Genomic DNA, 111,719 nt, shown 5'->3' on the forward strand with positions numbered 1-111,719 from the left:
GGGCAACGACATGTTTGCCGAAAGCTCGCATGAGGACCTCTATGCGGCAGTGGATGACTTGGTTGACAAGCTGGACCGTCAGGTCGTGCGGCACAAAGACCGTCTGCAGGACCACCACCACCAAGCGCCCAAACGCTTGATGTAATACCGGCACTGGTATTGCGTACTAGAGCAGCCGCCCTTCATGGGGCGGCTTTTTTGTGCATAATCGCCCCACACCATGAACCGACTAGCCAGTATCCTGTCACCTGAGCAAGTGCTCGCGCACGTTGAAGTGACCAGCAAAAAGCGCGCTTTTGAAGAAGCTGGCCTGTTGTTTGAAAATCTGCATGGCCTGAGCCGTGCCTTGGTGACCGACAGCCTGTTTTCGCGCGAACGCCTAGGCTCCACCGGTCTAGGTCATGGTGTCGCCATTCCCCACGGACGTATCAAAGGGCTCAAGGCCCCCATGGCTGCTGTGTTCCAGCTGGCGAACCCCATCGGTTTTGATGCGCCTGACGATGTGGTGGTCGGGCTGCTGATATTTTTGCTGGTGCCCGAAGCGGCAACCCAAAAACACCTGGAAATCCTGTCTGAAATCGCCGAGTTGCTGAGCGACTCCGAATTGCGCGAGCGCATGCTGGCCACCTCCGACGCTGCACAGCTGCATTCCATGATTGCTGGCTGGCAGTCTGCCCAAGTGGCCTGAGCCAGGCACACGGCGCCCTAACTTTCCGTGAAACCCACTGTAGTCAGCGCCGACGTACTCTTTGAAGAGTTTCGCGGCCGCCTGCACTGGGAATGGGTCGCGGGCTTGGGGGCTTCCGAGCGCCGATTTGACGAAGTGGCGGTTCGTGCCGCACGCTCGGGCGCTGATCTGGTTGGCTACCTGAATTACATCCACCCCTACCGCGTTCAAATTCTGGGCGAACGCGAAATTGCGTACATCACCAATGCCACGCCCGAGGATTGCGCCCGCCGCATCTCCCGCATCGTGACACTGGAGCCGCCGGTGCTGGTCTTGGCCGATGGGCAAATCGCGCCCCAGGCCTTGTTGTCCATGTGTGAGCGGGCACAGATACCGATGTTTGCGACCGAGGAATCGTCGGCGTTTGTCATCGACGTCTTGCGGGCCTATCTCTCCAAACACTTTGCCGACCGTTCCTCGATGCACGGCGTGTTCATGGATATTCTGGGTCTTGGGGTGCTGATTACCGGTGAATCCGGCCTGGGCAAAAGCGAACTGGGCCTGGAGTTGATTTCTCGCGGAAACGGCCTGGTGGCCGATGATGCCGTGGACCTGTACCGCATCAACCAGACAACGATTGAAGGGCGCTGCCCCGAGCTGTTGCAAAACCTGTTGGAGGTGCGCGGCATTGGCCTGTTGGACATCCGCGGCATCTTTGGCGAAACCGCAGTGCGCCGCAAAATGCGGCTCAAACTGATCGTGCACCTGGTGCGCCGCGAAACCCTGGAGCGCGAGTACGAGCGTATCCCCTACGAGCCCCTGACCCAGGACATCCTGGGCATTCCGGTGCGCAAGGTGGTGATCCAGGTGGTGGCGGGCCGCAATATTGCGGTTCTGGTGGAGGCCGCTGTGCGCAACACCATTCTGCAATTGCGTGGTATCGACACCTACCAGGAATTTGTAGAGCGCCACCGCAAGGCGATGTCGCAGGGCGAATAAACGGTCTGGGTTGTCGCAAACGCCTCAGTTAGCGCTGCCGCCGCGCTGTTTTTCCCGGTCGGTGCGGTTGGGGCACTTGTCCTTGGTGCAGGTGGCATACAGGCTCAGCGCGTGGTCCGAAATGGAGAACCCCTTGGCCTTGGCAACCGCGTGTTGGCGTTTCTCGATTTCTGCGTCGTAAAACTCTTCCACCTTGCCGCAGTCCAGGCACACCAGGTGGTCGTGGTGCTGGCCTTCGTTGAGTTCGTACACCGCCTTGCCACTTTCGAAATGGCTGCGGCTCAGGATGCTGGCCTGCTCGAACTGGGTCAACACCCGGTAGACCGTGGCCAGACCCACGTCTGACCGTTCCTGCAACAGGACGCGAAATACATCTTCCGCTGTCAGGTGGCGTTCGGCGCTGCGCTGGAACACTTCCAGTATTTTCAGGCGCGGAATGGTGGCCTTCAGGCCTGTGTTTTTCAGTTCGTCAATATTGGTCATGGGCATCTCTCCGCCGGGGGTAAGCGAGGGGGCGGCGGCGCTCAACCGCTACAATCCTGCGATCATATCTCGCGTAACCACCCATGTCTGACATCCCTTGCCGTAGCCTCAATCTGACCCTGGTCGCCCTGGTGTTTGCGGGCCTTGCGGGCTGCAGCAGCTTGAATGGTGCCAGCGCACGCATTGCTGGCATCGTGTCGCCCTACAAGATGGACATCGTGCAGGGCAATGTAGTGACCAAGGAACAGCTGGCCCAGCTCAAGCCCGGCATGCAACGCGCCCAAGTGCGCGACATCCTGGGTACTGCCTTGTTGGTCAGTGTTTTCCATGCCGACCGTTGGGACTATGTATTCACCCTCAAGCAGCAGGGTGCGGTGCCCCAGTCACGCAAGGTCACCGTGTTTTTCAAGAACGATCTGGTGGAGCGCACCGAGGCCGATGCACTGCCCAGCGAGGCTGAATTTGTCGCCACACTCAAGTCGCCGTCTTTGCCCAATTCCGTGCCGAGCCTGCAAGCCTCGGAAGAAAGCCTGAGCAAGTACCCACCACCGAGCAGGCCTGCTGCTGCCACCGCAACTGTCGTGGCCGCTCCGAGCGATTACCCGCCGCTTGAGGCTACACGCCCCTAGTTTTGCAGCAGAAAGAACCGTGACATGACCCACAAGATTGCTGTGGCGGGCGCATCAGGCCGTATGGGTCAGATGTTGATCGATGCCATCCGTGCCGCAGACGACTGCAGCCTAGCCGGAGCCCTGGACATGGCGGGTAGCCCTTCGGTGGGCCAGGATGCAGGGGCCATGTCTGGCAAGCCCATGGGTGTATTGGTCACGGCGGACCTGCGCGCTGGCCTGCAGCCCAGCGATGTACTGATCGACTTCACCCGGCCCGAAGGCACACTGGCCCATCTCAAGGTCTGCCGCGAATTGGGAGTGGCCGCCGTCATTGGTACTACCGGCTTTACCGACGCGCAAAAGGCAGAGATCGCCACCATCGCCCAAGACATTGCCATCGTCATGGCGCCCAATATGAGCGTGGGTGTCAACGTCACCCTCAAGCTGCTGGAGATGGCTGCCAAGGCGCTGTCCACCGGTTACGACATCGAGATCGTCGAAGCCCACCACCGCCACAAGGTGGATGCACCTTCTGGCACGGCCCTGAAAATGGGCGAGGTGATTGCCGACGCGCTGGGCCGTGACTTAAAAGACTGCGCTGTCTACGCCCGTGAAGGTGTGACCGGTGAGCGCGACCCGTCCTCCATCGGTTTTGCCACCATACGCGGCGGTGACATCGTGGGTGACCACACGGTGCTGTTTGCCGGCATTGGTGAACGCATCGAGATCAGCCACAAGTCCTCCAGCCGGGCGACCTATGCCCAGGGCAGTCTGCGCGCGGTGCGTTTTCTGGCGGGCAAGAAGTCCGGGCTGTTTGACATGTTTGACGTGCTGAGCCTGCGGTGAACGCCTTCGACCTGCTGCGCCAGGGCGACGCCGTCAGCAAAGGTGTGGCGCTGGCGTTGCTGGTGATGTCGGTGGGCAGTTGGGTCGTGATTTTGTGGAAAGCCTGGTTGTTGCTGCGCGCCCACCGCGACGTGGCCCGCAGCACGGCCGCCTTTTGGCAAGCGCCCTCGCTGGCAGAGGGACTGCGGTCCGTGCAGCTGTTTGACCGCGAAGTCCTGGTTGCACCGCTGGTTCAGGCCAGCCAGGTGCAAACCACGGGCACGTTGGCTGGTGCGGGCGACAAGTCCCAACAACTCACCCGCCTGTTGCGCGATGCCTTGCACGCCGTCCTGCTCAAGCTGCAGGCTGGTCAGGTACTGCTGGCCACCGTGGGTTCCACCGCGCCCTTTGTGGGTCTGCTGGGCACGGTTTGGGGCATCTACCATGCGCTGATGGGTATCTCGGGTGCAGGCCAGGTCAGCATAGACAAGATATCCGGCCCCGTGGGTGAAGCTTTGATCATGACCGCGGCCGGCCTTGCCGTGGCTATTCCCGCCGTTCTGGGTTACAACATCCTGGGACGCTACATCGGTCGTATTGAGGCCGATCTGGAAGGTTTTGCTCGCGATCTGCGCGAGTTGTTGATTACGCAGAGGGCACAGTGAGTTTCGGCCGCCTGGAGCGCACCGCCGCTCCCCAGCCTATGAGCGAGATCAACATGACGCCACTGGTGGACGTGATGCTTGTACTGGTGGTCATCTTCATCATCACTGCTCCCCTGTTGGTCAGTGCAGTCAAGGTGGACCTGCCCAAGTCTGCAGGTGCCGCCACGCTGGAGGCTCCCAAGTTCATTGCGCTGACGGTGGACAAGACGGGCCAGGTCTTTGTCGATGACAAACCCCTTGACGCCCGGGCCGTGGCCGCTGCACTGCGCCAAGCCGGTGAACGCAACCCTGACACCGAAGTGCGTTTGCGCGCCGACACCGCCGTACCCTATGGTCGAGTGGTCGAGCTGATGGGTCAGGCCCACCTTGCAGGTCTGCACCGCATCGGTTTCGTGACAGACACAGCCGCCGCAAGGCGTTAGGGTTGCTCCCCTGTGGGGGGCATCTACCCAGTACGCCTAAAATCCCCTCAGGCACTCCATCTGGCGACGCTAGGTCGCCCCTTCACCCATGCAAGACAAATACCAACACCTGGACATCGAAAAAGCGGCGCACGCACACTGGGCACAACCCCTGTGGAATGGGCAGAACGCCTACCGCGTGACCGAAGACGCGCGGGATGCGCAAGGCAACCTGAAGAAGAAGTTCTACGCCTGCTCCATGCTGCCTTACCCCAGCGGCAAGCTGCACATGGGCCATGTGCGCAACTACACGATCAACGACATGCTGGCGCGTTACTTGCGCATGAACGGCCACAACGTGTTGATGCCCATGGGTTGGGACGCCTTTGGCCTGCCCGCCGAAAACGCCGCGTTGAAGAACAAGGTGCCACCTGCGCAATGGACGTACGACAACATCGCCTACATGAAGGGCCAGATGCAGGCCATGGGCCTGGCCATTGACTGGAGCCGCGAGGTTGCCACCTGTGACCCGTCGTACTACAAGTGGAACCAGTGGCTGTTTTTGAAGATGCTGGAAAAAGGCATTGCCTACCGCAAGACGCAGGTCGTCAACTGGGACCCGGTGGACCAGACTGTGCTCGCCAACGAACAGGTTATTGACGGCAAGGGCTGGCGCACTGGCGCCACGGTCGAGAAGCGTGAGATCCCTGGTTATTACCTCAAGATCACCGACTACGCCCAGGAACTGCTGGAGCAGGTGCAGACCGGCCTGCCGGGCTGGCCCGAGCGTGTCAAGCTGATGCAGGAAAACTGGATCGGCAAATCCAGCGGCGTGCGTTTTGCATTCACCCATGACATCAAGGGTGAAGACGGCGCGCTGATTGGTGATGGCCGCATGTATGTGTTCACCACCCGCGCCGACACCATCATGGGGGTGACCTTTTGTGCTGTGGCGCCAGAGCATCCATTGGCCCAACATGCTGCCAAGTCCAACCTGCGCCTGGCAGCTTTCATCGAAGAGTGCAAGGCCGGCGGCACCACCGAGGCCGAAATGGCCGTCAAGGAAAAACTGGGCATGCCCACGGGCCTGCAAGTCACCCACCCGCTGACCGGTGACGCCATCGACGTATGGGTCGGCAACTATGTGCTGATGGGGTATGGCGATGGTGCCGTCATGGGTGTGCCCGCCCACGATGAGCGCGACTTTGCCTTTGCCAAAAAGTACAACCTCCGCATTGACGATGTGGTGCACATCGATGGCTTGACCTACGACCACGACCAATGGCAAGACTGGTATGCGGACAAGCAGCGTGGCGTCACCGTCAACTCGGACGTCTTCAGTGGCATGTCGTATACGGATGCCGTGGATGCCGTGGCTGCGGCTTTGCAGGCCAAAGGCATGGGCGAGAAAAAAACCACCTGGCGCTTGCGCGACTGGGGCGTCAGCCGCCAGCGGTACTGGGGCACACCCATCCCCATCATCCACTGTGCCGAGCACGGCGCGGTGCCGGTGCCCGAGAAGGATCTGCCCGTCGTGCTGCCGCAGGATTGTGTGCCCGATGGCTCTGGCAACCCGCTGCACAAACACGAAGGTTTTCACGCCGGTGTGGTGTGCCCGGTATGTGGCAAGGCCGCGCGGCGCGAGACCGACACCATGGACACCTTTGTCGATAGCTCGTGGTACTACATGCGTTACTGCGACCCGACGAATATCGACGCCATGGTCAGCGGCGGTGCCGCCTATTGGATGCGCGACCAGCAACTCGCCAAGGGTGGCAGCGGCATGGACCAGTACATCGGCGGTATCGAACACGCCATCCTGCACCTGCTGTACGCGCGCTTCTGGACCAAGGTCATGCGTGACTTGGGCCTGGTAACCGTGGATGAGCCGTTTACCAAACTGCTGTGCCAGGGCATGGTGCTGAACCACATCTACTCCCGCCGCACCGAAAAGGGTGGCAAGGAGTATTTCTGGCCGCAGGACGTGGAGCATGTGTTTGACGATGCGGGCAAGATCAACGGTGCCAAGCTGATCAAGGCCGTGGACAGTGCGGACGGTCTGCTGCCGGTGGGCACGCCCATTGATTACGAAGGCGTGGGCACCATGTCCAAGTCCAAGAACAACGGTGTGGACCCGCAAGAGCTGATCGGGAAATACGGCGCCGACACCGCACGCATTTACACCATGTTCACCGCGCCGCCCGAGGCCACGCTGGAGTGGAACGATGCGGCGGTGGAGGGCAGCTACCGCTTCCTGCGCCGGGTCTGGAACTTTGGTTTCAAGCTGTCTGCTATGGATATTGAAGCTACCCAGGTCCAGTTGACGGGGGCTGGCGGCATAAATGGCTTAAGCTTTAGCAAGGAAGCCAAGGTGCTGCGGCGCGAGATGCACACGGTGCTCAAGCAGGTGGACTACGACTACCAGCGGATGCAGTACAACACCGTGGTGTCTGGCGCCATGAAGATGATCAATGCCCTGGAAGACTTCAAGGCTGTGGAGTCCGAAGGTGGTTTGGCCGCGGTGCTGGAAGGTTTCTCGCTGCTGCTGCGTGTCCTCTACCCGGCCACGCCCCACATTGCCCACGCCTTGTGGAGCGAGCTGGGGTATGCCAAGGGCAGCGGCGACCTGCTGGACGCACCCTGGCCACAGGTGGACCCTGCTGCCTTGGTGCAGGACGAGATTGAACTGATGCTGCAGGTCAACGGCAAGCTGCGCGGCTCGGTGATGGTGCCCTCGGGTGCGTCCAAGGACGAGATCGAGGCGCTGACACTGGCCAACGAGACGTTTGTCAACTTCGCTGCGGGTGCACCCATCAAACGCGTCATCATTGTGCCGGGGCGTCTGGTCAATGTGGTCCTCTAAACCGCAGCCCATGCTCCGCCGTCGCACTGCCATCGCCGCCATGGCCGCGGCCGCTCTGGCGGGCTGCGGCTTCAAGTTGCGCAGCAGCCAGACCTTTGCCTTCCAGACCTTGGCAGTCACGCCGGAGCGCAACGGCTTGGTAGCCGCTGACTTGATCCGGTATTTTGGCAAGGCCATCGTGCCCTTGGCGCCGGTGCGGGGCGTTGAGGCGCCGCAGGTCATCGTGGACATTTTGCAAGAGGTGCGTGACAAAAATGTGGTGGGTGTCAACGCCTCGGGCCAGGTGCGCGAGTTCCAGTTGCGCCTGCGCCTGCTGTTCCGTGTGCGCCTGCCGGATGGGCGCGAGCTGATTGGTCCGACCGAAATCTCGCAGCAGCGCGACATCAGCTTCAACGAATCCGCCGTGTTGGCCAAGGAGGCCGAAGAGGTACTGCTGTTCCGCGACATGCAGAACGACATCCTGCAGCAGCTGTTGCGGCGCCTGGCGGCGATCAAATCACTCGACGCACCCTGATGGACCTTCGCCTGGCACTGTACGAACTCGCGGCCCGCCACAGGCTGGATGCCACGGGTTCGCACAAGCTGGCCCAGCTAGCCGGGCTCAACCGCGAGCCCGCACAACTTGCCTACTGGTTGCCACGCGGCGTGGCCGTGCTGGCGGCGGCCCTGGGCGGTTTTGGAGTCATCCTGTGGGTAGCAGCCAACTGGGAGACGCTAGGGCGCTACGGTCGGTTTGGGCTGCTGCAGGCGCTGTTTCTGGTGATGTGTGGCGGTGCCCTGGTCAAGCCCAGTGCACGCGCGCCCTTGGGACTGATGGCACTGCTCACCATTGGTGGCCTGTTTGCGTATTTTGGGCAGACCTACCAGACAGGTGCTGACCCCTGGCAGCTATTTGCCGTATGGGCGGTGCTGGCTCTGCCGCTGTGTTTCAGCGTGCGCAGCGATGTGTTGTGGACACCCTGGGCGTTGATCGTCAGCACTGGTATCTCGCTGTGGGTGCATGCGCACACCGCCCACGACTGGCGTGTGGAGCCCCAAGACCTGCACATCTATGCCGTGGCCTGGAGTGCCGCGCTGGGTTTGACGCTGGCCCTGAGCCCGGTTTTTAAACGCTGGAGCGGCAGTGGTCTCTGGGCTATGCGCACGGCGGTTACCTTGGCTACGCTGATGGTCTCCACGACGTCACTGGGCGCTCTTTTTTCCAACAAGATGGTTCTGTTGTACGGCCTGGGCCTGGGCTTGTTGGCGGGCACCGCGTTTGCTCTGGCAAGCCGAAAACTGTTCGATATTTTTTGTTTGAGTGCAGTGGGCCTGGGGCTCAACGTGTTGCTGATTTTTGGTCTGGGCAAAGTGCTGTTCCACGACACGCGTGGCGACTTCTGGATGGGTGCCATGCTGCTGTTGGGCCTGGCGGCGGCGGGCTTGTTGGCTGGCACCGTGGGTGTGTTATTGCGGCTGTCGCGTCGCGATGCCGCGCAAGGTGGCGGCGTATGAGTGCCGACCGTTTGGACCATGTTCTGCGGGCTGCGAGTGCTGCCGGTGTTTTGCCCGCCGAAGCCCATCGCCCCGAACAGGACCACCGGCCTTGGCCCGTGGTTTTGCTGACGGCTTTGGGTGCATGGCTGGCCGCAGTGCCCTTGTTGATTTTCGTTGGCTTGATGGTGGGAGAAGCGGCACTGCGTGGCACGGGGACCTATGTGGTGGGTGCTGTGGTACTGGCGGGCGCCGTAGCCCTGTTGCGTGGGCGCACACTGCCCCTGTTTGTGGAGCAACTGGCCGTACCGGCCTTGATGGTAGGCGGCGCACTGTTGGGTTATGCCCTGTTTCGTGATTTGCCCAACCGTGGCGCTGCGGCGGTGTCTGCTGGCCTGGTGGGTGCTGTGGTGTGGGCAGTGTCCAAGCCCTGGCTGCGGGCTTTGCTGGGGGCGGGCGCCGCGGGTCTGGTGGGCTTGGCCGTGGCGCCCATCAGCCTGAACGTTTTTGGCCGCTCCGAATGGCCTAGTGTTTGGCTGGCCCTGCATGTGTTGGTGGCCGTGGCATTGGCGGGTGCATGGATACAACGCACGGTGCTCAACGATGGGAGAGGCGCGCGCCTTGCGGCCGCATGGGAATCCTTGTCAGTAGGCTGGTTGTTGGTCACCCTGGCGGGCCTGGCGTTTTGGGCCGGCATGACTTTTCTGGTCGGTGCCAGCCTGGGTGGTGGCGGCCATGTTGCCGGGGAAATTGCGCGTGAACTAGGCCCCAAACACAGCGCAATGCTGGAGAGTCTGCAGACGTTGCGCCTGGCGTCCGTGGCGCTGGCCCTAGCGGGTGCCGCCTGGCTGGCCCATGTGTGGCCCCGGGTGCGCAACACCTGGTGTGCAGCCGTGGCCCTGGTGCTGGTTGGGCTGGCGGGGTTTATGCCGTCGCTGGGCAGCGTTTGGTTGGTACTGGCCTATTGTGTGTCCGCTGGTCGTTGGCGGGTGGCCAGTGCCGCGGGTGTAGCCGCAGCCTGGATCATGGGTGCCTTCTACTACCAGTTGGCCTGGCCGCTGGCCGACAAGGCCTTGCTGCTGGCAGGTGCCGGTGCCGTGTTGGGTGCCCTGGCCTGGTGGGCGGCGCGCACCACACAGGCTTTTCAAGCGCCGCAGACCATCGGGGCGGTCGGCACGCCGGCGTTCAGCAAATCCCAGGCCGGCCTGGCCTTTGCGGCGCTGTTGGTGCTCTTGGTAGCCAATGGCGCCATCTGGCAAAAGGAAAACCTCATATCACGCGGCCAACCGCTGTTTGTGCCGCTGGCGCCGGTGGACCCACGTTCGCTGATGCAGGGCGACTACATGGCGTTGCGTTTCGCCTTCTCCGACACGGTGGGCGTGCCCAACACCGCATTGGCAGCCGGGCAACGCCCTCACGTGGTGGCCACGCGTGATGCGCGTGGCATTGCGACCGTGGTGCGCGTCGATCAGGGCACACCGCTGGCAGCCGATGAATTACGCATTGAACTGGCGCCCAAGAACGGCGACTGGGTGCTGGTCACCGACGCCTGGTTTTTCAAGGAAGGCGAGGCCGACCGCTGGGCCCAGGCCAAATACGGCGAGTTCCGTGTTGGCAAGGATGGCCGGGCCCTGCTGGTCGGTTTGCGTGGCGCGGACCTGAAGGTTTTGTAGCTGGATTGCCGCCGGGCCGTCCCAATGCGCGCAAGACCCCCGAGGGGACTAGCCCTTGCGCACGATGCGTTTGGCGGGGCGGTCCACACCGCTGTCGTTGCCCGGTTTGTCGGTGTACAGGTAGGCTGAGATAGCGTCCGTCAGCTTTTCCGCCTGCGCTACCTGGTTGTCGCCACTGACCATCAGACTGGTGACCAGGGCTTCTATTACCAACAGCGCAGCGGTGTAACTGCTCGATAACACCGGGTGGGTGGCCGGTGCCACCAGCACATCGTGCGACCAGTTGGCCAGTGGCGAAGCCATGGAATCGGTCAGCGCAATCACATGGGCGCAACGGTCCCGCGCGTAGCGCGTCAGCATGACGGCGTCACTCGCATAACGCGGGAATGAAATGGAAATCAGCAAATCCTTGGGGCCGATGTTCATCAGCCGCCCGGCCGCCACTTCGGTACCGCCAAACTCCACGACATTGATGGCCTGGCGGCAAAAGGGCTGCAGGTCCAGCGCCAGCATGGCCGACAGGTGGGCGCTGATACCAAAGCCCAAGGTGTAGACCGTCTCCGCCGCCAAAATCTTGTGGGCCGTAGCGATCAGCATGGCCGGGTTCAGGCCCGCGGCTGCCGCCTGGAAATTGCTGACACTGGCGTCCAGGCTCTCGGCAATGATGGGCTTCCCACTGCTACCGTCCTCGTCTTTGCGTTGCAGCACATTGCGCAACTTGTCGACCGGCTGGAACACGGGTTGCAAAGCCGTTTGCAATGCGTCGGCCATGCCACTGCGCAGCGCGCCAAAGCCGCTGAACCCCAGTGCCCGCGCAAAGCGGCTGAGGGTTGCAGTGGATGTTTGGGCATTCGCCGCCAGTTCCTCAATGCCCCAGGCCGTGGCACGCACCGGGTTGCGCAGCAAAAAATCGGCGATGGCCACATTCGTGCCTTTTCCCTCGGCCAGTACGGCGCGCAATTTGAAGCCCAGTTCCGATTGCGCAAATGCGGTGTCAACCGAAGGGCTGGAGTAGGCCGCAGGTGCGGAGGCGTCTGGGGTGGTGGTGGACATAGTGGGGGGATTATCCGGTGTCGTGTTGGTGCTTACTGCGACAGTCCAGGCTTGGTCGGTTGGCACCCGTCGGTGCAAGGCGAGAACTGCACCCGCAGACCGGTATAGGCCACGGGCGAAGGGGTGTTTGCATCTGGTGCGACGGCGGCGCGGAACACCGTGTGGGTATCCCGTGACAGCGTGGCGCTGTAATAGGGCTTGTTCTGTGGGTTGAGCGGATCGGCGCTGTTGTGGGTGCTGCCATAACCCTGCGCCGCACCTGTGCGGCCCATGGCTGTGGCCAGGTTCAGAAAGTTGTAGGAACCAGTGTCCAGCAAGCGGTCCTGCACCACCACCGCGGGTGCGGTTGCCAGTGGTAGCACGGGCGCGCTGCTGGACAGGGTGACCTGCAAGTCACCCGTGGCGTCTATGCGGGCCATGTCGCCTGACAGCAGGTAGTGGGCCTGAACGCCTTGGATGCTGAAGTGTTTCTGGGGATGGCTTTGGGCTTGGGCATGGCGCACATCGGCGATGAACACGCCGCCTGCACCCAACACCGAGAAATGCGTGGTGCCCGCGGCGTCGGGTTGGCTGACCAGCAGTGCCGTGTTTTCATCCACACCAAAGCCGTAGTGCATGGCGCTGTCAAACGTGGCGCGCACCAGGCGGCCCTCACGCGCGCGCCGTGAGAAGTGGGAATCCAGCACACCAAAGCGGAAAACGCCCAGGCCGCCCAGCGGGTAGATGACGGGCGAGAAGTTGGCATTCAGTTCGGTTTGCCCAAGCTCTGCCGTATCACCTGCCACACCGCGCCCCTGCGCAAAGCCGTTCTTGAGCGCATCGTAGCTGCTGCCTCCGCCCACCATGGGCACGGGTTTGCCCTGCCACAGGCTACCACCCTGGATATGGTTGCCGGCGCTGGTGCCTGCTACAACCAATTGGCCTAGCGCATGGCGGCGCTGCAGTATGGCCAGTTGTGCACTGGGCAGTGTGTAGTTGCCCGCAGCGTCTTGGGAGACCAGACTTTCCAGATGGCGGGCCTGGTTGCCACCGGAGAAATAGATGCCATTCAAGCGGCCCAACAGTTCGTTCAAGGCCTGCCCCCGGTTGGCGCACAGGGCCTGTTGTTGCTGTGCCAGGTCGGGGAACAACAGGTCGGCGTGGTAGACCACCCGTTCGGGCCGGGTGTTGGTATAGCTGTCGTAGTAGTAGCGCAGGTGGGCGCAGTCGTCGGCATCGAGCGCCTGGCGAGAGCCACCGTCCAGCGGCAGGTACACCACATCGGCACCCGCCGACTGCAGCATGAAAACATTGATGTCACGGTCCGCAAACGGGTGTGAACCTGCCGATGCCGTGACCACACCAATCAGGGGTTTGCGTCCCTGGTTGAGCGCCCGTGCGGCGGCAACGATCGCATGGGTGATGGCCACACTGGCTGTATTGGATGAAAACACGGTGGAGCGACCCTGCAGCTTGCGCCGGTAGTGGGGCAGCGGGTCCACAAAGGCCGAGCGCAGCATGGCGCCCTCGGCCAAGGTCAGGCGATCGGCGTCGCTGGCTGGCGGCTGCGACAGCAAACTCTCCAAGGCTGGCCATGTCAGGTGCTGTTGGGGTCCGGAAGCCTGCAGGGCCTGCACCGACCGCGCCAGCACCAAAGACTTGCGGCGCGCATCAAACAGCCGCATCGGCACATTGCGCAGCGCATCCACGCGGGCCTGGGTCAGGCTGTAAGTGAAGGCGGGTGTGGCGTTTTCGGCGTCGAAGCTGAGGTCGTCACGGGTCAGGCCCTTGAAAGCTGGGTCCTGCGCCAGGATGGTGTCCCAATCCGCCATGCAATCGCGCCCCTGGCTGGTGCCGCTGTAGCTGGAGCAGCGGCGCTCTGCGCCGCCAATCACGACGTTGGCGATGGGGGGCATTGCATCGGCCCACGTGTCCTGGCTGCCCATCATCAGGCACCCCAGCGCAATGGCAAAGAGCGCACCCCGCCAAAGAGGGGAAAAAGAGGCGTGTGTGGGCATGTGGCAAACCATGTTCTAGCAATCTGGAGTGGGTCAAAAATTTTCAACATATCGTGCATTGAAAACAAAATGAGCCATTCTCCGCGCAAATTTCCCCGATGAAACCCGATTTGCATGAATTCGCGTCAGGGTTTGTCCTTATATTTTCATATAAACCGATTATGAAAATAACTGTACATTACGGTTTCCTAGTTCGGAAACGGTTTCTCTCTTTCATCCTTTTCAGGAGTCTTCATGCCCCGCAAACTGCCCTTTGCGCTCGCCGCCATAACCGCCCTTGGGTTGGCTGCGGGCGCCCACGCCCAAGCCCCTGGATGGGCCAAAATCCGCATTGGTGTCGAAGCCAACTACCCGCCATTCTCCCAAATGGGTACCGATGGCAAGTTCTCCGGTTTTGACATCGACATTGCCAACGCCCTGTGCACCACCATGAAGGCCGAGTGCACCCTGGTCTCCCAGGAGTGGGACGGCATGATGCCCGCGCTCAATGCGCGCAAATTCGACATGATCGTCGCCTCCATGACGATCTCGGAAGAGCGCCTCAAGGTCGCGGACTTCAGCGATTCGTACTACGACATCCCGTCCACCTTCATCGCCAAGACGGGTGTTTTCAAAGACGTGAGCCCCGCCAGCCTCAAGGGCAAAACCATCATCGTGACGCGCAATACTCCGCGTGCCAAATACATCGCCGAGAACTACAAGGACAGCCAGGTGCTGCAGGTGGCCAAAGAAGCCGATGTGACCATGGAGCTGTCGGCCGGACGCGGCGACATCGGTTTTGGCTCCTCGCTGGCAGCTACCACCGCCTTCCTGAAGTCGCCCGAGGGCAAGACCTTCAGCAAAGTGGGCCCGCCCATCAACCCCAGCGGCAACAAGGCGGGTGGCACCGGCATCGCCATGCGCAAGGGTGAAGAGACCCTGCGCACCAAGGTCAACGCAGCCCTCAAGACCATCACCGGCAACGGTGTCTACAAGTCCATCAACGACAAATATTTCGACGTGAACATTCGCGGCGAATAGCAGCAACACGTCCCCTCCCGCCTTCTCGCCACCACCAACCCCAGATCCACTATGACACGCACCACTTCGTCTTCGTCCGCACGCGCCACGTTTGCGCTGCGCCCCTGTGCCCATGCCGCCGCACTGGCCGTATCCCTGCTCGCCAGCCAGGCCGCGCTGGCCCAGGCCGAAACCGGCAAACTCGACCGTGTGGAAATCACCGGCAGCTCCATCAAACGCGTGGATGCCGAAACCGCACTGCCAGTACAAGTGATCAAGCGCGAAGACATCGACAAAAGTGGTGTCACCACGGCGGCAGAAATTCTGAAGAACATCACTGCCAACACCGCACCCCTGTCGGACGGGGCCAGCATCACCGACGGCACCTCCGGCCAGCGGGGCTTCAATGGCGCCAATTTGCGCGGCCTGGGTGTGTCGTCTACCCTGGTCTTGCTCAATGGCCGCCGCCTGGCCAACTTTGCATCGCCCGGCGACAACGCGGGCGTGGATCTGAACAATATTCCAGCCGGTGCCATCCAGCGGGTGGAAGTGCTCAAAGATGGCGCTTCTGCCATCTACGGCACTGACGCGATTGGTGGTGTCATCAACTTCATCACCCGCAAGGACTACCAGGGCGTGGATTTGAATGCCTCGATCGCCAATACCCAACAGGGCGGCGCCGGCAAACGCACCGCCAGCATCAGCGCAGGTGCCGGTGACCTGAACAAGGACGGTTTCAATGTGTTTGGTGTGTTGGATGTGCAGCGCTTGGACCCCCTGCGTTCGACCCAGCGTGCCTTCATCCAGGACCGCCCGCTGGCCACCACGTTGCCCGCGCTGATGTCGAGCAACACCTTTCCGGCCAATATCGACATCTCCACCGCGCAGCGCAACACGCTGATTGCCAAGGGCCTGTTGCCTGCAGGTTCCACACGCAACCGCATCAACCCCAGCTCACCCACTTGTAACGGACCCGCCACCGTGTTTGCCACCAGCGGCCCCGGCGGCCCGCTGGCCTGCAGCTACGACTACATGCAAGACACCGAGATCTACCCAGAAGCCAGCAAGGTGGGCTTTATCGGCCGCGCTACGTTCAAGATCAACGAAGACCACCAGGTGTTTGCCGAGCTGGTGGAGTCGGACGCCAAGTCGCGGTATGTGCTCAGCCCCAACCCCGTCCGCATCCGCAACCTGCCGGTCAGCGTGTTGCCATCCGCCTACGCCGCAGCGCTGGGCACCGGCACCGTCAGTGGCATCCGTTACCGCATGACCGAAGCCGGCAACCGCACAAATGAAGTCAACAGCAAGGCTGAGCGTCTGGTGATCGGCGCCAGCGGCCTGATTGCGGGCTGGGACTACGACATCGGAGTGGCCCGTGCCGAAAACAAGGCCACCGACACCTATGTCAATGGTTATGTCCTGTTCGACAAATTTGAAGCCGGTGTGCGCAATGGCACCATCAACCCGTTTGGCCCCTCTAGCCAGGCCGGCCTGGACCTGATCAACAGCATCAAGATCAACGACACAGCACGCAGCTCCAAGGGTGTGTCCACCAGCATCGACGGCAAGATCTCCAAGGCCCTGATGCCGCTGGATGGTGGTGACCTGGCGGTCGCGCTGGGTGGCGAACTGCGCCGTGAAAACGCGACCTTCACACCCTCCAGCCTGCTGCTGTCCAACAACATCGCGGGTGACCGCGACTCCGGCGCACTGGCCGGCTCGGCCACCGACATCAAGGCCACCGACAACAGCCGCGAGGTTTCTTCTGTGTTTGCTGAGGTGAATGCACCGGTCAGCAAAACGCTGGAACTGCAGTTCGCCCTGCGCCACGACCGCTACAACGACGCCGGCTCCAGCACCAATCCCAAGTTTGGCGTGCGCTGGCAGCCCCAGCAGAACTTCCTGGTGCGGGCATCCGCCGGCACGGGCTTTCGCGCACCCTCGCTGGACGATCTGAACCGGCCCATCACCTACGGCACCACGTCGAGCTTCCTGACCGACCCGACTTGTCTGGCCGCACAAGGGGGAGACATCGACTTCTGTACCAACCAGTGGCCGGTGGAGCGCCGCTCCAACCCCAACCTGAAGCCTGAAAAATCGCAACAGGCTTCCCTGGGTTTTGTGCTGGACGCCACCAAGGAGCTGAACTTCAGCGTGGACTATTGGAACATCCGCAAGACCGATGTGATCAGCACCCTGGGTGAGCAGGTGATTGTGGACAACGCCGCCAAATACAACGGCACCTACATCCAGCGCAACAGCTTTGGCGACATCACCAACATCATCTTGAAGAAGGAAAACCAGGGCAGCCTGGAGACCTCCGGTCTGGACTTTGGTGTGGACTACCGCGGTGCCTCCACCAGCGTCGGCCGCTTCAGTGCCAACTTCAGCGGCACGCTGGTGCTCAACTATGACCGCCAGTTTGGCCCGCTGGAACCCATGCGCAGCAACCTGGGTGTGTTCCTGAATGACCAGGTGATCCAGAAGTGGCGCCACCGCATCAGCTTCGGCTGGGACCAGGGCCCCTTCAGCCTGACACTGGCCAACCAGTACTCTCAGGGCTACCGCGACCAGAACACCACATACGACCCGACCAGCAACAAGCTGCTGGCCGCGCGTGATGTAGAAGCCTACTCGCTGTGGGACCTGACCGGCAGTTATGCCGTCAGCAAGGCGTTCAAGGTGCGCGCCGGTGTGCTCAACCTGTTGAATACCGCGCCCCCGTTCTCCAACCAGGCCTATTACTTCCTGGCCGGTTACGACCCCACCTACACGGACCCCCGTGGTCGCAGTGCCTTTGTCAGCCTGAACTACGCGTTCCGGTAAGCCAAAAGCACCCACCAACCACACCCTGGTTGGTCAAATCGGCAGGTAGCCCCCGTCAAATGGATGCTACCTGCTCCTAATTCAATAGCAATCGAGGCCTACTGTGCTCTACGGTTATTTGCCAGCCATTCTGGAGGGGCTGGGCCTGACGCTGCGCGTCTCAGCCCTGTCACTCGCCATAGCCTGTGTCTTCGGCCTGATAGGCGCTGCCGCCAAGTTGTCGGGCTCGCGCGCGGCCCGCTGGAGCGCCGAGGTCTACACCACCTTGATCCGTGGCATGCCCGAGCTGGTGCTGATGCTGCTGATTTTCTACGGCGGCCAGATCGGCATCAACAAACTGGCCGAATCCCAAGGCTGGGACTACATCGACATCCCGCCGTTCATTGCTGGTGTGTTGACCATAGGTTTTATCTTTGGCGCCTACCTGACCGAAACTTTCCGCGGGGCCATTCTGGCCGTACCCAAGGGGCAGGCGGAGGCCGGCCTGGCATTTGCCATGTCACGCAATATGGTGTGGCGGCGTATCGTGCTGCCGCAAATGGTGCGCCATGCCATCCCCGGCTTTGCCAACAACTGGCTGATCATGATCAAGGCATCGGCACTGGTGTCCATCATCGGGCTGGACGACATGGTGCACCGCGCCGGCCTGGCTGCAGCGTCTACCCGCGCGCCTTTCACCTTTTATGTGGCCGTGGCGCTGATTTATCTGACGCTGACCAGTGTCTCCATCTTTGCCCTGTCGCGTGTAGAAGCGCGCTTCAGCCTGGGCGTGAAGAAAGTGCAGTTCTGACATGCAATGGCAAACCATTTTTGAAAGCCTGCCGCTGTATGTGGAAGGCATCCGCACCACGCTGGTCCTGTTGGTCATCAGCCTGCTGAGCTCGTTTGTACTGGCCGTGCCGCTAGCGGTAGCACGGGTATCGGCCAAACCCTGGTTGTCCAAACCCGTGTGGTTCTATACTTATGTGCTGCGCGGCACACCATTGCTGGTGCAGCTGTTCATCCTGTACCACGGCCTGGCCCAGTTTGAAGCCGTGCGGGAGAGTGCAGCCTGGGTGTTGCTGCGCAATGCCTGGTTCTGCGCCTGGCTGGCGTTCACGCTGAACTCCACCGCCTACACCACCGAGATTTTTGCCGGCGCGCTCAAAGCCACCAATAACGGCGAGATCGAAGCGGCCCGCAGTTATGGCCTCAGCGGCTTCACGCTGTACCGCCGTATCTTGTTGCCCAGTGCGCTGCGCCGTGCGCTGCCGCAGTACAGCAACGAGGTGGTGGGCCTGATGCACGCCACGGCCATTGCCAGCACGGTCACGCTGGTGGACATCACCCGGGTGGCGCGCGACGTATATGCCAACACCTTGCTGGTGACCGAGTCCTTTGGTGTGGCGGCCGTCATCTACTTTGTGCTGACCTTCAGCCTGGTTGGCCTCTTCAAGCTGCTGGAACGTCGCTTCCTGCGCCACCTGCAGCCACAGCAGAACCGCACCGTCAAAGCCGCTCCCCATACCCTGCAAGCCGTTGCCGCGGCATCACCCACACCGCGGCCTGCCGCCAAGACTTCCTAAAACGCCTTTTTACCCATGCAAACCCAAACCATCGAACTCCAAAGCGGATCGCCCGGCATTCGCCAGTCCTTGCAAGTCCTGCGTTTTGGCAAGCCCGGCGCCCGGCCCAAGGTCTACATCCAAAGCGCGCTGCACGCCGATGAAGTGCCCGCTATTCTGGTGGCCCAGCATTTGGTGCCTTTGCTGTCACAAGCCGAAGTTGAGGGCCGTATCGCCGGTGAAATTGTGCTGGTGCCCTTTGCCAACCCCATAGGCTTGGGACAAACCTTGTTGGGCCAACACCAGGGGCGTTTTGACCTGCGCGACGGTGGCAACTTCAACCGGGGCTATGCCGAACTGGCCGCCAAGGTGGCAGAGCGTGTGCTCCCAAGCTTGACCCAGGACATGGCGCACAACACGCAGACCATCCGCAAGGCCCTGGTGCAGGCGGTGGATGCATTGACCGCCGCCAATCCCACACAGGATCTGAAAATCAAACTGCTGGGCATGGCCGTGGATGCCGATGTGGTGCTGGACCTGCACTGCGACACCGACGCGGTGATGCATGTGTATGCCCTCACGCCGCAGGCCGCCATCGCCGAGCAGCTCGGCGCGGCGCTGGGTGCCCGGGCCCTGTTGCTGGCCACCGAGTCGGGTGACTCCCCGTTCGACGAAGCCTGCACCCGGCCCTGGTTTGAGTTGCAGAAGCTGCTGCCCGAGTATCCGATCGACCTGGCCTGTTTTGGCGCTACGGTGGAGTTGCGGGGCGAGGCCGATACCAGCCACCTGCTGGCCGAACAGGACGCGCAGGGTCTGTGTGCCTTTCTGGCGCAGCGCGGTGTGTTGACCGGCATGGCCGAGTCGCTGCGCAGCCCCCAGTGTGTGCCCACGCCGCTGTCAGGCTCCGAGCCCATCACCGCGCCCCATGCGGGGGTGGTGGTGTTCCACCGCACGCCCGGTGAACGGGTGGTGGCGGGGGATGTGATTGCGGATGTGGTGGACGCGCTGACCGGCAATGTGACCCAGCTGCGCTGCAAGTCCGACGGTTTGTTGTATGCCCGTTGTGGCTCGCGCTGGGCTGTGCCGGGTAAACGCCTGGCCAAGATTGCCGGCACTTCGCTGGCGCGCACTGGAAAGTTGCTCAGCCCCTAAGCCTTAAGCCCTCAGCGCTTGGCTCCCCATCACACCACTTTGAGAGATATTTCCATGTCATCCCACACCATCCTGCAAGGACTGGACATCTGCAAACGTTTTGGCAGCAACGAAGTGCTCAAGGGCGTAAGCGTCACCGCCAACAAGGGCGACGTGATCTCCATGATCGGCTCCAGCGGTTCCGGCAAAAGCACGTTTTTGCGCTGCCTCAATCTGCTGGAGCAGCCCAACGCGGGGCGTATCGTGCTGGACGGCGAAGAGTTGCAGATGGTGCCCGACAAGCAGGGTGCCCTCAAGGTCAGCAGCCAGGCCCAGCTGCAACAGCTGCGTGCCCAAGTCTCCATGGTGTTCCAGCACTTCAATTTGTGGGCCCATATGACGGCGCTGGAGAACGTGATCGAAGCGCCCATCCACGCCTTGGGGTTGAGTAAGGCCGAGGCCACCGAGCGTGCCCATGCCTACCTGCAGCGTGTAGGCGTGTACCACCGCAAGGACGCCTTTCCGGCCCATCTTTCGGGCGGTGAACAACAGCGGGTTGCCATTGCCCGTGCCCTGGCCATGGAGCCCAAGGTCATGCTGTTTGACGAGCCCACCTCGGCGCTGGACCCCGAGCTAGTGGGTGAGGTGCTGCGCGTGATGCGATCTGTGGCCGAAGAAGGCCGCACCATGGTGGTGGTGACGCACGAGATGGGTTTTGCGCGCGAGGTCAGCAACCAGTTGGTCTTTCTGCACAAGGGGCAGATCGAGGAGCAGGGGGACCCGGCCGAGGTGTTGTCGCGTCCGCGCAGCGAGCGCCTGCGCGCCTTTTTGTCCAACAGCCTGAAGTAAATCCACCGAGGAGCCCCATCCATGACCCGCTACATCGACGTGGCCGACATGCAGCAACTGGTGCTGCACCATGGTATTGAACGCATGATGGCTGAAATGGCCGAGTGCATCCGTACGGACTTTGTGCGCTGGGCGGGTTGTGACACGTTTCCGCGCGCTGCCATGGCCTGTGGGGTGCTGGCCGATGGTGCCACGGGTTATCCCACTCTGGTGAGTGAGCGGACCATCACCACCGCTTTGCGCACGGCCGCCACCTCGGCGCTGGCGGCCAAGGCTTTGGCACGCCGCAACAGCCGCAGCATGGCCTTGATCGGCAATGGTGCACTGAGCGAGTTCCAGGCCATTGCCTTCATGACCCAGTTGCGCATCGACGAACTGCGGGTGTTTGATGTGGACCGCCAGGCGACCGACAAGCTGGTCAACAATCTGGCGCCCTATGCCCAGCGCGGCACCGTACGCATCGTGCGTGCGGCGTCCATACGCGAAGCCGTGCGCGGCGCCGACATCGTGACCACCGCCACGGCCGACAAGGCCAATGCCACCATACTGACCGATGACCTGATCGAACCAGGCATGCACATCAATGCGGTGGGTTGTGATGGTCCCGGCAAGACCGAGCTGCAGCCCAGCATCCTGCTGCGCTCCAAAGTGTTTGTGGAATACGAGCCGCAGGCCCGCGTGGCAGGCGAGCTGCAGCAAATGCCGGACGACTTTCAGGCCCACGCCTTGTGGAAGGTATTGGCACGCCAACTGCCGGGTCGCGACACGGCCCGGCAAGTCACGCTGTTTGACTCGGTCGGGTTTGTGCTGGAAGACTTGTCGGCCCTGCGTTACATCCACAACCTGTCCCGAAAAATGGGCATTGGCAGCACGGCCTACCTGGTGCCCGCGTTGCGTGCCCCCAAAGACCTGTTCGCTTTTGCAACCACCGCACGCCCCGCGCTGCGCCAAGCCGCATGAATACACGTGTACTGCAACTGATAGGTGCCGAAGTGGGCGAGGGCGCCAGCGATGGTGGTTGTAAATGGGCGCAGCCAGCCCTGCGCGAACGCGGCATACAGCTGGCGCTGTCGGCGACCGGGCGGGTGGTGACCTGGGGTGATCCTGTGACCGCCCAGCCCCTGCGTGCCAGCAATCGCCTGGACGCGATCGAACACTTCTCGTTGCGCCTGGCCGCCGCGGTGGAGAAAACGCTGCGGGATGGCAAACAACCCCTGGTGCTGGGTGGTGACCACTCCAGCGCGGCCGGCACCTGGAGTGGTGTGGCCCAGTTTTTGCGCCCGGTTGGGCGATTGGGCCTGATTTGGATAGACGCCCACATGGATGCCCACACACCGCAGACATCGGACAGCCAGGCGCCGCACGGCATGCCGCTGGCCGCGCTGCTGGGCCACGGGTCCGACGGCATGGCCGCGTTGTACGGTTGGCGCGGAAAACTGTTGCCCCACAACGTGGTGGTTATCGGTGCCCGCAGTTACGAGCCGGCCGAGGCCGAACTGCTCGCGGCGCTCAATGTGCGGGTGATGACCATGGAAGAAGTGTTGGACCGCAGCTTTGCGGTTTGCTTCAACGAGGCCCGCAACCAGGTCACGCGCGACACCGTAGGCTGGGGCCTGACGCTGGACCTGGATGGGCTGGACCCACTCGATGCACCGGGCACCGGCACGCCAGTAGAGACCGGCATCCGCCTGGCCGACGCGTTGCCGGTGTTGGCACAGTGCAGCACTGACCCGACCTTTGTGGCCATGGAGCTGGCCGAATACAACCCCTTGCGCGATTTTGGTGGCCACACGGCAGAGGCCGCCAAACAACTGGTGTGCGCGGCACTGGCTCCCGGAGAACCGGTGCAGGCCCTGGCGGCCTGAGAGACTGCGGGTATTGGCATTGGCATGGATCTGAATGCCATTTGCGGCAACTCTTTAAGCCAAATCGGCCTCTAGCCCCCGAGTAATATAAATAATACGCTATTGTTTTTATAGTATTCCGGTTGTGCTGAACCGGCAGCCTGGCCTTGGGCGCAACGCTGCCGGTCGCGTACTTGAAGCCCTGCGTTACCGCATCCCGCCGGAACGTCAGCACAAAACGCAGCGGGATGTAGCTGTCCGACGGCGCACTTTACAGGTGCGTCGCGCATGCTGGTGGGCGTGTGGTTCACAGTTTGGGTGCGCAAATCTTGTATACCAGTGACTTGCAAGTGGCATACAAGTTGCTCACAGCTTGCGGGTATGACCAGCGCAACCGACATCAGCAACCGCATCATTGAAGCCGTCATGGCCCAAAAGCTGGCCCCCGGCGCACGCCTCGGGGAGCAGCAGCTGGCCATGTTGTTTGATTGCAGCCGCACCATCGTGCGTGAGGCATTGACCCAGTTGGCCGCCCGCGGCATCGTCACCGTCAGCAGCCGGCGTGGCTGGTATGTGATTGAACCCTCGCTGTCCGAAGCGCGTGAAGCCTTTGAGGCCCGTCGCGTCATCGAGATGGGCCTGATCCGCTGCACCACCTCCGTCAGCAAAGTTGCAATCAAACAACTCAAGGCCCATCTTGCCAAGGAGAAGGCAGCGGTCAAAGGCGACGACGTGGGTCTGCGCAGCTTCCTGTTGGGCGATTTTCATGTGTGTCTGGCCGAATGCCTGGGCAATAACCTGCTGGCCGACACGCTACGCGACTTCACGGCGCGCACCACGCTGATTGCGATGTTGTACCAGTCGTCCCACGACGCCGCGCATTCGTGTGCGGAGCATGTGGAGATTGTGGCGGCGCTCGAACAGAGCGACTGGGCGCGCGCCGAGCAACTGATGCAAACCCATATCGGTCATGTGCAGGCCGCGCTCAAGCTGGAAACCGCCAGTGGCGACCCGCTGGCCGAACTTCGCCACGCGCTCAAACCTTTGTCTGGCGCATCTGCCACCGCCGGCGCCACACCGGCACAGGACTTGCATACAAGCCCTTCCAAGAAATCCCCCAAAGACCCATCCACCTACCTAGGAGCTCTGTTATGAAACTGGTTCAACTCAACAAACGCCACTTCAGTCTGGCATTGGCCTGTGCAGCCATGCTGACCGCCACCGCCACCGCCACCGCCGCCCAGGCGCAAACCGCGCTGGATGACGTGCTGAAAAGCAAAGTGCTCAAGGTCGCCGTGCAAACCGACTCCGCGCCCTATGGATTTGTTGGCACCGATCTCAAACCCATTGGCTTGGATATCGACATGGCCAATTACATTGGCAAGAAGCTGGGCGTGGCCGTGGAACTGGTGCCGGTGGTCAGTGCCAGCCGCATCCCTGCCCTGCAAACCCGCAAGGCTGATCTGGTGATTGCTACCTTGGGCAAAAACCCGGACCGCGAAAAAGTCATCGACTTTGCATCCGCCTATTCGCCGTTCTTCCAGGCCGTGTTTGGCCCTAAAAATATTCCCGTGAAGAGCTTTGCCGATCTGGCCGGCAAATCCGTGGGTGTAACCCGTGGCGCGATGGAAGACCAAGAGCTGGGCAAGGTTGCACCCGCTGGCGTGGACACCAAACGTTTTGAAGACAACAACGCCACCATTGCCGCCTTTGTGTCCGGCCAGGTGCAGTTCGTGGCCTTGGGCGCCTCGGTGGCCGGCAACATGATGACCAAGAACCCGCAACTCTCCAGCGAATACAAACTGTTGCTCAAAGAAAGCCCCAACTTCATTGGTGTAGCCAAGGGCGAAGACAAGCTCAAGGCCAAGGTGAATGACATCGTGGCCGAGGCCAAGAAGACCGGCGAGCTGGACGCGCTGGCCAAGAAATGGCTGGGTCGCCCTGCCGGTGACCTCCCCATCTAAGCGCTGAATCTTCTGTTGAAGCTCTGACGGCATCGCGATGCGGATTCAACTCGACTTTATGGCGGTGCTATCCCAGTGGCCGCTCTTGCTGACTGGTGTGGCTTGGACCCTCTCGCTAACCGCCATCTCGGTGCTGCTGGGCACGCTGCTGGGTACGGCCTGCGCCTGGGTGCGTGCGCGTGGCTTTGGCGCCAACCTCGCCCCGGCCTGGTTGCAAGCCGCCGTGGGCGGCTATGTGGAGCTGATCCGCAACACACCCTTCATCGTGCAGCTGTTCTTCATCTTCTTTGGGTTGCCGGCTGCGGGTGTCAAGATTTCTGCCGAGACAGCTTCCGTCATCGCCATGGTGATCAACCTGGGGGCCTATGCCGCCGAGATCATCCGCGCGGGGCTGGAGGCCACGCCCAAGGGCCAGATCGAAGCCGCGCAAAGTCTGGCACTCAACCGAACCCAGACCTTTGTGTGGGTGGTGCTGCCACCGGCCTTGAAGAAGGTGTGGCCCAGCCTGGTCAGCCAGATCATCATCGTGATGCTGGGCTCCTCGGTCTGCGGGCAGATTTCGACCCAGGAGCTGAGCTACTCCGCGGACCTGATTCAGAGCAACAACTTCCGCTCGTTTGAGGCCTTCATTGTGGTGGGCGGTATCTACTTGGTGCTCTCCATTGGCACGCGGCAATTGCTCAACTGGGCGGGCGCCAAGTTTTTGTTTGGCAGGAGGTAGACCATGGTTGACTTCTCGCTCTGGGACATCATCCGCAACCTGCTGCTGGCGGGCCGCTGGACCATTGGCCTGTCACTGATCGCTTTCATCGGCGGCAGCACAGTGGGCCTGCTCTTGCTGATGCTGCGCCTGACCAAGCTGCCTGCGGTCGAGCCACTGGTTGCGGCCTACGTGCAACTGTTCCAGGGCATCCCGCTCTTGGTACAACTGTTCTTGGCCTACTACGGTTTGGGTTTGTTTGGCATCAACACCTCGCCCTGGGTGGCAGCGGGCATTGGGCTCACCCTGTATGCCAGCGCCTTTCTCACCGAAATCTGGCGTGGTTGTGTGGCAGCCATTCCCCGCGGCCAGTGGGAGGCATCCGAGAGCCTGGCGCTGAGCTTTTACGAACAACTGCGCTACATCATCCTGCCGCAGGCCGTCCGCATTGCGGTGCCTCCCACGGTGGGTTTTCTGGTGCAGGTCATCAAGGGCACGGCGCTGGCTTCCGTGATCGGTTTTATGGAGCTGACCAAGGTGGGCAAGACCATTGCCAATGCCACTTACAGCCCGTTCCTGATTTTTAGTTGCGTCGCAGTGATGTACTTTTTGCTGTGTTACCCCATCAGCCTGTACGCCAAGCACCTGGAGAGGAAGATCCATGTCCATCGTTGAAATCACGGGCCTGCGCAAGTCGTATGGCGCCAACGAAGTGCTCAAGGGCATAGACCTGCAGGTGCAACCGGGTGAGGTGATTGCCATCATCGGCAAAAGTGGCTCGGGCAAAAGCACGCTCTTACGCTGTATCAACGGGCTGGAAGAATTCCAGAGCGGCAGCCTCACCGTGGACGGCAAACCCCTGCTGTACAAGAACGCCGCCGCCATGCGTGAACTGCGCCAGCACGTGGGCATGGTGTTCCAGAGCTTCAATTTGTTCCCCCACCTCACGGTGGGAAAGAACATCATGCTGGCACCGGGTTTGGTCAAGAAGAAAGACGCAGCCGCCAACGAAGCCATGGCGCGCAAGCTGCTGGAGCGTGTGGGCTTGGCAGAAAAGTTTGACGCCTTTGGCGAACAGCTGTCCGGCGGGCAGCAGCAGCGCGTGGCCATTGCCCGTGCGCTGGCCATGGAGCCCGCGGTATTGTTGTGCGACGAAATCACCAGCGCGCTGGACCCGGAGCTGGTGGGTGAGGTGTTACGCGTGGTGGAGACCCTGGCCGACGAGGGCATGACCCTGCTGATGGTCACGCACGAAATGAACTTTGCCCGCAAGGTGGCTGACCGTGTCATCTTTATGCACCAGGGTCTGGTGCATGAGATGGGTGCACCTGCGGAGTTGTTTGCCAATCCGCAGACGGCAGAGCTAAAGCAGTTCCTGAGTTCGCTGCACGACTGACGGTATCGCGGGCTGCGTGCAGGCGTTCAGCGCCACTTGGCCTCTATGCGTGCGTACTCCCCTGATTTGCGAACCTTGGCCAGACCCTGGTCAAAGAGCGAAACCATGCGGTCAATGTCGGGATACTTGGGTGAGAAAGACAGGTACAGCTGCGGTGCCACCAACACACCGTGCAGCGCAAAACCTTTCCCCAGGTCCGGGTGCGATTTGGCGATGGCGTTGGCCACCCGGTCAAACACCAGCGCATAGTCCACACGGCCGGCCACCAGCTTGCGCAGCGACGACAAATCAGACGGCGCCTCGTCGCGCAGCATGGTGGGGTCACCATCAAAGGCGGCACCGTAGTCGTAACCGTGGGTGGTGCCAATGCGTTTGCCACGCAGGCCTTCCAAGCCCAGGGGTTTGGGTACTACACCCGGTGTAACCCGGCCATAAATTCCTATACGCGCCTGGAACAGGGCTTGCTGGTGCCAGCGGTAGCGGGATTCTTGCACCGGGTCGCGCAGGGTATTGAAGCAACCGGCCAGGTCACCCCGGTCCACCTCTTTCATGCACCGTGCGTAGGGCAGGGGCACCAGTTCTACCTCTACACCAGCGGCGGCCCATGCGGCACGCACCAGATCAACGGCAAACCCCTGAGGCTTGCCTTTCACGGACGAGGAATAAGGGCTCCAGTCGTCTTCTGCGCCAATGCGAATACGTTCACTTGCCATGGCGTGTGCACCACACACGAAGAACAGGCATAACAAGCCGCGCACCACGTGAGACTCCATATCGTTCACTATCCCCGGAAAAAGTGGTGTTGACAGTACCACAGCCCATGGCACAACAGCCAAAGACCGGCACGCTAAACTGCCACCATGCAACTCGCCGCCAACCAACTCAGCAACCATTTGCAGCGTGGACTCAAAAGCCTGTACACCGTGCACGGCGACGAGCCACTGTTGCAACAAGAAGCGCTGGACGCGATCCGCGCCGTGGCGCGCCAACAGGGCTTTACCGAGCGCACCTCCCACACAGTGGCGGGCGCCCACTTTGACTGGAGCGAGGTGCTGGCAGCCGGTGGATCACTGAGCCTGTTTGCCGACAAGCAAATTGTGGAGATCCGCATCCCTTCGGGCAAACCCGGTAAGGATGGCAGCGTGGCCTTGCAGCAACTGGCCGAGATGTCGCAGGGCAATGACTCCACACTGACCATCGTTTTGCTGCCCAAGCTGGACAAGATGACCAAGTCCGGCGCGTGGTTTGCAGCATTGGAGAGTTTTGGCATCACCCTGCAGGTGGAGCCGGTGGAGCGCGCGGCGTTGCCGCAGTGGATTGCGCAACGCCTGTCCACCCAGGGTCAGCGTGTCGCGGCGGGAGAAGAAGGCCAGCGCACGCTGCAGTTTTTTGCCGACCGGGTCGAGGGCAATTTGCTGGCGGCACACCAGGAGATTCAGAAACTAAGCCTGTTGTTTCCGGCAGACGGCCCCGGCGGCGGCGTACTCAGCTTTGAGCAGGTGGAAAGCGCCGTGATGAATGTGGCGCGGTACGACGTCTTCAAGCTCAGCGAGGCTGTGTTGGGCGGCCAGGCACTGCGTGTGCAGCGCATGTTGGACGGCTTGCAGGCTGAGGGCGAGGCCGAGGTGCTGGTGCACTACACCTTGAGCGAAGACATACGCGCGCTCAAGCGCGTCAAGGACGCGATGGGCCAGGGCCGCCCGCTGCCGATGGCCCTGCGAGAGCAGCGGGTTTGGGGTGCCAAGGAGCGGTTGTTTGAACGGGTGTTGCCGCGTTTGAGCGAAACCGCGCTGGCGCAGCTGCTGCAAAGCGCCCATGTGGTGGATGGCATTGTCAAAGGCCTGAAGCAGCCGGACTGGCCTACGTCCGGCTGGCAGGCACTGCACCGCCTGGCACTGCAATTGTGTGGCTTGTGCGCGGCACCGGCTGCGCCGACCCGTCCAACCCGGTAGTTGGCAGGGCCATGTTTTTTTACTGGCCCCTGCGCCATACCCGTTGTACATTTGGCTTTTAGGCTACCGAGGCGCGTTATGGACAACAAAAATTGGCAAGAATCGACGGTGGTGTACGGGACAGAAGACATTCTGACCAGCCTGTGTAACTCGGTCACCCGTGTGCTGACCGTGGCCACCACCTCCGAGATCCATTACTCTGGCATGGTGCAGCGCATCACCAAGACCTGCCTCAAGCCCGACATCGGTTGTTTTGTTCTCTTTGACGGCGGTTTCTCCGGCCTGGTGGTGCTCAATTTTTCGGCCGCAACGGCCATGGAGTTGTACGAGAGTTACATGCTCAACATGGGCATGCCCAAGAGTGAATTGGCCAGCGCCCACACGTCGGACGAGGTGGGCAACATCATGGGTGAACTGATGAACCAGATCGTGGGTGATTTCACCGGCAAGGTGCGCCGCGAACTGCAAACCAATATCACGCAGAACCAGCCCAAGATGCTGGTGTTGAACAAACAGGTGGTGCTCAGTGTAGACACCCAGCTGGACAAACCTGAGTCGCGCCGCGTGACCTTCTACACGGGCAAAAACAATATCTTTTATCTGGAGCTGGCGATAGACCGCACCGAATTCATCAAACTGCACGACTTCGAAGTCGCCGAGACTATCAATCCAGACGAGGTGTTGGCCCAGGCGAAAGCGGCAGGACCTGCTGGCCCGGCCGCAGCACCCGAGGCCAACACGGACCAGGACGAACTGCTGAAGTCACTGGGCATGTAGACACCAACAATTAGCCAGGGGGATGGGACCATGGATCAAGAACCACAGCCGTTGAAACCCCTGCCCCCGGACCTTGCCTGCCTGGTCCAGCGCTTGGTCGATCTGCGCAACGCGCTCGAAGAAACCGTACTTGCCCTGAGTGACTACCAATGCACCCTGGATTCCGAAGACACCCGAGCTGCGGGCTTGCAGGTTGTGCAAGCTATTGAACGGGCCAAGGCGCGGGACTACAGTGCGGGTGCTGGCCCCCACCAGACCTGAATGATCCGAATGGACTATTGAAGGGCCTGACCAATCCCTGTAAAAACCGACAGCGGCTCTCGATCGCGTTTTGCGATGCGGTCGGGGCGCAGGCGCAGAAGAAAACTTTTGCGTCTTCTTTGTTGTCAACTTTCAGGGAGTTTTTATGAAGATCACACAACTCGTGGCGGCTGCGGCCATCACACTTTTGTCCGCTACATCCGGTCACGCCAGTACAGCGGCCAGCGGCAAGATCATTTCGGGCACAACGTTTGCCACCAACAATGCGTTCCAATTTATGAACGACTCGACAGCGGGTGAGTACATCACCTCGCTGACATGGAACCTGACACCCATCGGCGGCTTCTTTGACACCACCAATGCAGGCCCCGGCGCTTCCAGTTCGGGCCTGCAACAAGGTGCCGCCAGCGACGACGTGGGTGCCATGTTCCCCACCAATGCATTCCAGGATGGTTTGCAGTCCTTGACGATCCTGTTTGGCGCGAATTCCTTTTCATCCGGCGAGCGGTTCATCTTTGGCGTGGATACCGATTTCTTTAGCTGCATCGATTGCACGGGCATCAACGGCAATGGTTTTGTCGGTGCTACCGTTTCGGCAGTCTTCTCCAATGGCGAAACCCGGTATGGCACGTATACCTTGACCAATGAGGCCGGCTTCGGATCCAAGGTTGGTATCACGTCGGTGTCTCCAGTGCCCGAACCCGAAACCTACGCCATGATGCTGGCCGGTCTGGGTTTGATTGGCGCCATCGCCCGCCGCCGTAAACAAAAGCAAAACGCTTAATCTGCGCGCTGCTTAGCAGGCACTTAAACGGGGGCTTTGGCCCCGTTTTTTATGGTGATTCAACGCAAGCCCAGTCGCGTCAGCTTCTTGATCAGCCCCACCCGCGAGATGCCCAGGCGCCGCGCCGCCTCCGACTGGTTGCCACCCGCAGCAAGCATGGTGTCACGCACCAGGCGCAGTTCCAGTTCCAATAGTGCGGCATCCAACGGACCGGCGCCCTCGCCATGGGCGGGGAACTCGGTGCGCGGTGCGGCATCACCCATGTCCCCGCTGGCCAGACGCAGCAGTTCGGCATCCACCGCACGCTGGTCCGGCAGCAGCAGCGCACCCGCGGATTCCACCACCGCCTTCAGCTCGCGCACATTGCCCGGCCAGTCGCGCGCCATCAACCAGGCAAGGGCTCCGGCCGACAACGCGGCGCGTGGCGCCACACGGTGCAGAAAACGCGTGGCCAGTAGCGGGATGTCGGCGGGGCGCTCGGCCATCGCCGGGGTGCGCAGCACCACACCCTTGAGCCGGTAAAACAAATCCTCGCGGAATGTGCCCTCGCGCACCATGGCCTCCAGGTCGCGGTGGGTGGCGGCCACCACGCGGGTGTCGGCATGTTTTTGCACGCGGCCACCCACCGGCACAAAAGCGCCCTCCTGTAGAAAACGCAGCAGCTTGACCTGCATGGGTGGCGGCATTTCGCCGACCTCGTCCAGAAACAAAGTTCCGCCGTGTGCGGCCTCGACCAGGCCCGGCTGGTCGCGGTAAGCGCCGGTGAAGCTGCCCTTCATGTGGCCAAAGAGTTCGCTCTCCAGCAGCTCGGCCGATAAGGCGCCGCAGTGGATGGCCACAAACGGTCCGGTGCGGCGCGCGCTGCAGGCGTGCAAGGCGCGGGCGACCAGCTCCTTGCCTGTGCCGGTTGGCCCCAGCACCAGCACGCTGACCGTGGTTTGTGCCACGCGGCGCACCAGTGCGCGCAATTGCACGGTGGCCGGCGCCTGGCCAACCATGCCCAGGTCGTCCACCGCCTGATCAGCACGCAGCGAGTTCAGCTCCGCATCCAGCCGCGCCTTGCGCAGGCCACGGGCGACGACAAAACGCAGCATGTCGGGGTCTATCGGCTTGGTCAGAAAGTCCCAGGCGCCGAGTTCGGTGGCACGCAGCGCCAGTGTGTGGTCGCCATGGCCGGTCAGCACCACGACCGGCACACGTGCGAACCGGGGGATCAGCTCCAGGCCGATCTCGGGGTCCATGTGCGGTGGCATGGCCAGGTCCAGCAGCACCAGCTCGGGTTGCTGTTGGGCAAACGCGGCCAGCGCCTGCGCGCCATCACCGGCCAGCGTGACGGTGTGGCCGAGGCCGCGCAGGAAGTTGCCGCCCAGGCGCTGGAAGGCGACCTCGTCGTCGACCAGCAGCACGTGGCCCATCTCGGGCTCGGTTGCAGCGGCGGTCTCGGTGTTGTCGGTTGGCAGGGTGGTCATGGTGGGGTGGTGATGGTTGTCGTCAGCGGAAACCGCAGCGTGAAACAGGTGCGCCAGGGCGCGCGTTCGGTTAGTGCCACCGAGCCGCCATGCGCCGCCATGATGCGCGCCACGATGGCCAGGCCCAGACCGGTGCCGCCGGGGCTGCGCGACGCAAAGGGTTCAAACAGGCGGCTGCGGATTTCTTCCGGCACACCGGGGCCGTTGTCGCAGATGTGCAGAAGCACTTCGGTGTCGGTTGTCTCGGCATCGATGTGCATGGGGCTGTGGGTGGATGCGATGGCAATACGCGCGTTCTCAAACAGGTTGGTCAACACCTGGTCCACACGCCGCGGGTCGGCGTCCAGCAGTAGGGGCTGGTCCAGCCCGGTGCCCAGGCTCACATCGGGTAGGCGCAAGGCAGCCGCGCGCACCTGGGCGGCCAGGTCCATGCGAATGGTGCTCAGCTTCCACGGCTTGGCGTAGTCCAGCAAGTCGCGTGTCAGATTGGCGATGCGCCCCACCTGGTCTGCCACCTCGCGCCGCGTGTCGGTGGGTGCTGTAGCCACCGACATGGAGATGATGTTCAGCGGGTTGCGGATGTCGTGGGCGACCGTGGCCGCCAGCGCGCCCAGCTCGGCCAGGCGCGCCTGCAACTGGCGCTCGCGTTCACGGGTCGCGAACTGCTGGGCCTGGTCTACGCGTGCCGCGGCTTCTGCCACCACGGTGCCAAACAGTTCGGCCACATGGCGGGGCCCGGGTGGGGCGGCGTCCCAACCCATCAGCGTGGTGCTCCAGCCCCCGCTGCTGGTGTTGCAGACAAGTTGTGGTGTGCTGGTGGTGGTGTTCGATGTGTCGCCGATGTAGACGTCCACCTGCGTGCCGATGCGGTTGCTGAGCAAGGTTGCAGCCTGCTGGGCCAGCGCCTGCGGGGTCTCGGCCGACTGCAAGGCGGTGCGCCAGGCACCCAGGTCGGCAATCGACACCTCACCACCGGGGTACACCAGCCGCTCGGCAAAGCGCCGCACCGGACCGTTCAGCGCCAGCACGCTGGCCGCCACCGCCAGCCCGCCCAGCCAACGGGATTCAAATGGCAGCAGCAGGGGCGTCACCACCACCACCACCGCACCCAGGGCCAGCAGCAACGCCCAGACCAGCGCGCGGCGCGCCCAGGCGTTGGCCACAAACACGCCGTAGCGCAGGATGCCGTAGACCAGGATCAGCGAGTACAGCGGCAGCCCCAGCAGCGGAAACGGGTAGATGGGCAGGTCCAGCACAGCCATGCCATACCCGGCCAGGCAGACCATGCCCCACAGGCAGGACGCGGCGACGGCAGCGATCTGGCGAAACTTCTGTTGGTCTTGCGCGCGGTGCGCACGTAAAAGTGCTGTCAGCAACACGGCCACCCCGCCAATGCCCAGGATGACCCAGGCCATGCTGGCGACGAAACCCACAGTGTCGGCAATGGCGATCCAGCCAATGTCGCGGTGCTGCACGATGTGGCCCGGCACCATGACCATGGCCGCGATGCTGGCGCCCGCGCCCAGCGCGTAGGCCGCAGCGACGCCCCAACGGCCAATGTCCACACGGCAGAACACCGTGCAGAAGTGGAAAAACAGAACCGACGTAAAGGGCGCGGTGGACAGCAATAGCATCATCGTCTGTTCGGTCTGTGGCCCAAACCAGTTGGGCAGTTCGTTGCCGGTCATCCACAGCGAGATGCCAAAGAGAAAGGCGGCCAACAATCGCGCACCGGCCACGCGGTCCGCCCAGGCCAGCAGCACGGCGGCCAGAACCAGCGTTTCGAGCAAGGCGAACCCAAGGACGGCGTGGATCAGCATGGAAGAACTGCGGTTAAGAGGGCGCGGGGCATGTCGGGGGACCTGTTCCTGGAGTTAACGATGAGGGCTTTACGGACTGTAAACCAAGTATGCAGGTCGGTGAGCGATTTTCAATGAAATCAAGGACTTGCGAGCGGTGCCGGGGCTGGCCCGGTTCTCGCAATAAGGAGTACATAAGCAACTCCAGCGAGCCTTCCATGTTTGCCTTGACCACCCTCCTGCCCAGCCGCCTGACCCCCAGCGCAGCGCAAGTGAACACCGCACTCGACCTGCCAGCCCTGGTCGGTGCCGCCGGCTGGTCGCGTCTGCCTGCGGCGGTGCAACGCCGCTTTGGCATCGCCCATGCCGACGTGACGTACGAGGGCCTCATGGACCTGCGCTGCTCGTCTATTGGCCACATCTACGCCGCACTGGCGCGCGTGCTGGGCGGCCCTCTGACCCACCTCAACACCAACGCCATGCCAACCACCGTACGCGTCAGCGACAACGGCCACGGCGGCGTGATATGGGAACGCTGCTTCCACACTGGCGCCCAGGGCCACGACCGCACCGTGCGTTCCACCAAGGAGCTCGGTGCCGACGGCGGTCTGCTGGAGCGCACCGACGGCGGCCTGAGCATGTCGTTGGATGTGTTTGAAGAAGCCGGCGCACTGGTCTTTCAAAGCCGCCGCTTCTGGCTGGTCTGGGGCCGTCTGCGCCTGCCCGTGCCGGCCCTGCTGACACCTGGCACCTGCCGCGTGGCGCACACCGACCTCGGTGAGGGCCTGTTCCGCTTCACCCTCTCCATGGTGCACCCGCTGTGGGGCGAAACCTTCCACCAAACCGGCGTCTTTGCCGACCCAACACCATGAACACCATTTTTTTTCTGCTGTCCGTCCAGGCCGTTATGGGCGCTTTTGACAACCTGTGGCACCACGAGCTACAGGCCAAGCTGCCCCAGCGCATCTCGGCCCGCTACGAGTTGGCGCTGCACGCCGCGCGCGAGGCCATCTACGGCATCGTTTTTATCGGCCTGGCGTGGTTTGAATGGCGTGGTGCGTTTGCCGCTGTATTGGCTGCCATGCTGCTGACCGAACTGGGCATCACGCTGGCCGATTTTCTGGAGGAAGACCGCACCCGCAAGCTGCCACCGTTCGAGCGTGTGCTGCACACGGTGCTGACTATCAGCTACGGCCTGTTCCTGGGGTTGCTTGCGCCGGTGTTGTGGGGCTGGGCGCAGCGGGATACCGCTCTGGCGTTAACGCTACACGGCTGGATCTCCTGGCTGTGCACGGTCTACGGCGTGGGCGTGCTGGCCTGGAGTGTGCGCAATGTGCGGGCTGTCTTGCAACTGAATCGTATGGCTGCGCAGGTGCGACCACCGGTGCCGTTGGCCAATGGCCATCGCATCACCCCCGCCGTGTTGGTGACCGGAGCCACCGGTTTTGTCGGCAGCGCCTTGGTGGCCGACCTGCTGCGCGATGGCCAACGTGTGATCGTGCTCTCGCGCGACCTGTTGCAAACCCGCGCCACCTTCGGCCCAGGCGTATGGGTGGTCGACCGTTTGGACGCCATCCCCAGCGAAACCCGCATAGACGCCGTCGTCAACCTGGCTGGCGCGCGCATACTGGGCCTGCCATGGACCGCGTCGCGCCGCCGTGAATTGCTGGCAAGCCGCGTCGGTGTCACCGCCGCCGTGGTGGACCTGATGCGCCGCCTGCAACAGCCACCGCGTGTACTGGTCAGCGCGTCGGCGGTAGGCTTCTATGGCGCATCTCCCCATGCATCGTTTGAGCCATTGGACGAAACCGCTGGTCCACGCCCTGGTGAGTTCCAGTCCGATTTGTGCGCTGCCATCGAACACGAGGCCCGCCGCGCCGAAGGTCTGGGTGTGCGTGTTGTGCGCTTGCGGTTTGGCGTCGTACTGGGCGGGGGCGATGGTGCGTATCCCATGCTGGCCCTCAGCGCCCGCCTGGGGTTGGGCGCGGTACTGGGCAGCGGGCGCCAGCCTGCGCCTTGGATACACCTGGATGACGCGGTGGGTATGGTTCGTTTTGCGATGGCACAGGATACGCTGCGCGGCCCGGTCAATGCCGTCGCGCCGGACACCGTATCCCAGGCCCGGTTTGCACAGGCCCTGGCGGCATCCTTTGGCCGGCGCGTCTGGATGCGTGTGCCCGGTGCGCCTATGCGCGCTCTACTGGGGGAGATGTCTACACTGCTGCTGGATGGCCAGAATGCAAGGCCGCGGGCGGCAGTGGCCGCGGGTTACCGGTTTGCCTACCCTCGGCTGACATCTGCACTTATGGCCTTGGCTTTCCAAGACCCCGATATTGCCGCCGGGCTGTCTCAGGCGACATGAACACTCTGCGATGGCAGTGGACCCTTGCACTACAACCCGACATCGTTGCAAGCGTCAAATCAAATCGATTACATCCTTTAGGTGTGCAGCCGTTTGTGGAAGCTCCCTTCTCTCAAAGAGGTCCACCATTTGCGCTGCGGTGATTTCTGGTCTATTCCAGCGGACTCGCATTTTCTTTATTGCTGCAAGTGCTTTCGGGGGATTCAACATTATTTGGTTTCTCACAAACTGATCTGGCGTCTGCAATTCGATATCAAATCGCGTCAGAACAGAAAGCGGGAAGTCTTTAGTGTTTGAAGTAACTATTGCATCCGCATTTCCTCGGATTGCTGCAGCAAGCACATGCCTATCGTTGGGGTCTGGCAACTCAATCGAAGGAATGAATGCTTCGTACTCGACAACTAGGCAATCTGGTATTGCCGCACGCATGTGTTCTACTGCGTGCGCAATACTGGCTTCAGTGCCCGGCTTATTTTTGAGTAGCGCTTTTGTCCACTCCCTTTCAATTTCAACTGTCCATCTGGCCGTATACAAATCGGCATGCGCAAGGCTAAGCAGCACATCTCGCTGCAATCGAGGATACAGAACGCAAGCGTCAAGTATTGCTGTGTATCGCCCGCTCACAGCCATTACAACTCCTGGCCTATCTCGTCAGAAGTCTGACGCAATTTAATGAGAGCATCTTCAGACCTTTTCTTTTGTTGCTCCTGGTACCTGACCAGTGCTTCAAACTCGATTCGTCGATGGCTATTGACGAGACGACAGCTCAATCGCCGGGCCTCGATTTCCTTAATGACAAACGGACGGGAAACGTTTAAGAACGCTGCTGCTTCTTGTGTTGTCAACTCGCATTTTTGAGGGACAAGTAGCATTGGCTCTCGCTTCGCCATCTGTCGCAACACATCCGCGAAGAATCGAAGAGCCCGGGGTGGAATCGTTAACACGGGCATATCGCCCCCCACCTCGCCAGTATCGATGGTTACCTTGATTTGATCAGCTTTTGAATGGTCCAAAGCAGAAACCAGGCACGCCCGCGCTACGGCCGCCATTTCCGCCTCAGCCACGCTGGCTGGATCGAGAACATGTTGACTCATACTTCCTCCTTGCAGTTGCAATCGTAATCAAACAGACTACTTCAATTGGCATCAATCGCAATATTAGCAGTAAACGAAATATTCGCAATGAATTCACGAGGGTTCTCGTAGGGGTTTCTTTCTTCACTGGTCAGGTGAGCGGACGTAACCTGCCCACGCTTAGCCGAGCTGTCCCATCTCCCAAACTCTGCCAAAATCCCCCCATGAACGCGCTCAATACCACCGAATACACCCACGCGTTGGGCTCTCAAGCAAAAGTGGCGTCAGCCCGCATGGCAGCTGCATCTACAGCTACTAAAAATATAGCGCTTCGCAAGTTGGCGGCTCTGCTGCGTGAGAACACCCAAGCCCTGCAAATCGACAACGCCAAGGACATTGAACGCGCCATCGCCAACGGCCTGTCCGCCCCCATGGTGGACCGCCTCAAGCTGACCCCCAAGGTGCTGGAGACCTGCGCCCAGGGTTGTGAGCAGCTGGCGGCCATGGCCGATGTGATTGGCGAGATCATTGGCATGAAACAGCAGCCCAGCGGCATTCGTGTGGGGCAAATGCGGGTGCCGATTGGTGTGTTCGGCATGATTTTCGAGAGCCGGCCGAATGTGACGATTGAGGCGGCCAGCCTGTCCATCAAGAGTGGCAACGCCTGTATTTTGCGCGGCGGCTCCGAGGCGATTGAGTCCAACAAGGCGCTGGCCAAGCTGGTGCAGCAGGCGCTGGTGGAAAGTGGTCTGCCGGCCGATGCCGTGCAACTGGTGCAGACCACGGACCGCGAGGTCGTCGGCCAGCTCATCGCCATGCCGCAGTATGTGGACGTCATCATCCCGCGTGGTGGCAAGGGCCTGATCGAGCGCATCAGCCGCGACGCCAAGGTGCCGGTCATCAAACACCTGGACGGCAACTGCCATGTCTACGTGGACGACCCCTGCGACATCGACATGGCGGTCAAGGTGGTGGACAACGCCAAGACCAACAAATACAGCCCCTGCAATGCGGCCGAGGGCCTGCTGGTGGCCCGCGGGGTGGCAAATGTGTTCCTGCCGCGCATCGGTGTGGTGTTTGCCGCCAAAGGTGTGGAGATGCGCTGTGATGCCGCGGCGCTGCAGATTCTTCAGTCAAATCTGCCTCTAGCCCCCGTGGAATATGCACAGAACGCTATCAAATCAGGAGTAATTGCTGGCCATGCCGAACCTGTCAAGCTGACGCCGGCAACCGAGCAGGACTGGTCTGAGGAATACCTGGCCCCCATCATCAGCATCAAGGTGGTGGAGGGGCTGGACGAGGCGATAACCCACATCAACCAGTACAGCAGCCACCACACCGACGCCATCCTGACCCGCGACCACATGCACGCCCAGCGCTTTCTCCGTGAGGTGGACTCGGCCAGTGTCATGGTTAATACCAGTACACGCTTCGCCGATGGTTTTGAATTTGGCCTGGGTGCGGAAATCGGCATCAGCACCGACAAGTTCCACGCCCGTGGCCCGGTCGGCATCGAAGGGCTGACCTCGCTGAAATATGTGGTCCTGGGCGACGGCGAAGTCCGGGCCTAAGGCGCAGACCACAGCCAAATGGGGCCGCAGCCCCCGTATGGATTGCCTGGGCTGCCCCTAAAAGCGTAGCAAACAACCGGTTAGATGTGTTTACCGGTCTGTTATTGGTATCTAACTTGCTGACAACTTCCCGCTCTATGGGCGGGGCCAAGCTGCGCCCATTTTCCCCTTGTCTCCCATAAAGCGTAGTGTTGTGCACCGCTGGTGTGTAGCTTTTGGAGCTTCGTGCACATTTTAAAGACCAAAATACAGACCACTGGTATGGAAATTCTTGGCGTTTTGGGCTACTTGGGGCTACAAAAAAGCAACAACCGGGTAAACACCGTAGACATTTGGCAAAATTGGTAGCATAGTGGCATTCATATTAGTTAATTGGTATGTGAAGCGTAAATACCGCCGATTAATTGGTATCTCCAGATAAACGATTGAACCCAACCACCCTAAAGGAAAACATGAAGCTAACTCGTACCCCCATAGCCTCGGCGGTCGCAGTTGTTCTCATGGGTGTCATGGCCTCCAGCCACGCCCAGCAGACCGCAGCCCCAGCAGAAATGAACGCAGTCACCGTGACGGGTATCCGTGCGTCGCTGCAAACGGCCGTCAATGTCAAGCGCAACGCCACCTCCATCGTGGATGCGGTGTCTGCCGAAGACGTGGGCAAGCTGCCTGACTCGGATGTCGGCGAGGCGATGGGCCGTATTCCCGGCGTAGCGGTAGGCCGCGCGTTTGGTCAGGGTGCCTCGGTCTCCATTCGCGGCTCCGACCCACAAATGACCTACACCACGCTGAACGGTCAAACCATTGCTTCTACGGGCTGGTACGACCAACAAGCCGTCGACCGTTCGTTCAACTACTCGCTGCTGCCCTCCGTATTTATCGGCGGCATGGAGGTGTACAAGTCTTCACAGGCTGATTTGACCGAAGGTGGTATCGGCGGAACCGTGATCGTCAAGACCCGCAAGCCACTGGATTTGCCTTCAGGCCAGGCGTTTGTCGGCGCCAAGGTCGGCAAGGGCACTGTCAGTACCGACCTCACCAAAGAAGTATCCGGCCTCTACAGCTGGAAGAACAACGAGAAGACTTTCGGCGTGCTGGTGGCAGCCGCCCGTGAGCAGGGCGACTACCGTCGCCTGGGCAACGAAACCCTGGCCGGTTGGGGTGGCTCCATGTCTGCCAATGCCTTTGTGCAGGAACGCCAGCGCGATGCATTCAACCTGACGCTGCAAGCCCGTCCTGCTACCGGTGTTGAACTGGGATTGACCCAGACCAACTTCAAACTCAAGGGCGACAACTCCAATTCCTCACTCTTTATTTTCCAAGCGGACTCCTGCACCAATGTCAGCCCGCTGGACGCGAACCTGTGCTTGGCCAGCAACACCGCTGCGCCCGGCAAGAAGGCAGCTGCTCCGTACTTCCAAACCTTTGCACGTATCGGCACGATGACTTCCGACAGCACCGTGTTGAACGGCTCGTACAAGACCGACGGCTTCAAGATCGAAGGCGTATTGGGGACCACCAAGGCAGACGGCGGAACTTCCTTCACGGCGAACTACGGCGCTTCCGCCGCCCCCTGGAATGGCTCCATCAACTCCATGGGCAAACGCATCGAGTTGAGCCCCGTCAACGCGAATGTGACGGGGCTGCCATCGCAGTATGACTCCGGTGGCGGTTCATGGGCCATTGTGCGCCAGCCCAACTCCGACAAGGAGAACTTTGCACAAGCCGACGTGAGTGTGGATCTCGACTGGGGCGTGATTCAGTCCTTCAAGACGGGCGTGCGGGTTGCCAAACACACGTTCACGAAGCAGGCTGATCGTCCTACGCTGAAGGCTTTTGGAACCGTGCCATTCGGAGCCATCTATGGTGGCTCGGAGCCCTTGGGCTTCGAAATGAACGCACCCAGGGCCAACTTGGGCGCAATGGTGACGGACGCCACGCAGTACATCACTGGATGGGTGATGGACCGCAGCGCCTACGGGGAGCTGAACGAAGACAACAAGGCCGCCTACGGCATGTTCAATTTTGAAAAAGGCGCACTGCGCGGCAATTTCGGCCTGCGCTATATCGGCACCGACATCAGCGCTTCCGGTTACCAGTTTGACAGCACCGTGGCCAATCAATCCATCAGCCAAAACAATGGCTGGAGTACTGGTCTGATGACGAAGACTGCGAACTACAACGACGTGTTGCCCAGTGTCAACGTAGCGTGGGATCTGAACAAGAACACGATTCTGCGCCTAGCTGCTGCCCAGGCCATTACGCGCCCGAACTATGGCGACATGTTCCTGGGTGGAAGCGTTCAGGGCTTCAACGACACCATTGCGGGTAACGAAGCGGTCACCATCGGTAACCCCGCTTTGAAGCCGCAAAAGTCTGCCCAGTTTGACTTGGGTGTGGAGTACTACTACGGCAAGGGCAACCTGATCGCGGTGACCTATTTCCACAAGGACGTCGACAACTTCATTACCGCCCAAACCCAGAGAAACCAAAAAATTGGTCTGGTCAGCCCGGACTCCAAGCTTGACAACTGGACCGTCAATACCGTCACCAATGCCGGCGGCGGCAAGATCGACGGTCTGGAGTTCCAGATCAACCACGGCTTTGACAATGGTTTTGGTGTGGCGGCCAACTACACCTATGCGGACGCAACAGCACCGTCTGCCAGTTATGCTGACGAGCTGAATCTGTTCACCGCATCCTCGCGCAACACCGCCAATCTGGTGGGCTACTGGGAAAACGCGGTTTACTCGGCGCGTCTTGCATACAACTGGCGTTCGGAGTACATGATCCGTGAAACGGGTTTCTATTCGAATCGCAAACACGACGCCTTTGGAACGCTGGACCTGTCCTTGGGCTGGAACATCACGAAAGACCTGAAACTGGCATTCGAAGCCCTCAATTTGCTGAAGGCGGATGACATCCAGTACGGCGCGGCTGCGCCGAACAACACCAAGTTGGCGGCAGAACTGCGTGCCGGTTACCCTGCTTGGTCCTTCAAGGGTGAAACAACCTACCGTGCGAGCTTGACTGCCAAGTTCTAATTGCTTGAACTGGTGAAGTAGCGAAAGGGTCCAGTGGTACTGGGCCCTTTTTTCTTGCTTTGACACCCATCAGTACCTTCAATCGCATATGACTATCAACCACATCGCCATCATTGGCGGCGGGACAGCCGGGTGGCTGGCCGCCAACCACCTGGGGTTCGAGCTGCGGCTGGATCCATCGGTCAAGATCACTGTCATTGAATCGCCTGACATTCCAACCATCGGTGTGGGCGAAGGCACGGTTCCTGCCATCAAAAAATCGCTGCGCAAATTCGGCATTTCTGAAGCGGAGCTCATTGTCAGCTGCGACGCAACCTTCAAACTGGGAATCAAATTTGAAAACTGGCTGGATGCGTCCGTGCATGGTCACGGCCATTGTTACTACCACCCGTTCACTGCGCCCTATCCTGGTGGTTTCGACGTTACACCTTACTACTTGGAGAATCGCGATAACTTGCAGTTCTCGGAACTCACCGAGGCATTCCCAGTGGCCGAGGCCATGCGCAGCCCCAAGCGGGTTTCGTCCGAGCCCTATCAGGGTGAGGTGGAGTACGCCTACCATGTCAATGCACAAAAATTCGCGGTCCTTCTGGCAAAAAATGCCCAGGAAAAGTTTGGGGTGCACCATCGGAGCGCGACCGTTGTCGGTGCTACACGCAGTGCCGATGGGTCGATAGAAAGCCTGCTCATTGAAGGGGGCGAGCGACTGCCTTTTGACTTCTACGTGGATTGCAGCGGGTTTTCCGGTTCGCTGGTTGGCAAGGTGCTGGAGACAAAGTTTGTCGACAAGTCGCATCAGATCTTGACGGACCGCGCCCTGGTTCAGCAAGTTGCCACCAGTGAAGGTGATGAGGTGCCGCCCTACACGTTGGCAACCGCGCATGCGGCAGGCTGGATTTGGGACATTCCAGTTTTCAACCGTCGGGGGACCGGGTTTGTTTATTCAAGCGCCCACGTGACGGACGACCAGGCGGCCGCGCAATTCCAAGAGTACTTGGGCATCCACGATAGCCAGTTTTCTCCGCGCAAAATCCCCATGAAGATCGGCTACCGCAAAGATTTCTGGTCGCACAACTGCATAGCGCTGGGACTGTCCCACGGCTTTGTTGAGCCGCTGGAGGCGACCTCCATCCTGTTGACAGATTTTTCGGCCGATCTCTTCTCGCAGAATTTTCCGCGCTACAAGTCAGAAATGCCCCGATTACGGGAGCACTGCAATCGCATCGTCGAGTGCGCATGGGAGCGCATCATTGATTTTGTGCAAATGCACTATCTGATTTCCGACCGCAGTGACAGCGATTTTTGGAAGGCAAACCAAACGTCGCCGCATGTGTCGGACCATCTGTCGAGCCTGTTGGAACGATGGCGCGTACTGCCGCCCAAGAATTCTGACTTGCTCTATCGGTTTGAGTTATTTGACATTTCAAACTATCTGCATGTCTTGTATGGTATGCGTTATGACACGCGCAACGCGCCCATGTCGGACTACATACGCAGCGAGAGCCAGGCCGCGGTGGAGCAAGTCAAGAAAAAGGCGGCCTTTCTGGCCACCCACCTACCCGGCCATCGGGAATGGCTGGTTGGCCTGCGCCAGGCGGTCTTGTAAAAGGGGAACTCGCCCATAGATCCTAGAATCATGTTTTGACGCCCCGCGTATTCCCATAAAGGCCCGCATGGTTCCCCATCTCGTTACTGCCCTGACTGGCCCCATCAATGAACTGGAACAGCGTGTGCTGGACTCCATGCCAGCCATCGAACGCTGGTTCCGCCTGGAGTGGATGGAGCACACCCCGCCCTTCTACACCTCGGTAGACGTGCGCAACGCCGGCTTCAAGCTGGCCCCGGTGGACACCAACCTGTTTCCCAACGGCTGGAACATCCTGACCCCCGCCATGCTGCCCCTGGCGGTACAGGCGGCCCAAGCCGCCATCGAGAAGATTTGCCCCGAGGCGCGCAACCTGCTGATCGTGCCCGACAACCACCTCCACAACACCTTCTACCTGAGCAACCTGGCCCAGCTGCGCCGGGTGTTCCAGATGGCGGGCCTGAATGTGCGCATTGGCTCCATCAGCCCGGATGTGAAGAAACCGGTCACCATGGACCTGCCCCACGGCGAGAGCATCACGCTGGAGCCGGTGGTGCGCACCAAGGGGCGCATCGGTGTCAAAGACTTCGACCCCTGCACCATCCTGCTGAACAACGACCTGCGCGCGGGTGTGCCCGGCATTCTGGAAGATCTGCACGAGCAGTACCTGTTGCCACCCCTGCATGCGGGCTGGGCCAACCGCCGCAAGAGTGCGCATTCCAAGGCCTTTGAAGAAGTCTCCAAGCGCTTTGGCAAGCTGATCGGGGTAGACCACTGGCTGATCAACCCCATGTTCGACAAGTGCCAGGATGTGGATTTTTCCACGGCAGAGGGTGTGCAGGGCCTGATCGCCAAGACCGAAGCTCTGCTGGGTCGTATCCGCAAGAAACACAAGGAATACGGCATCAAGGAAAAGCCCTTTGTGGTGCTCAAACCCGACAACGGCGACCCCCGCATGGCGATACTGACCGTGCGCGACGCCAAAGAAATTGAAAACCTGCGCACCCAGGTATTGGGCAATGGCGAGGCTGTGTTTGAAGTATTGCTGCAGGAAGGTGTGCTGACCTGCGAGCGTGTCAACGATGCCGTGGCCGAGCCGGTGGTCTACATGATGGACCGCTACGTGGTGGGGGGCTTTTACCGTGTGCACCCCCAGCGCAAGGTGGATGAAAACCTCAATGCACCAGGCTCCAGCTTTGTGCCATTGGCATTTGCCGAGAGTACGCACTTACCCCAGCCTGGCATGAAGCCCGGTGCCAGTGCGCCCAACCGCTTCTATATGTACGGTGTCATTGGCCGCCTGGCCATGTTGGCCGCCAGTTACGAGATGGAAGCCACTGACCCCCACGCCGAGCATTACGACTGAAGTCCTGGCTTGCCTAGGGCAAGCCAGGACTTCGCGCCAGCCCCTCAGTTGCTGCGCTGCAACATGTTTGCAATTTCGGTGGAAATGATCCACCAGGGGCTTGCATGCCGGAGCGGCTGGCGCAAAATGGCGGTCCCCAATGGAATGGAACCCGCGCCAAACAGAAGCCGGGTGAATCTGTGTCAGCATCCAAATCGTCTTTGTCGGCGCTAACCCTCGGCGCCATTGGTGTTGTGTATGGCGATATCGGGACCAGTGTCCTGTATGCCATGAAGGAAGTCTTTGGTTCAGGCCATGTGCCTTTCACCCCGGAGAACGTCTACGGCATCCTGTCCATCTTCTTCTGGACGCTGACCGTCATTGTTTCCATCAAGTATGTGGTCTTGGTGCTGCGCGCGGACAACCATGGCGAAGGGGGTCTGGTGGCCATGCTGGCACTCGCCTCGCAGTCGGTCAAAGACAAGCCCAAATTGCGCCGCATCCTGTTATTGGTCGGTATTTTCGGCACCTGCCTGTTTTATGGCGACGGGGTCATCACCCCGGCCATCTCGGTCTTGGGTGCCGTCGAGGGGCTGGAGGTGGTTTCGCCTACCTTCAAGAAATTTGTCATCCCGCTGACGCTGGTCATTTTGCTGGCGCTGTTTATGGTGCAAAAGCGCGGCACCGCCAGCATGGGCCGCTTCTTCGGTCCCATCATGGTGGTGTGGTTCATCGTGATCGCAGGCCTTGGCATCGTCAACATCGCCGCCGACCCGCACATCCTGGTGGCCATCAGCCCGCACTACGCCCTGGGCTTTATGTGGAACAACCCGGGCACCACCTTCATCATCCTGGGCGCCGTGGTTTTGTGTGTGACCGGGGGTGAGGCGCTGTATGCCGACATGGGCCACTTCGGCAAAAAGCCCATCCGGGTGGCCTGGTTCCTGGTGGCCATGCCGGCGCTGACGCTGAACTACTTTGGCCAGGGCGCACTCTTGTTGCACACCCCGTCGGCGGTGAAGAATCCGTTTTTTATGATGGCACCGGACTGGGCCCTGATCCCGCTGGTGGCGCTGGCGGCCATGGCGGCGGTCATTGCCTCACAGGCGCTGATCTCCGGCGCGTTTTCGGTGACCAAGCAGGTGATCCAGCTGGGTTATCTGCCCCGCCTGCAGATCCACCACACCAGCGTCAAGGACACGGGCCAGATCTACCTGCCGTTTGTGAACTGGGGGCTGTTTGCGCTGATTGTGGTGGCGGTGGTGATGTTCAAGTCATCCAGCAACCTGGCTGCGGCCTATGGCATAGCGGTGTGCACCGACATGCTGATCACCACCATACTGACCTTCTACGTCATCCGTTACCACTGGAAGTACCCCCTGGTGCTGTGTATTGCCGCCACCGGTTTCTTCTTTGTGGTCGACTTTGCGTTCTGGGCGTCCAACCTGCTGAAGCTCTTTGACGGTGGCTGGTTCCCGCTGCTGATTGGTGGCGCGATTTTTATGTTGATGCTGACCTGGAAAGACGGCCGGCGCCTGCTCAACGAGAAGCTGCGTGCCGATGCCATTGACCTGCCCAGCTTTCTGGAAGCCGTATTTGTCAGCCCCCCGGCGCGGGTGGAAGGCACAGCCGTTTTCCTGACCGCGGAGGTGGGCACCGTGCCCAACGCGCTGTTGCACAACCTCAAACACAACAAGGTGCTGCACCAGAACAACCTGTTTGTCACGGTGCGCAACCATGAGGTGCCCTGGATAGGTCTGAACAAGCGGCTGGAGATCGACTCGCTGGGCCACGACTGCTGGCAGGTGGTGCTGCACTACGGCTTCAAGAACGACCCCGACGTGCCCAAGGCGCTGGAGCAGATCAAGGGCCGCGGTTGTGAGATGCAGACGATGACGACCAGTTATTTCCTGTCGCGTGACACCGTGGTGCCCACCCTGGGCACGGGCATGGCGCAATGGCGTGAAAAGCTGTTTGCCCAAATGCACCACAACGCCAGTGGTGCGGCAGATTTCCTGAACTTGCCCAATAACGCGGTCGTGGAGCTGGGTTCCAAGATTGAAATTTAGAACTTTGCGGGACAGACCGTAGCGCAGCGAAGCTCTGTCCTCAACTGATCAAATGAACGCAGTGCCTATCCTGCACACCGCGCGCTGCCAGCTCAGCCTGCTGCAGCCCGACAACGCCCACCGGCTGCTGTTCTACCGCCAGCGCAACCGGGACCACCTGAGTCCCTGGGAGCCCACGCCCAACCCAGAGGACGGCACACTCGAAGACGCCTGCCTGCGTGCGGCCACCAAATCCGAGAAGGCCTTTGCTGATGGTGTGGCCGTGCACTTCATCGCCACGGACCTGCAAACGGGCGACATGCTGGCCGCCTGCAATTTCACCAACATCGTGCGCGGCATTTTTCAGGCCTGCCACCTGGGTTATTCGGTGGACCACGCCTGTCAAGGCACGGGGCTGATGGGCGAGGTGGTGCAGGCCGGTATCACCTACATGTTCGAGACCCAGGGCCTGCACCGCATCATGGCCAACCACCTGCCGTCCAATGTGCGCAGTGAACAGTTGTTGCGCCGGCTGGGTTTTGAGCGCGAAGGGTATGCCCGCGCCTACCTGAAGATCAACGGGCAGTGGCAAGACCACGTGCTCAACGCGCTGGTCCGGCCCGAGTCTTAGGTGCCTTGGGCCAATGTCACAATGGCCCGCATGCAATTTTTCAAAGACCTCAGTCTCTCCGCATTCACCGCCGGTTTTGTGGCCGTGCTGGTGGGTTTCACCAGTTCGGTGGCCATTGTTTTCCAGGCCGCGCAGGCCTTCCATGCCACACCCGAGATGGTGGCCTCGTGGATGTGGGCGCTGGGTATTGGCATGGGGCTGTGTTCGCTGGTGCCTTCGCTGTGGTTGAAGAAACCCGTCATGGTGGCCTGGAGCACACCGGGTGCCGCAGTGCTGGCCAGTGCCGGAGCCCTCGGGGGCTTCACGATGCAGGAGGCCGTGGGTGCCTTCATGGTCTGCGCGGTGCTGATCACGCTGGCGGGTGTGACCGGCTGGTTCGAGCGGGTCATGAACCGCATCCCGCTGGCGCTGGCCTCGGCGCTGCTGGCCGGGGTGCTGGCGCGGTTTGGCCTGTCGGGTTTTACCGCTGCACAGACGGCCTTGCCTCTGGTGGTGGTCATGTTGGTCAGCTACCTGCTGGGCAAGCGCCTGTGGCCACGGTATGCGGTGCCGGCCACGTTACTGGTTGCTATTGTATTTGTAGCTATAACATCAGGTTTTACCGGGGCTAGCATCGTATTTGGCTTAACCCTTCCGGTGTTTGTGGCCCCCAGCTTCAGTTTTGCGGCCTTTGTCAGCCTGGCGCTGCCACTGTTCATCGTGACCATGGCATCACAAAACCTCCCGGGTGTGGCGGCCATCCAAGCCAGTGGTTTTGGGGACCAGCGCCGCGCGGGTGGGGATGCGGGCATTCCCATCTCCAAGGTCATCACCCTGACCGGTTTGGCCACCCTGGTGCTCGCGCCGTTTGGTGCTTTTGCGCTGAACCTGAGCGCCATCACCGCCGCCATTTGTATGGGGCCTGAGGCCCACACGCAGCCCCAGCGGCGCTACACGGCGGCCGTGTCCTGCGGTGCCATCTACATCGTGATTGGCCTGTTTGGCGCGGCGATCACCGGCGTGTTGACGGCCTTCCCCAAAGAGCTGGTGGCGGCCATTGCCGGGCTGGCGTTGTTGGGCACGATTGGTGGCGCCCTGGCAGCCGCATTGCGCGAGGAAGCGCACCGCGAGGCGGCCATCATCACCTTTCTGGTGACACTCAGCGGTGTGGTGGTGGCGGGTGTGGGCTCGGCATTCTGGGGTGTGGTGGCAGGTGCCCTGGCCCTGCTGGTGCAGCATGTGGGGCGCAAACCCGTGACCCGCCCGCCCAGTGCCTAGCGGATTGGGCTTGCCCCCGCCCAACACGGGTTGGCGCCGCCACGGTAGAGTCGCAACAGTCTTCAATATTCACTTCTGCTGGTAGCACCCTATGGAAATACTTTTTGTCAGCGACCCGCTGGAATCCTTCAAGATCTACAAAGACACCACCTTTGCCATGATGCGCGAGGCCCAGCGCCGCGGGCACACCATCGTGGCGTGTGAGCCGCAGCAATTGTTGTGGCAGCGCGGTGGGGTGGTGCAGGCCCAGGCGCGGGCCATCACGCTGACCGGTGACCCCAAGACCTGGTTCACGGAAACCGCATCCTCCGTGCGTGCCATCAAGGACTTTGGCGCCGTGGTCATGCGCAAGGACCCGCCCTTTGACAGCGAGTTTTTCTACGCCACCCACTTGCTGGAGCAGGCCGAGCGCGAAGGCGCCAAGGTTTTCAACAAACCCCGCGCGCTGCGTGACCACCCCGAGAAGCTGGCGATTCTTGAGTTCCCCCAGTTCATAGGTCCCACATTGGTGACACGGGATGCGGATGCCATCAAACGTTTCCACGCAGAGCACCAGGACATCATCTTGAAGCCGCTGGACGGCATGGGCGGTATGGGTATCTTCCGTGTCAAGGCGGACGGGCTCAACCTGGGTGGCATCATAGAAACGCTGAACAAGGATGGTGCCCAAACCGTGATGGTGCAGAAGTTTCTGCCGGCGATCACCGAAGGCGACAAACGTGTGCTGGTCATCGGCGGCAAGCCCGTGCCGTTTTGCCTGGCGCGTATTCCCCAGGGCAGCGAGGTGCGGGGCAACCTGGCTGTGGGGGGCAAAGGTGTGGCGCAACCGTTGAGCGACTCCGACTGGGCCATTGCTAATGCCTTGGGCCCCATACTGGCCGCACGGGGCCTGCTGCTGGTGGGTCTGGACGTCATTGGCGACAGCCTGACCGAGATCAACGTGACCAGCCCAACCTGCTTTCAGGAGATTACCGACCAGACGGGTTTTGATGTGGCGGCGATGTTTGTGGATGCATTGGAAGCGGCGGTCTAGTCAGGCCAGCACGGCACCATCCACAAAGACCTTGAATTCCCCCGGCTGCATCGCCACCCAGTTCTCATTGGTGGTCAGCGGTTCGGTCACCACAATGACCAGGCGGTCTTCGGGGCTGTTGAGTTCGGCCAGGTCTACTTTCACGTCTTCGTCTTTCAGCTGCACATGGGCGAACGGGTGCTGGCGCAGCACATAGTGCAACTTGGTGCTGGCATGGGTCCACAGGGCCTGGCCATTGCTGAGCAAGAAATTGAACGTGCCATGTTTGGCAATACGGGGCACCAACTCCCGCAGGGTGTGGGTCAGCTCTTCGACGCTGGGCACACCAAAGTGTGACTTGTTCAGCTCCTGCAGCAGCCAGCAGAAGGCCAGTTCGCTGTCGGTGTCGCCCACGGGTTTGAAGGCACCATGCAGGGTCGGGTGGAAGTCTTTCAGGTCGCCGTTGTGGGCAAACACCCAGTACCGGCCCCACAGCTCCCGCACAAAGGGGTGGCAATTTTCCAGTGTGACACCGCCCACCGTGGCCTTGCGCACATGGGCCACCACGTTGTGGCTCTTGATGGGGTAGGTGCGCAGCATCTGCGCAATAGGGGAGGTGGAGGCGCTTTCCTTGTCGACGAAGTACCGTGCCGCCTTGCCGGGCTTTTGGCCGTCGCTCTCAAAAAAGGCGATGCCCCAGCCATCCGAATGGTGGTCGGTGCAACCACCACGCTGCGAAAACCCGGTAAAGCTCAACGTCAGGCTGGCGGGCAGCAGACTGTTCATTCCAAGGAGTTGGCACATGGCAAGTAGTTTACCCGTCTGCGCGCAGGCCCAGCGTAAAGTATGGGTGAAGTAGCGTGTGTGCTGGTAGACAATGGCCCCCCGGAGGTGTTGGTATGGCGCAGTTGAACCCTGAGACAGATTTCGAGCTGATGTTTGAATCGGCCCCCATTTCACTGTGGCTGGAAGACTACAGCGCGCTCAAGGTTTTGTTCGACAGCTGGCGCGCCCAGGGGGTTACCGACCTGTCCGCCCACATGGCAGCCACACCCGATTTGCTGCAGCAATGCGCGGCCTGTCTCCAGGTGCTCAAGGTGAATCGGCAAACACTCACCGTGTTTGCGGCGGCCAGCCAACAGGAGCTGGTGTCGCGCCTGTCCGAGGTGTTCCGCGATGACACGCTGGGCCAGATGCTGACCGAGATGAACTTCCTGTGGAACGGCACGCTGGAGTTTTCCAACCAGACGGTGAACTACGCACTGGATGGGCGGCGTATCGATGTGCGCATCCATGTGCGGGTGCTGCAGGGCCATGAGGACACGTGGGACCGGGTCATGGTCTCGCTGGAAGACACCACCCAGGCCACCCAGGCCCAGAAGCAGCTGGCCTTTAGCGAGCAGTACGCCCGTGATCTGTTTGACTACTCCCCGGTGTCGCTGTGGGTGGAAGACTTCAGTGGCGTCAAACGCCTGCTGGACGAGGCGCGGGCCCAAGGCATACGGGACTTCCGTGTCTTCTTGAGCGTGCACCCGGAGTTTGTGGGCCAGTGTGCGGATGAGATCCGTGTCATCAATGTCAACCGCCAGACCCTGACCATGTTTGCGGCCCAAAGCCAGGAGGAGTTGCTGGGCCAGCTGGGCTCGGTGTTCCGCGACGAAATGCACGACTCGTTTGCCGAGCAGCTGATCGACCTGTGGGACGGCAAGACCATGCAGTTGCGCGAGGTGGTCAATTATTCGCTCAGTGGCGAGCTGATCAACATCCATATGCAGTTTGCGGTGCTGCCGGCCCACCTGGCCGACTGGAGCCTGGTGCTGGTCTCGCTGATCGACATCACGGCCCGCAAGAAGGCCGAGGCCTACCTGGAGTACCTGGGCAAACACGACGCGCTGACCAAGCTGCGCAACCGTGCTTTTTATGTGGACGAGCTCAACCGCATCAGCCGCAAGGGCCCCTGGCCGCTGACGGTGATGGCCATGGACCTCAATGGCCTCAAGCGTATCAACGACGAGCATGGCCATGCCGCCGGTGACGCCGTGCTGCGCCGTGCGGGGGAGGTGTTGACCAGTGCAACGGCAGGTTATCCTTACTGCGTGGCACGTATTGGGGGCGACGAATTCATTGCCTTGCTGCCGGGGTGTGACGAGCGGGTGGCCGCCGGCCTGCAGGAGCGTATCCAGTCCATGATTGAACTGAACAACCAGTTCTACCCCGGGCAAAACCTGAGTATGGCCATGGGCAGCGCGTCCTGTGCATCGGCCATGCAGGTAGAGGCCGCGCTGCATGCCGCAGACCAGGCCATGTTCACCAACAAGACACGCTTCTATGAAGAAGCCAAGCTGGAGCGCCGCCGGTACTAATGTCAGCATGCAAACCATGAGCTTGACTGGCCTGATCGGTCACTACATTCGCCGGAACTGGCGCCCTTATCTGCTGTCGGCTGGCATGCTGGCATCGGTGAGTGCGCTCACGGTTTACATCCCGCGCCAGGTGGGCCATGTGGTGGACGCCCTGGTGGCGGGCACACTGGCGGGTGACGCGCTGCTGCGCCAGCTGGGCTGGCTGGTGCTGGCGGGCGCGGCCATTTATTTTCTGCGCGTGGGCTGGCGTTTGCAGCTGTTTGCGGCCAGTTACCGGCTGGGTGCACAACTGCGCCAGCGCCTGTACGCACGCCTGTGTGTGCAGGGGCCACACTTCTTCCAGCAAAAACGCACCGGCGACCTGATGGCGCTGGCCACCAACGACATCGACTCGGTGGAGATGGCCTCGGGCGAAGCCATGCTGGCCGGTTTTGACGGCACGCTGACGCTGATCATGGTGGTGGCGATGATGAGCCTGGGCGTGGATGGCCGCCTGGCCGGGGCGGCACTGTTGCCGTTTCCGCTGATGGCGATTGCCTTCTGGCGCATCTCCAACCACATCCACCAGGCCTCCAAGGATTCGCTGGATGCCTTTGGTAAGCTCAACGACCATGTGCAGGAAACCCTCACCGGCGTGCGCACACTGCGGGCCCTGGGCCTGGAGGAGCGCAGCGCGGCCCGTTTTGCCGAGCTGGCCGAGGCAGCCGCCGCTGCCAGCCTGCGTGCCCAGCGCTGGGAGGCTGCGTTTGAGCCAGCCGTGGGTATCACGCTGGTCAGCGCCACGGCCTTGACCTTGGGGCTGGGGGGTTACCTGGTTTGGCATGGCGAGTTGACGATTGGCGCGCTGACTGCCTTCAGCATGTACCTGGGCCAGCTGATCTGGCCCATGTTTGCAGCCGGCTGGGTGTTGGCCCTGCTGGAGCGGGGGCGCGCAGCCTGGGGCCGCTTGCAGCCCGCGCTGGATGCGCCACTGTCCATCGACGACCATGGTGTGCGCGACCGGGTGGTGCCTGGTGCACTGACCTTTGACGGTGTGAACTTCTCCTACCCCGGTCACCAGGCTGTGGCTTTGTCGGGCCTGCGCCTGAACCTGCCCGCGGGTCAGACCCTGGGCCTGGTGGGTGCCACCGGTTCTGGCAAATCCAGCGTGCTGCGCCTGATCCTGCGGCAGTACGCGGCGCAATCGGGCAACATCGTGTGGGGCGGGCAATTGCTGTCGGACTACACGTTGGACGCGTTGAACCGCGCCATCAGCTGGGTGCCGCAGGAGCCTTTTCTGTTTTCTGCATCCATTGCCGAAAACATCGCCCTGGCCAAGGCTGGCGCCAGCCGTTCCGAGGTGGAGCAGGCCGCACGCCTGGCCTCCATCCACGACGACATTGTGCGTATGCCCCAGGGTTATGACACACCGGTCGGCGAGAAGGGCATTGCGTTGTCGGGCGGGCAGCGCCAGCGCGTGGCGATTGCCCGTGCGCTGCTGACCGACGCCCCCCTGCTGCTGCTGGACGACGCGCTGTCGGCCGTGGACACACAAACCGAGACCGACATCCTGCAGCACCTGCGCAGCGCACGGGCCGGGCGCACGGCTGTCATCGTCAGCCACCGCCTGAGTGCGGTGGTGGACGCCGACCACATCCTGGTCTTCAAGCAGGGCCGCGTTATCGAGCAGGGCAACCATACCAGCCTGCTGGAACTCAATGGCTGGTATGCCGCCCAGTGGCGCTACCAACAACTGGAGGCCAGCCTGGATGCAGCCTGACACCGAGCAGTCGCTGGGCACCACGCCAGCGACCCCACCCCGCAATACTCGCCGCGCCGTGGCCTTGTTGCTGCACGCCGCCGCACCCGAGCGGCGCCATGTGGTGTTGGGTACGGTCTGGCTGGTGGCGGCCGCCTTGCTGGAGGCGCTGGGCCCTTTGCTGGGCAAGTACTTCATCGACCAGTACCTGCTGCCCCGCAAGCTGGTGCTGTGGGACATAGGTTTTCTGTTGGCAGGCATTGTGGTCACGGGTTGTGTGGCCAGCGTGATCCGCTACGCGCAGCTGACACGCCTGTCCGGCGTAGCCATGCGCTCGGTGCGCCGGTTGCGCGAAGAGGTATATGGCCATGTGTTGCGCCTGCCCATGGCGTTCTTTGACAAGGCCATCACCGGGCAACTGGTCAGTCGTGTCACCAACGACACCGAACAGGTCAAAAGCCTCTATGTGCAGGTCCTGTTCGTCATTCTGGACAGCAGCATCGTGGTGCTGGGCGCGCTGGGGGCCATGGCCTGGCTGGACTGGCGGTTGATGCTGATTGTGTTGACGCTGATCCCGGCCGTGGTGGTCATTGTGTGGTTTTACCAGCGCTGGAGCGCACCGGCCGTGGCCCGGGCGCGGCAAAAACGCAGCGACATCAATGCCCAGATGTCGGAGTCCATCGCCGGTATGGCGGTGCTGCAGGCCAGCAATGCACAGCAGCGCTTCAAAGACCGGTTCGACAAGACCAATAACCAGCACCTGGGCGCCCGCATGGCGGAGATGCGGGTCAATGCCTGGCTCTTGCGCCCCATGCTGGATTTCATCAACGTGTTGCTACTGGCCGTGGTGATCTACACCTTTGGCCAGCGCAGCCTGGGTGCGCTGGAGATCGGTATCTTGTATGCCTTTGTCAGCTACATCGGCCGCGTGGTGGACCCGCTGATCCAGATCACGTTGCAGTTTGGCCAGTTGCAGCAGGCCGTGGTGGCCGCAGCCCGGGTGGACGCGCTGCTGCAAGAGCGCCGCCCTGCCGCCAAGACCGGCCCCGAGCGCATCAGCCACGGCGCCATCCATATTTCGCAACTGCGCTTTGGCTACGACCCCGCCACCGTGGTGTTGCACGATTTGTCGCTTGATATTCCGGCCGGTGGTTTTTACGGCCTGGTTGGCCACACGGGTAGCGGCAAGTCAACCCTACTGAGCCTGCTGCTGCGCTTTTACCAACCGCAGTCCGGCCGCATCACACTGGACGGCATTGCGTTGTCACGCTTCAGCGATGAACATTTCCGCGCCGATGTGGGCCTGGTGCCGCAAGACCCGTTTTTATTGGCCAGCACCGTGCGCGACAACATCGCCATGGGCCGTACGCTCAGCCAGGCCGAGATTGAAACCGCCGCCCGCGCCGCCCATTGCCACGATTTCATCCTGCAACTGGAGCAGGGATATGACACGCTGCTGGGTGAGGGCGGCGCACGCCTGTCCGTCGGGCAAAAACAGTTGATTGCCATTGCCCGTGCCTTGGCCGGCCAGCCGCGCATCCTGTTCCTGGACGAGGCCACGGCCCACATCGATTCCGAGACCGAGCAGATCGTGCAAGTGGCGCTATCGGAACTGAAGGGCCGTGTGACCGTGGTGGCCATTGCACACCGCCTGTCCACCATACGCGCGGCGGACTGCATAGTGGTGCTGAACCATGGCCGTATCCACGAGCAGGGCACCCACGACGCCTTGATGGCGATAGACCAGGGCATTTACCAGCGCCTGTACCTGCTGCAGCAATTGGGCGAATAGGCTGGCGCAGTAGCGGCTGCGGTGGCACACTGGCGGGCGTCCCGTTTATTACCCGTCCTGTGGAGTGGCCATGTCCTTAGCGCAGTTGAAGGAACTCAAGACCGTGATCACGGCCAAGGCCGTGGCCAACCCCGCCCACCTGTGCGCCGAGTTGGCGGCCCAGTTTGGTGTCAGCCGGTCTACGATGGGCAAATGGCTGCGTGCGCTGATCGATGAAGGCTGGATCACCCGCCAGGGCAGCCGCTCCCATCCGGTGTACAAGCCCAGCGTGCTGCGCCAGGTGAACCGCAGCTACGACTTGGCCGGCCTGGACGAACAAACCCCATGGGAGCGCGACTTTGCGCCGTGTTTTGAGCTGGCGCCCAATGTGGCCCGGCTGGCCCACCATGCATTCACCGAACTATTGAACAACGCCGTGGACCACAGTGGTGGAACCCGGGTGTCCATTTCGATGCGGCAAAACCCCACACACCTGCACTTGCTGATCAAGGATGACGGCTGCGGCGTGTTTGACCGCATACAGGACGCCTTCCACATTGCCAGTCCGCAGCTGGCGCTGCTGGAGCTGAGCAAGGGCAAGCTGACCACACAACCCGAGTTCCATACCGGGCGTGGCCTGTTTTTTACATCCCGGCTGTTCGATGTGTTTGACCTGTATGCAAACCAGCTGACCTACCAGCACAACCACTGGCAGCGCAAGGAGTGGTTGAAGGCGAACCCGCTGGGTAGCAAGGGCACGGCCATCTTTATGTCGCTGGCGCTGAATTCCACACGTACGTTGGAGGATGTTTTTGGTGCCCATTCCAAGGGCGCAAACGATCTGAGTTTTTCGCGCACCGAGGTTGCCATGCGCCTGGCCCATGCGGCCAGCGAGGCGCTGGAATCCCGTGCCCAGGCCAAACGCATCGCCCACCGGCTGGAAGCCTTTGATACGGTGGACCTGGACTTTGACGGTGTCGACGCCATAGGCCAGGGCTTTGCCGATGAACTGTTCCGTGTGTTCGCCCGCCAGCACCCCCAGGTGGTATTGCAGCCGCGCAATATGAATGCCCAGGTAGCGGCCATGGTGGCCCAGGTGAGCGAGGAGCCGGTGGGTCAAGCCGTGCAAGCCCTGGGTTAAGGCCATGTACATCCGCCTCTTGTTTGGTCTGATCACACTGGTGTTGCTGGGGTGCTCTGCTGCGTGGGCACAAAGCCCGCAGCCTGCTGGCAACCCGGCAGGGGTCGTCACCCTGGCCCAGGGCAATGCCAGCCTGGCACCGGCCGGCGGCCCGCCGCGCACGGCCAAGGTCGGCGATGTGGTCCATGAAGGGGATGTGTTGACCACACCTGGCGATGGTGAATTGCACCTGGTGATGCAAGACACGGGCTTTATGGCGCTGCGCTCCAACAGCCAGTTCATGGTGTTGAGCTACAAGGCCGACGGGGGTGAAGAGGACAAGGGTGTTTTTAAACTGCTCAAGGGTGGTTTGCGCTCCATCACCGGCTGGATAGGCCGTTTCAACCCTTCGGCCTACCAAGTGCGTACCAACTCGGCCACCATTGGCATACGGGGTACGGACCATGAAACCCGATACATCCCCGAAGGCTCCAGCGAAGGCGAGGCGGGGACCTACGACAAGGTTTATGCGGGCCAAACCTACATCACCACGCCAGATGGCGGTGCCACCGAGGTTTCGCCCAACCAGGCAGGGTTTGTGTCCCACAAGCCCAGAGAGCGCCCCCGCGTTCTGGCGCAGACGCCGGGTTTCTTTCGCCCCGGCCCGCACGAGGCAGAGATAGCGAAAAAACACGCCGAGATCCAAGCCCTGATAGACCAGCGCCGCAATGAGCGGCGCAAAGTGATCTCCGAAAAGCGGATGGCCCTGGTGGCCGCGCGCCAGCACCTGAAAGCGGACTTTGCACAAGCCCGAGCCGCACACCAGCAGGAGACACTCGCGCTCAAGGCGCGGTTCCATACCCTGACCGCACAGCGCGAAACATTGCAGGCACAGGCCCGCGCGGGCGAGGTGGGTGGTGCGGCGCTGCGGCAGCGGCGCAGGGCCCTGGTCGCAGAGTACGCGGCGCTGGAGCGGGCCTACAAAGAATTTACCTCCCGCCACAAGGCCTTGCAGGATTCTGCGGCACCCACTGCGGACGGAGCTACTTCTTCACCGCAAGACTGGCGGCAATCCCTGCGCCAGGATTTGCAGGACGTGCGCGAAAAGCAGCAAGACCTGGAGGCCGAGCGTGCCTCGACGCGCAAGGAGATAGAGGCCCTGCAACGCCAGGAGAACCAGCGTGTACGCCGGGAGCGCAAGGCCGACCGGGAAACGGGCCAGGCCTCGCCCGATTGACCAGGCGCTTATTTGCCGTTGGCGGCCGCCGTGGCGGCGGTTTGGCCATCATGCTTTTGGCGGTGGATGGCGCGGCTGTCCCGGTGGGCTTCCCGTTGCAGCTTGCGGCGCTCGGCACGGGTGACCTTGCCATCGGCCTTGGCTGCGGCTTCGTCCGCCGCCAGCTTGGCTTCGCGGCTTTCCAGGCGACTGGCTTCTTTGGCGTTCAATTGGCCGGATGCCACGCCCTGGTCAATCCGCTGTTGCTGATTGGCTTCACGTTTGTCCAGATTGGGAGTGGCTGGCTGCGCCATGGCCAGGCCAGCCAGGGCCATTGCAACTGCGCCAATGAATGTCTTGATCTGCATGGGAAACTCCGGTGTGTAAGTAGGATGTGTATGGAAGGAATCCATCGAACTACAACGGCGCGGTCAGCGTGCCAGGCCTACCGCGCAGAGCCCTGATTGTGTAAAACTTTGTGAAGTACACAAGGGTGCGGGTGGCGGCTCCCCTTACTCGCGCGGCTCTGTCCACAGCCTGCCGCCGGTCGCCCAGTTTTCGCGTTTCACGTCCACGATCAGGATGTCGACAGACTCGGGAGAACCGCCCAGCACTTCGACGCTGACGCGGGTGATTTCTTCGACCAGTTTCTTCTTCTGCTCCAGCGTGCGGCCTTCGAGCATTTCAACGTGGTAGGTGGGCATGGGTGTGTCCTTTTGTAGGTTAGGTTGGGATTGAGGGTTTTGCTAGCTTGACCGTGCCGCCAGAAGCTGCAGCCGCACAGCGTGCGCAGATGCAGGCCAGCCGCCGTGCTTCAGCCGGAACCCGCGCCAGCAGCTCCGGCGTAAACACCGCTGTGGTGCACCAACAGGGGCCTTGGGGCACACCGGTGGCGCGTTCGGCTTCATTGGCGCACTGGTTGCCCTGACCGCATAGCGGGCACAGGCTGGTGTCAATGGCGCGGGGGGCGGGAATATCGGGCATGGCGGGTATTTGCGTAGACCCTGCAGTTTAGACTGCGGGGTTGTGATTTGCCGAATGCCACACGTGCTCCCCGCCCCAATGTTCGCTTCCGTTCCCCGCAATACCCGCCAGTTGCTGGCCCTGCTGTGTGTGCTGCATTTTGGCCTGGGCGCCGCGCTGGGCCTGTCGGTGGACGAGGCGCATTACGCGCTGTATGCGGCGCACCCCGACTGGAGTTATTTTGACCACCCGCCCCTGGTGGGCTGGGCGCAGTGGCCGCTGGTAGCGCTGGGCGCGCCCACCTGGGCGCTGCGGCTGGTGCCCGAATTGTTGTGGTTGGCTACGGCCCTGGTGGTTTACCAACTGGCTGAACGTTTGCAGTCACCCCCGGGAGTCTGGGCGGCAGAGCGTTCTTCGCAGGTAAAGGAGGAGCCCGCGCAGCGGGCGGGGGACACGGAGCAGAACGCTCTGCCGCCCAGACGCCTTCCTCCCCCCGGACAAGCCGGCGCATGGGCGGTGCTGGCCTTGGCGCTGGCACCCCTGCTGCACGTGCTGGGCATAGGCCTGCTGCCCGATACCTTGCTGGTGTTTTTCACCGCGTTGCTGGTGTGGGCCACGCTGGACCTGATGGACGCCACTGCGGTGTGCCGCCCAGTGCCGTGGTTGGTGATGGGTGTGCTGCTGGGCCTGGCGGGGTTGAGCAAATACACGGCCATCTTCGCCGCCCTTGCAGTTGCCGCTTGCCTGCTGCTGGCCCATGGCCCAGTGCTGCTGCGCAATGCCTGGGCCTGGCTGGCATTGGCCATTGCCGTGTTGCTGGTGATGCCCGTGGCCTACTGGAACCACGCCAACGGCTGGATATCGTTTACCTACCAGGCCAAACACGGTGCGGGTGGCGGCTGGCAGGCTGGGCATGTGCTGCGTTTTATGGTCGTGCAGTTGCTGGTGTATGGCCCACTGCTGTTATGGGGCTGGGCTGGGTGGCGCCATGGCGTGGCCCGCTCCCGCCGCAGCCTGGGGTTGTTTTTTGTACTGCCCTTTGCAGTACTGGCCGTGTTGTCGGGTGGTGGCACCAGTCTGCCGCACTGGACGGCGCCGGCCTGGGTGGCCTTGGCACCATTTGCCGGGATTGGTCTGGCGCACGCCCAGCGCCAACGCCGCCGTTGGGTCTTCCGATGCATGGTTGCGGCGCAGGCGCTGCTGTGCGCCGTGGTGTTGGGGCTGATGCTGACCGGTGGCCAACCCTTCATCACCAACACCACGGGCCAGGGCAATAGCGCCCAGCCGTCCAATCCGTTTGCCGACGTACACGGCTGGGATGCTGCGGGCACCCGCGCCCGCACACTGGCGGAACAGCACGGCTTGCGCAGCGTGGCCGTACAAAACTGGACGCTGGCCAGCCGCCTGGGCTGGTATGCGCGGCCGCTGCCGGTCTTTGTACTGGAGGACCGTTTTGACCAGTTTGACCTGTGGGCGGGTGATCTGCCCGCTGGCGCTGACACCTTGTTGTTGGACTGGTCGCAGCTGGGCTACGCCGTACCCTTGGGGCCCCTTGGTTTTGCCGAATGCACCTTGCTCGGTACCCAGAATGTGCAGCGCCTGGGCAAGCCGCTTGCCAGCTTTCGCTTCTACGCCTGCCGTAACTGGTCCGGCCAACCACAACCCCGCTTGCTGGGTACACCGTGATGCACGTTTCACCCATCCCCCTACGCCTGTGGCTGCTCCCACCCCTGTTGTTCTTGCTGGCTGCGCCGCTGTGGTTGCACCACTTTGAGCCCGCAATGTTTGTCACCATCAATACGTTGTGTGCGCCGGTGGCCGCACCGCTCTGGGCAGGCTTGTCCATGTTGGGTAACGCCTGGGGCGTGCTGGCGGTCACCTCGCCGCTGCTGGTGCGTGCGCCCCGGCTGATGTGGGCCTGGTTGTGCGCCGCACCCTTTGCCATCCTGTTTGCCCGCGTCGGCAAGGCGCTCATCGAGAGCCCGCGCCCCGCCGCCGTGGTGGACAACACCCAGATGCGGGTGGTGGGCGAACTGCTGCACAACGTGTCCATGCCCTCCGGCCACACGCTGACCGCGTTCACCGTGGCTTCGGCCATTTACTTCGCACTACCGCAACCGGGCAGGTCCAAACACCTGTGGCTGTTTGTGCTGGCCGCTGGCGCGGGGCTGTCGCGTATTGCTGTGGGTGCCCATTGGCCGGGTGATGTGGCCGTGGGCGCAAGCCTGGGCCTGCTGGCCGGCATGTTGGGCACCCGCCTGCTGGCCCGTATGGACCCCAAACACCTGCAACCCACCGCCTGGAGCCTGCGTGTGGTCGCCGGCCTGCTGGTTGCCACCCTGGTGGCGATGCTGGTTGAAACGCAGGACTTTGACGAAAACCGGCCCCTGCAGTACCTGCTGGCCGCGGTGGTGCTGGGGTCTTTGCTGGCATTTGCCAGGCAAAACTGGATGCTTATCCAGGGTCGGGCCGCACCGCCCAAAGGTTGAAATTTCCGGACACGCGGACTTTGGCCGCGCGCCTTTTTGACTAAGATCGTCCAAACGCAATCGATGGAGGACAACAATAAATGAACGCCAATGCTGTCAAGCTGGTGCAGGAATCCTGGTCACAGATCGAAAAGGCTGGCCCTGCCGCCGCTGCGCTGTTCCATTGCAATCTGTTGAACAGCCGCCCCTGGCTGGTCGCCCCCTACAGCGGTTACGTGGATGAGCGCGACGACATGGTCATGCGCACCTTTGGCCGCGCCGTCAAAGGCATGCACACGCTGGATACCCACGCCCCACTGCTGCTGCAGATTGGCCGCGTCAACGCCGCCTGCGGCGTGCAGTCCCACCACTACCCCTATTTTGAAGTTGCGCTGATCCAGACGCTGGGTCAAATCCTGGGTGACACACTGACCGAGCCGCTCAAGCAGGCCTGGATTGCTGTTTTCGGCACCATGACCCGCTTGATGCTGGCCGGCGCCAACGGCGATTTTTGCGTCGCCATCCGCCAACAGGCGTCCGAGCGCCGCCGCCAGCGCAGGCGTGCCGCGCACGACATGGGTGGCAACCGCGGTTACCACCGCCGCGGTGGGCCCGAGAGCAATCGGCGCCTGCACCGCAGCGCGGTTCTGCAGCCCAGTCTGTAGAGTATTTGTTGGCCAAATTGGCCTCTAGCCCCCGAGAAATATGCTTGAATTGCTATCTAATACATAGCATCTCGATGCCCTGGCCTGCCACCCAGGTCGCGCCACTGTAGGGCTGCTCCCACTGATACAGCGCAAGTGTGCGGACCCTGGTCTGTGCCTTGGCGGCGCTGGTGCTGCGTCCTACAGTCAAGGCTCTGACTTTGGAGCCTGACCATGTGGACTGAATTACTGCCCTTGATGACCTATTGTTTTGTGATGTCCAGCACGCCGGGGCCCAACAATGTGATGTTGGCCACCTCGGGCGCCCTGTTTGGCTACCGCCGCGCGCTGCCCCAGATCTTCGGCACCAACAGCGGCGTAGCAGTACAGACCTTTGTCACCTGCCTGGGGCTGGGCAGCCTGTTTGTCGCCTTTCCAGTGCTGCACCAGATCCTGCGCGTGACCGGTGCCTTGTACCTGGTGTTTCTGGCCTGGAAGCTCAGTGCCAGCGCGCTGGGTGAGGCGCGTGAAACCAAACCGTTGACATTCCTCCAGGCCGCAATGTTCCAGGCGGTGAATCCCAAGAGCTGGGTCAAGTCCATCACCTTGGCATCGGTCTTTATGCCAGTAGGCCTGAGCACGCCGGTGGGTGCACTGCTGGTGGCTACCGTCGGGCTGGTCATAGGTTTCCCCACGGCGTCCATGTGGGCCCTGTTTGGCGTGGCGATTCGCCGCTTGCTGACCGATCCAGTCAAACGACGCATCTTCAACCTCAGCATGGGTGCCATGCTGGTGGTGCTGGCGGTGAGTTTTCTGCTGTAACCTTCCCCTGTGTTTTCCCTAGACCGCAACGCCCCCACCGCGCTGGCCGACCAGATCGAGCTGCGCCTGCGCGAGCTGATCGCGGGTGGTCAGTTGCCCAGCGCGGCACGGCTGCCGTCGATCCGTCAGTTGGCCGCACAACTGTCGGTCAGTCCCAATACGGTGGTCACCGCCTATGACCGGCTGATGGCGTTGGGCCTGATCGAATCCCGCGGCACGGCGGGCTACTTTGTCTGTGAGACGCGGCGCTCCGCGCTGCCCGATGCCGCGGCGCTGGAGGCAGGCGAGGAGCAAGAAGGTGTGTGGCTGGCCCAGCAGGCCAACGACCAGCGCGCCGGTGTGCTGCTGGCCAGCAGCGGTGCATTGCCTCCGGCTTGGCTGGAAGACGCGGTGCCCGCCGCCGTGGTACAGCGTGGCCTGGCCCGCGCCACGGCTGGCATGGCCTCGCGCTGCCCGCCCCAGGGCCTGCCGGAATTGCGCGAGCGTATTGCCATGGTGATACGTGGCCTGGGCATCGCCGTGGATGCCGGGCGCATATTGACCACCTACGGCGGCACGCACGCCATCGACCTGATCTGCCGCGCCTTCTTGCAGCCCGGTGACACGGTGCTGGTGGAGGACCCGGGTTACTTTTTGATGTTCGACCGGCTGCGCAAGGACGGGGTGCGCATCGTCTCCGTCGCACGCCGCCCGGACGGACTGGACCTGCAGCAACTGGAGGCCGCCTGCCGCGAGCACCGCCCGCGCCTGCTCTTCATCCAGACCGTGTTACACAACCCCACCGGCTGGAGCAGCACGGCGGCCAATTTGCACAAGGTGCTGGTGCTGGCCCAGCAATACGGGTTTTTGATTGCCGAAGACGACGTGCACGGCCACTTCCACCCCGGCCATGCGACCCGGTTGGCCAGTCTGTCGGGGCTGGACCGTGTCATTTATTACTCCAGCTTCTGCAAGGCGCTGAGCCCTGCTTTGCGTATTGGTTATATGGCGGCGGACCACACGCTGCTGAAGGCGCTGATGCGGGAGAAGATTTATTCGGTGCTGACGACCCCGGCGCTGAACGAAAACGTGATGCTGGAGATTCTGGCGGCCGGGCGCTGGCGCAAACACCTGGACCGCTTGAACACCAAGCTGCTGGCCGCCCGCCAGGTCAGCGCGCGCCTGCTGACCAGCGCCGGCCTGGTGCTGGACCATCCGGGCGAAGGGGGATTGTTCCTGTGGGCCTCTGTGCCCGAAGATGTAGACCTGAACCTGCTGGTGCAAGACGCCTACCGCAACAAGATCCTGCTGGTGCGCGGCGCCACTTTCAGTGCCGACAACCCTACGGATGCCCACATCCGCTTCAACGTGGCCTTCAGCCAGCAGCCCCGCCTGGCGGACTACCTGCGTGAGCGCCTGCAGTCACTGGCAGGTGCACGCGCGGCCCTGGCGCGGGTCAGCGCGGTGGGGTTGGACCGCAAACTCCCGAGTTAGGCTCAGTTCAGGCGCGGTCCCTGGGTCTTGAGCTCTTCCATCACCGGGTCGGGCTCGCCGCCGTCGGCGATATGGGTTTTGTACCAGACCGTCAGAATGGTGGTCACCACCGGTCCCGGGTTTTGCAGCACCTTCTGGAAATCCAGACCGTTGATGCTGCAGACCTTTTTGACCAGGTCCATATCCAGGTCAATGGCGTCGTCTTCACAACGGCGCAGCTTCAGATCGGCAAAAGAATAGCCTTCAGGCAGTTTGAGGGTCAAAAGGGAGTCGGTTGGCATGCCACTATTGTCGCCAACTCTGGATCACCACCCAAAGAAAAAGCGGGCCAATGGCCCGCTTCGGATTTTCCGGTGAAGAAGGCTCTTGCTTACTTCTTGGGCTCTTCCATCATCTTCTTGCAGTCTGCTTTCATCTTGTCGTCTGCTTTGGCGTCCATTTTCTTGCAGGCGGCCATCTTTTCTGCCTTTTCCTTGTCGCTCATGGCACCACCATGGGCTGCGGCGAACGAACCAACGGATGCGCATGCAAATGCCACAGCCACTAACGAAGAAAGTAACTTGTTCATGGGTTGTCTCCAGGGAGTTGAAACGATTGACTGACAGTAGACCTCACGCGAACCGCAAGGTGACCCCTTAACGACGGGGCGGTTGAATTGGTTGACCGCCCTATTCGCACTATTCACGATTAATACCGACCACCCCGCCGGGAGTCTCGGCCATGTCCGTGAGAATCATGGTGGTGGCCTGACGAACGGTCTGCATGTCCACCGCCGTGGCCGCCCCGGTGGTGTCCCCAACCCAGCGGCCGCACGACACAGCCGCTCAAACCTGCAACCATCGCCAATAAAACGGCAATGGCAATATATCGACTTGAAATACGCACAACGTGCTCCTTGGTGGCGTAAGTGCCACCTCCCAGCAACGGCTGGAGTTGAGCAGCGTTGACCCCGGCACAGCCCTCACTATGTAAAGGCGTGCAAAGATGGCCGGGCCTAATGCCTGACCAGTTCCCGCTCGATCAGCGTTCGTGCATGTTCGTACGCGGCCAGCACAGCCTTCTCTTCACTGGCGTAGTCGTTGGGCACACGCTGCGTTGCAGCATCCGTCGACGCCAGCGCCGCAGCACCTTGTCCGCGCGCATAACTTACCCAGCACATCCAGCGCCCCGTGGCCTCTTTTTTGGTTGCGATAGACGCGCAAAACCCTTCGTGGTCGAGTAACGGATAACCAGCCATAGACCGCTCCTTTTGCTGCAGAGTGAGTGTGCAACTGTAGGCACAGGTAGGGCGGATTGCAAATTGGACCTGCAGGGCAGGCGTTGTCAGTCTGTCGTGTGCCGCGCCAGCCGCAAGGCCAAGGTACTTAGCGCCTCGTAGGCGGCGCCGGTTGGACCATCCCATGCCGCCACAGCCGCTTGCTGGCGCTGTATGGCAGCCGTGTCGCCGCGCGCCGCCGGGCCAGTGAGGGCTGCTTGCGGCCCCAGCGTGGTTATGTTGGCAACTGCATTGCGCAACAGCGATGCCCGCAGCGCGGGTATCAAATGGGCGGGCATGCCGGTGGATTGCCACAGCTCTTCGGCCGTGGCCTGCAGCACCGGCAAGAAGTTGGTCGCAAACACGGCGGCTGCGTGGTACAGCAGTTTGTCGCCGCTGGCGACCGCAAAACATTGGGCGCCAATGGCGGTGAAGGCAGGGCGCAGGCGGTCGCATGCGGTGGCATCCCCCTCCAACGCGCACGGGGTACCGGGAAACTGTTGTATGGCGCCAGGTACCGATGAAAAACTCAAAATGCAGTGTGCGCTGGCGACCTGCCAACCCAGTGCGGCCAGGGGCGCCAGGGTGCTTGCACCTTGTGCACCACTGCAGTGGAAGACGATGGGCGACCTGCCCTCCGCAACTTTGCGGTCTGCGCGCACAGCCGCCAGGGCCTGGGCACAGGCCGTCAGTTGTGCATCGGGCACGGCCAGCATCCAGACATCGGCATCGCGCATGGCCTGTATCTGTGCCACGGCCTGCCCCGCGCCGATCACACGGCATGCAGCCTGCGCACTGGCCAGCGAGGTCGTCAGAACGTCTTGTATTGCAAAACTACTGCCCTGCGCCAGCCACAGGCTGGCTAGCGTCTGTGCTACCCGGCCGGCACCGACCAGGTTCAAGGTGGGTAGCGTGTTGTTGTCGTGTGGCACGGGGCTGGGTGGTGCTTAACGCAGTGTGCAGCTGTCGCCCACGCCGTCGCGCCAAATACGCACCTGCACCAGGCCCGGAAGGGCCGTGGCAATGGCGCGCCAGATGAAGACTGCCAGATTCTCCAGCGTGGCGGGGCCCAGGCCTTCGACCTCGTCCAGCAGGTGGTGGTCCAACTGGGGGCGTAGTTGGTCGATGGAGGCCCGCACCAGGCCCAGGTCCATCACCATGCCGGTGGTTGGGTCGATATCGCCTGCGATGCTGATCTCCACATGGTAGGTGTGGCCGTGGATGCGCCGGCTGCCCTCGGCTTCGATCTCGCGGCGCAAGGTGTGCGCGGCGTCGAAGAAAAACTTCTGGCTGATCTCGCAGCGCTTGTGGGGGTAGCTCATCGTATGCCCGTGATCTTGTGGGTTTGCAAAGACAGGCGCCAGGTCGGGCGCTGCAGGCACTGCGCAATACAGGCCTCGGTGTTGGCGCTGCGCTGTGGGTTGTCCATGGGTTGCAGGTAGCGGTAGCTGAAGTCCGCCGCCTCGCACTCGTCCAGCGTGATGCCGGGCTGCGGCCACACTAGTTTCAGCTCATGGCCCGATCGCTGCACCCAGGTGGAGTCAGCCTTGGGGCTGACACAAATCCAGTCGATACCAGCTGGCGCAACGACGGTGCCATTGGTCTCCACGGCGATGTGGAAGCCCTGGGCGTGCAGCGCATCGATCAGTTCGGCATCAACTTGCAACAGGGGCTCGCCACCCGTCATCACCACAAAGCGGTTGGCGGTGTCGGCGCTGGGCCACTGTGCGGCAATTCGCACGGCCAGGTCTTGCGCGGTGGCAAACTTGCCGCCCAGCGTGCCGTCGGTGCCGACGAAATCGGTGTCGCAAAACTTGCAAACCGCGGTGGCCCGGTCTTGCTCACGGCCAGTCCACAGGTTGCAGCCGGCAAAGCGGCAAAACACCGCAGGCCGGCCGGCGTTGGAGCCTTCACCCTGCAGTGTGTAAAAAATCTCTTTGACCTGGTAGCTCATGGAGTGATGCCCTCATGGCTGTGCACCCCACCGCGGGGCGGGGATACGAGGTTTTTGTACATGGTAGTCCTCTACATGGCTCCGAAAAGCAGGAAAGTGCAGGGCCCGCCGGAGCAGCTGGCCGTGGGGGCACATTTTAGCCCCTGGGGCAAAATGCAAGCTACCGCGCTCCCAACGTGGGCATGTTCACCTTAACAATCGGAACCAAGAAATGAATGTTGTCCCATTCTCAGCCGTGGAAAAGAACACACTCTTATGTGTCAAGGGCGTGGGGCCAAAGGTGGTTGAGCGGCTGGAGCAAATGGGATTCTCGTCCCTTCGCCAATTGGCGGACGCAGACGCACGGGACATACTGGCCCAAGGGGCCGCTTTGAGTGGTTCCAGCTGCTGGAAGAACAGCCCACAGGCGAAGGCCGCTGTGGAAGCTGCGATCAGCGCGGCCCTGACAGCGGTCGACGGCAAAGCCACCAACAAGTGATTGGGGGCACCCGAAACCAGTTTACGGTGCGGGTGCTGCGCCGTCACACCACCAGCGGCGCTTCCTGCATCGCCTCCAGCTGCTCCTCCAGCATCTGCACCTGGCCCTGCCAGTAGTCGCTGGAGCCAAACCAAGGGAAGTTCGCGGGGAAGGTAGGGTCGTCCCAGCGGCGGGCGAGCCAGGCGCTGTAGTGGATGAGGCGCAGCGTGCGCAGGGGTTCGATCAGCACCAGTTCGTCGCGGTTGAAGTCGCGGAACTGTTCGTAGCCGTCTACCAGCGCGCCGAGTTGGCGGGTGCGTTGGCTGCGGTCGCCGCTGAGCAGCATCCACAGGTCCTGCACGGCCGGGCCGGTGCGGGCGTCGTCCAGGTCCACAAAGTGCGGGCCGGGGCCGGCCGTAGCGGCGGCACTGGTGGGGGTCCACAGGATGTTACCGGGGTGGCAGTCGCCGTGCAGGCGCAGCATCTTGATGCCGGAATCGTTTAAGCTATTTTGGCCTGTAGCCCCCGTCAATGCTATATAGGTAGCTACCATATCAATAGCAGTCTGGCAGACCTTGGTCCAGGCGGATTGCACGTCCAGTGGTACCTTGTCGTGTTCCAGCAGCCACTGCATGGGTTCCACACCAAAACTTTGCACGTCCAGGCGCGGGCGGGTGGCGAAGGGTTTGGTGGCACCCACTGTGTGGATGCGTGCCAGGAAGCGGCCAATCCATTCCAGCACCTCGCCGTCGTCCAGCTCGGGCGGGCGCCCACCGCGACGGGGGCTGGCACTGAAGCTGAAGCCGCCAAAGTGGTGCAGGCTGGCATCCATCAGCTTCAGTGGCCCAATCACCGGCACCTCGCCTGCCATCAGCTCGGCGGCGAAGTCGTGTTCTTCCTGTATCTGCGCGTCGCTCCAGCGCTCGGGCCGGTAGAACTTTGCCACCACGGCGCTGCCGTCTTCCAGTTGGACCTGGTAGACGCGGTTCTCGTACGACGACAGGGCGGTGAGCCGGCCGTCGCCGCGCAGGCCCACGCTGTCCAGCGCGTCCAGCACCACGTCCGGCGTCAGCGCCTCAAAGGGATGGCGCATTCAGTCCTTTTTGCCGTCGCGGGGCATCATGAACATGGACAGGCCTACGGCGATCAGGATCACGGGCCACCAGGTCGAGAACAACTCGGCCAAGCTGAAGTTGATCAGGCCCAGGTTCTTGAGCAGGAAAAATACGCCGAACAGTACCAGCGTGATGGCTGCAACATTGCCTCTCATGGTCTAACCCTCTTCTCAGAATATGGAAGAGGCATTGTCGCAAGGTTTGGGCCGGCCCGGTGCGCGGTTAACCCAGGGGGCCCAGATCATCACCATAGAGGACGGCGCCGTCGGTCCCCGCATCGGAATAACCGGCCGAGCGCGTGTCCGCATCACTGGAGCCCAACAGCCCGAACGGCAGGGCCTGCTTGACCAGGATGACGGTGCAGGGTGCGTCCATGGCGACCTTGATGGGCACGGTGGCGATAAACCGCTGGGTCTTCAGGCCGTGGGTGGCCGCACCCATGACGATGACACTGACATGGTTGCCCCGGGCGTATTCCAGCAGGGTGTGTGCCACGTCGCCCGATTCGAGCGCGTGGTAGGAGGTCTGGTGGCCGGGGTGGTCCAGCGGTTGTGCCCACTGGCGCAGGCGGTTCAGGTGGTGGCGCTGCAGCTTGGTTTCACTGTTGGCGTCATCGGTCGTGCTGGTCTGGCTGGGCGCGATCACGGTCACACAGGCCAGCCGGGCACCGGGGCGGGTGCCCAAGGCACGGGCCACGGCCAGCCGCAGAGAATACAGCGTGGCGTCGGTCACGTCCAGGTGTGGCACGGCCACCATCACGATGGGGACTTCTTCCACCTGCTGTGCGGCCATGGGGCTGGGCTTGTACTGCATGCCTGCGGCCTTGATCCAGCGTTTGAAGTGGGTACCAAAACCCGTGCCGCTGGTGTTGCGGCCCCGCGCGGTGATGGTTACCTGGGTGGGATGTGTCAGGTCGAATGCCAGATGGGCGGCCGACGGGTAGCGGCGTGCAGCCTCGGGCTCCAGGCAGCGCAGCACCACCTCTTGTATCCACTCGGGCAGCAGGGAGCGGATCTTGCGCGGCGGCACCGGGTCCATCCACAGGCGCTGGCGCAGGCCGGCGGCGGTTTGGGGTTCACCAAAGGGCAGCTCGCCGGTGCACAGCTGGTACAGCATGACACCAATGGCAAAAATGTCGCTGCGCGGGTCGCCCCGCACACCCACCACCTGCTCGGGCGCTATCCACGCCGGCGAGCCCACGGCCTTGCGCAGTTGCTCGGCCAGAAGGTCGGGGTAGTGGGCGTGGCACGACAGGCCGAAGTCCAGCAGCACGGCACTGCCATCGTCGCGCAGCAGCACATTGGCCGGTTTCAGGTCCAGATGTACGGTGTTCTGCTGGTGCAGGGCATGCACGGCACGCGCCATGGCCGCGCCCAACTGGGCGACGTGGTCCACGTCGGGCGTGGGGTCGTCCACCATGCGCTGCTCCAGCGTTTGCCCACTGACGTATTCCATCACCAGGTAGGGCAGGCGATCCAGGTCGCCCGCTGCCACAAAACGTGGCACATGGTGGCCCTGCAGTACCTGCAAAATCTGGCATTCGATCTCGAAGCTGACGATGTTCTCTGCACCGTCACCGGCCGTCATCCGTGGCACCTTCATGGCCATCGCAAAACCAGGGTCGGCCTGGCCATCGGCATAGTGCACGCGGTAGATGTGCGCCATGCCACCGGCATGGATGCAGTCGGCGATGGTGAAGCCGTCCACCATGCTGCCCGGCTCCAGCAACTTCATCGGCCTTTCTCCAGCCGGTCCGCAAAAAATTCGTGCAGGCCCACCCGGCGGATGGCGGCGGCCGCCGCCAGGTGGTCATAGGCCACCCGGTGAAAGGTGAGCTGTGCACGGCCTATGTCAAACAGGGCGTACATGGCATGGGTGTTGCCGTCGCGCGGCTGGCCGGCAGACCCCACCGTGGCCAGCCATTTGCGGTGTTTGCCCACCGGAATGCTGATGCCCGGCTGGGGAGCAAACGGCATCAGATTGCCACCGGCCCCCTGGTAATACAGGGTTTGCAGGTGCACGTGGCCACCAAACACGTAGTGCACGCCGGGCCAGGCGGCGGCGCCTTCCAGACTGTCCTTGGCGGCACGGGCGTCGTACACATAACGCCACAGGTGGGGATCATTGGCGCTGGCGTGTACAAAGAGGGCGCTTTCGTGCTGCACGGTCAGGGGCAGGCGGCTGATCCAGTCGCGCTGGTCGGGCATCAGCTCGTGGTGGGTCCACGCGGCTGTGCTGTCGCCCACCGTTTTGATTTCGACCGGAGGTGTAACGGCCATGGCGTCGTGGTTGCCCTGTATGGCCAGTGCGCCTTCTTCGGTGAGCTGCATGATGCGGTCCACCACGGCGCCGGGGTCGGCGCCATACCCGACCATATCGCCCAGAAACACAAAACCTTGGGCCTGTTGCGCGCGCGCATGGGCAAGGCAGGCGTCGAGTGCCTGGATATTGGCGTGTACGTCAGATAGCAGGGCAAATCGCACGGGGATTCCTGTTGGCAGGTGTCCTCTTGGATAGAGGCACACGCGCGATCATGCCTGAATCAACTGACTCTAAGTTTGCAGATCGATCGACAACATGTGGCCCAGCCGTGGGTCACCGCGCCCGCCCAGCACCTGCTGGTAGGCGGCCTGCACGGCCGCAGGGCCGCTGTGTTGCTCCACGCGCAGCCAGGGCGTGGCAGGGTTGGTAGCCTGCGCCACGAAGGCCTGCCAGGATTGCACCAGTCGCTCGCCCAGGCCCTGCGGTCCCCAGTCCATGCTGCGTTTCTTGATCTGCGCCGGCGCAAAAAACAGGGTGGCCTTGGGGCCGGGCACATCTTTGGCGCCGCCCATGTCGGATACATGTGTGGCACCGATCGAGCAGCTGTATGTCAGGCCCTTGCAGTGCGTGTGCAGGGTCTTGCGAAAGGGTGCGCTGCCGGCAAAGTCCACATAAATGCTGGGCGCGTCGGGTGCGAGCTGGTCCAACTGATCATAGGTCAACACCCGGTGGTAACAACCCAGGCTTTCACAAAACGCCACGTTGCCGGGCGACGTGAGCCCCACCACCTCAACGCCTGCGCGCTGGGCCATTTGAAAGGCTGTGCCGTAGGCCGTCTTGCTGGAGGCGCTGGACAGCAGCAACAGCGCGGGCTGTGCCGGGTTGGCAGTGGCGCCAAAAAAGTCGTTGTCGGCCAGAAAGTCGTCGATGAGCCAGGATGTGATGAACAGCGGGCGCAGCAGGGCCTGCACGTCTTCGGTGTGGGCGGTGTAAAACGGGTCGGTAGCGCAGCGCATGTACTGGTTGTAGACGGCATGCAATTGCGCGCGGTGGGGGGCCGTGTCCATGAACGAGGTGGCCGACACCTTGCCGGGCGCCAGGTCTACCGCGCTGGACATCGGAAAGTAGCCGTACAGCCGCTCACCCACGGCCACGTCGGGGTGGCGTGACGCCAGCACCGTGCCAAAGCCCCACACGGGGATGCGGCCCCAGGCTGTGCCATCGGCGTCGGGCGCAACGGGGAAGAACTGCCAGTACTGCATGGCGTCTCCCATGGCCGCATAGGTGATGTTGTTGGAGGTCAGCGCAAAGCGGCTGATGCCCACCCGCACCTGGCCGTCGGCCAGCGCAGGGGTGGCCGTGGTGCGCACGGCGGTGGTGCCCAGTTGGTCCTTGCGGACCAGGAGCTCGATGGTGGTGTCAGAGGTGTTCATGCCCGCACCTTAATGCAAAGCGGCAGGTGCAACAACTGGGTCTGGCGCTTGGGTGACACCCTGGCGGGCTAGTGTGTCAGGGGGCGTACAGGGGCAGTGTGACGGTAAAACAGGTCCCCACATTGACCGTGCTGCGCACATCGATCGTGCCGCCCAAAACACCGGTCACCTGGTTGTAGGTGATGTTCAGCCCCAGTCCGCTGTCGCCAACGCCCAGCTTGGTGGTGAAGAAGGGGTCAAAAATACGCGGCAGCACCTCGGCGGCCATGCCCTTGCCGTTGTCCTCCACGGTCAGCCGGACCAGGCCCAGGGCGGCATCCACCGCAGCCGCTACCACGATGCGGCCCTGTGCGCGCCCCTCCAACCCGTGGCCCATGGCGTTGCCGACCAAACTGGTGAGTATCTGGTCGAGCTCGTCGAGGAAGCTGTCCATCACGATGCCCGCTGGAACCTGCGCTTCGATCACGACGTCTGCACCAGCGTGCCGCGCACGCGCGGTGTTGACGACCAGGCCCACCATCTCCGCCAGATCAAACTGGCTGCGCTGCGAGGCCGACTGTTGCACGGCCACCCGTTTGAAGCTTTTGATCAGCCGGGCCATGCGCGTCAGGTTGTCGATCAGCATGGCGCTGCCCTTGAGGTTGTCGTCGATGAACTGCTCCAGCACGGTGCGGCGCAGCCCGCTGGCCAGTGTGTCTTGCATGGTTTTGCTGCTGTCGTTCAGCGTGCTGGCCGCCATCAGGCAGATGCCAATGGGGGTGTTCATTTCGTGCGCCACCCCCACCACCATATTGCCCAGGCCGGCGAGTTTTTCGCTGCGCACCAGTTCCTGTTGCGTTTCGGTCAGCTTCTGCATTGCGGCGCCGAGCTCCTGGTTGGTCTGTTGCAAGCTGTCGGTGCGCTGGGCCAACAGGTTTGCTATGTGGCGCTGCTCGGTGACATCTTCAACAATCCAGATGGTGCCCGATGAGATGGCCGCCGGGTCTATGGCCTTGGCGCGGATCTGGGCCAGAAAGGTGCTGCCGTCCTTGCGGCGCATGGGACGCTCGGCTTCAAACACTGCACCCGCCGACAGGGCAGGCCCAGCGCGCTCGCCAACCTCGGCGTAGTCTTGCGGGCTGGGCCAATACAGTGATCCGGCCAGGCCCAACATCTCTTGCGGATTACTCCAGCCGAAGATTTCGGCCGCTTTGGGGTTGCAGTGCGCCGTCTTCTGGTCGCTGGTAAAAATAATGCCGACCGAGGCGTTTTCGAGAATGGCGCGCTGGCGTTGTTCGCTGGTGCGCAGTGCCCGAGTCATGCGTTCGGCCAGCCTGGTGGCGCGTTGTTGCATGGCCAGCAAGGTATAGGTCAGCATGGCGGCCAAAACACTCACCAGGAAGCCAAAGCCCAAACCCACGGCCGGCGACACCAGGCCCAGGCCGTCCTGGAATTCGGGCTGCGGGGTCAGTACCAACTGCCAGGCACGCCCCCCGACTTTTTTGTCGAGCTGGAGCGTCGCCAGTGGTGGGGCTGCATCGGCAGGCGTGGCCCCGTTGTCGGGGTGGGCTGCGCTGTCAAACACCACGGTCTGCTCGTCCTCATCCTCCTGGTGGTCTATCAGCCGCAGGTGGAGAACCCGGTCCGATATGCCTTGCAGGAGCCGCTCTCCCGAGAGGTGGATGAACAGCCAGCCCACCGCCTGCTCATGGCGCAACATGCTGTCCTTGGGGTCCACGCCCTCGGCGTAGGTTGGCAGCAGCAGGAAAAAGCTGGGCGGCGTTTTATCTGGCCCGGCCACCGGGGGTGACAGAACGGCCTCGTTGAGCCAGGTGGCCCGCATGCCTGCCGCGCGCACAGGTCCCACGCCCGCCAGGTCGGTACCCAGCGCCATGCTGCCGGAAACCCCGGCCACGATAAAACGGTCGCCGTTGTTCACCTCGGTGCTGTGCAGCGGTATGGGGCGGCCGTGCTGCGTCTCCAACTGGCCCAGGTAGGCGCGTGTGTGGTCCTGGCTGACACGCTCTGCATACCCCACCGACAGGGCGCCGGGGTACTGGCGCATCAGGTCCACCACACGGTCGAAGTCTTGGTAGCGACTGGCCCGGTCGGCGTGGCCGGCCAGCGCACCCCGCAAGCCCAGCAAGGCGTTGTTGAAACTGTTGATGCGCAGGCTCAGCCGCTCGGCCAGTGCGTTGCCGGCCAGGGCCAGTTGTTGGTTTGCGATGGTCTCGTTTTGCTGGGCGTGCCCGCGTACCAGTGCCACCGTCAGGGCAAAACACACTGAAAACACCGCGGTGGCAAGCAGTGGTGCGCGCCATTCCCGTTTTTTCATGCCCGTCCTTGCAGTCGAAAGCCCTTGCCATCCCCGAGCTTCTATTCTGCGCGCGGCCCGGTGCAGGCCGCAAGCCCCGTGGTGTGGGGGTAATCCCGCCGAGCGGGTGGTGGGGCCTACATCTGCTTGAACAGGTGCGAGAAGGGGCGGCTCACCGCCAGGTTCTCGGGCCGGCCCTTGATCTTCACACTGGCCTGGCCGCGAAAGTCGCGCGACACCGACTCGATGGCCCGGGCGTTGACGATGACCGAGCGGTGGATCTGCCAGAAGGCTTCGCCGTCCAGTCCGTCCAGGATGTCGCGTATGGGGGTGCGAATCAACGCGTCTAACTCCCGGGTCGCCACCAGGGTGTACTTTTCGTCGGACTGGAAAAACAGCACATCGCCCACCGGGATCAGGCGCAACTGGTTGCCCACCGATGCCTTGATCCAGTTCAGGCGTTGGGTATTGGGTTTGAGCTGGGCAGACAGTTGGGCCACCAGCGCGTCCAGGTCTTGCACGGGCGCGGGCTGCAGGGCCAGCCGCTCCTTGAGCCGGTTCACGGCGGCCAACAGGCGCTCATCCGTATAGGGCTTCAGCAAGTAGTCCACCGCATTGGCATCAAAGGCCTCTACCGCGTACTGGTCAAAAGCGGTGACAAACACCACGTGGCAGCGTATGTCGCGGTTGGCGGCCAGGCTGCGGGCCACTTCCACGCCGGACATCTCCGGCATCTGGATGTCCAGAAACGCCAGTTGCGGGCGGTGTTCGTCTATGGCCTCCAGCGCGGCCTCGCCGTCCCCTACATCGGCAACGATGGAGAGTTCGGGCCACATGCGGGCCAACTTGGCCTTAAGCTGGGCCCGTAATATGGGTTCGTCTTCGGCAATGACGGCGGTGGTGGGCTGCATGGTGGTCGGTAAGTAGGTGTTGTCTGGCAGGTTAGGCCCTGTTGCTGCGCCGGGTGAGCAGCCACCACAGGCCCAGACCCATCAGGATAAACGGCGCCAGGAAGGGGAATACACCCATCAGTATCGCGGCCGGAATAAAAATCACCAGCGCCGCAAACAAGAAGCCCAGCCCATACACCACGGTCAGCACAATCACAATGGCCAAGGCGGTGGCGCCAAAGCCAATCAGCAGCCCCACCGAGCCAATGGCAATACTCTCGATGCCGTCCAGCTGCACATCACCCACCTGCACCGGCAACCAACCGGTGAGCAGCGCAACAAAGCCCGCCAGCAAGACACCGCCCAGCACCACCATCAGGACCACAAAAGTGCGCGCCAACAAGCGGGCCCACAGGCTGTGTGTCTTGCTGGTGGCGTTCCATACCCGGCCCCAGCCCTTGGGCGGCACGGTGGCCGTGGCTGCCGGTGTTGCGACGGCTGCCGCCACAGGCACGCCGGTCAGCGCCTCGGGTTGTGATGCCTGAAAAGCTGCGGCGGATTGCAACGGCACCTCGATCGTGGCGACCATACCCTTGGGCTCGTTGGCGGTGAGGGTGAAGCGCCCGTGGCTGCCATACAGCGCAGCCAGGCGCTCCCGCAGGTTGGACAGGCCCAGGCCACCGCCGGCCTGTGGCCCGGTGTCCGACAAACCCTTGCCCGTGTCCTTGACCGACACCCGCAGGCACTGGCCCACGCCCTCCTGCGTGCGTTCAGCCACGATGTCGATGCGACCCCCTTCGCGCAGGGGCTCCAGGCCGTGTTTGATGGCGTTTTCCACCAGCGATGGCAGCATCATGGGGGGGAAGGCAAAGGGCAGCAGGTCGTCGGGTGCTTCGATGGAAAACTCCAGCCGCGGACCCATGCGCATTTGCAGAATATTGAGGTAGGCACGCACCAGCTCCAGCTCCTGGCCCACGGTGGATGTGCTCTCGCGCATCTTGGGCAGGCTGGAGCGCAGGTACTGGATCAGGTGGCCCACCATCAGGTTGGCAGCGGGTGGGTCCACTTCGTTCAAGGCCTGCACATTGGCCAGCGTGTTGTACAAAAAGTGCGGCTCCACCTGCGCCTGCAAGGTCTGCAGCCGCGCCTCGGTCACCTGGCGGCTGACATCGCTCAACTCGGCCTCGCGGGTCTTGCGTTCGGCCAGGGCCAGTGCATTGCGCGACCGGCTGATGAAAAACTTGGCAATGATGACCATCAAAAAGAGCGGGATGAACACCAGGATCAGCGCCGAGCCCACGGCCACACGCCAGACATCACCGCCCACCTTGGCGCGGATGGTGTCCTTCACGTCGGGTGACAGCTCCAACTGCGGGCGTGTATAGACCCTGGGTGCACCAATGCCCCGTGTCTCGGGTGGCAGTGCGCGCAATGCAGCCAGCGACTCGCGGGCGGATTTTTCATTCTCGCGCGCCGAGGCCAGCAACTGTTCAAAGGAGTGCATTGCCCCGGAAACGTCCACACCCTTGTCGCGCAGGCGTTCAATGGCGTCCTGTTGGGTCTCTTCAATCGCCTGGCGCGCTTCGATGGCTGCCTCCAGTGCGTCTTCGGCCGCGTCGGTGGCGGCCTCCATGGCGGCTTCTGCCGCCTCGCGGGCGCTGTCGGCAACCGATTCATCGACGCCGTTTTGCGCCAGCACCAGTTCACTGCGGGCGCGCTCAATCTCGGTCAGCGCACGTTCCAGTTCGCGCAGGCGCTCGGGGTCGGTGGTGCGGTCCCGTATGGTGCTGACCACGCCCTGGGCCAGGTTGAGCGCCTTGCTGCCCACGGCCAGACCCACCTCGCGCTGGATGGCGTGGCGTTCGGCCGGTGTGGCGCCACTGTCCACCAGGCGGATCACCTGCACGGGCAGCGTGAACAACACCAGGAGGGTGAGTGTGGATATGCCACCCAGTATCAAAGCCCACCAGGGCGTTTTGTGGATCAGGTTGCCGATTGCTTTGAACATGGTGTTGGGGGGCGGTTGTATGTGATGGGGGTGAGAATACGGCCGCCCAACGGGTCCGGCCAGCGCCAAGGGACGGATTGCAGAATCCGGGGAATGAATGGACAGGTGTGCAAAGGACAACCCGTGCGCATACGTGTTGCGTGCCTGTAGTATGCATGCACAATACGCCCCTGCCGGCGGTGCGTCGGCTCGCATTTGCTATTTAAATGATAGCTTGGTGACTATATTTAACGGGGGCTAGAGCCATGTTTTGTGCAAACTTTATTTTCGATACCAAGCAGTTTGACGACGAGTTTCACCGCCTGGACGCCCTGATCGCCGCTGCGGCCAAGGAGACCGAGGGATACCTGGGCGAAGAATCCTGGGAGGATCCCAAGACCGGCCGCATCTCCAATATCTATTACTGGAGCAGCGAGAACGGCCTCAAACAACTGATCGCCCACCCCAAACATATCGAGGCCAAACAGCGCTACAGCGAATGGCTCAGCGGCTACCAGGTGGTGATCTCCCAGGTCATGCGCACCTACGGTGACAAGACCCTGCAGCATCCCTTGCTGGCTGCGCAGGCGGCCGCAGAAGCCTGAAGCGTTTTCGACTGCGGGCCTTGCCACACCGACGCAGACTCTGACCATGCCCACCATACTCTCCCACGCCGCCGTCCCGCTCGCCCTTGGTTTGGGGCTGGGCGTGCAGCGCATACCGACACGTTTGCTGGTGGTGGGTGTGGTCGCATCGGTATTGCCCGATCTGGATGTGCTGGCGTTTCGCTTCCATATTGCCTATGCCGATGCCCTGGGTCACCGGGGTGCCAGCCATTCGATGGTGTTTGCGCTCTGCCTGGCGCTGGTGGTCGCTGCGGTTGCCAAGCACTTCAATACCAGCCGCGCCACGGCCTTCTGGTTTGTGGCGCTGTGCACGGCCTCGCATGGTGTGCTGGACATGTTCACCAATGGCGGGTTGGGTGCGGCGTTGTGGTGGCCGTTCTCTGATGTGCGGGTGTTTGCCCCATGGCAGGTGATCGAGGTGTCGCCCCTCAGCCTGCGCCGGGTTTTTAGTGCCCGCGGCTGGGCGGTGTTGCAGTCCGAGTTGTTGTGGGTCTGGTTGCCTGCCACCATGGTCTTCGCAGGTTTGTGGTGTGCGCGTCGTCTGCCAGCGCGCGGGTGACGACGGTGCCGTTTGCCGGCCGTTTTCGGACCTATGATGGTGGCTTTCGATAGCAGCTTGGCGCACGCACACACCTCCATGACCCTCCTGACCCCGATGGGCGAAACCGAATTCGCCGCCTACCTGGAAACTGCGATCCCGGACTTCGCGCAGGACAAGGTCAACGCTGGGCAGTGGGCCCCGGCAGAGTCGCTGGAACTGTCGCGCACGAGTTACGCAGAGTCGCTTCCGCAGGGGCTGGCCACACCAGACAACTACCTGTTTACCGTGCGTGACGGCGCTACGTCTGAGCAGATCGGCATGCTCTGGTTTGCGGCGCAAGAGCGCGGTGGCCAGCGCATCGCCTACGTGTATGACGTCGCGATCGACGCAGAACACCAACGCAAGGGGCACGCCAGCCGCGCGTTTGCCGCAATGGAGGTGGAGGTGTTAAAGCGCGGCCTGTCGGGTATCGCGCTGCATGTGTTTGGCCAGAACACGGGTGCGCAAGCCTTCTACCAGAAGCTGGGTTACCTGCCCACCAACATCAATATGTTCAAGCAGTTGCCGGTGCGTGCGGCTGAATAGGCATGCCATTTTTTTCATTGTGTTTTGATAGGAGTCATCCATGCCATTGAAACTACACCACGCGTGGGCCTGTCTGGTCATGCTGTGCCTGCATGGTCTGGCGGCAGCCGAAGTGCCTGCCGCAACAGCCGAGGCGCTGATGCGCAAATCCGGCATCTGGTCACAACTGGGTGATGTGGCTGCACAGGTGAAGGCGGGGCTGGCGCAGTCGTCGCAAGATGGCAGCCTGCCGCGGGAAGAGATCCAGCGGCTGGAGCGTATCGCCGATGACGCCTTTGCGGCGTCCCGCCTGCGGGACAGTGTCTTGCAAACCTTGTCCCGTGAGGTGACGGCAGTCCAAAGTGCAGATGCGCTGCAGTGGTACGACAGCCCGGCGGGCAAACAGATCACCGCCATGGAAGAGGCCTTCTCCAGCAGCTTTGACGACCTCAACCGCGTGATGGCCGATGGCAACAAGGCATTGGCCAAGGCTTCGGCCAAACGCCAGTCCCTGCTGAGCCAGACCGTCAAGGCCTCGCGTGCTGCCGAAGCCATGGCCAGCATGGAAATCAATATCACCGTGGGTGTCCTGCAGGGCCTGGCCAATGCCATGCCAGGCCCGGGCAAACGTTCCACGGCGGATCTGCGCAAAGGGCTGGAAGCCAATCGCCCCCAGATGGTGGCGGCCAACCGTGGGGTAGCGTTGTCCATGTCGGCGCTGACCTACCTGCCGGCCAATGACAAGGTTCTGGAGCAATACGTGCGGTTTTTGTCGTCCAAATCAGGTACCGAACTCTCTGCCAGCATGATGGACGCTTTGGATAACTCCCTGTCCAAAGCCGCCCAACGCCTGGGCAGTGCGATTCCCCGAGCGCCCGGCACGACCAGCCTGTAAACGCCGTCGGCCTACTTTTTCTTGGCCAGCCACTTGGCCGTGATTTTCTGGAAGGTGCCGTCTTTGACCATGGCATCGAGTGCCACGCGGCACTTGTCCACGGTGTCATCGGCGGTGTTCAGGCTGAACGCCAGGTAGAGGCCGCCTGACATCTTTTCGAGTTTGATCAGGCGTTCCATGGAGTCAAAATCGACGCCGTTTTTCTGCGACAGGTAAACCAGGTTGGGCTCGTCGATCGGAAAGGCGTCGATGCGTCTGGATTGCAGTTTTTTGATATTGCTGGCGTCGTCGGTGGACTCCTCAACCGCCAGGCCTTCCTTGCGCAGGTACATGGTGCGGGCACCATCGCGGATGCCGCCCAGCTTGTAGGGTTTGAGGTCTTCCAGGCTGCTGGCTTTTATCTCCGGGCGACCCTTGAGCTTGTACAAAAATACCTCGCGGTTGACGATCACGCCCACCCACTTGAACAATTTTTCCCGCTCGTCGTTGCGGCCCATGGAGTAGATGGCGGTATTGGGCGCTTCCTGTGCCATGCGGTAGGCGCGTGCCCAGGGATAGACCTTGATCTGGTAGTCGACATTCGCGCGCTTCAGAATCTCGTGCACCAGTTCGGTGGACAGACCGGCGACCGTCTGGTCCCTCTCGTCGACAAAGTTGTAGGGCGCCATCTCTTCGGTCACCACCGCCACTTTGTCGGCGAGCGCAGGGCTGGTCAGCAGCGTGAGTGTGACCCAGGCCGTGAGCACAGAGGCAAGGCAGTTTTTCATCGCACCCTCCTGGTCGCTATCGACCTGAAGGAATACTAAACCTGCCAATGCAAAAAGCAATACCCAGTCTGGATACCAATCCCATCCACACGGGACGGCGTTGGGCCAAACTGGGTATGTGCTCTACAGGGCCGCGTGTGCGGCGCTGCGTTTAGACGATGGTGATCGTCACTTCGATATTGCCACGGGTGGCGTTGGAGTAAGGGCACACGGCGTGGGCCTTGTCCACCAAGGCCTGGGCGGCAGCGCGCTCCATACCGGGAATGCTGACGGCCAATTGCACTTCAATACCGAAACCGGCTGGGATCTGGCCGATGCCCACAGTAGCGGCGATGCTGGTGTCGGCGGGCAAGGCAATCTTTTGTGTACCGGCCACAAACTTCATCGCGCCGATGAAGCAGGCGCTGTAACCGGAGGCAAACAGCTGCTCGGGGTTGACGCCGTTGCCGGGGCCGCCCATTTCCTTTGGCACAGCCAGTTTCAGGTCCAGCAGTCCGTCGGATGTACGGGTCGTGCCGTCGCGTCCGCCGGTGGATGTGGCGTGGGCTTGGTAAATGACTTTTTCAACTTTGGTTGCCATGGTAGTGGTGCTTTCTAGGTTAATGCTCCGGTCTGGAGCGGGTGGGTAATGGGTTCGTTGATGAATCAAGGAATGGGGACGGCTTGCATGGCATCGCGCAGCTGCTGAACCTTGCGGTTCAGTGACATCACTTCGGCCAGGGGCATGCCGCTTTGGCTGACCACACATTCCGGAATGAAGGCCGCCTGTGCCTGCAATTGCTGGCCTGTGGGGCTGAGCCACACATGCACACGGCGCTCGTCTTCGCTGGAACGCTGGCGCACCAGCCAACCTGCGGACTCCATGCGTTTGAGCAGGGGGGTCAGAGTGCCCGAATCCAGGTTCAGGCGCTCCCCCAGGCTGGAGACGCTGGGGCCATCGCCCTCCCACAACACCAGCATCACCAGGTATTGTGGGTAGGTCAGCCCCAGGCGGTCCAGCATGGGCTTGTACAGTTTGGTCATGGCCAGCGACGCCGAATACAGGGCAAAGCAGAGCTGGTTGTCCAGCAGCTGTGCCGGGTTGGCTTTGGTCGCAGGGGTTTTGGAAGGCATGGGTTGAATTATAGCGAGCAATTAAATTGTGTGCAATTGAAATAAACCAAATACCTCTCGGGTTTACCGGGGCTTGGCAGGCTGGATGGGCTGGGCTATCGTCTTTGCTGGAGCCATGACTGCGGCGATTGGCCAAACTTCGACAGAAAGCATTCAATGGCAGAGGCAGGTTTTGACTACATCATCATCGGCGGGGGATCTGCAGGCTGTGTGCTGGCTGCACGGTTGACGGAGAACCTGGCCGTCAACGTGGCGCTGCTGGAGGCCGGGTCCAGCGACCAGAACGTGCTGATCCAATGCCCTGCCGGCCTGGCCCTGCTCGCCAAAACGGGTGGCGCCAACTGGAAATTCGAGACCACGGTGCAGCCCGGACTGAACGGCCGGCGTGGTTACCAGCCACGGGGCAAGGTGTTGGGCGGGTCCAGCTCGGTCAACGCCATGATTTACATCCGCGGCCAGCGAGAAGACTATGACAACTGGGCGGCGCAGGGCAACCCAGGCTGGTCGTATGTGGATGTGCTGCCCTACTTCAAACGTGCAGAGGACAACCGGCGCGGGGCCGATGACTTCCATGGCACCGAAGGGCCCCTACACGTGATGGACCTGACCAGCCCTAACCCCCTGGGCGCGGTGTTTATCGATGCGGCGCAACAGGCGGGCCACACCTACAACCCCGATTTCAATGGCGCGCGGCAAGAGGGCGTGGGCATGTACCAGGTGACCCACCGCAAGGGCGAACGCTGCAGCGCTGCCAAGGCCTACCTGACCCCTGTCTTGAAGCGCCCCAACTTGCGCGTTTTCACAGGCGCCCATACCACCCGCATCCTGATGGAAAAACAGCGTGCGGTGGGTGTGGAGTTTGAACACGAAGGGCACACCAAACAACTGAGGGCCGCGCGCGAGGTCTTGTTGTGTGCCGGTGCACTGCAGTCACCCCAGATCCTGATGCTGTCGGGCATAGGCCCCCGCAAACACCTGGTCGAGAAGGGCATTGCCTGTGTGCACAACCTTGAAGGGGTGGGGCAAAACCTGCACGACCATGTGGATGTTGTCCAGGTGGTGAACGCCCCCAAGCTGACAGATAGTTTTGGCTTGTCGCTGTCGGGCATGGCGCGTGTCCTCAAGGGCATGGTGGAGTGGCGCAAATACCGCACCGGCATGTTGACGACCAACTTTGCCGAAGCCGGTGGTTTTGTCAAAAGCCAGCCCAGCGAACGCACACCCGATTTGCAGTTGCATTTCGTGATTGGCAAGCTGGTGGACCATGGGCGGGCCACGGTGTTGGGTCATGGGTATTCCTGCCACGTCTGCCTGTTGCGGCCCCTGAGCCGGGGCAGCGTGACCCTGGCCAGCAAAGACCCACTCGCACCGCCCGTCATAGACCCCAACTTCCTGGGTGTGCGTGACGACATGGAGCGCTTGAGCCGCGGTGTGCGCATCATGCGGGAGTTGCTGGGGCAGCCAGCCTTGGCCAGCCTGGGCGGCAAAGAGATGGCCTATTCGGCCAACGCCACCACCGATTTGCAGATCGAGCAATTTGTGCGTGACTATGCCGACACCATCTACCACCCGGTGGGCACCTGCCGCATGGGCAATGGGCCATTGGATGTGGTGGACCACGAACTGCGCGTGCACGGCGTGCAGGGTTTGCGGGTGGTGGATGCGTCCATCATGCCGCAGGTGGTCAGCGGCAACACCAATGCGCCCACCATCATGATTGCCGAGAAGGCGGCCGACATGATCAAGGCCGCCGCTTAAGGTTTTTTTAGCAAATTGTTAAGCATTGCATAGCAATGTCGTAGGCAATATTTAGCAACGCGGCAGGCGTTGGATTTCTAAACTTCTTTCCATGGTCAACGGTGCATGGTGCGCCATCTGGCCAGGCCCGGATGGGCACCAGAAACCCCAGGAAAGAGTTTGGAAAATGAAAAACACTGCACAAGAAAACCAGGCCGTGGTCGCCACCCAGGCACTGCCGCGCTTTGACATGTATGCCGGCATCCACAAGGCCATGCGCGCCCTGATGTCTGACATCCTGATGGCCGTTGGTCGTATGGACCCCCAGGACTCACAAGAACTGGCCGCCGTCGGCGAGCGGGTGCTGGAGCTGCTGGACTTCTGCGCCGCCCACCTGCAACACGAGAACGACTTTGTGCACACGGCCATGGAGGCCCGCGCACCCGGCGCCAGTGCGCGTATTGCGCACGAACACAACGACCACCTGCACCACATCAGCAGCCTCAAGCAGCAGGTGGCAGTGCTGTGTGCCAGTGGATCCGCCGGTGCACCTGCGCTGGCCCAGCAGCTGTACCTGGCACTGACGCTGTTTGTGGCGGAGAACTTTCAGCACATGCACATGGAAGAAACCGCGCACAACGCCGTGTTATGGGCCCGCTACACCGACGCGGAGCTGGTGGACATTCACAACGCGCTGGTGGCCTCCATCGCCCCGGCCGACATGCTGTTCAGTCTGCGCTGGCTGGTGCCGTACATGAATCCGGCCGAGCGCGCCGGCCTGCTGCTGGATATGCAGGCCCATGCACCCGCACCGGCATTCGCCGCCGCGCTGGATGTGGTGCGCCCCCACCTGACGCCCATGGAGTGGGCCAAGCTCAGCCGCGCGCTGGGTCTGCCGCCCGTACCTGGTCTGGTTGCGGCCTGAGCAAACCTACACAACAGAGGAGTAATGATGGGATTCGATAAAAAACAGGTTCTGTGCGCCATGCTGTACGCCTTGGCGGGTATGGGGCTGGGCATCTATATGGCGTCGTCACACAACCACGGCCAGCATGTGACACATGCCCACATTCTGCTGGTGGGTTTTATCACCTCCATGGTGTATGGGGTGGTCTACAAGTTGTGGCTGCCTGCCGCCAAGCCGGTCCTGGCCTGGGTGCAGTTCATTGCGCACCAGGCGGGTGTGCTGGCCATGTGCAGCGGTCTATTTTTGCTGTACGGCGGTTTTGTGCCTCCACCCGCGCTGGAGCCGCTGTTGGGCTTTGCCGCCATAGCGGTATTGCTGGGTGCGGCCACCATGTGTTTCATGGTGTTCAGCACACGCAACGACTGGTCCTGAGGCCTACTTTTTTTATTTTCTTAGAAGCAATAAAACATCCAATGAAGACGAACAAGAATTTCCGCTCGGCCGCCGCTAGGGGCGCCGCTGCGTTGTGCGCGGCCTTTGCCATGTCTGCCGCCCACGCGGTGCAGCCCGCAGTGTCTATGGGGTACGACCATGCCCTGGTGTTGCGTGCCGACGGCACGGTCTGGGCCTGGGGCTACGGTGGCAGCGGGCAACTGGGCCTGGGCAGTACCGCCACCCGCACGGTGCCCACGCAGATTCCCACGCTGTCGAATGTGGTCCAGGTCGTGGCACGGGGCTCGTTCTCAATGGCCCTCAAAGCCGATGGCACCGTCTGGGCCTGGGGTGACAACTCCGGTGGTCGCACCGGCGGCAGCGGCGCCAGCGTGCCGGTGCAGATCAACGGGCTGTCGAACATTGTCAGTATCAATGCCGGTACCGACAATGCTGCGGCTTTCGCCACGGATGCGTCCGGTCGGGTGTACGCCTGGGGCAGCAACAGCAGCGCGCAACTGGGTACCGGACAGACCAGCGCCGGTGGCAACCCTGTGCCACGCCTGGTGGTCGGTGCAGAGGGTGCGGTGGCGGTGAGCGCGTCGGACGCGGCCGTGCTCTCGCTGCGCCAGGACGGCAAGGTCATTGCCTGGGGCGCAAACGGCAACCGGGCCCTGGCACCTGTTGCTGGCACAGCCACGGCAGCGGTTGTGATCGACGCCTTGCCCGCCGTGCAGGCCGTTGCATCAACCTCCATCAACATCGCGGGCCAGTATTACGCGCTGAAGAACGATGGGTCTGTGGTCGCCTGAGGCCAGGCGTCCACCAATGCCACCTTCTGCGGCCAGGCGGGTGTGCGGACCTCGTCGTATCCACTGATCGATATCTCACCCATCCAGGGTCTGGCGCGCATCAGCCAGATCGAGCCGGGTGATGGCCATACGCTTTTTGTGGATGCGGACGGCGCGCTCCATGCGTGCGGTACCAACAGCGCAGGCCAACTGGGTGACGGCACGCTGGTAAACCCATCGACGGAAGCACCCAAGATTGCACGTATTGCAGGGCTGCCGCCTGTAGTGGCTGCGGCCGCGGGCTCGGCCATCTCGGCCGCCATCGGGGTGGATGGCAGCGTGTGGGTGTGGGGTAAGACTACCAACCTGGCCACCGGTGCCGCCAGCAAGTCCACCACCCCCGTGCGGGTGACGCAGGCGGGTGGTGCGCCATTCGACGCTGGAAGGGTGGGTGAAGCCAGCGGTACCTTCAGCGGATCGCAGGCGGGCACGTTGGGCAGTGCCACGGTGGATGTGGCCGCTACCGTGTCCACGCTGCACCGCGGCAAGACAGGCCGTGTGTATGTGGCGGCGCAAACGGGGTCAGGTCTGTTCTTCCTGGGCGCCAACGGCTGGGTTCCCTATACCTCGGTCGCTGCGATCCCACCCTACCTGTCCGGCCCGTTGCCGCGGACGGTGCCTGTTCGCCTGGCTGACGGTCAGAACCTCTCGGGGCTGGGTGGTGTGCAACTGCTGATGGGGTATGGACTTGGCGACGATACGGCCGCCGTCACGGAGATGCTCCGCGCGGGCCGTTACCAGACCGTTCACACGCTGAACTGAGCGGAGTGGGCCGTAGTCAGGAAACTTCCTGCAACTCCAGCGGGCGCTGCACCACCAGCTGAAAGCGCCCGCGCCCCGTCTTCTCGATGCGCACCAACGGGCCGTGTTCCTTGAGGCGGCGTTGCAAGAGCAGCAGGCGTGCCTCCAGGTTGTCGGTCACATCCGGCAGGCCCAGGTCCGGGTCCAGGCGCAGCTCGCGGTTGCTGAAGGCGGTGCGGCCCTGCTCGGTGTAGTTGCGCACCAGCCGCCAGAAGATGGCGCCGGCCACGCCCTTGATCAGGTAGTCGTCGCCAATGAAGATGCTGTCGTTGGCAGGGTAGTGGCGAATATGCAGTGCAGCGCCTTGGGCCTGCGGTGTGGGCAGATCGGTCGGCACGGCTTCCTGGGGCTCTGTGGCCGACTGCATCAGGTCTATGGCGGCACCCAGGTGACCGGCCATGGCGACCAGAACATCTTCGTCTTCGAAGCCAAACTGCATGTCGTGTGGGCTCTCCACAAACACCACGCCCAGCAAACGTCCGGCCGAGACGATGGGCACGGCCAGCTGGCTGTGCGGCGTGGGCAGGCCGGGGTAGGGGATGTCCATCTCGGGACAAAAGTCCGGTGCACTGGCCTGCAGGCTGTTGCGTATGGTGTTGCTGTACAGGTAGGCGGTGGCCATGTGTTGTATGCGCACCGGCGTGCGCTCGCGTGCGGCCACGCCAATCACGCCTTGGCCCATGCCTATCTCCGAGCCGACACCTGAAGTGGCGTAGCCGCAGCTGGCCACGGTGTACAGCCGCTGGCTGACCGGGTCCAGCATCAGCACCATGGCATGTTGCACACCCATCAGGTCGGTCAGGGTGGCCAGCACCGCGTTCAGCACTTCGTCCAGCGAGGTGCCGCGCGACAGCTGCTCGCTGCAGCGGCGCACCGCACTGAGCATGCTGTAGCGGGGCGGCGGGGTGGGCAGGGGTGAGCCTTCCACCGCCTCGATCTCCTGCACGGCATAAATATCCGAGCCCAGCAACTTGAACACATTGGCCATGCCAGTGTGTGAGGCAATGCCGGCCAGTTGGGCCTTCATGCTCTCGAACAGCGGGCCCTGGGTTTCGGTGCGCACATACCGCAGGTGCAGGCGGTAGAACTGCACCGTCTGCGGGTGCAGCACCATCAGGCTGGCATAGGGGTTGGCCAGAATATTGGCGCGGGTCTTGTTGAAAAACTGGAAGGACAAGGCCACATGGCCTTCATCGGCATAACAGGCCTGTGAGATATAGGCCACATTGGGTGTGCCATCCGCGCCCACGGTCGCAATCACCGCCGGGATGGTGCCCTCCAGGCAGTGCCGAATCTCGCCCAGTGTGGTGCGCGTCATGTGGCACCACCCGTGCCCGCCGTGCCCACTGTGACTATGGGGGCGCCGGCATTGGGCCCCGGAGTCTGGTCAAAGGCCTCCTGGAAAGCAAACTCCACGGCCACCAGGTCATCCAGGTCGTGGGCCAGCATGACCCGTGTCAGCACCGGTGGAATATGCACCTGTGTCAGCTCCCACTCCATCGCCGCCAGGTAACGCTTCACGATGGCATGGTCGGCAGCGGTGGTCGTGCGGCTGTGCACCTGCCGGGTCTTGAGCTGCAGGGTGCGGTTGCTGGACGGCTGCGAAAACACCACGGCCAAACGGCCGCTGGCCGCAATGTCCTGCAGCAGCTGGCGGGACTGTTTGCGTGCCAGATAGACCGTCACCAGGCGCCCGTCGGCGGTGATGGTGCTGGCCATGGCCCGCATGATGCTGGGCCGCAGCGCCGCGTCACAGGAGCTGACGATGGTGGACACCCCGCTTTGCACCATGGCAATCATCTCGGCGGACAGCAAAGGTGTGGTCATGGCAGTGGGTCGTCCCAAGCGGTGATCTGCAGCCGAACCGTTTACTGGAAGGCCACTTCCTGGAAGCTGCGCAACTTGCGGCTGTGCAACTGTTCCGAGCCCTGGGCGCGCAGCAATTCCACCGCCCGCATGCCAATGCGCAGGTGCTGGTCGACCCGCTCGCGGTAAAAGTGGTTGGCCATGCCGGGCAGCTTGATCTCGCCGTGCAGGGGTTTGTCGCTGACGCACAAAAGCGTGCCATAAGGCACCCGAAAGCGGAAGCCGTTGGCGGCAATGGTGGCGCTTTCCATGTCCAGCGCCACGGCACGGCTTTGGCTGAAGCGGCGCTGGGGCTGGTTGTCGGGCAGCAGCTCCCAGTTGCGGTTGTCGGTGCTGGCCACGGTGCCGGTGCGCATGATGCTTTTCAGCGCAGCACCCTTGATCTGGGTCACGTCGGCCACGGCCTGTTCCAGGGCGACCTGGATTTCGGCCAGGGCCGGAATGGGCACCCACAGCGGCAGTTCTTCGTCCAGCACATGGTCTTCGCGCACATAACCGTGGGCCAGCACGTAGTCACCCAGCTGCTGGCTGTTGCGCAGGCCGGCGCAGTGGCCCAGCATGATCCAGGCATGGGGCCGCAGCACGGCAATGTGGTCGGTGATGTTTTTGGCATTGGCCGGGCCCACGCCGATATTGACCATGGTGATGCCAGCGCGGTCGGCGCGCACGAGGTGGTAGCCCGGCATCTGCGGCAGGCGGGGCGGCTCCTTGCCCAGTGCGTCCACCGCCTCGGCGGGCAGGCCGACGCGGCGGGTGATGATGTTGCCCGGCTCCACAAAAGCGATGTATTCGCTGTTGGGGTCTTTCATGGCCGCATGGCCCAGCGTGATGAACTCGTCGATGTAGAACTGGTAGTTGGTGAACAACACAAAGTTCTGGAAGTGTTCTGGCCCGGTGCCGGTGTAATGGCGCAGGCGGTGCAGGGAGTAGTCCACCCGGGGGGCCGTGAACAGCGCCAGCGGCTGGGGCTCGCCGGGGCGCGCCTGGTAGGTGCCGTTGGCAATGCCGTCGTCCATGGCGGCCAGGTCGGGCAGGTCAAACACATCACGCATCAGCGTGCGGCGCTTGGCTGTCAGGTTGCCCTCCACATGGTCGTTTTCCGCAAACGAAAAATGCACGGGAATGGGCTGGGCGCTGGTGCCCACTTCCAGCTCTACACCGTGGTTTTGCAGCAGCAGGTTGAATTGCTCCAGGTAGTAGTCGCTGTACAGGTCGGGCCGGGTCAGTGTGGTCTCGAAACGGCCGGGGCCGGCCACAAAGCCGTAGCTCAGTTGGGCGCTGTCGGGGATGAAGTTGCGCGACACCGTGTCGGTGTGGATGCGCACCAGCGGGTAGCAGGCCCGCACATGGCCCATGCTGTCGTCGCCGGATACGAAGCGCTGCATCGCCTGTCGCAGGTGGGCAATGCTGCCGTCATAAATACGCATGACCTGGGCCAGGGCCGCCTTGGCGTCGGTAAAGCGTTCGGGTGCAATAAAGGGGGGTAAATTTGACATGGGTCTATTGTGCCGCGGTCTGTTCACACACTATTTGCACACAATTTGGGGTCAATAGGGTTTTTTGGGGGGTGTGGCACGGGCACTTCTGGAACAATACGGCCAGGGCAGCCCATCCATTTCGCAGGAAACTTTACTGGTGCCAGATCCAAACGATCCCAATGACTCGCGATTCCACGAGACCGGTTTCCCCTCCTTGCAGTGGGAGGAAGACGACCTGCCCACGCGCCCCATGCCCCTGCATGAGCGGCCGTTGCAGGCCCGTATCGACAACGAAATGGCCATCATCGCCCAGCACCATGTGCGTATAGCGCTGGCCATCGAGAAATTCTGGGGCCACCGCGATTGTGTGGAGTACCTGCAAAAGCTGATCATGAGCGGCGGCCACCAGGACGGCCAGGCGCGTATTGGTTTTAAATCCGAGGTGTTGTCCGCGCTGATCAATCTGGCGTCGCTGCACAAGGTCGAGTGACAAAGGCCACCGCATGAAACGCAAGATCGTGATCGGCAGCTTGCTGCTGCTGGGTGTGGCCCTGGCCATCTTCTTCACGGTGCCCACTATCGTGGACGGGCGCATGAACACCGTCACCCGCCCCGCGCCTTACCCTGCCAGCACCCAGGCCACCGCGGCCCACAAAGCCCTGTTTGTGGCCGATCTACACGACGATGCGCTGCTGTGGAACCGCGACCTGCTGCAGCGCTACGACCGCGGCCACTCCGACCTTCCCCGCCTGCTCGATGGCAACATGGCATTGCAGGTATTTGCCACCGTCACCAAGTCGCCCAAGGGATTGAACTACGAACGCAACAGTGCCGACAGCGACAGCATCACCATGCTGGTCATGGCCCAGCGCTGGCCGGTGGCTACCTGGAACAGCCTGCTGGCGCGTGCCCTGCACCAGAGCGACAAGCTGCACCAGGCCGCGCAGGACAGCCAGGGGCGCCTGGTCCTCGTCAAAAACCAGCAGGACATGGCGGCCTTTGTCCAGGCCTGGGGCGCCGACCCCAAACGCGTGGCGGCGGTGCTGGCCACCGAAGGCCTGCACCCGCTGGAGGGCAAGCTGGAGAATGTGGACCGCCTGTATGCCGCGGGTTTTCGCATCACGGGCCTCACGCACTTTTTTGACAACGAAGTGGGCGGCTCGGCCCACGGCATTGACAAAGGCGGCCTGACGCCGTTTGGCCGTCAGGTGGTGGCCCAGTTGGAGGCCAAGGGCATGTTGATCGACCTGGCCCACGCCTCCAAACCGCTGATCGACGATGTGCTGGCCATGGCCAAACGGCCCGTGCTGGTGTCACACACCGGGGTGGCCGGCACCTGCCCCGGGCCGCGCAACCTGACGGATACCCACCTCAAACGCATTGCCGCCACCGGCGGTGTGGTGGGCATTGGTTACTGGGATGGTGCGGTATGCGACCCCAGCATCCCGGCTGTGGTGAAAGCCATACGCTATGCCGTGGACCAGGTGGGTGTGGCCCATGTGGCCTTGGGTTCTGATTTCAACGGTGCCACCCGTACACCGTTTGACGTGACAGGCCTGCCCCAGCTCACCGAAGGCCTCATGCAGGCCGGCTTCAGCGCAGAAGACATCCGCGCCATCATGGGCGGCAACGTGCAGCGCCTGCTTCTGCAGAACCTGCCCGCCCGCTAGATGAACCGCCCAGCCCAATGCCTTTAAGGAAAATTGGCCTCTAGCCCCCGAATATGCTGCTTATGCAGCTATCAAAATAGTAGCATTTGAATGACTTCCATCTCTACGGCAACCCAACACCATTTCGACGTGCTGATCGTCGGCAGCGGCCTGGCCGGCCTGTCCGCCGCCCTGCACCTGGCACCCACGCACCGCGTGGCCGTGCTGACCAAGCGCGCCATGAGTGACGGCTCCAGCAACTGGGCCCAGGGCGGTATTGCCGCCGTGCTGGCCGAGGGGGACAGTTTTGACTCCCACGTGCAAGACACGCTGGTGGCCGGCGCCGGCCTGTCCGAGCCCGAGGCCACCCGTTTTGTGGTGGAGCATTCGCCCGAGAGCATTGCCTGGCTGCGCGAACTGGGCGTGCCGTTTTCGGAAGAAGATGGCCATTTGCACCTGACCCGCGAAGGCGGACACAGCGCAAGGCGTATCGTGCATGTGACCGACGCCACCGGCGCCGCCGTGCAAAAGACGCTGATCGCCACGGTGCGCCGCACGCCCAACATCACGCTGTTCGAGAACCACACGCTGGTGGACCTGATCACCCGCAACAAGCTGGAGCACGCGGTGGACGCCCCGCGGACGGCCAACCAGTGCCTGGGCCTGTACGCGCTGGACGAGGCCACGGACGAGGTGCACACCTTCAGCGCGCCGCACACCATCCTGGCCACCGGCGGCGCCGGCAAGGTCTACCTGTACACCACCAACCCCGACACCGCCACCGGCGACGGCATTGCCGCCGCCTGGCGCGCCGGTTGCAGGGTCACGAACATGGAGTTCATCCAGTTCCACCCCACCTGCCTGTACCACCCGCATGCCAAGTCCTTTTTGATCACCGAGGCGGTGCGTGGGGAAGGCGGCCGTTTGCTGCTGCCCGACGGCACCCGTTTCATGCCCCAGCACGACGAACGCGCCGAACTGGCCCCGCGCGACGTGGTGGCCCGCGCCATCGACTTCGAGATGAAAAAAGGCGGCTTTGACTGCGTCTACCTCGACATCTCGCACCAGGGCCTGCCCTTCATCCTGGAACACTTTCCCAATATCTACGCACGCTGCCTGGAGCTGGGCATTGACATGTCCAAGCAACCCATCCCGGTAGTGCCTGCTGCGCACTACACCTGTGGCGGCATCCATGTGGATTTAAGCGGGCGCACCGACATCACCGGCCTGCACGCCATCGGCGAGGCCACTTACACCGGCCTGCACGGCGCCAACCGCCTGGCCAGCAACTCGCTGGTGGAGTGCATGGTGTTTGCCCGCTCCGCCGCGACCGATATCGTCGCCACGCCCCAGCCGCAACCACCCGCGCTGCCCGCGTGGGATGACAGCCGCGTGACCGATGCCGACGAAGCCGTGGTCATCTCCCACAACTGGGACGAGCTGCGCCGTTTCATGTGGGACTACGTGGGCATTGTGCGGACCAACAAACGGCTGGAGCGTGCGTCGCACCGCATCGCGCTGCTGCAGGGTGAGATCCAGGAGTTTTATGCCCACTTCCATGTGACGCGCGATCTGCTGGAGCTGCGCAACCTGGTGCAGGTGGCCGAACTGATCGTGCGCTCGGCGCACTCCCGCCACGAGAGCCGAGGGCTGCACTTCAGCCGGGACTATCCCAACATGATGGCAAAGGCCGTGCCAACGACCTTGGTGCCGGACTGATTGTGGGTTCTGTCAGCGCGCCACTCGGGCGTTGGCACCATAATGGAATCTTGTCCGACACCTAGTAGCGCACCATGGTCGACAACACCACCATTGCTTTTGCCGATTTCACGGGAAGTACGGGCCTGTATGAAACCTTGGGCAATACCAAGGCTGCCGAAAGCCTGACACGGGGTACACACTGGATCGGCAAGCTGTGCGAATCGCGCGGTGGTCGCGTCATCAAGTACCTGGGGGATGGTGTGCTGATGGCCTTTGCCGACAACACGGTGGCGGTGCAGACCATGGCAGAGATGCAGCGCCTGCACCATGAACGCATCAGCACCTGGCCGGAGCGGGTGCGCATGAAGATCAAGGTGGGTATGGCCCGCGGCCCTGTGGTGGAGCAGCAGGGCGATTGTTTTGGTGATGCGGTGAATGTGGCCTCTCGCTTGAGTGACCTGGCGCAGGGCGAGCAAATACTGGTCTCGCAGCCTGTGGTGGCCGCTTTGGCGGACAGTGGCAGCACCCGGTCCCGCAATCTGGGCCTGATGGACATCCGTGGCAAAGCCGAGCCGGTGGAGGTGCACCGTGTGGAATGGGATAGTGACGCGGCTTCCGAGTTTTTGACCATGCCTGCCGTACTCGACATGCTGGCCGACTCCAACACCCGCGCACAGAGCACCATCACGCTCCAGTGCCTCGATGTTCAGACCACGTTCACCGGCCCCGATTTTCCGATTTATGTGGGGCGTGAAAACGACTCCCACTTCCCGGTGAATGACCAGCGTGTCTCCCGCATGCATGTGCGCATAGACCGCAGGGGGGGCAACTTTGTGCTGGAAGACCTGAGCAGTTACGGCACCTGGGTGCGTTTTGCCGGCTCCGATTCCATCATCGCGCTGCGCCGCCAGGAGTGCACCCTGTCGGGCAATGGCGAAATTGCGTTGGGTGCCTCGTTTGACGACTTCAGCGCGCCCTGTATCAGCTTTGCCATACAGGATGTTGCAGCGAAGCCGGCTTAGGATTTTCCCAGCGCGCCCGACAACTTGTCCAGCGAGACGAGTACCGAGGACACGCTCAGTGCACTCTCGACAATGGCGCCCCAGTCCGCGGACTGGACCCTGACGCCATAGTGGTACATGGGGTGCTCCAGCTTGCGTTGGGCCACCAGCTCGGCCATCTTTGTCGCGCTGGGTGCGGCCCCCAGCGAACTCAGTACCTTGAGCTTTTCGGCCACCATGCCCGGCACACGCAGCAGTTTGAGCAAACGCATGTGCAGTTGCGGGTTGTTGACCACGGCCTGGGCCTGTGTGTACAAGAGGCGGTTGACCACGGTTGCCAGCACCACGTCGTCGCTGGTGTTGAGCGATTGCCAGGCAATGGTCCCGGCAAAGCGGGTGAGGCCGCGGCGCAACTCCAGCTCAGGGCCTGGCAAAGCGGACGCATGGTAGAAGTTGAAGCCCACCGCATTCCACTCCAGCGCTTCGAGGTATTCCCATTTGTCGTCGGCACGGTACTGCAGTCGAATACCGATGTGGCTGTGGCGGTCGTCGTTTCGCGCGATCGAGAGGGGGTCTTCTGCCAAGTTGCGCTCCGTCTGCAAAGGTCTGTGGTGCCATTGCATTAAAGCACTTTGCAGGCGGGCGTCAAATACGGTTGCGGGCCTTGAAAAAGTTGTAGCGTGTGTAGGGCTCCACCGCTTGGTAGACCGCGCTACTGTGCGGCGCAAGGTTGAGCCGCACACTGGCGGCCTGTACCTTGGTGTCGGGCGCGGCGCCCAGTGCGTCGTGCAGCGGCACGCCGTCGTACCAGTGGGAGTAGGGCAGTAGCAGCAAGGCGTTGAGCGGTTCATCCCCCAGGTTGATGACCACCAGCGCGGCCTCTCCCGGTACTTCGGTGTGGCGCAAAAAAACCAGCGCATTGCTATGGGGCAAGCGGTCGCCCAGCACCGTCACGTCACCGTACTGCAAGGCCGCATTGGCCTGGCGCATGGCAATGAGGCGTTTGACCCAATCGCGCTGGGTGGTGTTCCAGTCGGCCGCGTTCCAGCGCATGGGGCGGCGGCAGTCGGGGTCGGCGCCGCCTTCCATGCCGATTTCTTCGCCGTAATACACCAGGGGCACGCCGGGCATGGTGAACTGCATCAGCATGGCCAGGCGCGCCTTCTCGGCGCTGCCCACCGTGGTGATCAGGCGCGGCGTGTCGTGGCTGGATAACATGTTCCACGAACACAGCAGGCCCGGTAAATCGTAGCCCGCGCGGGCATCACGCAGCGCGTGGTTCATCTGCACAGCGTCGATGTCACCGGCCAGCCAGGCCAGCAAGGCCGTGCGGTACCAGTAGTTCATCATGCCCTGGTAGCCACCACCGGCCTGGAACCAGGCACCCGAAAAACCATTCAGCTCGCCCAGCAAACCGGCGTTCGGAAAACGCGCACCAACGATGGCGCGCATCTCTTGCGCCACGGGTATGCCCACGTCCTGCGCCACATCAAAGCGCCAGTTGTCCACGCCCTGTTCCAGCCAGTGCTGCACCACACTGTCGCGCTGGCGGTACAACACATCGCGCACGGCGGGGTTGGCCAGGTTCAGCTCGGGCATGCTGCTGAAGTCTTGCCAGCATTGGTAACTGCCATCGGCCTGCCAGGTGAACCAGTCGCGCGTGGCCGCATCACCGGCCTGGGCCGCTAGAAACCAGGGGTGCTGGTCGGACACATGGTTCAGCACGGCGTCCAGCGTCAGGCCCATGTGGCGCGCGTGTAGTGCGGCGATCAGGCGCTGCAACGCCGCCTCGCCACCAAACATCGGGTCGATCTGGAAGAAGTCGGTGGCGTCGTATTTGTGGTTGCTGGGGGAGGCAAAGATGGGCGTCAGGTAGACACCGGTTACACCCAGGTCCGCCAAATAGTCCAGCTTGTCGGTGATGCCATCTAGGTCGCCGCCAAAAAACTGGTGGCCCCAGGGCTGCTGCAGCGTGCTGTCGTTCCAGTCACACTTGTGGGCTTGCGGCAGGTCATACGCCGGGCTGGCCAATTTGTCGGCACTGCCCAGGCCCCCACCGATGGCGAAACGTTCGGGGAAGATCTGGTACACCACCTGGCTGGCGGTGTGGCGGGTGAAGGCGTCTAGCGGGGTGGGCGTTGTTGTCATGGGGGCACACCTTAGCAGCTAAACCCGCGGTGTGGCACGTCGCCGGTTACCAGCAGGCGTCAAGTTGCGCACCCTTAGGTGTGGCGGCGCTCAATGGTCTCTCTGGTAACGCTGGTAGATGCGGTCCAACTCACCGCTGCGTTTGAGCTGGGCCACGGCCTGCTCCAGCAGGCGCACGGTGGTCGGGTCCAAGCGGCGGCTGGCCCATAGATAACTGAGGCTGGACTGCATCACGCCGGGGTGCAGCCGGAGCTGGTCTGACAGCCCCTCGGCCTTGATGTAGTGGGCTCCAGTGAGCTCGTTGGTGTAATAAAACCGCGCCCGTTTGCTGGCCACATTGCGCAGCGCCACCGCGCTGCCGCCGGGTGTCTCCAGCACCCGCACGCCGTGGCGGCGCAGGTCGGCAGCGTAACTCGCGCCCGATTGGGTGACCACCAGATCGTCCGTTTGGGTCAGGTCTTTCACCGACTGGATGACGCCGTTGTCGTCGCGCCGCCCCACCAGGCGCTCCTGCAGCGTGAACAGTGGGGTGCTTATGCGGAAGGCAATCTCGTTGCGCATGGGGGTATCCAGCAGGGCACACACCACATCCAGCAATCCGTCTTTGAGTCCGGCCTCAATGCGTTTGACGGGTGTGGGTTGCGGGTCGATGCTAAAGCGCAGGTTTTTGTCCACCCGTTCGATGGCGGCCAGGATATCGGGGCAATGGCCCGTGGCCGGGCCCTCTGTATCCATGAACTTGGGTGCCGAGCCCTCTTGGGCAACCGTGCGCATAGCCACAGTCTGGGCCATGGCAGACTGGGTTGCTGCCATCAGCAACACCAGCAGAAAGGTGGCGAAGGGTCTCACGCCACCAGTATGCTGTTAGGTTGCTGGTCCGTCAATCCAGTACACCACTCAGGCGGCCCCGATGTGCGGCACCAGGCCTGCCACCGGTTGGCCGGCCTTCAGCGCGGCGGTAAAGGCCAGCATGCGGTCAATGGGACGGCGTGCCAGCAGGCCCAGGGCCGGGTCCACGTGGATTTCGTTGGTGCCGTGTTCCAGCACATGGGCCAGGCCGGCCAAGCCATTCATCGCCATCCAGGGGCAATGGGCGCAGCTTTTGCAGGTGGCGCTGTTGCCGGCTGTGGGGGCCTCGTAAAAAACCTTGTCGGGGTTCAGCGTGCGCAGCTTGTGCATCATGCCGTTGTCGGTGGCGACAATGAATTCGGTTGCAGCCATCTCGCGTGCGGCCTTCAGGATGGCGCTTGTGGAGCCCACGGCGTCGGCCAGTGCCACCACGTCGGCGGGGGATTCGGGGTGCACCAGCACCTTGGCCTTGGGGTGTTCCTTTTTCAGCGCCTCCAGTTCAAAGGCCTTGAACTCGTCGTGCACGATGCAGGCACCGTTCCAGAACACCATGTCGGCACCGGTCTCGCGCTGGATGTAGCCGCCCAGGTGGCGGTCGGGTGCCCACAGGATTTTCTGGCCGCTGTCCTTGAGGGCGCGCACGATGTCCAGCGCGCAGCTCGATGTTACCAACCAGTCGGAGCGGGCTTTCACCGCCGCGCTGGTGTTGGCATAGACCACCACAGTGCGGTCCGGGTGGGCGTCGCAAAAGGCGCTGAATTCGTCCACGGGGCAGCCCAGATCCAAAGAACAGGTGGCGTCCAGGTCGGGCATCAACACAGTCTTCTCGGGCGACAGAATCTTGGCCGTTTCACCCATGAACTTCACGCCCGACACCACCAGCGTCTGCGCCGCATGGTCGCGGCCAAAACGGGCCATCTCCAGCGAATCGCTGACGATGCCACCGGTTTCTTCGGCCAGGTCCTGCAGGTCGGGGTGCACATAGTAGTGCGACACCATGACCGCGTTTTTTTCCTTCAGCAGGCGGCGCACCTTGTCTTTCAGCGCGGTGCGCTCGGTCTGTGTGGGCTCCACCGGCACACGCGCCCAGGCGTGGCGGGTGCTGCAGACGCCGCCGGTGTTGGTGTCGGGTTGTTCGTAGTCGACGGCGATGGTGATTGTTTGCGCCATCATTGGGCTCCGGAGAAGGTGTCAAAACGCATGGAGTAGTCGGTGGCCAAGACGTCCTTGGTCAGGGTGCCGATGGAGATGCGGTCCACGCCGGTTTCGGCCAGTGCACGCAGGCCATCCAGCGTGACGCCGCCGGAGATTTCGAGCACCGCACGGCCGGCATTGATGCGCACAGCCTCGTGTAATGTCGGCAGGCCCATATTGTCCAGCAGCACCATACGTGCGCCAGCGTCGAGCGCTTCGCTGAGTTGTGCCAGGGTTTCGACCTCTATCTCGACAAAGCTGGCCTCGGCGGCAATCTTGTCGGCCTGTTGCAGCACCTGGGCAATACCACCCGCGGCGGCGATGTGGTTCTCTTTGATCAGGATGGCGTCGTACAGGCCCACGCGGTGGTTGGTACCACCGCCGCAGCGCACGGCGTATTTTTGGGCCAGGCGCAGACCGGGCAGGGTCTTGCGGGTGTCCACGATGGCCGCGCGGGTGCCCGCCACTACCGCTACGTACTTGGCCGTCTTGGTCGCCACGGCACTGAGCATCTGCAAAAAGTTCAGCGCGGTGCGCTCAGCCGTCAGCAGCGCCTGCGCGTTGCCACGGACCTCAAACACCACCTGGTTGGCCTCGCAGCGGCCTCCGTCCTGCACATACCAGGTGATCTGGGCCTGGGGGTCCTGGGACAGGATGGCCGCCTGCACCCAGGCCTGGCCGCAGACCACGGCGCTTTCGCGGCACAAGACGCGGGCGCGGGCCTGGCGGGTGGGGTCTATCAGGCCGGCGGTCAGGTCGCCGTCGCCCACGTCCTCGGCCAGGGCGCGTGCCACGTCGGCTTGGGCCAGCTTTTCCAGGGATGCGGCGGAGAAATCAAATGACTTTTGCATAGGTAATGGGGTCAAAAAGCGCGCCACCGGGTGCCATACACTACGCGGCGTCTCGTTTGGGGAGGCCTCAGATGGTACACATCCGGCCACCGCTTCTACTTTCCACCTGCCAATAGCCATGTTCAGAACCCTGCTCAAATCCAAGATCCACCGCGCCAGCGTGACCCACTGCGAACTCAACTACGAAGGCTCCTGCGCCATCGACGAAGACCTGCTGGACGCCGCCAACCTGGGCGAAAACGAGCAGGTGCACATCTGGAACATCAACAACGGCGAACGGTTTGTGACCTACGCGATCCGCGCCGAGCGGGGCAGCCGCATCATCTCGGTCAATGGCTCGGCGGCGCGCCGGGCTGCGGTGGGTGACCTGGTCATCATCGCCGCCTTTGCGCAGGTGCACGAGGACCAGGTGAAAGGCTTCGAGCCCAAGCTGGTGTTTGTGAATCCGGACAACCGGATCAAGGAAGAGCGCTCCACCATCCCCATCCAGATGGCTTGAAGCCAAATAGGCCTCTAGCCCCCGTGGAATATGCCTATATAGCTATATATGTGATAGCGGTTTAGCGGGACAGGCGCAACGCCGAGGAAGGTGCGGAACTGCGGGACGGCGCCGACAGGGTGTCAGACAGTTTAAACACCGCAACCGTCTGCACCAGGTCGCTGGCCTGGGATTTCAGACTGGCCGCGGCGGCGGCCATTTCTTCCACCAGGGCCGCGTTTTGTTGGGTGGTCTGGTCCATCTGGGTCACCGCCTCACCGACCTGGGCCACGCCGGCAGCCTGTTCGTTGCTGGCGGCTGCGATCTCGCCCATGATGTCGGTCACCCGCTTGATGGACGTAACAACTTCCGTCATGGTTTCGCCGGCCTGGTCTACCAGGGCCGAGCCGTGTTCCACCCGCTCCACGCTGGTGCCGATCAGGCTCTTGATCTCCTTGGCCGCTTCGGCCGAGCGGCCGGCCAGGCTGCGCACTTCAGATGCCACCACGGCAAATCCCCGGCCTTGTTCACCCGCACGGGCGGCTTCCACCGCCGCGTTCAGGGCCAGGATATTGGTCTGAAAGGCAATGCCGTCTATGACACTGATGATGTCGGCTATCTTGCGGCTGGACTCGTTGATGCCCTTCATTGTCTCCACCACCTGGCCCACGACTTTGCCGCCTTGCTGCGCCACGCTGGAGGCACTTTGTGCCAATTGGTTGGCCTGGCGGGCGCTGTCCGCGTTTTGTTTGACGGTGGAGCTGAGCTCTTCCATGGAGGCCGCGGTTTCTTCCAGCGCGCTGGCCTGGTGTTCGGTGCGCGCCGACAGATCGTGGTTGCCCTGGGCTATCTCAGCGCTGGCCGACGACACCTGTTCGGCATTGCCGCGCACAGAGGCCACAATGTCCTGCAGACGCTGGCGCATGGTTTCCAGGCCCATCAGCAAGGTCGATGTTTCATCTTTGCCGTCTGCACGCATGGCAACGGTCATGTCCCCTTCACTCATACGTTGTGCGCCTTGTGACGCTATCTCCAGCGGGCCGGTGACACTGCGGCTGACCAGCAATCCCAAAGACACACCAACGGCCGCACTGAGCAGCACCAGCACGGCCGTGATATTGCGGCTGCGGTGGTAGAGGGCGGTGTTGGAGTCTGCCAAGGCCTTGGCCTCCTGCTCCTTGAGCTGCGATAGCCCATTCATGGCATTGCCCAACTGGATGCTGGGGGGCGCGACTTCGTCCCGCAGGAAGGTGGTCAGGTCGTTGGGCTCCTGCAGTTCGGCCGATTTCATCTTGGCCAGCAGGGCATCGACCTGTTGTTTGTCCTTGGCCGCCGCGTCGCGCAGCTTGCCGAGTTGTTGTTTGCCCTCTTCCGAGACAAAAAGCGGCGTGGCCTGGTCGATCAGGCTGTTGCTCTTGTCCCGGCCGTCCTGGACCCGCTTGAGCGCGGCCGTGCGGTCGGCCAGGCCGGTAGCCAGCATGGCATCGCGCAGGGCTACAACCGCCTTGAGCCGCTCCACATTGGCCTCTTTGAACAGCGACAGGCCGATCAGCTCACGCTCGTACAACAGTGTGTCGGCGTCGTCGATCTGTTTCATGTTGTAGATGGCATAACCGCCCAAGGCCGCGCCGAGCAGGGCGACGGCAACAAAGGCTGCTACCAGTTTGCTGGCGATTCTGAAGTCTGAAAGGCGCATGGCTGTGTCTCCTGGTTTGTCGGGTACCCGGTTTAACCGGGTGCCGCTTTGTTGAGGGGACTATAGCCACATGCAGCAGCAATTAGCAATAGTGGCGTTTACGTGTTGCACGGCGCAAAATGTGCCCATAGTGTTTCGCCCCAGGCCCAGGGTCCGACCAGGGTGAGCGTCACGGTGGTCCATTCGCCATCGGTCTGCCTGTGTTCGTCCATATCCCACACGCCGCCCTCATCCAGCGGGCCGCGCGGCCCCGGGCTGTGGGTGCTTATCCAGGCCAGCAGGGTGTCCACTTCAGCCTGCTGGGCCGCCTGTTGGTGCGCACGCACGCTGGCCATTGCCTCCCAGCTGCCATTGCCTTGGCCGTCGTCGCTGGCATCAAAAATCAGGTATTGCAGGGGCATGGAATTTGGGCATTGTTGACACGGTTTTGTCATGTTGCGTCGGTAACTTGGGCGACTTCGTATAGGAGCCACCCATGTCTACAGCAATCACTATATCGGGACTGAACAAGACTTTCTGCAGCGGACGCAAGGCCCTGCAGGATATCCATCTGACGATTGAAGCCGGGGAAATGGTGGCCTTGATCGGCGCATCCGGCTCGGGCAAATCCACGCTGTTGCGCCACATGGCGGGGCTGATGGCCGGGGACAGTGGGGGCCAGGGCCTGGTGCAGATCCACGGCAGCACGGTGCAGCGGGATGGCAAGGTTGCCTCTGATATCCGCAGCATCCGCTCCGGCGTGGGTTTTGTGTTCCAGCAGTTCAATTTGGTGGACCGCTTGCCGGTTATTGTGAATGTGCTGGCCGGCAGCTTGCACCGTGTGCCCCTGTGGCGCAGCCTGACCCGCTGGTTCACCGAATCCGAAGTGGCGCGTGGCATGGAAGCCTTGCGCCGTGTTGGTATTGCCGAGTGTGGCCCCCAGCGCGCGTCAACCCTGTCGGGTGGCCAGCAGCAGCGTGCGGCCATTGCGCGGGCGCTGGTGCAGGGTGCCAGGGTGATCCTGGCGGACGAGCCCATCGCCTCGCTGGACCCCGAATCGTCGCGCAAGGTGATGGACATTCTGGCGCGGGTCAACCGTGAAGACCAATGCACGGTGGTGGTGTCGCTGCACCAGGTGAATGTGGCCATGAAGTACTGTGCCCGCACGGTGGCCCTGCACCAGGGCCGTGTGGTGTATGACGGCCCGTCCGTGGCGCTGACCCCCACGCTGCTGCGGGAGCTGTATGGTGCCGAGGCCGACGACATCCTTGCCCTGGGTGACCACATCTCCAGCTTGCAGGACAACAAACCAGCCGCGCCACACCTGGCATGGCCGGCGCCCGTGGTGGCCATGGCGCAGGCCGCCTGAACACCCTTCCAGGATGCTTGCCATGGTCAAGATCAAGACATTCATTGCAGCGCTGGTCTGCACCCCGCTTCTGCTCACCTTCAACCCTGCGGCTGCGCAGGAACTGAAGGAAATCAGTTTCGGCATCCTGTCCACCGAGTCTGCGCAAAACCTCAAGCAGGACTGGCAACCGGTGATCGACGACATGGGCGCACGGCTGGGCATCAAGGTCAACGCTTTTTTTGCACCGGACTACGCGGGTGTGATTGAAGGCTTGCGTTTCAACAAGGTGCAGGTCGCCTGGCTCGGCAACAAGTCGGCGGTGGATGCGGTAGAGCGCGCCAACAGCGAAGTGTTTGCCCAAACCATCAATGCCGATGGGTCCATGGGTTATTACAGCTTTGTCAGCGTACACAAGGACAGTGCCTACCAAAACCTGAATGATCTTTTGGCCCATGCGAAGAACCTCAGCTTTGGCATGGGAGACCCCAACTCCACCTCCGGCTTCCTGGTGCCCAGTTATTACCTGTTTGCGCTGAACAACGTCAACCACAAGACGGCCTTCAAGGCGGTGCGTGGCGCCAACCATGAGACCAACATCATGGCCGTTGCCAACAAGCAGGTTGACGCGGCCATCCACAGCTCGGATGTGCTGGAGCGCGTGGCGTCACGCCAGCCCGAGATCGCGGCCCAATTGCGCCAGGTGTGGAAGTCGCCCCTGATTGCCTCAGACCCCATGGTGTGGCGCAAGGACCTGCCCACAGACCTCCAGCGCAGGATCAAGGACTTCTTTCTGGCCTATGGCCGCACAGGGCCAGATGCTGCGCGCGAGAAAGCCCAGCTCAAAAAATTGACGCTGGGTGGTTTTCAGGCGTCCAGCAATGCCCAGCTCACGCCCGTGCGCCAGCTGGAGCTGTTCAAGGAAAAGTTAAAACTAGAAGCCGATGCATCGCAGGCGGGCGATGACAAGAAGGCCAGGCTGGATGAGATCCATCGCAGGTTGGCAGAGCTTGCCAAGTCATGACCGTCACTTCCATTTTTCAACGTATTCACACCCAAGGACACCTTATGTTCAAAATCTCTTTTGTTGGCATGGCCCTCGCGGCATGCGTTGCCGCTACCCCGGCATCGGCGCAGGAGTTGAAGGAATTCAACTTTGGCATCATCTCTACCGAAGCATCCACCAATCTGAAGTCGGACTGGCAACCGATTTTGGATGACCTGTCCAAAAAAACCGGGCTCAAGGTCAACGCCTTTTTTGCACCCGACTACGCGGGCATTATTGAAGGCATGCGTTTCAACAAAGTACACGCGGCCTGGTTTGGCAACAAGTCGGCCATGGAAGCCGTCGACCGCGCCAGTGGTGAAGTATTTGCCCAGATGGTGAATGCGGATGGCTCACAGGGCTATTACTCGCACCTGATCGTGCACAAAGACAGCCCGCTGAAGTCTTTGGACGATGTGCTCAAACAAGGCAAGAATTTGTCATTTGGCAATGGAGACCCCAATTCCACATCCGGCTTTCTGGTGCCCAGCTACTACGTGTTTGCGCAAAACAAGATTGACCCCAAGACACACTTCAAGCTGGTGCGCAGCGCCAACCACGAAACCAACTCCCTGGCCGTTGCCAACAAACAAGTGGATGTGGCGACCAGCAACAGCGAGAACCTGGACAAGATCAAAGACCGGATGCCCGAAAAGTTCAACGACATCCGCATCATCTGGACCTCTCCGCTGATTCCGCTGGACCCGTTGGTGATCCGCAAGGACCTGCCCGAAGCCTACAAGGCCAAGATCAAGGACTTCTTCTACACCTATGGCAACGGTGGCCAGCAGGAGAAAGACAACCTGTTCAAGGTATCCAAGCTCTCCGGTTTCAAACCGTCCACCAATGCCCAGCTCACACCCATCCGCCAGTTGGAGTTGTTCAAGACGCGCAACAAGTTCGAGGCCGACGCCAACCTGAGCGCACCTGAAAAACAAGCCAAGTTGGCCGATATCGACAAACAGCTGGCGGCACTGAGCCCCGCCAAGTGAGTCTGCAGTGAGCACACAAACCCCTTCGATTGCCCTGGCTGCCATGCCCGCCCCGCAGGTGCCGCGAACCAGTGTTGCTGCTTTGGTGGCCTGGGGTGTGCTGCTGGCACTGTTGGCGGGCTCCTGGAAAGGGGCCGACATGCGCCCCCTGGACCTGGTGCGCGATTCGGCCAATATGGTGACCTATGCCGTAGACTTCTTCCCGCCGAAGTTTACGGACTGGCGCATCTACCTGCAGGAGATGGTCATCACCCTGCAGATTGCCCTGTGGGGCACAGCGCTGGCCGTGGTGTTTGCCGTGCCGTTTGGTTTGTTGTCGTCGGCCAACATCACACCCTGGTGGATCCACCAGCCCATACGCCGCCTGATGGACGCGGCCCGCGCCATCAACGAAATGGTGTTCGCCATGTTGTTTATTGTGGCGGTGGGCCTGGGCCCCTTCGCCGGCGTGTTGGCGCTGTTTGTGCACACCACGGGCATTTTGGCCAAGTTGTTTTCGGAAGCCGTGGAGTCCATTGATTCGCAACCGGTAGAGGGCATACGGGCGACGGGTGCCAATGCACTGGAAGAGATTGTGTACGGTGTTATTCCCCAGGTGTTGCCACTGTGGATCTCTTACACCCTGTACCGTTTTGAATCCAATGTGCGATCGGCTTCGGTGGTTGGCATGGTGGGTGCGGGTGGCATTGGCGTCATTCTGTGGGAAATCATCCGCGGCTTCCAGTACGCAGAAACCTGCGCGGTGATGATCATCATCATCGTGACGGTCAGTGTGATTGATCTGGTGTCGGCTCGCATTCGCAAGTCGCTGATCTGAGCGTTGGGGGGCGCGGTATTAGCCTGGCGCTTGTGCTGCCAGCTTGTGCAGGTACTGTGCGAGTTGGAGCCCGGCGTCCGCAAGGGCGCCATTGTTCACAATCGTGCAGTCCGCGCGCAGGTCCGTAAACTGGCTGTTGCGGGCCAGGCGCAGGGCCACTGCATGGCTTGAATCGCGGCCGCGCTGGTGCAGCCGCTGTTCCAGTTGGTGGGCATCGGCCAGCACTTGCACGATACGCACGGTGTGTCCCAATGCCTGTGCGTGCGCCAAGGTGTTGACATGTTCTCGTGAACCATTCACCACCACCACCCTCCCCGCGGTGACATCGGTCGTGTAGTCTGCGCTGACACCATAAGCAAAGCCATGGGCATGCCAATGCCAGGCCAGGGCGCGTGTCTCCAGCAGCTGTTCAAAGTAGCAGGGCGATACCGCGTCGTGGTCAGAGCCGGGCTGGGCCGGCCGTGTCACCACCCGGCGGCTGAACACGACCTGGTGCTGTTCAGCCAGGTAGTTCTGAGCCCAGGCCATCACACTGTCTTTGCCAGCGCCAGAAGCGCCACACACCAAAACCCACTTGCCGCTCATGCCAACAACTCCGCATCGGCCTGGCGCACAAAGTTTGCGCCAGGCTCTGGTTCCACAAATAGGCACAGGCGGTCCAGTACCAGGGGGTGTTCCTGGTTGAGGCGGGCCACTGAACCTTCAACCGCACGTACCACCACCTGTGCAAGGGGCTCGGCAATGGGACCGGTCAGTGTGAAGTGCAGTTGGTAACGTTCCATCACATGGGGGTAGCCGTACAACATCAGCAGCTCTTGCGCGCGCGCATCCAGGGGTTGCGCCAGGCGGCGTTTCAGGTCCTGCTGCGACAGCGGCGCACGCAGATCGTCCAGGCTGGTGACGCAGCGCGCAGCCAAGGTGCCCAGGGCTGCAGGTGGTGTGTGGGGTAACACGGCCGTAAAGTTGTCCAGGCGGGTGGCGACCATAGGACCCAGTGCCAGCGGCTTGAGTTGTTGGGCCAGGGCACGCATGCGCACCAACAGGTCGGCCTCTGTGACGCCGTCACGCAGAACAAACGGCGCCTTCAGCGTGGCGTGGAAGCCATAACGGCGCGGGTAGGCGGTGAGTTGGTGCAGTTGTTGTGCGGGTATCTCCGCAATCTCGGGATGCACCAGGGCTTGGTTCGTCCCCTCGTCGCGGCCTAGCCAATGGGCACCAAAGTTCCACCAGGGTGTGCCTTGTGTGGGCGTGAAGTAGATGGCGTAACGTGCTGTAGTCATGCCTGCGCTCCCGCATCCACCACCAGTTGCACGCGGTCACCACAAAAGACCGTTTCGCCGTATTTGATGGGAACGCCCTCCATGTCGGCATCCACACTTTCCACACACAGCAGGGGGCGATTCACCGGCTGCGCCAATAGCCGCGCGGTTTCGTCCGATGGCATCTGTGTGGTGATGCGGCTGAGGGAGCGCACATAGTCCTGCACACCGAAGTGTTTCAGGATTTCGGTGGTGCGGCTGCCTTCGTTCAACATGTCCAGCAGCCCCGCAAACCGCTGGGCCGGGTAATAGGCGGTGGCCATGCCTATGGGGGCGTCGTTGGCCTCATCCAGCGTCTCCACCATCAGCACCTTGGCGCCTTTGGCGAGCTTGAGTTCTTGCTGCACCTGTGCAGGTGCGGGCAATTCGCGGGCGCTCAGCAATTGTTTGCTGGGTATCAGGCCCTGTTGCAACAGGTTCTCGCTGAACCGGGTGCGCCGTGTCAGCGCGTAGTCCAGCAGTTCATGCTGCACAAACATGCCGCGTCCCGCTTCGATGCGCACCAGGCCTTCGGTTTGCAGTGCGGACACGGCCTGGCGCAAGGTATGGCGGTTGACACCAAAACGCGCAGACAGTTCCACCTCGCCGGGCAGGCGCCCGGTATCCGAGTAGGCGCGGTTGCGGATTTCGGTGGTCAGGGTGTCGGCGATCTGGCGCCACACGGACACACCGCTGCGACGTCCGGGGCTGCTGGAAGAGAACACATCAAAGGACATTGTGTAGGGACTCCAAGGGCGCTCGGCACACTGGAATTTGCTTGCGACGTGTCACAAATTCTTCATGTTGAGCAGTTGAACTACATGCATGGGTAACGCGATGCGAAGCCATTGCATTCCACCCGTCCACTCTAGTAACTGATTTAGACATCTGTATGACAAGCGACACCTCAACGGCACCCACGGCCTCAAGACAGGCATGGCTGGCTACCCTGGCCCGGGCCAGCGTTGCACAGCTGGAAAGCGCCATCCCCCCCGCGGCCGACCTGACCACACTCCAGCAGGTGCGCCCTGCCGAAGTGGGCATGGTGATGCTGCGCGGGCGGGTGGGCGGCACAGGCAACCCCTTTAATCTGGGTGAGGCCAGCATGGTGCGCTGTGCCGTGCGCCTGGGTGATGGGCCGCTGGGTGTCGGTTATGTGTTGGGCCGCAACAAGCGCCAGGCCGAATTGGTTGCACTGTGTGATGCCCTGCTGCAAGACCCGCAGCACCATGATCGTCTGCAAGGCCTGTTGATTGAACCGCTGGCCACGGCGCAGGCACAGGCCCGTGCGCAGCAACAGCGTGCGGTGGCAGACTCCAAGGTTGAATTCTTCACCTTTGTGCGGGGTGAAGCATGAGTACGAACCCCTTGCTGGCCCCCGGTTTGCCGGACGTGGTGCATGGCAGCCAGCAGACCTTTCGCGCCGTGCTGGATGCATTGGCCCGCCCGGGCACAGTGTGTGAGATTGGCGCGTCATTGCCGCAGGTGGCCTTGGGTGGCGCCATGGCGCGATTGCTGCTGTCACTGACCGACGACGAGACCCCCGTCTGGTGGCAACGTGCGGACACCACTACGCAGGGTTGGCTGCAGTTTCACACCGGAGCGGGCGTGGCTGCGAACGCGGGTGCTGCCAGCTTCGCGGTCATCCACGACCTGGATGCGCCGTTTGACCTGGTCGACTTTGCGATGGGCAGCGCGGAGTCTCCCGAGTTTTCCACCACCTTGATTGTTGAGCTGCCCGCGCTGCACGGCGGGCAGGAGTTGGAATGGCGTGGCCCCGGCATTGAGGTCTTGCAGCGGGTGGGCCTGTGTGGTGTACCCAATCACTTCTGGTCCCAGTGGCAGGCCAACCATGCGGCGTTTCCGGCGGGCGTGGACATGGTATTTACCTGCGGCGACCAGGCGCTGGGCCTGCCCCGCACCACACGTGTTCGCCGATTGGAAAGGGTCTGATATGTATGTAGCAGTCAAGGGCGGCGCGGCCGCCATAGAAAGTTCCTGGCGCTTGCTGGACACGCAGCGTCGCGGCGACACGTCCATAACCGAGTTATCGGTGGCACAAATTCGTACCCAGCTTTCGCTGGCGGTGGACCGGGTGATGAGCGAAGGGGCTTTGTTTGACCCAGAGCTTGCAGCCCTGGCCATCAAACAGGCCAGTGGTGACCTGGTGGAAGCCATCTTTTTGCTGCGCGCCTACCGCACCACCTTGCCGCGGCTGGGTTACACCGTGCCGCTGGACACGGCCCGCATTGACCTGGTGCGCCGCATATCGGCCACCTTCAAAGAGGTGCCGGGTGGCCAGCTGCTGGGGCCTACTTACGACTACACCCAGCGCCTGCTGGATTTCAGGTTGTTGGCCGAGGGCGGCACAGAGGCAGCACAGGCTGCGCCTGGAGTGCAAACACCCCCACCAGTGCCGGTGGATGACAACCGGGTAGTGCCCCGTATCAACGACCTGTTGGCCCGCGAAGGCCTGCTGGAGACACCGCAGCCTGTGGATGCCGCAGCACCGGGCGACCTGACCCGCGACCCCTTGATGTTCCCCGCTGACCGCGCGCTACGCCTGCAGGCCTTGGCCCGGGGTGACGAAGGCTGGTTGCTGGCCATGGGTTACTCCACCCAACGCGGCTACGCCAACGCTCACCCATTTGCCGGTGAGATTCGCCGTGGTTTTGTCCGTGTGGAACTGGAGCCCGATGAACTCGGTTTTGCGATCGATATTGGCGACCTGGAAGTGACCGAGTGCCAAATGATCAACCAGTTCCATGGCAGCAAAGACATACCGCCGCAATTCACCCAAGGCTACGGGCTGGCCTTTGGCGGCGCCGAGCGCAAGGCCATGGCCATGGCTCTGGTGGACCGCGCACTGCGCGCCGATGAGCTGGGCGAGCCCCGTGTGGCCCCGGCGCAGGACGAAGAGTTTGTGTTGTCCCATGCGGACAACGTCGAGGCATCGGGCTTTGTGCAGCACCTGAAGCTGCCGCACTACGTCGACTTTCAGGCCGAGCTGGAGTTGGTGCGCAAGCTGCGCGCCAGCCATGCACAGGCCGACACGTCGGAGCCCGAACAACAGCAGCAGGAAGCCGCATGATGATGGACAACCACTACAACTTTGCCTTCCTGGACGAGCGCACCAAGAAACGCATACGCCGCGCCCTGCTCAAGGCCGTGGCGGTGCCGGGCTACCAGGTGCCATTCGGGTCACGCGAAATGCCCTTTGCCTATGGCTGGGGTACGGGCGGTGTGCAGGTTACGGCCAGCATCATCGGGCTGGACGATGTGCTCAAGGTGATTGACCAGGGGGCGGATGACACCACCAATGCGGTCAACATACGCCGCTTTTTTGCGCGCACCACGGGCGTTGCCACCACCGAAAAGACACGTGACGCCACGCTGATCCAGACCCGCCACCGCATACCCGAGCTGCCGCTGACAAAGAAGCAGATCCTGGTCTACCAGGTGCCCATGCCCGAGCCGCTGTCCAAGCTGGAGCCGCGCCGGCGCGAAGCCATCAAGATGCATGCGCTGACCGAGTACGGCCTCATGCATGTGCGCCTGTACGAAGATATTGCACAACTGGGCGCCATCTCGCGCAGCTACGACTACCCCGTCATGGTGAACGAGCGTTACCTGATGTCGCCTTCACCCATCCCCAAGTTCGACAACCCCAAGATGCATATGAACCCCGCCTTGCAGCTCTTTGGTGCCGGGCGCGAAAAACGCCTCTATGCCATCCCGCCGTTCACGCCGGTGCGCAGCCTGGACTTTGAAGACCACCCGTTTGAAGTGCAGCGCTGGGACCATGCCTGTGCGCTGTGTGGTGCCACCGAGAGTTTTCTGGATGAAATGATTGTGGACGACCAGGGCAGCCGCCTGTTTGTGTGCTCCGACAGCGACTACTGCGAAGAGCGCCGCAGCGCCGGTGAGGTCGGCACCCAGCA

At 62.1% G+C, this 111,719-nt stretch carries 113 protein-coding genes (2 of these 113 cut by a window edge); 71 read left to right on the plus strand and 42 right to left on the minus strand.

Annotation, left to right across the window (positions count from 1 at the left end; translation table 11 throughout):
- The 3 genes from hpf to hprK all read left to right on the plus strand — a co-directional run.
- On the plus strand, window positions 1–145 hold the 3' portion of the coding sequence (gene hpf, locus HZ993_RS16605; RefSeq protein ID WP_209393848.1) for a ribosome hibernation-promoting factor, HPF/YfiA family. Its footprint begins 185 nt before the window's first position; the window shows 145 of its 330 coding nt (coding positions 186–330); the start codon falls outside the window, past its left edge; it ends in the stop codon at window positions 143–145.
- Between the two features lie 75 nt (window positions 146–220).
- Entirely contained in the window at window positions 221–688 is a 468-nt protein-coding gene (locus HZ993_RS16610; RefSeq protein ID WP_209393849.1) for a PTS sugar transporter subunit IIA, read from the plus strand.
- 27 nt (window positions 689–715) lie between these two features.
- Complete coding sequence (hprK, locus tag HZ993_RS16615; RefSeq protein WP_209393850.1) at window positions 716–1,666, plus strand: HPr(Ser) kinase/phosphatase; 951 nt, start codon at window positions 716–718, stop codon at window positions 1,664–1,666.
- 24 nt (window positions 1,667–1,690) lie between these two features.
- Here hprK and fur read toward each other — a convergent pair whose 3' ends face one another.
- Window positions 1,691–2,149 (minus strand): ferric iron uptake transcriptional regulator, encoded by a 459-nt coding sequence (gene fur / locus HZ993_RS16620; protein ID WP_209393851.1) that lies wholly within the window; start codon window positions 2,147–2,149, stop codon window positions 1,691–1,693.
- An 83-nt stretch (window positions 2,150–2,232) separates the two neighbouring features.
- Between fur and HZ993_RS16625 the strand changes: the two genes are divergently transcribed.
- The 8 genes from HZ993_RS16625 (at window position 2,233) to HZ993_RS16660 (ending at window position 10,660) form a co-directional block, all read left to right on the plus strand.
- Window positions 2,233–2,778, plus strand: a complete 546-nt coding sequence (locus tag HZ993_RS16625) for an outer membrane protein assembly factor BamE (protein WP_209393852.1) — start codon at window positions 2,233–2,235, stop codon at window positions 2,776–2,778.
- Between the two features lie 24 nt (window positions 2,779–2,802).
- On the plus strand, window positions 2,803–3,606 hold the full coding sequence (dapB, locus tag HZ993_RS16630) for a 4-hydroxy-tetrahydrodipicolinate reductase (RefSeq protein WP_209393853.1): 804 nt from the start codon (window positions 2,803–2,805) through the stop codon (window positions 3,604–3,606).
- Window positions 3,603–4,250 (plus strand): MotA/TolQ/ExbB proton channel family protein, encoded by a 648-nt coding sequence (locus HZ993_RS16635; RefSeq protein WP_209393854.1) that lies wholly within the window; start codon window positions 3,603–3,605, stop codon window positions 4,248–4,250. Before dapB ends, HZ993_RS16635 begins: the two co-directional genes overlap by 4 nt.
- Window positions 4,247–4,672, plus strand: coding sequence for a biopolymer transporter ExbD (locus tag HZ993_RS16640; RefSeq protein WP_209393855.1), 426 nt, complete (start codon window positions 4,247–4,249; stop codon window positions 4,670–4,672). The genes HZ993_RS16635 and HZ993_RS16640 overlap by 4 nt, the downstream gene beginning before the upstream one ends.
- An 88-nt stretch (window positions 4,673–4,760) precedes the next feature.
- Window positions 4,761–7,514, plus strand: coding sequence for a leucine--tRNA ligase (gene leuS / locus HZ993_RS16645; RefSeq protein ID WP_209393856.1), 2,754 nt, complete (start codon window positions 4,761–4,763; stop codon window positions 7,512–7,514).
- Window positions 7,515–7,524: 10 nt separating this feature from the next.
- Window positions 7,525–8,028, plus strand: a complete 504-nt coding sequence (gene lptE / locus HZ993_RS16650) for an LPS assembly lipoprotein LptE (RefSeq protein ID WP_209393857.1) — start codon at window positions 7,525–7,527, stop codon at window positions 8,026–8,028.
- The gene (locus HZ993_RS16655; protein WP_209393858.1) at window positions 8,028–9,008 is read left to right on the plus strand and encodes a DUF2157 domain-containing protein; all 981 of its coding nucleotides are present in this window, start codon (window positions 8,028–8,030) and stop codon (window positions 9,006–9,008) included. Before lptE ends, HZ993_RS16655 begins: the two co-directional genes overlap by 1 nt.
- Window positions 9,005–10,660, plus strand: coding sequence for a GDYXXLXY domain-containing protein (locus HZ993_RS16660; protein WP_209393859.1), 1,656 nt, complete (start codon window positions 9,005–9,007; stop codon window positions 10,658–10,660). The genes HZ993_RS16655 and HZ993_RS16660 overlap by 4 nt, the downstream gene beginning before the upstream one ends.
- A gap of 48 nt (window positions 10,661–10,708) precedes the next feature.
- On the opposite strand, the gene HZ993_RS16665 is transcribed toward HZ993_RS16660, so the two are convergent.
- Both HZ993_RS16665 and HZ993_RS16670 read right to left on the minus strand, forming a co-directional pair.
- Window positions 10,709–11,713: a MurR/RpiR family transcriptional regulator gene (locus tag HZ993_RS16665; RefSeq protein ID WP_209393860.1), complete on the minus strand. Its 1,005-nt coding sequence runs from the start codon at window positions 11,711–11,713 to the stop codon at window positions 10,709–10,711.
- A 32-nt stretch (window positions 11,714–11,745) separates the two neighbouring features.
- The gene (locus HZ993_RS16670; protein WP_209393861.1) at window positions 11,746–13,710 is read right to left on the minus strand and encodes a hypothetical protein; all 1,965 of its coding nucleotides are present in this window, start codon (window positions 13,708–13,710) and stop codon (window positions 11,746–11,748) included.
- A gap of 234 nt (window positions 13,711–13,944) precedes the next feature.
- Here HZ993_RS16670 and HZ993_RS16675 point away from each other — a divergent pair, with 234 nt between their 5' ends.
- From HZ993_RS16675 to HZ993_RS16735, 13 genes are all read left to right on the plus strand, one after another.
- On the plus strand, window positions 13,945–14,730 hold the full coding sequence (locus tag HZ993_RS16675) for a transporter substrate-binding domain-containing protein (RefSeq protein WP_209393862.1): 786 nt from the start codon (window positions 13,945–13,947) through the stop codon (window positions 14,728–14,730).
- A gap of 51 nt (window positions 14,731–14,781) precedes the next feature.
- Entirely contained in the window at window positions 14,782–17,535 is a 2,754-nt protein-coding gene (locus HZ993_RS16680; RefSeq protein ID WP_209393863.1) for a TonB-dependent receptor, read from the plus strand.
- 103 nt (window positions 17,536–17,638) lie between these two features.
- Window positions 17,639–18,325: an ABC transporter permease gene (locus tag HZ993_RS16685; RefSeq protein ID WP_209393864.1), complete on the plus strand. Its 687-nt coding sequence runs from the start codon at window positions 17,639–17,641 to the stop codon at window positions 18,323–18,325.
- 1 nt (window position 18,326) lies between these two features.
- Window positions 18,327–19,100, plus strand: coding sequence for an ABC transporter permease (locus HZ993_RS16690; RefSeq protein WP_209393865.1), 774 nt, complete (start codon window positions 18,327–18,329; stop codon window positions 19,098–19,100).
- Window positions 19,101–19,115: 15 nt separating this feature from the next.
- Window positions 19,116–20,231, plus strand: a complete 1,116-nt coding sequence (locus HZ993_RS16695) for a succinylglutamate desuccinylase/aspartoacylase family protein (RefSeq protein WP_209393866.1) — start codon at window positions 19,116–19,118, stop codon at window positions 20,229–20,231.
- Window positions 20,232–20,285: 54 nt separating this feature from the next.
- Window positions 20,286–21,059, plus strand: a complete 774-nt coding sequence (locus tag HZ993_RS16700) for an ABC transporter ATP-binding protein (protein WP_209393867.1) — start codon at window positions 20,286–20,288, stop codon at window positions 21,057–21,059.
- A gap of 21 nt (window positions 21,060–21,080) precedes the next feature.
- On the plus strand, window positions 21,081–22,019 hold the full coding sequence (locus tag HZ993_RS16705; RefSeq protein WP_209393868.1) for an ornithine cyclodeaminase: 939 nt from the start codon (window positions 21,081–21,083) through the stop codon (window positions 22,017–22,019).
- Window positions 22,016–22,924, plus strand: a complete 909-nt coding sequence (locus HZ993_RS16710) for an arginase (RefSeq protein WP_209393869.1) — start codon at window positions 22,016–22,018, stop codon at window positions 22,922–22,924. Before HZ993_RS16705 ends, HZ993_RS16710 begins: the two co-directional genes overlap by 4 nt.
- A 360-nt stretch (window positions 22,925–23,284) precedes the next feature.
- Window positions 23,285–24,058, plus strand: a complete 774-nt coding sequence (locus HZ993_RS16715) for a GntR family transcriptional regulator (RefSeq protein ID WP_209393870.1) — start codon at window positions 23,285–23,287, stop codon at window positions 24,056–24,058.
- A complete protein-coding gene (locus HZ993_RS16720) occupies window positions 24,055–24,867 on the plus strand; it encodes a transporter substrate-binding domain-containing protein (protein WP_209393871.1) in 813 nt (270 codons plus the stop codon). The genes HZ993_RS16715 and HZ993_RS16720 overlap by 4 nt, the downstream gene beginning before the upstream one ends.
- A 37-nt stretch (window positions 24,868–24,904) precedes the next feature.
- The gene (locus tag HZ993_RS16725) at window positions 24,905–25,588 is read left to right on the plus strand and encodes an amino acid ABC transporter permease (protein ID WP_209393872.1); all 684 of its coding nucleotides are present in this window, start codon (window positions 24,905–24,907) and stop codon (window positions 25,586–25,588) included.
- A 3-nt stretch (window positions 25,589–25,591) separates the two neighbouring features.
- The gene (locus tag HZ993_RS16730; protein ID WP_209393873.1) at window positions 25,592–26,242 is read left to right on the plus strand and encodes an amino acid ABC transporter permease; all 651 of its coding nucleotides are present in this window, start codon (window positions 25,592–25,594) and stop codon (window positions 26,240–26,242) included.
- On the plus strand, window positions 26,229–26,963 hold the full coding sequence (locus HZ993_RS16735) for an amino acid ABC transporter ATP-binding protein (protein WP_209393874.1): 735 nt from the start codon (window positions 26,229–26,231) through the stop codon (window positions 26,961–26,963). Before HZ993_RS16730 ends, HZ993_RS16735 begins: the two co-directional genes overlap by 14 nt.
- 26 nt (window positions 26,964–26,989) lie before the next feature.
- Here HZ993_RS16735 and HZ993_RS16740 read toward each other — a convergent pair whose 3' ends face one another.
- Complete coding sequence (locus tag HZ993_RS16740; RefSeq protein WP_209393875.1) at window positions 26,990–27,736, minus strand: ABC transporter substrate-binding protein; 747 nt, start codon at window positions 27,734–27,736, stop codon at window positions 26,990–26,992.
- 87 nt (window positions 27,737–27,823) lie between these two features.
- On the opposite strand from HZ993_RS16740, the gene holA reads away from it, so the two are divergent.
- From holA to HZ993_RS24625, 4 genes are all read left to right on the plus strand, one after another.
- A complete protein-coding gene (gene holA / locus HZ993_RS16745; protein WP_209393876.1) occupies window positions 27,824–28,915 on the plus strand; it encodes a DNA polymerase III subunit delta in 1,092 nt (363 codons plus the stop codon).
- Between the two features lie 78 nt (window positions 28,916–28,993).
- Window positions 28,994–29,692 (plus strand): DUF3334 family protein, encoded by a 699-nt coding sequence (locus tag HZ993_RS16750; protein WP_209393877.1) that lies wholly within the window; start codon window positions 28,994–28,996, stop codon window positions 29,690–29,692.
- A gap of 30 nt (window positions 29,693–29,722) precedes the next feature.
- Complete coding sequence (locus HZ993_RS16755; RefSeq protein ID WP_209393878.1) at window positions 29,723–29,953, plus strand: hypothetical protein; 231 nt, start codon at window positions 29,723–29,725, stop codon at window positions 29,951–29,953.
- Window positions 29,954–30,098: 145 nt separating this feature from the next.
- Complete coding sequence (locus HZ993_RS24625; RefSeq protein WP_245213665.1) at window positions 30,099–30,737, plus strand: PEP-CTERM sorting domain-containing protein; 639 nt, start codon at window positions 30,099–30,101, stop codon at window positions 30,735–30,737.
- 59 nt (window positions 30,738–30,796) lie between these two features.
- Here HZ993_RS24625 and HZ993_RS16765 read toward each other — a convergent pair whose 3' ends face one another.
- Window positions 30,797–32,206 (minus strand): sigma-54 dependent transcriptional regulator, encoded by a 1,410-nt coding sequence (locus HZ993_RS16765; protein ID WP_209393879.1) that lies wholly within the window; start codon window positions 32,204–32,206, stop codon window positions 30,797–30,799.
- Window positions 32,203–34,026, minus strand: coding sequence for a sensor histidine kinase (locus HZ993_RS16770; protein WP_209393880.1), 1,824 nt, complete (start codon window positions 34,024–34,026; stop codon window positions 32,203–32,205). The genes HZ993_RS16765 and HZ993_RS16770 overlap by 4 nt, the downstream gene beginning before the upstream one ends.
- A 197-nt stretch (window positions 34,027–34,223) precedes the next feature.
- On the opposite strand from HZ993_RS16770, the gene HZ993_RS16775 reads away from it, so the two are divergent.
- Entirely contained in the window at window positions 34,224–34,877 is a 654-nt protein-coding gene (locus tag HZ993_RS16775; RefSeq protein ID WP_209393881.1) for a DUF4166 domain-containing protein, read from the plus strand.
- Window positions 34,874–36,367 (plus strand): TIGR01777 family oxidoreductase, encoded by a 1,494-nt coding sequence (locus tag HZ993_RS16780; RefSeq protein WP_209393882.1) that lies wholly within the window; start codon window positions 34,874–34,876, stop codon window positions 36,365–36,367. Before HZ993_RS16775 ends, HZ993_RS16780 begins: the two co-directional genes overlap by 4 nt.
- A gap of 54 nt (window positions 36,368–36,421) precedes the next feature.
- On the opposite strand, the gene HZ993_RS16785 is transcribed toward HZ993_RS16780, so the two are convergent.
- Both HZ993_RS16785 and HZ993_RS16790 read right to left on the minus strand, forming a co-directional pair.
- Window positions 36,422–36,997: a PIN domain-containing protein gene (locus HZ993_RS16785; RefSeq protein WP_209393883.1), complete on the minus strand. Its 576-nt coding sequence runs from the start codon at window positions 36,995–36,997 to the stop codon at window positions 36,422–36,424.
- On the minus strand, window positions 36,997–37,461 hold the full coding sequence (locus HZ993_RS16790) for a helix-turn-helix domain-containing protein (protein ID WP_209393884.1): 465 nt from the start codon (window positions 37,459–37,461) through the stop codon (window positions 36,997–36,999). Before HZ993_RS16790 ends, HZ993_RS16785 begins: the two co-directional genes overlap by 1 nt.
- A 203-nt stretch (window positions 37,462–37,664) precedes the next feature.
- Between HZ993_RS16790 and HZ993_RS16795 the strand changes: the two genes are divergently transcribed.
- From HZ993_RS16795 to gshB, 8 genes are all read left to right on the plus strand, one after another.
- Window positions 37,665–39,011: a glutamate-5-semialdehyde dehydrogenase gene (locus HZ993_RS16795; RefSeq protein ID WP_209393885.1), complete on the plus strand. Its 1,347-nt coding sequence runs from the start codon at window positions 37,665–37,667 to the stop codon at window positions 39,009–39,011.
- A 452-nt stretch (window positions 39,012–39,463) separates the two neighbouring features.
- Window positions 39,464–42,052, plus strand: a complete 2,589-nt coding sequence (locus tag HZ993_RS16800; protein WP_209393886.1) for a TonB-dependent receptor — start codon at window positions 39,464–39,466, stop codon at window positions 42,050–42,052.
- Between the two features lie 88 nt (window positions 42,053–42,140).
- A complete protein-coding gene (locus HZ993_RS16805) occupies window positions 42,141–43,658 on the plus strand; it encodes a tryptophan halogenase family protein (protein ID WP_209393887.1) in 1,518 nt (505 codons plus the stop codon).
- Window positions 43,659–43,725: 67 nt separating this feature from the next.
- On the plus strand, window positions 43,726–45,003 hold the full coding sequence (gshA, locus tag HZ993_RS16810) for a glutamate--cysteine ligase (protein WP_209393888.1): 1,278 nt from the start codon (window positions 43,726–43,728) through the stop codon (window positions 45,001–45,003).
- A 179-nt stretch (window positions 45,004–45,182) separates the two neighbouring features.
- Window positions 45,183–47,051 (plus strand): potassium transporter Kup, encoded by a 1,869-nt coding sequence (locus tag HZ993_RS16815; RefSeq protein WP_209393889.1) that lies wholly within the window; start codon window positions 45,183–45,185, stop codon window positions 47,049–47,051.
- 52 nt (window positions 47,052–47,103) lie between these two features.
- Window positions 47,104–47,661, plus strand: a complete 558-nt coding sequence (locus HZ993_RS16820; protein WP_209393890.1) for a GNAT family N-acetyltransferase — start codon at window positions 47,104–47,106, stop codon at window positions 47,659–47,661.
- Between the two features lie 30 nt (window positions 47,662–47,691).
- The gene (locus tag HZ993_RS16825; RefSeq protein WP_209393891.1) at window positions 47,692–48,918 is read left to right on the plus strand and encodes a benzoate/H(+) symporter BenE family transporter; all 1,227 of its coding nucleotides are present in this window, start codon (window positions 47,692–47,694) and stop codon (window positions 48,916–48,918) included.
- A gap of 91 nt (window positions 48,919–49,009) precedes the next feature.
- Complete coding sequence (gene gshB / locus HZ993_RS16830) at window positions 49,010–49,951, plus strand: glutathione synthase (protein WP_209393892.1); 942 nt, start codon at window positions 49,010–49,012, stop codon at window positions 49,949–49,951.
- Here gshB and HZ993_RS16835 read toward each other — a convergent pair whose 3' ends face one another.
- Window positions 49,952–50,734 (minus strand): class II glutamine amidotransferase, encoded by a 783-nt coding sequence (locus tag HZ993_RS16835; protein ID WP_209393893.1) that lies wholly within the window; start codon window positions 50,732–50,734, stop codon window positions 49,952–49,954.
- A gap of 95 nt (window positions 50,735–50,829) precedes the next feature.
- Between HZ993_RS16835 and HZ993_RS16840 the strand changes: the two genes are divergently transcribed.
- From HZ993_RS16840 to HZ993_RS16860, 5 genes are all read left to right on the plus strand, one after another.
- A complete protein-coding gene (locus HZ993_RS16840; RefSeq protein WP_245213667.1) occupies window positions 50,830–52,293 on the plus strand; it encodes a GGDEF domain-containing protein in 1,464 nt (487 codons plus the stop codon).
- A 16-nt stretch (window positions 52,294–52,309) separates the two neighbouring features.
- Window positions 52,310–54,052 (plus strand): ABC transporter ATP-binding protein, encoded by a 1,743-nt coding sequence (locus HZ993_RS16845; protein ID WP_209398550.1) that lies wholly within the window; start codon window positions 52,310–52,312, stop codon window positions 54,050–54,052.
- Window positions 54,042–55,823 carry an ABC transporter ATP-binding protein gene (locus tag HZ993_RS16850; RefSeq protein ID WP_209393894.1) on the plus strand — a complete coding sequence of 594 codons (1,782 nt, stop codon included), beginning with the start codon at window positions 54,042–54,044 and terminating at the stop codon, window positions 55,821–55,823. Before HZ993_RS16845 ends, HZ993_RS16850 begins: the two co-directional genes overlap by 11 nt.
- 70 nt (window positions 55,824–55,893) lie before the next feature.
- Window positions 55,894–56,943, plus strand: coding sequence for an STAS-like domain-containing protein (locus tag HZ993_RS16855; RefSeq protein WP_209393895.1), 1,050 nt, complete (start codon window positions 55,894–55,896; stop codon window positions 56,941–56,943).
- Between the two features lie 4 nt (window positions 56,944–56,947).
- The gene (locus tag HZ993_RS16860) at window positions 56,948–58,159 is read left to right on the plus strand and encodes a FecR domain-containing protein (protein WP_209393896.1); all 1,212 of its coding nucleotides are present in this window, start codon (window positions 56,948–56,950) and stop codon (window positions 58,157–58,159) included.
- Between the two features lie 8 nt (window positions 58,160–58,167).
- On the opposite strand, the gene HZ993_RS16865 is transcribed toward HZ993_RS16860, so the two are convergent.
- From HZ993_RS16865 to HZ993_RS16875, 3 genes are all read right to left on the minus strand, one after another.
- The gene (locus HZ993_RS16865) at window positions 58,168–58,506 is read right to left on the minus strand and encodes a hypothetical protein (RefSeq protein WP_209393897.1); all 339 of its coding nucleotides are present in this window, start codon (window positions 58,504–58,506) and stop codon (window positions 58,168–58,170) included.
- 144 nt (window positions 58,507–58,650) lie between these two features.
- Window positions 58,651–58,842 (minus strand): 4-oxalocrotonate tautomerase, encoded by a 192-nt coding sequence (locus HZ993_RS16870; RefSeq protein WP_209393898.1) that lies wholly within the window; start codon window positions 58,840–58,842, stop codon window positions 58,651–58,653.
- A 19-nt stretch (window positions 58,843–58,861) separates the two neighbouring features.
- On the minus strand, window positions 58,862–59,122 hold the full coding sequence (locus tag HZ993_RS16875) for a cysteine-rich CWC family protein (RefSeq protein WP_209393899.1): 261 nt from the start codon (window positions 59,120–59,122) through the stop codon (window positions 58,862–58,864).
- A 78-nt stretch (window positions 59,123–59,200) separates the two neighbouring features.
- On the opposite strand from HZ993_RS16875, the gene HZ993_RS16880 reads away from it, so the two are divergent.
- The 5 genes from HZ993_RS16880 to HZ993_RS16900 all read left to right on the plus strand — a co-directional run bounded on the left by HZ993_RS16880 (window position 59,201) and on the right by HZ993_RS16900 (window position 64,508).
- The gene (locus tag HZ993_RS16880; protein WP_209393900.1) at window positions 59,201–60,787 is read left to right on the plus strand and encodes a glycosyltransferase family 39 protein; all 1,587 of its coding nucleotides are present in this window, start codon (window positions 59,201–59,203) and stop codon (window positions 60,785–60,787) included.
- On the plus strand, window positions 60,787–61,590 hold the full coding sequence (locus tag HZ993_RS16885) for a phosphatase PAP2 family protein (RefSeq protein ID WP_209393901.1): 804 nt from the start codon (window positions 60,787–60,789) through the stop codon (window positions 61,588–61,590). Before HZ993_RS16880 ends, HZ993_RS16885 begins: the two co-directional genes overlap by 1 nt.
- 80 nt (window positions 61,591–61,670) lie before the next feature.
- Window positions 61,671–62,234, plus strand: a complete 564-nt coding sequence (locus tag HZ993_RS16890; RefSeq protein ID WP_209393902.1) for a globin domain-containing protein — start codon at window positions 61,671–61,673, stop codon at window positions 62,232–62,234.
- A 213-nt stretch (window positions 62,235–62,447) separates the two neighbouring features.
- Entirely contained in the window at window positions 62,448–63,035 is a 588-nt protein-coding gene (locus HZ993_RS16895; RefSeq protein ID WP_209393903.1) for a LysE family translocator, read from the plus strand.
- Window positions 63,036–63,044: 9 nt separating this feature from the next.
- The gene (locus HZ993_RS16900; protein WP_209393904.1) at window positions 63,045–64,508 is read left to right on the plus strand and encodes a PLP-dependent aminotransferase family protein; all 1,464 of its coding nucleotides are present in this window, start codon (window positions 63,045–63,047) and stop codon (window positions 64,506–64,508) included.
- 2 nt (window positions 64,509–64,510) lie between these two features.
- On the opposite strand, the gene HZ993_RS16905 is transcribed toward HZ993_RS16900, so the two are convergent.
- The 6 genes from HZ993_RS16905 to queE all read right to left on the minus strand — a co-directional run bounded on the left by HZ993_RS16905 (window position 64,511) and on the right by queE (window position 67,717).
- Window positions 64,511–64,789: a hypothetical protein gene (locus tag HZ993_RS16905; RefSeq protein ID WP_209393905.1), complete on the minus strand. Its 279-nt coding sequence runs from the start codon at window positions 64,787–64,789 to the stop codon at window positions 64,511–64,513.
- Window positions 64,790–64,878: 89 nt separating this feature from the next.
- Complete coding sequence (locus HZ993_RS16910; protein ID WP_209393906.1) at window positions 64,879–65,076, minus strand: hypothetical protein; 198 nt, start codon at window positions 65,074–65,076, stop codon at window positions 64,879–64,881.
- Between the two features lie 426 nt (window positions 65,077–65,502).
- Window positions 65,503–65,745 (minus strand): hypothetical protein, encoded by a 243-nt coding sequence (locus HZ993_RS16915; protein ID WP_209393907.1) that lies wholly within the window; start codon window positions 65,743–65,745, stop codon window positions 65,503–65,505.
- Window positions 65,746–65,831: 86 nt separating this feature from the next.
- Complete coding sequence (locus HZ993_RS16920; RefSeq protein ID WP_209393908.1) at window positions 65,832–66,695, minus strand: Rossmann-like and DUF2520 domain-containing protein; 864 nt, start codon at window positions 66,693–66,695, stop codon at window positions 65,832–65,834.
- 15 nt (window positions 66,696–66,710) lie between these two features.
- Complete coding sequence (locus tag HZ993_RS16925) at window positions 66,711–67,085, minus strand: 6-carboxytetrahydropterin synthase (RefSeq protein WP_209393909.1); 375 nt, start codon at window positions 67,083–67,085, stop codon at window positions 66,711–66,713.
- Complete coding sequence (gene queE / locus HZ993_RS16930) at window positions 67,082–67,717, minus strand: 7-carboxy-7-deazaguanine synthase (RefSeq protein WP_209393910.1); 636 nt, start codon at window positions 67,715–67,717, stop codon at window positions 67,082–67,084. The genes HZ993_RS16925 and queE overlap by 4 nt, the downstream gene beginning before the upstream one ends.
- A gap of 211 nt (window positions 67,718–67,928) precedes the next feature.
- Between queE and HZ993_RS16935 the strand changes: the two genes are divergently transcribed.
- On the plus strand, window positions 67,929–68,195 hold the full coding sequence (locus HZ993_RS16935; RefSeq protein WP_209393911.1) for a helix-hairpin-helix domain-containing protein: 267 nt from the start codon (window positions 67,929–67,931) through the stop codon (window positions 68,193–68,195).
- Window positions 68,196–68,238: 43 nt separating this feature from the next.
- Here the strand turns inward: HZ993_RS16935 and HZ993_RS16940 are convergent, their stop codons facing one another.
- The 8 genes from HZ993_RS16940 to HZ993_RS16975 all read right to left on the minus strand — a co-directional run bounded on the left by HZ993_RS16940 (window position 68,239) and on the right by HZ993_RS16975 (window position 78,175).
- Entirely contained in the window at window positions 68,239–69,267 is a 1,029-nt protein-coding gene (locus tag HZ993_RS16940) for a serine/threonine protein kinase (protein ID WP_209393912.1), read from the minus strand.
- Window positions 69,268–69,444: a LiaI-LiaF-like domain-containing protein gene (locus HZ993_RS16945; RefSeq protein WP_209393913.1), complete on the minus strand. Its 177-nt coding sequence runs from the start codon at window positions 69,442–69,444 to the stop codon at window positions 69,268–69,270.
- A gap of 67 nt (window positions 69,445–69,511) precedes the next feature.
- Window positions 69,512–71,023 carry a bifunctional serine/threonine-protein kinase/universal stress protein gene (locus tag HZ993_RS16950; RefSeq protein WP_209393914.1) on the minus strand — a complete coding sequence of 504 codons (1,512 nt, stop codon included), beginning with the start codon at window positions 71,021–71,023 and terminating at the stop codon, window positions 69,512–69,514.
- Window positions 71,020–71,772, minus strand: a complete 753-nt coding sequence (locus tag HZ993_RS16955) for a metallophosphoesterase (protein ID WP_209393915.1) — start codon at window positions 71,770–71,772, stop codon at window positions 71,020–71,022. Before HZ993_RS16955 ends, HZ993_RS16950 begins: the two co-directional genes overlap by 4 nt.
- Window positions 71,773–71,841: 69 nt before the next feature.
- A complete protein-coding gene (locus HZ993_RS16960; RefSeq protein ID WP_209393916.1) occupies window positions 71,842–72,984 on the minus strand; it encodes a DUF2855 family protein in 1,143 nt (380 codons plus the stop codon).
- Window positions 72,985–73,060: 76 nt separating this feature from the next.
- Window positions 73,061–75,298, minus strand: a complete 2,238-nt coding sequence (locus HZ993_RS16965; RefSeq protein WP_209393917.1) for an ATP-binding protein — start codon at window positions 75,296–75,298, stop codon at window positions 73,061–73,063.
- Between the two features lie 116 nt (window positions 75,299–75,414).
- Complete coding sequence (locus tag HZ993_RS16970) at window positions 75,415–76,188, minus strand: LytTR family DNA-binding domain-containing protein (RefSeq protein WP_209393918.1); 774 nt, start codon at window positions 76,186–76,188, stop codon at window positions 75,415–75,417.
- 31 nt (window positions 76,189–76,219) lie between these two features.
- Entirely contained in the window at window positions 76,220–78,175 is a 1,956-nt protein-coding gene (locus HZ993_RS16975) for a histidine kinase (protein ID WP_209393919.1), read from the minus strand.
- 245 nt (window positions 78,176–78,420) lie between these two features.
- Between HZ993_RS16975 and HZ993_RS16980 the strand changes: the two genes are divergently transcribed.
- The 4 genes from HZ993_RS16980 to HZ993_RS16995 all read left to right on the plus strand — a co-directional run bounded on the left by HZ993_RS16980 (window position 78,421) and on the right by HZ993_RS16995 (window position 80,780).
- Window positions 78,421–78,759 (plus strand): antibiotic biosynthesis monooxygenase, encoded by a 339-nt coding sequence (locus HZ993_RS16980; protein WP_209393920.1) that lies wholly within the window; start codon window positions 78,421–78,423, stop codon window positions 78,757–78,759.
- Window positions 78,760–78,805: 46 nt separating this feature from the next.
- Window positions 78,806–79,339 carry a metal-dependent hydrolase gene (locus HZ993_RS16985; RefSeq protein WP_209393921.1) on the plus strand — a complete coding sequence of 178 codons (534 nt, stop codon included), beginning with the start codon at window positions 78,806–78,808 and terminating at the stop codon, window positions 79,337–79,339.
- Between the two features lie 78 nt (window positions 79,340–79,417).
- The gene (locus HZ993_RS16990; protein ID WP_209393922.1) at window positions 79,418–79,906 is read left to right on the plus strand and encodes a GNAT family N-acetyltransferase; all 489 of its coding nucleotides are present in this window, start codon (window positions 79,418–79,420) and stop codon (window positions 79,904–79,906) included.
- A gap of 40 nt (window positions 79,907–79,946) precedes the next feature.
- Window positions 79,947–80,780, plus strand: coding sequence for a hypothetical protein (locus HZ993_RS16995; RefSeq protein ID WP_209393923.1), 834 nt, complete (start codon window positions 79,947–79,949; stop codon window positions 80,778–80,780).
- 11 nt (window positions 80,781–80,791) lie between these two features.
- Here the strand turns inward: HZ993_RS16995 and HZ993_RS17000 are convergent, their stop codons facing one another.
- The 3 genes from HZ993_RS17000 to HZ993_RS17010 all read right to left on the minus strand — a co-directional run bounded on the left by HZ993_RS17000 (window position 80,792) and on the right by HZ993_RS17010 (window position 82,660).
- A complete protein-coding gene (locus HZ993_RS17000) occupies window positions 80,792–81,547 on the minus strand; it encodes an ABC transporter substrate-binding protein (protein ID WP_209393924.1) in 756 nt (251 codons plus the stop codon).
- Between the two features lie 151 nt (window positions 81,548–81,698).
- Window positions 81,699–82,127 carry an organic hydroperoxide resistance protein gene (locus HZ993_RS17005; RefSeq protein ID WP_209393925.1) on the minus strand — a complete coding sequence of 143 codons (429 nt, stop codon included), beginning with the start codon at window positions 82,125–82,127 and terminating at the stop codon, window positions 81,699–81,701.
- A gap of 65 nt (window positions 82,128–82,192) precedes the next feature.
- A complete protein-coding gene (locus HZ993_RS17010; RefSeq protein ID WP_209393926.1) occupies window positions 82,193–82,660 on the minus strand; it encodes a MarR family winged helix-turn-helix transcriptional regulator in 468 nt (155 codons plus the stop codon).
- A 156-nt stretch (window positions 82,661–82,816) separates the two neighbouring features.
- On the opposite strand from HZ993_RS17010, the gene HZ993_RS17015 reads away from it, so the two are divergent.
- The 5 genes from HZ993_RS17015 (at window position 82,817) to HZ993_RS17035 (ending at window position 87,349) form a co-directional block, all read left to right on the plus strand.
- The gene (locus HZ993_RS17015) at window positions 82,817–84,418 is read left to right on the plus strand and encodes a GMC family oxidoreductase (protein ID WP_209393927.1); all 1,602 of its coding nucleotides are present in this window, start codon (window positions 82,817–82,819) and stop codon (window positions 84,416–84,418) included.
- A 166-nt stretch (window positions 84,419–84,584) separates the two neighbouring features.
- Window positions 84,585–85,322, plus strand: coding sequence for a hemerythrin domain-containing protein (locus tag HZ993_RS17020; protein ID WP_209393928.1), 738 nt, complete (start codon window positions 84,585–84,587; stop codon window positions 85,320–85,322).
- Window positions 85,323–85,349: 27 nt separating this feature from the next.
- Entirely contained in the window at window positions 85,350–85,736 is a 387-nt protein-coding gene (locus tag HZ993_RS17025) for a hypothetical protein (RefSeq protein WP_209393929.1), read from the plus strand.
- 41 nt (window positions 85,737–85,777) lie between these two features.
- Window positions 85,778–86,548, plus strand: a complete 771-nt coding sequence (locus HZ993_RS17030; RefSeq protein WP_209393930.1) for a hypothetical protein — start codon at window positions 85,778–85,780, stop codon at window positions 86,546–86,548.
- A 42-nt stretch (window positions 86,549–86,590) separates the two neighbouring features.
- Window positions 86,591–87,349 carry a hypothetical protein gene (locus HZ993_RS17035; protein WP_209393931.1) on the plus strand — a complete coding sequence of 253 codons (759 nt, stop codon included), beginning with the start codon at window positions 86,591–86,593 and terminating at the stop codon, window positions 87,347–87,349.
- A 16-nt stretch (window positions 87,350–87,365) separates the two neighbouring features.
- Here HZ993_RS17035 and HZ993_RS17040 read toward each other — a convergent pair whose 3' ends face one another.
- Genes HZ993_RS17040 through HZ993_RS17050 form a run of 3 tightly spaced genes read right to left on the minus strand, consistent with a single transcriptional unit; the run spans window position 87,366 to window position 90,750 of the window.
- Entirely contained in the window at window positions 87,366–88,706 is a 1,341-nt protein-coding gene (locus tag HZ993_RS17040; protein WP_209393932.1) for a GAF domain-containing protein, read from the minus strand.
- Entirely contained in the window at window positions 88,703–89,215 is a 513-nt protein-coding gene (locus tag HZ993_RS17045; RefSeq protein WP_209393933.1) for a hypothetical protein, read from the minus strand. The genes HZ993_RS17040 and HZ993_RS17045 overlap by 4 nt, the downstream gene beginning before the upstream one ends.
- A 41-nt stretch (window positions 89,216–89,256) precedes the next feature.
- On the minus strand, window positions 89,257–90,750 hold the full coding sequence (locus HZ993_RS17050; protein ID WP_209393934.1) for an AMP nucleosidase: 1,494 nt from the start codon (window positions 90,748–90,750) through the stop codon (window positions 89,257–89,259).
- Between the two features lie 139 nt (window positions 90,751–90,889).
- On the opposite strand from HZ993_RS17050, the gene HZ993_RS17055 reads away from it, so the two are divergent.
- From HZ993_RS17055 to HZ993_RS17070, 4 genes are all read left to right on the plus strand, one after another.
- Window positions 90,890–91,222 carry a hypothetical protein gene (locus tag HZ993_RS17055; protein WP_209393935.1) on the plus strand — a complete coding sequence of 111 codons (333 nt, stop codon included), beginning with the start codon at window positions 90,890–90,892 and terminating at the stop codon, window positions 91,220–91,222.
- A 13-nt stretch (window positions 91,223–91,235) separates the two neighbouring features.
- Complete coding sequence (locus HZ993_RS17060) at window positions 91,236–92,402, plus strand: dipeptidase (RefSeq protein ID WP_209393936.1); 1,167 nt, start codon at window positions 91,236–91,238, stop codon at window positions 92,400–92,402.
- Between the two features lie 90 nt (window positions 92,403–92,492).
- Window positions 92,493–94,100 carry an L-aspartate oxidase gene (gene nadB / locus HZ993_RS17065; RefSeq protein ID WP_209393937.1) on the plus strand — a complete coding sequence of 536 codons (1,608 nt, stop codon included), beginning with the start codon at window positions 92,493–92,495 and terminating at the stop codon, window positions 94,098–94,100.
- Window positions 94,101–94,174: 74 nt separating this feature from the next.
- A complete protein-coding gene (locus tag HZ993_RS17070) occupies window positions 94,175–95,104 on the plus strand; it encodes an adenylate/guanylate cyclase domain-containing protein (protein WP_209393938.1) in 930 nt (309 codons plus the stop codon).
- On the opposite strand, the gene HZ993_RS17075 is transcribed toward HZ993_RS17070, so the two are convergent.
- The 5 genes from HZ993_RS17075 to nadC all read right to left on the minus strand — a co-directional run bounded on the left by HZ993_RS17075 (window position 95,101) and on the right by nadC (window position 100,125).
- Window positions 95,101–95,667: a hypothetical protein gene (locus tag HZ993_RS17075; protein WP_209393939.1), complete on the minus strand. Its 567-nt coding sequence runs from the start codon at window positions 95,665–95,667 to the stop codon at window positions 95,101–95,103. The genes HZ993_RS17070 and HZ993_RS17075 overlap by 4 nt on opposite strands.
- Window positions 95,668–95,728: 61 nt before the next feature.
- Window positions 95,729–97,231: a glycoside hydrolase family 13 protein gene (locus HZ993_RS17080; RefSeq protein WP_209393940.1), complete on the minus strand. Its 1,503-nt coding sequence runs from the start codon at window positions 97,229–97,231 to the stop codon at window positions 95,729–95,731.
- Window positions 97,232–97,321: 90 nt separating this feature from the next.
- The gene (locus HZ993_RS17085) at window positions 97,322–98,080 is read right to left on the minus strand and encodes an ABC transporter substrate-binding protein (RefSeq protein WP_209393941.1); all 759 of its coding nucleotides are present in this window, start codon (window positions 98,078–98,080) and stop codon (window positions 97,322–97,324) included.
- Between the two features lie 48 nt (window positions 98,081–98,128).
- Complete coding sequence (gene nadA / locus HZ993_RS17090; RefSeq protein ID WP_209393942.1) at window positions 98,129–99,253, minus strand: quinolinate synthase NadA; 1,125 nt, start codon at window positions 99,251–99,253, stop codon at window positions 98,129–98,131.
- Window positions 99,250–100,125, minus strand: coding sequence for a carboxylating nicotinate-nucleotide diphosphorylase (gene nadC / locus HZ993_RS17095; protein ID WP_209393943.1), 876 nt, complete (start codon window positions 100,123–100,125; stop codon window positions 99,250–99,252). Before nadC ends, nadA begins: the two co-directional genes overlap by 4 nt.
- Before the next feature lie 118 nt (window positions 100,126–100,243).
- On the opposite strand from nadC, the gene panD reads away from it, so the two are divergent.
- Window positions 100,244–100,624 (plus strand): aspartate 1-decarboxylase, encoded by a 381-nt coding sequence (gene panD, locus HZ993_RS17100; RefSeq protein WP_209393944.1) that lies wholly within the window; start codon window positions 100,244–100,246, stop codon window positions 100,622–100,624.
- Window positions 100,625–100,685: 61 nt separating this feature from the next.
- Here the strand turns inward: panD and HZ993_RS24900 are convergent, their stop codons facing one another.
- A complete protein-coding gene (locus tag HZ993_RS24900) occupies window positions 100,686–102,299 on the minus strand; it encodes a methyl-accepting chemotaxis protein (protein WP_209393945.1) in 1,614 nt (537 codons plus the stop codon).
- Between the two features lie 98 nt (window positions 102,300–102,397).
- Window positions 102,398–102,700, minus strand: coding sequence for a hypothetical protein (locus HZ993_RS17110; protein WP_209393946.1), 303 nt, complete (start codon window positions 102,698–102,700; stop codon window positions 102,398–102,400).
- Window positions 102,701–102,774: 74 nt separating this feature from the next.
- On the opposite strand from HZ993_RS17110, the gene phnC reads away from it, so the two are divergent.
- The 4 genes from phnC to phnE are packed head-to-tail and all read left to right on the plus strand — an operon-like array spanning window position 102,775 to window position 106,480.
- Window positions 102,775–103,647, plus strand: a complete 873-nt coding sequence (gene phnC / locus HZ993_RS17115) for a phosphonate ABC transporter ATP-binding protein (protein WP_209393947.1) — start codon at window positions 102,775–102,777, stop codon at window positions 103,645–103,647.
- A gap of 22 nt (window positions 103,648–103,669) precedes the next feature.
- Entirely contained in the window at window positions 103,670–104,650 is a 981-nt protein-coding gene (phnD, locus tag HZ993_RS17120) for a phosphonate ABC transporter substrate-binding protein (RefSeq protein ID WP_209393948.1), read from the plus strand.
- 44 nt (window positions 104,651–104,694) lie between these two features.
- Window positions 104,695–105,663 carry a phosphonate ABC transporter substrate-binding protein gene (gene phnD, locus HZ993_RS17125; protein WP_209393949.1) on the plus strand — a complete coding sequence of 323 codons (969 nt, stop codon included), beginning with the start codon at window positions 104,695–104,697 and terminating at the stop codon, window positions 105,661–105,663.
- Window positions 105,664–105,706: 43 nt separating this feature from the next.
- Window positions 105,707–106,480, plus strand: coding sequence for a phosphonate ABC transporter, permease protein PhnE (phnE, locus tag HZ993_RS17130; RefSeq protein ID WP_209398552.1), 774 nt, complete (start codon window positions 105,707–105,709; stop codon window positions 106,478–106,480).
- 18 nt (window positions 106,481–106,498) lie between these two features.
- Here phnE and phnN read toward each other — a convergent pair whose 3' ends face one another.
- Genes phnN through phnF form a run of 3 tightly spaced genes read right to left on the minus strand, consistent with a single transcriptional unit; the run spans window position 106,499 to window position 108,515 of the window.
- A complete protein-coding gene (gene phnN, locus HZ993_RS17135; RefSeq protein ID WP_209393950.1) occupies window positions 106,499–107,065 on the minus strand; it encodes a phosphonate metabolism protein/1,5-bisphosphokinase (PRPP-forming) PhnN in 567 nt (188 codons plus the stop codon).
- Window positions 107,062–107,760, minus strand: a complete 699-nt coding sequence (locus HZ993_RS17140) for a DUF1045 domain-containing protein (RefSeq protein WP_209393951.1) — start codon at window positions 107,758–107,760, stop codon at window positions 107,062–107,064. Before HZ993_RS17140 ends, phnN begins: the two co-directional genes overlap by 4 nt.
- Entirely contained in the window at window positions 107,757–108,515 is a 759-nt protein-coding gene (phnF, locus tag HZ993_RS17145) for a phosphonate metabolism transcriptional regulator PhnF (protein ID WP_209393952.1), read from the minus strand. Before phnF ends, HZ993_RS17140 begins: the two co-directional genes overlap by 4 nt.
- Before the next feature lie 155 nt (window positions 108,516–108,670).
- Between phnF and phnG the strand changes: the two genes are divergently transcribed.
- The 4 genes in view from phnG to HZ993_RS17165 are tightly spaced (at most 1 nt apart) and all read left to right on the plus strand, a layout consistent with a single transcriptional unit that may run on beyond the window.
- A complete protein-coding gene (gene phnG, locus HZ993_RS17150) occupies window positions 108,671–109,135 on the plus strand; it encodes a phosphonate C-P lyase system protein PhnG (RefSeq protein WP_209393953.1) in 465 nt (154 codons plus the stop codon).
- Window positions 109,132–109,731 carry a phosphonate C-P lyase system protein PhnH gene (phnH, locus tag HZ993_RS17155; protein ID WP_209393954.1) on the plus strand — a complete coding sequence of 200 codons (600 nt, stop codon included), beginning with the start codon at window positions 109,132–109,134 and terminating at the stop codon, window positions 109,729–109,731. Before phnG ends, phnH begins: the two co-directional genes overlap by 4 nt.
- Before the next feature lies 1 nt (window position 109,732).
- The gene (locus HZ993_RS17160) at window positions 109,733–110,869 is read left to right on the plus strand and encodes a carbon-phosphorus lyase complex subunit PhnI (protein ID WP_209393955.1); all 1,137 of its coding nucleotides are present in this window, start codon (window positions 109,733–109,735) and stop codon (window positions 110,867–110,869) included.
- A protein-coding gene (locus HZ993_RS17165; protein ID WP_209398554.1) for an alpha-D-ribose 1-methylphosphonate 5-phosphate C-P-lyase PhnJ crosses the window boundary here: on the plus strand, window positions 110,869–111,719 show its 5' portion. Its footprint extends 46 nt past the window's final position; 851 of the gene's 897 nt are visible here — the first part of the coding sequence; it begins with the start codon at window positions 110,869–110,871; its stop codon lies beyond the right edge, outside the window. The genes HZ993_RS17160 and HZ993_RS17165 overlap by 1 nt, the downstream gene beginning before the upstream one ends.

Source organism: Rhodoferax sp. AJA081-3, assembly GCF_017798165.1.
Classification (GTDB): Bacteria; Pseudomonadota; Gammaproteobacteria; order Burkholderiales; family Burkholderiaceae_C; genus Allorhodoferax.

Coding starts and splice junctions, on each gene's coding strand:
- HZ993_RS16610 (WP_209393849.1), top strand. CDS start 221: ATGAACCGACTAGCCAGTATCCTGTCACCTGAGCAAGTGCTCGCGCAC.
- fur (WP_209393851.1), bottom strand. CDS start 2,149: ATGACCAATATTGACGAACTGAAAAACACAGGCCTGAAGGCCACCATT.
- HZ993_RS16625 (WP_209393852.1), top strand. CDS start 2,233: ATGTCTGACATCCCTTGCCGTAGCCTCAATCTGACCCTGGTCGCCCTG.
- dapB (WP_209393853.1), top strand. CDS start 2,803: ATGACCCACAAGATTGCTGTGGCGGGCGCATCAGGCCGTATGGGTCAG.
- leuS (WP_209393856.1), top strand. CDS start 4,761: ATGCAAGACAAATACCAACACCTGGACATCGAAAAAGCGGCGCACGCA.
- lptE (WP_209393857.1), top strand. CDS start 7,525: ATGCTCCGCCGTCGCACTGCCATCGCCGCCATGGCCGCGGCCGCTCTG.
- HZ993_RS16655 (WP_209393858.1), top strand. CDS start 8,028: ATGGACCTTCGCCTGGCACTGTACGAACTCGCGGCCCGCCACAGGCTG.
- HZ993_RS16660 (WP_209393859.1), top strand. CDS start 9,005: ATGAGTGCCGACCGTTTGGACCATGTTCTGCGGGCTGCGAGTGCTGCC.
- HZ993_RS16665 (WP_209393860.1), bottom strand. CDS start 11,713: ATGTCCACCACCACCCCAGACGCCTCCGCACCTGCGGCCTACTCCAGC.
- HZ993_RS16670 (WP_209393861.1), bottom strand. CDS start 13,710: ATGCCCACACACGCCTCTTTTTCCCCTCTTTGGCGGGGTGCGCTCTTT.
- HZ993_RS16675 (WP_209393862.1), top strand. CDS start 13,945: ATGCCCCGCAAACTGCCCTTTGCGCTCGCCGCCATAACCGCCCTTGGG.
- HZ993_RS16680 (WP_209393863.1), top strand. CDS start 14,782: ATGACACGCACCACTTCGTCTTCGTCCGCACGCGCCACGTTTGCGCTG.
- HZ993_RS16690 (WP_209393865.1), top strand. CDS start 18,327: ATGCAATGGCAAACCATTTTTGAAAGCCTGCCGCTGTATGTGGAAGGC.
- HZ993_RS16695 (WP_209393866.1), top strand. CDS start 19,116: ATGCAAACCCAAACCATCGAACTCCAAAGCGGATCGCCCGGCATTCGC.
- HZ993_RS16700 (WP_209393867.1), top strand. CDS start 20,286: ATGTCATCCCACACCATCCTGCAAGGACTGGACATCTGCAAACGTTTT.
- HZ993_RS16705 (WP_209393868.1), top strand. CDS start 21,081: ATGACCCGCTACATCGACGTGGCCGACATGCAGCAACTGGTGCTGCAC.
- HZ993_RS16710 (WP_209393869.1), top strand. CDS start 22,016: ATGAATACACGTGTACTGCAACTGATAGGTGCCGAAGTGGGCGAGGGC.
- HZ993_RS16715 (WP_209393870.1), top strand. CDS start 23,285: ATGACCAGCGCAACCGACATCAGCAACCGCATCATTGAAGCCGTCATG.
- HZ993_RS16720 (WP_209393871.1), top strand. CDS start 24,055: ATGAAACTGGTTCAACTCAACAAACGCCACTTCAGTCTGGCATTGGCC.
- HZ993_RS16725 (WP_209393872.1), top strand. CDS start 24,905: ATGCGGATTCAACTCGACTTTATGGCGGTGCTATCCCAGTGGCCGCTC.
- HZ993_RS16730 (WP_209393873.1), top strand. CDS start 25,592: ATGGTTGACTTCTCGCTCTGGGACATCATCCGCAACCTGCTGCTGGCG.
- HZ993_RS16735 (WP_209393874.1), top strand. CDS start 26,229: ATGTCCATCGTTGAAATCACGGGCCTGCGCAAGTCGTATGGCGCCAAC.
- HZ993_RS16740 (WP_209393875.1), bottom strand. CDS start 27,736: ATGGAGTCTCACGTGGTGCGCGGCTTGTTATGCCTGTTCTTCGTGTGT.
- holA (WP_209393876.1), top strand. CDS start 27,824: ATGCAACTCGCCGCCAACCAACTCAGCAACCATTTGCAGCGTGGACTC.
- HZ993_RS16750 (WP_209393877.1), top strand. CDS start 28,994: ATGGACAACAAAAATTGGCAAGAATCGACGGTGGTGTACGGGACAGAA.
- HZ993_RS16755 (WP_209393878.1), top strand. CDS start 29,723: ATGGATCAAGAACCACAGCCGTTGAAACCCCTGCCCCCGGACCTTGCC.
- HZ993_RS24625 (WP_245213665.1), top strand. CDS start 30,099: ATGAAGATCACACAACTCGTGGCGGCTGCGGCCATCACACTTTTGTCC.
- HZ993_RS16765 (WP_209393879.1), bottom strand. CDS start 32,206: ATGACCACCCTGCCAACCGACAACACCGAGACCGCCGCTGCAACCGAG.
- HZ993_RS16770 (WP_209393880.1), bottom strand. CDS start 34,026: ATGCTGATCCACGCCGTCCTTGGGTTCGCCTTGCTCGAAACGCTGGTT.
- HZ993_RS16775 (WP_209393881.1), top strand. CDS start 34,224: ATGTTTGCCTTGACCACCCTCCTGCCCAGCCGCCTGACCCCCAGCGCA.
- HZ993_RS16780 (WP_209393882.1), top strand. CDS start 34,874: ATGAACACCATTTTTTTTCTGCTGTCCGTCCAGGCCGTTATGGGCGCT.
- HZ993_RS16785 (WP_209393883.1), bottom strand. CDS start 36,997: ATGGCTGTGAGCGGGCGATACACAGCAATACTTGACGCTTGCGTTCTG.
- HZ993_RS16790 (WP_209393884.1), bottom strand. CDS start 37,461: ATGAGTCAACATGTTCTCGATCCAGCCAGCGTGGCTGAGGCGGAAATG.
- HZ993_RS16795 (WP_209393885.1), top strand. CDS start 37,665: ATGAACGCGCTCAATACCACCGAATACACCCACGCGTTGGGCTCTCAA.
- HZ993_RS16800 (WP_209393886.1), top strand. CDS start 39,464: ATGAAGCTAACTCGTACCCCCATAGCCTCGGCGGTCGCAGTTGTTCTC.
- HZ993_RS16805 (WP_209393887.1), top strand. CDS start 42,141: ATGACTATCAACCACATCGCCATCATTGGCGGCGGGACAGCCGGGTGG.
- gshA (WP_209393888.1), top strand. CDS start 43,726: ATGGTTCCCCATCTCGTTACTGCCCTGACTGGCCCCATCAATGAACTG.
- HZ993_RS16820 (WP_209393890.1), top strand. CDS start 47,104: ATGAACGCAGTGCCTATCCTGCACACCGCGCGCTGCCAGCTCAGCCTG.
- HZ993_RS16825 (WP_209393891.1), top strand. CDS start 47,692: ATGCAATTTTTCAAAGACCTCAGTCTCTCCGCATTCACCGCCGGTTTT.
- gshB (WP_209393892.1), top strand. CDS start 49,010: ATGGAAATACTTTTTGTCAGCGACCCGCTGGAATCCTTCAAGATCTAC.
- HZ993_RS16835 (WP_209393893.1), bottom strand. CDS start 50,734: ATGTGCCAACTCCTTGGAATGAACAGTCTGCTGCCCGCCAGCCTGACG.
- HZ993_RS16840 (WP_245213667.1), top strand. CDS start 50,830: ATGGCGCAGTTGAACCCTGAGACAGATTTCGAGCTGATGTTTGAATCG.
- HZ993_RS16845 (WP_209398550.1), top strand. CDS start 52,310: ATGAGCTTGACTGGCCTGATCGGTCACTACATTCGCCGGAACTGGCGC.
- HZ993_RS16850 (WP_209393894.1), top strand. CDS start 54,042: ATGCAGCCTGACACCGAGCAGTCGCTGGGCACCACGCCAGCGACCCCA.
- HZ993_RS16855 (WP_209393895.1), top strand. CDS start 55,894: ATGTCCTTAGCGCAGTTGAAGGAACTCAAGACCGTGATCACGGCCAAG.
- HZ993_RS16860 (WP_209393896.1), top strand. CDS start 56,948: ATGTACATCCGCCTCTTGTTTGGTCTGATCACACTGGTGTTGCTGGGG.
- HZ993_RS16865 (WP_209393897.1), bottom strand. CDS start 58,506: ATGCAGATCAAGACATTCATTGGCGCAGTTGCAATGGCCCTGGCTGGC.
- HZ993_RS16870 (WP_209393898.1), bottom strand. CDS start 58,842: ATGCCCACCTACCACGTTGAAATGCTCGAAGGCCGCACGCTGGAGCAG.
- HZ993_RS16875 (WP_209393899.1), bottom strand. CDS start 59,122: ATGCCCGATATTCCCGCCCCCCGCGCCATTGACACCAGCCTGTGCCCG.
- HZ993_RS16880 (WP_209393900.1), top strand. CDS start 59,201: ATGTTCGCTTCCGTTCCCCGCAATACCCGCCAGTTGCTGGCCCTGCTG.
- HZ993_RS16885 (WP_209393901.1), top strand. CDS start 60,787: ATGCACGTTTCACCCATCCCCCTACGCCTGTGGCTGCTCCCACCCCTG.
- HZ993_RS16890 (WP_209393902.1), top strand. CDS start 61,671: ATGAACGCCAATGCTGTCAAGCTGGTGCAGGAATCCTGGTCACAGATC.
- HZ993_RS16895 (WP_209393903.1), top strand. CDS start 62,448: ATGTGGACTGAATTACTGCCCTTGATGACCTATTGTTTTGTGATGTCC.
- HZ993_RS16905 (WP_209393905.1), bottom strand. CDS start 64,789: ATGCCAACCGACTCCCTTTTGACCCTCAAACTGCCTGAAGGCTATTCT.
- HZ993_RS16910 (WP_209393906.1), bottom strand. CDS start 65,076: ATGAACAAGTTACTTTCTTCGTTAGTGGCTGTGGCATTTGCATGCGCA.
- HZ993_RS16915 (WP_209393907.1), bottom strand. CDS start 65,745: ATGGCTGGTTATCCGTTACTCGACCACGAAGGGTTTTGCGCGTCTATC.
- HZ993_RS16925 (WP_209393909.1), bottom strand. CDS start 67,085: ATGAGCTACCCCCACAAGCGCTGCGAGATCAGCCAGAAGTTTTTCTTC.
- queE (WP_209393910.1), bottom strand. CDS start 67,717: ATGAGCTACCAGGTCAAAGAGATTTTTTACACACTGCAGGGTGAAGGC.
- HZ993_RS16935 (WP_209393911.1), top strand. CDS start 67,929: ATGAATGTTGTCCCATTCTCAGCCGTGGAAAAGAACACACTCTTATGT.
- HZ993_RS16940 (WP_209393912.1), bottom strand. CDS start 69,267: ATGCGCCATCCCTTTGAGGCGCTGACGCCGGACGTGGTGCTGGACGCG.
- HZ993_RS16945 (WP_209393913.1), bottom strand. CDS start 69,444: ATGAGAGGCAATGTTGCAGCCATCACGCTGGTACTGTTCGGCGTATTT.
- HZ993_RS16950 (WP_209393914.1), bottom strand. CDS start 71,023: ATGAAGTTGCTGGAGCCGGGCAGCATGGTGGACGGCTTCACCATCGCC.
- HZ993_RS16960 (WP_209393916.1), bottom strand. CDS start 72,984: ATGAACACCTCTGACACCACCATCGAGCTCCTGGTCCGCAAGGACCAA.
- HZ993_RS16965 (WP_209393917.1), bottom strand. CDS start 75,298: ATGAAAAAACGGGAATGGCGCGCACCACTGCTTGCCACCGCGGTGTTT.
- HZ993_RS16970 (WP_209393918.1), bottom strand. CDS start 76,188: ATGCAGCCCACCACCGCCGTCATTGCCGAAGACGAACCCATATTACGG.
- HZ993_RS16975 (WP_209393919.1), bottom strand. CDS start 78,175: ATGTTCAAAGCAATCGGCAACCTGATCCACAAAACGCCCTGGTGGGCT.
- HZ993_RS16980 (WP_209393920.1), top strand. CDS start 78,421: ATGTTTTGTGCAAACTTTATTTTCGATACCAAGCAGTTTGACGACGAG.
- HZ993_RS16985 (WP_209393921.1), top strand. CDS start 78,806: ATGCCCACCATACTCTCCCACGCCGCCGTCCCGCTCGCCCTTGGTTTG.
- HZ993_RS16990 (WP_209393922.1), top strand. CDS start 79,418: ATGACCCTCCTGACCCCGATGGGCGAAACCGAATTCGCCGCCTACCTG.
- HZ993_RS16995 (WP_209393923.1), top strand. CDS start 79,947: ATGCCATTGAAACTACACCACGCGTGGGCCTGTCTGGTCATGCTGTGC.
- HZ993_RS17000 (WP_209393924.1), bottom strand. CDS start 81,547: ATGAAAAACTGCCTTGCCTCTGTGCTCACGGCCTGGGTCACACTCACG.
- HZ993_RS17005 (WP_209393925.1), bottom strand. CDS start 82,127: ATGGCAACCAAAGTTGAAAAAGTCATTTACCAAGCCCACGCCACATCC.
- HZ993_RS17010 (WP_209393926.1), bottom strand. CDS start 82,660: ATGCCTTCCAAAACCCCTGCGACCAAAGCCAACCCGGCACAGCTGCTG.
- HZ993_RS17015 (WP_209393927.1), top strand. CDS start 82,817: ATGGCAGAGGCAGGTTTTGACTACATCATCATCGGCGGGGGATCTGCA.
- HZ993_RS17020 (WP_209393928.1), top strand. CDS start 84,585: ATGAAAAACACTGCACAAGAAAACCAGGCCGTGGTCGCCACCCAGGCA.
- HZ993_RS17025 (WP_209393929.1), top strand. CDS start 85,350: ATGGGATTCGATAAAAAACAGGTTCTGTGCGCCATGCTGTACGCCTTG.
- HZ993_RS17030 (WP_209393930.1), top strand. CDS start 85,778: ATGAAGACGAACAAGAATTTCCGCTCGGCCGCCGCTAGGGGCGCCGCT.
- HZ993_RS17040 (WP_209393932.1), bottom strand. CDS start 88,706: ATGACGCGCACCACACTGGGCGAGATTCGGCACTGCCTGGAGGGCACC.
- HZ993_RS17045 (WP_209393933.1), bottom strand. CDS start 89,215: ATGACCACACCTTTGCTGTCCGCCGAGATGATTGCCATGGTGCAAAGC.
- HZ993_RS17050 (WP_209393934.1), bottom strand. CDS start 90,750: ATGTCAAATTTACCCCCCTTTATTGCACCCGAACGCTTTACCGACGCC.
- HZ993_RS17060 (WP_209393936.1), top strand. CDS start 91,236: ATGAAACGCAAGATCGTGATCGGCAGCTTGCTGCTGCTGGGTGTGGCC.
- nadB (WP_209393937.1), top strand. CDS start 92,493: ATGACTTCCATCTCTACGGCAACCCAACACCATTTCGACGTGCTGATC.
- HZ993_RS17070 (WP_209393938.1), top strand. CDS start 94,175: ATGGTCGACAACACCACCATTGCTTTTGCCGATTTCACGGGAAGTACG.
- HZ993_RS17080 (WP_209393940.1), bottom strand. CDS start 97,231: ATGACAACAACGCCCACCCCGCTAGACGCCTTCACCCGCCACACCGCC.
- nadA (WP_209393942.1), bottom strand. CDS start 99,253: ATGATGGCGCAAACAATCACCATCGCCGTCGACTACGAACAACCCGAC.
- nadC (WP_209393943.1), bottom strand. CDS start 100,125: ATGCAAAAGTCATTTGATTTCTCCGCCGCATCCCTGGAAAAGCTGGCC.
- panD (WP_209393944.1), top strand. CDS start 100,244: ATGTTCAGAACCCTGCTCAAATCCAAGATCCACCGCGCCAGCGTGACC.
- HZ993_RS24900 (WP_209393945.1), bottom strand. CDS start 102,299: ATGCGCCTTTCAGACTTCAGAATCGCCAGCAAACTGGTAGCAGCCTTT.
- HZ993_RS17110 (WP_209393946.1), bottom strand. CDS start 102,700: ATGCCCCTGCAATACCTGATTTTTGATGCCAGCGACGACGGCCAAGGC.
- phnC (WP_209393947.1), top strand. CDS start 102,775: ATGTCTACAGCAATCACTATATCGGGACTGAACAAGACTTTCTGCAGC.
- phnD (WP_209393948.1), top strand. CDS start 103,670: ATGGTCAAGATCAAGACATTCATTGCAGCGCTGGTCTGCACCCCGCTT.
- phnD (WP_209393949.1), top strand. CDS start 104,695: ATGTTCAAAATCTCTTTTGTTGGCATGGCCCTCGCGGCATGCGTTGCC.
- phnE (WP_209398552.1), top strand. CDS start 105,707: ATGCCCGCCCCGCAGGTGCCGCGAACCAGTGTTGCTGCTTTGGTGGCC.
- phnN (WP_209393950.1), bottom strand. CDS start 107,065: ATGAGCGGCAAGTGGGTTTTGGTGTGTGGCGCTTCTGGCGCTGGCAAA.
- HZ993_RS17140 (WP_209393951.1), bottom strand. CDS start 107,760: ATGACTACAGCACGTTACGCCATCTACTTCACGCCCACACAAGGCACA.
- phnF (WP_209393952.1), bottom strand. CDS start 108,515: ATGTCCTTTGATGTGTTCTCTTCCAGCAGCCCCGGACGTCGCAGCGGT.
- phnG (WP_209393953.1), top strand. CDS start 108,671: ATGACAAGCGACACCTCAACGGCACCCACGGCCTCAAGACAGGCATGG.
- phnH (WP_209393954.1), top strand. CDS start 109,132: ATGAGTACGAACCCCTTGCTGGCCCCCGGTTTGCCGGACGTGGTGCAT.
- HZ993_RS17160 (WP_209393955.1), top strand. CDS start 109,733: ATGTATGTAGCAGTCAAGGGCGGCGCGGCCGCCATAGAAAGTTCCTGG.